The sequence below is a fragment of the Nocardia sp. alder85J genome, from assembly GCF_020176955.2.
In the GTDB taxonomy this organism is placed as follows: domain Bacteria; phylum Actinomycetota; class Actinomycetes; order Mycobacteriales; family Mycobacteriaceae; genus Nocardia.
Window position 1 is genome coordinate 288,358 of sequence record NZ_JAIUCZ020000003.1, and the last position, 115,343, is coordinate 403,700.

Consider the following 115,343-nt stretch of genomic DNA (forward strand, 5'->3'; position numbering starts at 1 on the left):
CTCCCCCGCCGCGTCCTCCGGCGTCAGCAACACTCCCAGCCGGTCATACAACGCCTGGAACGAGAGCTGGGACTCGGACACCAACTCGGACCACACTCGCAACGTGGCCTCGTCACCGCCTTGCAGCGCCACCACCCGTGCCCGCGCTCGATCGGCGAAACCAGGATCGGAGTCGAACTTCTGCCGCGCGGCTCGATACAACCGATCCAACGCCTCGATCGGCGCATCCGCATCTCCGGCAAGATCGTCGTGATGCCACTTGGCCTCGGGATGCTCGTCGAGGTACTGGATCAGCATCCCGAACTGCGTACCCCAATCCCCGTAATGGATCTGCCGGATCACCTGCGCACCCAGGAACCCCAGCACCCGGGCGAGGGCATCGCCGATGATCGTGGTCCGCAGATGCCCGACATGCATCTGCTTGGCGATATTCGGCGAGGAATAGTCGATCACTACCCGCTCGCCCTTGAGCGGCGTGCCCACACCCAGCCGGTCCGCGTCACGACGTGCGGCCAGCTGCGACCACACCGACGAGCCGGTGACCGAGATATTGATGAACCCCGGTCCCGACACCTCGGCGCCCGCGATCACCTCATCGCGCAACTGCTCGCTGATCGAGGCACCGACCTCACGGGGCGCGCGACCGATCTTCTTGGCCAACGACAGAGCCACATTGGACTGGAAATCAGTACGATCGGAGCGTCGGACCAGCGGATCGGCTCCTGCTGCCTCGGCCGGCAACGTAGACGCCATGGCCCGCGATACCGCACCGGCCACCGCGACCGCCAAGGGGCGCACCGATTCCCGCACTCGCCTCATCCTCTCCATCGGACTGTCTGTCGGACCTGACACCCAGAACCAGGGCACACGTCTTACGCATATCACGCATGTCACGCAATTTGCCTGTCACCCCACGGCCAGGGCGCACGACTGCCGCAAGCCTACGCAATCACCCCGGACCTCAGGTTTGACGGCCCTACCTCGCGGCCCGAACAATGGCCACCGTGCAGCGACGAGTGCCAACCCATCAGTACGAACCATGGATGCGCCGCGCCATCGACCTGGCCCGCACCCACACCCCACCCAGCGACGACCCGCCAGTCGGCGCGGTGGTGTACGACTGCGACGGGAACCTGCTCGGCGAGGGCTACCACGACCGGCCCGCCAGTGGTGACCCCACCGCGTTCGCCGAACTCATTGCATTGCGAGAAGCGTCTCGGAGTCTCGGCGGGTGGCGGCTGGAAGGCTGCACCGTGGTCACCACTCTCGAACCCGGTGTCATGGCCGCCGGAGCCCTCGTGCTGGCCCGCGTCCGACGACTTGTCATCGGCTCCTGGGATCCCTACCACGGTGCCATCTGCTCCCAATGGGACCTCGTGCGCGACCGGCGCCTCAACCACAGAGTCGAAGTCGTCTCCGAAGTGCTCACCACCGAAACCGACCCCCTCATCGCCGACTACCTGAAGCTCGAGGACTACCTGGCCGCACAACGCCGCATCGACATGAAACTTGGCCTCTGACAAGCTAATACGTATGACGAAGACAGGGGGATCGGACGGCGCAGTGAACACGGTCGCCGGACCGCTTGCACCCGATGCGCTCGGCCCGACCACCATGCACGAACACATCCTGACCGTCAGGGGCGAAATCTGGCGCAACAGGTACCTCCAAAGACTCCCGGACGCACCAGACGACATCTGGGACGAACCGATCACCCTCGCCAATCGAAGCCGGCTACAACATAGCTTCACTGCGCAACGCGCCAACCTGGCCCTCGATGACGACCACATCGCCATCGCCGAACTACGGGATTTAGCCCGAGCGGGTGGGCGTTCCCTCGTCGAAGCCAGCGGCATCGGACTGCGCGGCGATCCGCGCCGGATAGCCGCCGCAGCAGCTACAGCCGGGATCCAGGTGATCATGTCGACCGGGTTCTACTACTCGGACTTCTGGCCCGACATCTACCACGACGCGACCGTCGACGAACTCACAGCCCTCCTGGTGCGCGAGCTCACCGAAGGCATCGACAACACCGATATCCGGGCCGGCCACATCAAATGCGGCGTCAAGACATTCGACGACAGAGAGCACCGGATGCTGCTCGCAGCGGCCGAGGCATCACGGCACACGGGCGCACCGGTGACAGTGCATCCCGGTGCCGGAGACGGCCGACACATCGCCCGCATACTGCTGAACGCCGGGCTCGATCCCGGACGGATCGTGCTGGCACATGCCGATGCCTACATAGTCGAAAGCAACCTGCATCGGCTGGTCACCGACCCCGCTGCGTGGACCATCTCGCTCAACTACCACCACGAACTTCTCGACCTCGGCGTGACACTATCCTTCGACTGCTTCGGCCAGAACTGGTCCGAACCAGATCTCGGCCTGGTCATCGAAAACGACTGGCAACGACTCACCGCCGTTACCACCCTCCTACGCGAAGGCCACGCCTCCCAACTGGTCCTGGGCACCGACGTATTCCTGCCCATGCTGACCCGCCGCGGAGGAGGCCACGGATACCGCCACCTATTCGCTCAAGTCCTCCCATGGATGCGAACAATTGGCATACCCGAAACCGATATCGAACAAATGACCACAATCAATCCACGACTAATACTGACTATGGTTTCGACCGCGTGAATCCCACTCTTCAGGTGCGATACAATAGGTTCAAATTTGCTCTCAATAGAATTGAGCCGTGTTGGACTACAGGTAGTCCATACCTTCACTATTGCATATTTCCTCAACCAGGATTTTTGTTGGTTGCGAGGCGAATTCTGTCTACGATATCTTGGCGGTGAGGTCCAGCGCTCGCAGCCTGTCGCCAATGTTGATCACCGCGACCGAAAATTGTTCGACAGCGGTGGGCTAGCCTCAATACCAGTGACTTAAGGCTCGACCTGGTAGGCTGCGGTTCCGGGAGGTATGTGGATGCCGCGGCCTGGGCAGGTCGAGTTGGAGACCGATGAGCGGTTGTCGGATCGCATCGCGATCGGGTTGCTGACGAGGACCTTTCCGCCAGGATTTGGTGGATCGTGTGGTGGACGAGTGTGGCCGGTCGGGGCAGCGGACCCGGTTGCTGCCGCCGCGGGTGGTGGTCTATTTCGTGCTGGCGATGTGCTTGTTCTCCGGTCAGGGTTACGAAGAAGTCGCGCGGTTGCTGACGCAGGGTTTGGTGTGGGCGAAACGCTGGTCGGGGTCGTGGCAGGTGCCGACCACGGCGGCGATTTCGCGGGCGCGGGTGAAGCTGGGGCCGGCGCCGTTGAAGGCGTTGTTCGCCGAGGTCGCGCGGCCGATGGCGACGGAGTTGACCGCTGGGAGCTGGTATTGGGACTGGCGTGTGGTCGCGATCGACGGGACGACCTTCGATGTTCCCGACAGCGCCGGGAATGCCGGGTATTTCGGTCGCCCGAAGACCCATCGCACCCAGCGGTGCGCGTATCCGCAGGTGCGGATGGTGGCGTTGGCCGAGTGCGGCACTCATGCGATCACCGCTGCCGCGCTGGGGCCGTTCACGGTCTCTGAATCGGTGCTGGCCCGCCAGCTTTTCGGGCATCTGGGTGCGGGCGATCTGCTGCTGGCCGACCGGGGGTTCGCCGGTGTCGGGTTGTGGCGGGCCGCGTGTGCCGGCGGTGCGGATCTGTTGTGGCGCATTCGTTCTCACCTGATCCTTCCGGTGATCGAGGAGCTGGGCGACGGTTCGTATCTGTCGGAGATCGTCGAGGCGAAAGATCACCGCACACGCGCGGACCCGACCATCGTCCGGGTCGTCGAATACACCCTCGAGGGTCCCGGTTTCCCGGCCCAGCAAGCCCCGTACCGGCTGATCACCACCATCCTCGATCCCGACGCCGCGCCGGCGGCGGAACTGGCGGCCCTGTATCACGAAAGGTGGGAGATCGAGACCACACTCGATGAGCTCAAGACCCACCAGCGCGGCCCGGCGCAGGTGCTGCGATCCCGTTCCCCCGAGGGCGTCGAGCAGGAAATCTGGGGTCACCTGCTGGTCCACTACGCCATCCGCACCCTGATGCACGACACCGCCGATCACGCCCGCATCGACGCCGACCGGTTATCGTTCACCCGCAGCATCCGCCTCGCGCGCCGGCAGGTGACCGCGCAGGCGGCCTTTTCCCCCTGACCACCTCGCACAAGCACTCACCGGAGGCGTGCGGGAAATCGCCCGCCACCTGCTACCCGCCCGACACGGCCGAACCAACCCCCGCGTCGTCAAACGCAAGATGTCCAGCTTCAAGGTCAAACGCGACGAGCACCGCAAACCCGTTCCACGACAACCAGAACCACTCGACGCGGTCACCATCGCCCCGCACTGGCGCACCACACCGACCACCACAACGGCCAAGAACGCTACACGCAGACCAAAACCCTAAGTCACTGGTATTGGGGCTAGCCTCGATTTTTCGTCGAGTCTTTGGCGCGGCTCGGTCGGTTTCGGATTGGTCGTCGGTCGCTGATCAGTGACCGGTAGGCAAGTCCGGGTACCGGAGGGTGGTCCTTTCGCTGTTCGCAGGGATGGTTTGTGCTGGTCAGTCTGGTTGCAAGCGGTCGAGGGCGGTCAGGAGCAGGCTGGTGCCGCGGTGGTGGCGGGATAGTCGGAGGTGGACGCGGCGGGCGTGGTGAGCCAGTCGGACGGGGATGGAGAATATGTGCAGGCGTAGGGTTTTCGGTTCCCAGCGGCGGGCGCGATGGTGGTGCAGGGCCAGGGTTTGCAGCCAGGCGGTCAGGTCGAGGGCAAGCGCGACGGCGGCGACCCAGATCTGGTTCGCGGCAAAGGATTTGAACGGCAGGTTACGCAGCCCGGTGTCTTTTGCGGCGCGGATGCGGTCCTCGCAGCGGGCGCGGCAACGGTGCCGCAACTCCAGGTCGGGGACCTGGCCGCGGCGGGCGTTGGTGACGAACGCGGTCAACCGCAGTCCGTCGCCGTCGGTGAACCGCAGCTGAGCGCCTGGATGTGGGCGTTCTTTGCGCACGATCAGCCGCATGCCGGCGGGCCAACCGGTCAGGTCCGTCATGCCGGTGACCTCGGCAATCCAGGCGCCGGGGCGGACCTCGCCGTCGGAGTCGTAGGTGGGGGTCCACACGTGTTTCGGGATGGCGTTGACCGCCTCGACGATGGCCTCGGTGAGGGTGAACCCGAGTGAGTATTGGAGGTGGCGGGCGGTGCAGTAGTCGACGAACTCGTGGGTGCCGCCGCCGGAGTCGGTGCGCACCAAGACTTTCCGGCCGACCCGGTAACCGGGCTGCCATGATAGTTGCGCCAGCGCGGCAGCGAGGACGCGTTTGTGGTCGGCGGCGTTGTTGACGGTGGCGTTGCCCGGCCGCAGCAGCTCTGCGACCGGTTCGCCGGTGCCGTCCGGGCCGTGGTCGACGAAGGCCAGCAGCGGGTGGAAACCATAGCCGCGTTTGAATGTCGGTGCAGCGCACTGCTTTTCCGAATGCGAATCGAGCAGGGTCGCGTCCAGATCGATGGTCAGCGGATTCTCGGCGGTGATCATGCGATCCGGGGCCCGGTCCCCGGCCGCCTGCCAGCCCGCCGCGCGTGCGGTGGCGCGGGCGGAGGCGATGGCGGCCAGCGCTTTCGGTGCATCCGCTGCCAGTGTGGTGATCAGCCGGAACACCGTCGGGTCCGAGGCCACCTGCCCGAACACCCGGCTCACCGCGCAGCAACGCCAGGTCGGCAGCGCAATCACCACCGATCGCGACGGACACGGCCAGGTCGAGAAGGATCTTCCCCGGATCATCAGTGGCCAGAGGTTTCCGCCACGGCGCCAGGACCTGCGACAACGCTGTATCGAGGCCCACTTTCACCGCCGTCGGCAGCAACGCCACCGCCCCGGCGTGGGCCACCACACCCGATCCGTCCCCGTCAATTTTCAGCGACGGATACCACGACGTAGACTCCCTCACCAGAAGGGTGCTCCTCACACTGCGCATTCGGTCCTAAGCAAATCGAATTATCGCAGCTCAGAGCACCTTTCGCCATCTCAAGAGGTCATCGGAGCAACCGGCATGATCGATCGAGGCTAGGCGGCGAGCCGATGCGCGATTTCCTGTCCGGCCTCGGAATCCCAGACAGCCGACACGTTCCGGCCCCGTTCGTTCCCATGGTGGATCAGCCGGTAGTTGAAGGTGATGGAATGCTCTAACTGGTCGAGTCGGAGCTCCCTTACCACGTCAGAGCGCCGGCGCGCAGTGGTCGGCGAGCTCGCGGGCGGAGGTCTCGGTGGGTCAGATGCGCTGGTGGCGGCTGATGGATTCATCAGCGTCGGCCACCTCGCACTCGCGCGAGACCCAATGCAGGCGGGGCTGGTCCGAGAGGTCGAGCACGACCGCATCTCGATACCCAAACTCTGCCCGGAACTTCTCGACCCGTTTCCCCAGATCCGCGCGGGCCGTGGCCGACAGCCTCTTGCGCGCTTCCAGAACCAGCAAGTTCGCATGGCCACAGCCACGTTCGTGCACTATCAGGTCGGCGCGAACCCGGTCGCGTAGACCGCGGTCACCAGGCAGGCGTTTCACATCGACTCTGTCTCGGTTGTATTCGACATCAACGCGAAGAGGGCTGTCGGAGCGTTCGACGTGCCGTGCGATCTGGTAGGCGATCCGGGCGACCACGGCCGATTCGTGGGTGCCGCGCACGATAAGATCCCTTTCGTCACGGTAGACGTCCTCGACGGCCTGATCGACGATCACTCGTAATCGCTGCCAGCTCGGCACCGTTGGGCCGTCAGCGGCCGACAGTCGGCGGCGTTCCGGAAAGAAGGCGTTGGGCCGGGTAGCGGGGAACTTCCCTGCCCGCTTGCGGTCGGCAGTATCGAGGTTGTCGAACTGCTGGAGAAGTTCGATGCCGTCGAGCGCAGTACGGCGATGGACTTCCATATCGACGTCGAACGTCCCATGTTGGTCGCTGCCGCGGACGATCTTGGCCGTCTCGTGCATGGCCGCGTTCCGCGCGTTGCTCCAGGTGCGAATCTGTGCAATGACCGCACGGAACTGCGGGTCGGTCTCTGCGCCCAGAGAACTCTGACTGTTCGGATCACCGATCAGCGTCTTGCACAGTGGCCCCACAGGTTTGAGCGCGGGCCGCTCCTGGTGCTTCACGTGGCCGACCCGACTGGTCAGCCTGTCGGTGATCAACGAGTCGAGGATGGCGATCGCCTCGAGGTAGTAGCTATGGTCGATGCAGCGAATCACTCGATCGAACGCCGCGACGTACCGGTGCCATCGGCTGGCGCCGAATCCGGAATCCCGCGCTCTCTCTCGCATTTCCGTCATCGGAGGACCTTCCGGATCATGAACGTTCGGAACGATGGTATCCACTCACCTTCTGGACCCCGCACTCTGGGCGGCAGCGTCCGCTGGTTCCGATACGCAATGCCTGCCTGTTACAACGTGTTCGGTCACCACGAGGGCTATCGTGAGGCCGGGCAGGGACCCGGGCCGACGCTGTCCACCGTCCATCTCACGCCACCAGCCCGATCGGCACCATAGCGCAATCTGAACCGTCACGGATCACAGCCGGTCTCGACGCCGGTATGGCGCATCGATAGCGTGTGGAAGTGGGCCGGGCCGTCCAACGGAGGCTGCTCACCGACGGTCCGCCATCGGAACTTCGGCGACCGGCCGTCCCGCTTGGCCAGCACCCTCGGCGCGGCGTGTGCCAACGAGGCCCGCCGGCTCGCTGAGGAGACCTTCGTCCAACGACTGAAGCTCGCCACCGCGGAAGGTGAGCGGCGCGCCGAGGCCGCGGTGCGGTCACAGGCCGAGGTGGATAAGCAGAAAGCCGATGCTGAGATCACAGCGCTCGAGACGAACTTGAGCGAGCTGACGGCCCAGCTGGCCGCAGCCGATCGTGACCGTGACGAGTTCGTGCGCGCAGCGGCGGCAGCCGCCGAGGCTGATGCCGCTGCCCAGGTCGACGTCATGCGCCGACAGCTCGTCGAGCAGGCATCCGCTCACCGGACCAGCAGTGACAATCTGCGGGCGTTGAGGTGGGGTTGGAGATCGCGGGGTGCTGGGAGTGAGGACGATGACGGCTACCGGGACCAGGTCCCGCGACGTGTTGCGAGCGTGCTGGACGAGGTCCGGGCGATGGCCTGGCTGGTCATAGCCAGTGGGATGTTGGGAAATTCCCAACATGGCCGCTAGGCTGGGAGCATGGATGACGAGCTACGCGCGGTGGGTGATCGAATCCGATCCGTCATGCCGGACGGGTTGAGCCAGCGGCAGCTCGCGGAGCGGACGCGCATGAAGACCGACGCGCTGTCGCGGGCCTTGAACGGGCAGCGAGGGTTCTCGTCTGTGGAACTTGCTCGGATCGCGGATGAACTCGGCACCGACCTCTACTGGCTGGTCACCGGCGAGCAGGACCCGCATCGTGTGAGGATCGCTGCTCGGCACAGCTGGGACGCCGCTCAGCGTCTTCGAGTCAACCCAGGACGTACCGGTGATGACAACCTCCTCGAGCGGGTGGCCGGGACGTATGCTGCGGCCTACCCGGACGGGCCGCCTCCGAGTCGACCGCTACCCGGGAACCCCACGGCAATGCGGGAAGTGTTGGGTGAGCACTTCGCGAGGGATTACGGCGTCACGGTCGAGGATCGACTGGGTGTGGATGTTGTGCGTCTGCCTATGCTGTCGACCGATTACTCGCTGAGCATAGGCTCCCGCGCTGTTGTCATACTCTCGACCACTCCTTACTGGTTCCGGAGCAACTGGTCGTTGGCTCATGAATTGGCGCATTTCGCACTCGGACACCACAACGGAGATTCCGAGCCGCGCGAGGTCGACGAGGCGCCCGCGGACCGATTTGCGGCAGAGTTGTTGCTACCGGAGGATCTCGTCGCTCGGGAGGATTGGCGGCGGATGGATGAGTCTGCCGTAGTGGAGTTCCTCTGGCGGACAGGGGTGTCCACGAAGGCTCTGGGTATTCGACTGGGATCGTTGGGTGTACCGGTCTCTACAGAGGTGGTTGCCGCACTGAAGCGGGGCACGCTGGACCTGATGCGCGCCAATGCGGGCGAGGATCGGAACCCGATCGGTAGCGTGAAGCAATTGATCGTCCGTCAGCAACAGTCGGCCACCCGTACGTTTCCCGCAGCCCTGGTCGATGCACTTCAGAAGCGAGTAGGGGCCGGTGCGGCCTCGCCCGAGCATCTTGCGTGGATGCTGGATGTGCCGGTGGACGAGATCGACTACCCCGAACCCGACGATGGCATCGAACCCGACAACTACGAGCGTATGTCTGCCGGTCGGCCCACTGCCGGCGATCTGGAGGATCCTCTCGACGTTCGGTGATGGTGGCCCAGCGGATTTCCGGAGGATTCACTGCGCGGACTGGCTACTCGCAGCCAGCCAATCAGTCCGCGGTCCTGGAGGGTGCGTACGACACGGGAAGTCATTTGGCGGTCGGTTCCGGTGGCGTCGGCTACCTGTTGTTGAGTGGGCGGGCCGTCCAGGTGTTCCAACCAGCCCGCCGTGGCGAGCACGATGAATTGGGTCGGGTGCAGCCTGGCGTCAATTTCCGCGCGCCAGGTCAGGGCCGCGTCTTCGTTTTTCATCGCGTGACAGATTGGTGTCGCGACACCGAACAATCGCGCAGGGGTCTTCGACGGCGCGGCTCAGTCGGCCAGCCCTGCGTCCTTGCTCCCATAAGCCTTTCGCAGCTCCGGCTTGACGACCTTCCCACTCGCGTTACGCGGTAGTTCGTCCACGATCACCAGGTCCTTCGGGTGCTTGAAGCGGGCCAGGTTGGCGTTGAGGTGGGGTTGGAGGTCGGTGAGGGTCGGGGTGTCGGTGCCGGGGATGAGGACGATGACGGCTACCGGGACCTCGCCCCATTTCTCGTGGGCGCGGCCGATCACTGCTGCTTCGGAGATGGAAGGGTATGAGTACAGGACGTTTTCTACTTCGGCGCAGTAGATGTTCTCGCCGCCGGAGATGATCATGTCCTTGGCTCGGTCCACTACGTAGAGGAAGCCGTCTTCGTCTTGGCGGACCAGGTCGCCGGAGTGGAACCAGCCGCCTCGGAAGGCGTCTGCGGTGGCGGCCGGGTTGTGCCAGTAGCCCTTCATCAGGTTGGGGCCTCGGTAGACGATTTCGCCTACCTCGCCTGGTTTTACGTCGTTCATCATGGGGTCGACTATGCGGGCGGTTACCGCGGGGACGACCTTGCCTATGGAGCCCATTTTGCGGAGGGCGTCCTTGCCTTCGAGGACGCAGGTGACCGGGGACATTTCGGTTTGGCCGAAGGCCGTCATGTTGAGGGCCTCGGGGAAGGTTTCGTTCATGGCGGAGAGGACCGTGTCGGAGGCGGGGGCGGCTCCCCAGCTGATTGCCCGGAGGCGGAGGGTGCGGGGGTTGGCTTGCTGGGCGGCGCAGATGGCCTGCCATTGGGCGGGGACCATGAAGACCGTTGTCGTGCCTTCTCGTTCCAGGGTGTCGAGCATGGTTTCGGGGTCGAAGGCGCCCAGGGGGTGGATTACTGCTCGGATACCTCGGTAGAAGACGGGGGCGAAGGCTGCGAGACCGGCTATGTGGAAAATCGGCGGGACCACGGAGGTCACGTCGTCGTCCGAGCTCGTGGTGGCCGCGTTGATCGTGGTTACTGCCTGGGATTGGAGGTTGGCGTGGGTGAGCATGGCGCCCTTGGGTTTTCCGGTGGTGCCGGAGGTGTACATGATGAGGGCCACGGTGTCTTCGGGGATGTCTGTTTCGGGGAGGTCGAGGGGTGCTGCGGTGAGCAGGGTTTCGTAGTCGAGGTGGGTGGGGTTGTCGGCGGCGTCTATCACGATCATCGTGTCGAGGGGGTGGGTGGTGCGGACCGCGTCGATCAAGGGGGCCAGGAGTTTCTCGGTCAGGATTACTTCGGCGCCGCTGTCGGTGACCAGGTGGCCCACTTCGGCGGGGCTCATGCGGATGTTCACCGGGACCGGGATTGCGCCGATCAGGTTGGCGCCCAGGACTGCTTCGATGTATTCGGTGCGGTTCAGGAGGGCCATCAGGATGCGGTCGCCGAAGCGGACGCCGCGGTGGTGGAGGGCGGCGGCGAAGGCTCGGGAGCGGTTGTCCAGGTCGCGCCAGGTGGTCTCGTTGTCCAGGTACTTGATGGCTGTTTCGTTCGGTTTCATGAACGCGTGCCGTCTCACCTGGTTGTTCCAGTGGTTGCGGCGCGAGCGCAGGGGTTCGGTGGACAAGTCGTTCGTCGACTCCGTGGTGGCGGACATGCTCACTCCTGTCGTACGCGCGGGCCGATGCCGCCGGACCGCTGCGGACTATGTGCCCTACGTCACACACTAGCGAGGGGAGATCTTTTCGGGTGGGAATCGACCGCTGAGGACATCAGCGGGCCAGGACCGGGACGGCAGGGTTTTGCGCGGAGCCGAGGCTTCTACCGGCTCGACGCCTTGGGATCAGCACCGACCCGTAGGGTGACACGCAGTGCTCACGGCCGTTGTCTCATACGGAATTCCAGGAATTCGCGGTCAACCTCGATCGGGGCGTTCAACCACCAGACGTTCCGTTGCTTGCCGAGTTCTCCTGTCACCGTGAACGGAAGATGGTCTCGGAAGGCAGTGATTGCCAGGGCCCAGTCGGGTCCGCTCAGCGATACCGACACTCGGCGCAACCGGCCGCCGACTTCGGCGTGGATCACCACATCGCCGCCGTGCTCGGGGTTCTCGTCCGAGCGCTTCATTTCCTTGACGGGGCCGACGATGGTTACCCGTTCCGGCTCGATTCGGCGGACCAGCCGTTGTTCGATATCGGGTAGTTCGTTGATGACGACGCGGTCCATCGAGACGCGGCGGGGCACGGGGGCGCGCTGTGGTTCGGTGGCGGCCCATTCGAAGGACAAGTCCAGTCCGCGCATGCCCTCGGCCTCGGTGATCTCTTGGAGCGCCTGCACCACCGGTAGCCGCAGGCCCTGGTTCACTGCTTCGTCGACGTCGGCGAACTCGCCCCGGTCGGCAGCGAATCGACGGGTGACGTCGAGGCTGCGCGCCAGGGTGGTCATCACTTGACGGGCGAAGCTCGGGATACCGTCGGCGCTCGGGGTCTCCGGGCGCTTCGGTTCGGCGCCGTCGATCCGGGCGGCAACCGTGACGATGAAACTGCCTTTCTTGGTGTGCCCCATGCGAATATCGTCGTTGAGGAACTCGGTGACGAAATCGGGGGCGCGGCCGCGGCCGCGGGACTGGGGGTTGTTGGTCGAGATCGCGGCGGCGCGGATCATCTGATCGACGCTGGACAGCAGGGACGCCGCCTGCCGGAGGGGGATGGTGCCGTCTCGCATGCCTTCCTGGTCCACTCGCACGAACAGCAGGTCGGCATGGATGGAGGAGATCTGCTCGACGAGTTCGGGGACGGACAGGTGGTATGCGTGCAATATGACACGGACAGCCTCGCGCAGCCTCTTGTCGTAGTCGACGAAGGAGGGCTCACGCGGCAGCAGGAGTGAGATCGGCCGGTCGTGGCCGGCGCTTTCGAGCAGCCACACCTGGTCGAAGGTGCGATCGGTTTGCACCGTCCAGTCCCGAGTTGCGAGAAATTGGGCAATACTGGCCGGTTCCAGGATGTTTTCGTACTCTGCTATCGACTCAGCGACGCCATTGCGGGCTGCCATTTACTCGCCTCCTCCATCAACTCGAGCAACGATTTGGGGGTCAGCAGGTTCTCCTTCGGGAGGTGAACCGTCTGGGTTTTCTGTTCGGCCTCCAGCGGTGGGAGCAGGTGTCCCCACTGCCAATACATCTGACAGCGTGCCAGCAGGCCGTCGTGATCTGCTTTGAGCCAGTGTCCGATCATCTCGGGAACCACCAGCACGCACAGCATGGCGGGGTTCGAGCGGTTTCGCTTCGACAGGAGATCATAGGTTCGGGTGTCCAAGGACCACGCGATGGCGTCGGTGCGATTGATCGAGGTTTGACCAGAGCACTTGAGCTGCATGTCGATCTGCGGACCATACATGTGTGGGTGGTAGTCGACGCTCGACGCGAGGGTCGTGTCCCGGCCGTCGTAGTCCTGGCTCCATTTACCGACGGTGAGGCCACATGAGCTGGCGAGCATGCTGACGTACGACATGCTGAGCTCTTCCTTCATCCCCCCGATGGGCATCGAGCCATCCGGAATCTCGTGAGACAGCGCGAGAGTCATCGTATCCACCCCTGGTAAAGCATGGCTCATTGAATCATGTCGCGAGGGGTGGTGTCCCGGCGAATGTTGTTCTGCCACAGAGAATCTACCGGTCGGTCGCCTTGATATTCGCGGCAATTCACGACTTCGGTGATAGCCACAGACAAAACATGCCGATTCAGCAAACTCCCAGTCCATGCAGACGATACGAGATAGCGCCGTCGAGCCTTCACACTTTTCGATGACAGCATCGGCGTGGCGACTGTGCCGGGCGTTTCGGGTTGATCAGTTGCGCTTCAGGCTGCCCACGCTCAAGGATCCGGGAGTGCGGGGCGGCTGTTGTCCTTCCACTGCCCGGATGTAACCCTCCGGATCCTTGTCGATCGGTTGCACACCGGCGTAGTTTCGCGCCTCGTAGGCGGCGAAGTCGACGGCCAGTTGGTGGCGGCGGGACAGGGATGCCAGGCGGCGGAGGTCGGTGAGGCCTTCGCGTTCCTCTTCGGCCATGTGGTCGCCGTTGGCTTTGTTCACCACGGCTATTGCCGTGTACCAGTCGTCGGTGCCAGGGCGGTGGCGGGCCACCTCGGCGATGGTGTCGCGGATTTCGTTGTGGTCGCGGATGGCGTCGAGGGTTTCGTCTTCCACGCCGGCCTGGCGGTGGGCGGCGGTGCCCGCCTGGAGCAGGGCGGGGTAGAAGACTTCTTCCTCGGCTTGGGCGTGTAGTTCCAGGAAAGAGGACAGTCTGGCCCAGATCGCGGACAGGGTGGCGGTGTCGCCGCGGTCCATCTGTTCCAGGATCGCGAAGAGGCGGCGCTGTTCGTGGTGGTCGTCGAGAATCAGCTGGGTGATGTCCATGATTCCTCCCTGGCGGCGCGCTCCGGGTGGCGGCTCCGCCGGGGTGGCGGGTGCCGCCTTCGGGGAGACAGTAACGCAATCCGCGACTTTCGCCGGTGATCATCGGGTTCCGGAGTCGTTGCGGTATGAAACGAATCGGCGGAATTTCACCGGGATTCGGGGCGACCGATTCGTATTTTGTTTCGTGAACGTACCGTTCCGGTGATGACGGAAGTCCCTTCCGCCGACCAGGGGATACGCGTATGCTGACAGGAGCACAGCGGGGTTGACGAATTGTTTCGGACGGCCGCGTCGGGGGCGGGACTGTTCCGCGGTTGTGCGGTCGCAGCGTATCGGATTCGGCGAAATACAGTGTGGCATGGCGTCGGGTGCTTCTCTCCTGCGGCGAAAACATCCATGTCCGTGAATCGATCACAACGGGAATTCGAAGAAATGTTCACTATTCGTATCTCGACAGTCGCGGCGGTTGCCGTCGCGCTCGCCGCCGCCGGGGCGGTCGTCGTCGGTGCCGCACCCGCGGCGTCCGCCGACGCGAATCAGGATGCCGCCTTCCTCGCACAGATGTATCAGCAAGGGGTCACCTTCAGTTCCCCGAACGACGCCGTCACCGACGCGCAGGCGGTGTGTCTCTCGATCGCGAACGGCGAGACGCCGGTTGCCGTCGCGCGGGAGGTGATCGGCGAGACCGATCTCACCGTGAAGCAGGCGGCGTATTTCGTGGGGGATGCGGTGAACATCTACTGCGACGAGTACTCCTACCTGTTGGGGTGACCGCGCGCCACGGTCCCCGATCGGATTCGATCGGGGACCGTGGTGCGCCGGCGGTCAATTCGTGGGTTCGTAGACCAGGCCGGAGAGGTCGACGTCCAGGATGGCGCCGCTGGGATCGGCGCGGTAATCGACGCGAGTTTGGCCGATTCGGTTGCCGGTGATCTTCACGCAGACATAGGAACCCGACGGGATCTTCGTCCACGGCACCGCGCCGGCATAATCCTGGCGGGCGCGGCAATCCTGGTAGGACGGTTGCTGGGCGCCGAAGAAGGACAGTGCCGCACCGTCGCCGGGTGACAGCGCCACCGGAGTGGGATTGAGGTCGCCGGTGCCGCCCAGGGGGTACCACTGGGTCGGATGTTGGATGACCACGCCGTTTCCGGTCGCGATCCGGACGTCCACCGAACCCGAGGTGTACACCGCAGGGGCCGGGCCGCTTTCGCTGGCCGGGGTCGTGGTCGGGGTGACTGCCGCCGAGGAGGTCGTGGCGGTCGCCGAGGTGGCCGAGGCGGCGGCGGTCGTGGTGGGTCCGAGCGTGGCGGGGGTGAGGGGGGTCGTGGTGGCTTGCGCTGTCGTCACCGGGATGGGCAAGGCCACCGGTGTGGGGGACGATCGGTGGCGCGCCAGCACCACGACGGCGCCCGCCAGCGCGAGACAGACCACGGCCAGGACGAGAGTCGACGTGCGCCAGGCGTTTCGCCGCTTCTTCTCGGGTGTCCGTAGATCGTGGAATACCGCGTCGATTTCCTGCTGGGTCGTGGCTTCCGTTATCCGGCGGTATCGATCGTCGTATTCACCCAGATCGATGCGGCCGGCGGCCTGATGCTGTTCCAGCTGGGTATAGGCCTGCTGGCGTTCGGCCGTGCCGATCCGTGGCGCGGCGCTCTCGGCGTCCATGTTCTCGTTCCACTTCCCCTGTGCGTGATCAGCTCACGGGCTGACTAGATCAGGCCGGAGACGTCCACATCGGCGACCGCGCCGCTCTGATCGGACCGGTAATCCACCCGTGTCTGGCCGACCCTGTTGTCGGCGATCTTGATGCAGATATAGGACCCGGACGGGATCTTCGTCCACGGCAGCGCGCCGGCATAGTCCTGGCGGGTGCGGCAGTCCTGATAGGACGGCTGCTGGGCGCCGAAGAAGGACAGTGCCGCACCGTCGCCGGGCGACAACGCCACCGGAGTGGGATTGAGGTCGCCGGCGCCGCCCAGGGGAAACCATTGGGACGGTTGATGGACGACCACACCGTTCCCCGTGGCCACGCGGACATCCACCGAACCCGAGGTGTACACCGCAGGAGCCGGGCCGTCGCCACCGAGGTGCGAGGTCGCGGGCGCCGGAGTGCCCGGCGCCGGGTGCGCCGAAGTCTTGTCGTGCACGATGAAGCCCGCGGCGGCCAGTGCTCCGATCAAACCGGTGATCGCCGTTATCCAGACCGGACCGAAGTCGCGGAGCCTGGTGCGCGACTCCCCACCGGAATTCCGCCCCGGATATCCTCCTGCCACGATTGCGGAGCCTACTCCCGGACGAACGGTCCGTTCGTGAAGAAATACAACAGGCAACAGGCAACCGGACAAATGGCTAATTCGTTCGGATGCCGGGTACCGACCGGTTTCGATACTCGGGGCCGGAGTGGTTCGCCGCCTTTCGGATTCGGGTAGCCGGCTACGCGGGCGCAGTGGGGGTCGGGTATACCAGACTCGGAGTACGCCGCCGTGTCGTTCCGATTCTCGGTGCGATTCTCCGTGCGGTCGTGAACAAAGTGCGGAGTATGGAATGAGTTTTTCACATCGCGTCCGGCAACGGCCGGGTGCGGGCGGCGTGTCCAGGGCCGGGACGCGACAGTGGATCGCGTCGGGCGCAAGCGGGTACGGGGAATCGTGACATTGTTGATATCGAACACTTTTCACGCCGGCGCACAGATGTGGCGGAGCCGTCACGCATGCGATAGGTTTGCGGCGACAAATACTGCTTCACCGAAGGACGGTCCGGCGGTTCACGGCGTCACAGGGAGGCAGAGATGAGTGATTCCGGCGTGCGACCGGGGGGTGGCGACATTCGCATCGTGGTCGAGAACGGGGAATATTGGCTCCGCAATCGCGGGGACATCGCGATGATGGCGGTGACCGTGGCGCGGCTGCGGGAACGGTGGCCGGGGGCGCGGATCGGGATGCTCACCGATCAGCCGCGGATTCTGCGGGCGCTGCTGCCGGAGGCGGAACCGTTGTGCCTGGGTGCCGGGGGTGCGTGGGAGCAGCCGGGGGGCCGGTTGGCCGCGGTGGCGGCGTTGCGCTGGCGGGCGGCCACGGATGGGCCGAAGTCGCGGGTGCGGGCCTTCCGCGCGCGGGTGCGCGGCGGCGGGGACGAGGGGGCGGGCGAACCGGAGCAGCCGCCGTTGCCGGCGGCGGTCGCGGAGGCCGATCTCGTGATCGCCCAGGGTGGCGGTTATATGACCGATGTCGATCGGTATCAGGCGCATCGCACCCTCACCTTGCTCGAACACGCGCAGTCGCTGGGCATTCCGACGGCGATGATCGGGCAGGGGTTCGGGCCGATGGAGGATCCCGGTCTGCTGGAGCGGGCCGCCAAGGTGTTGCCGGGGGTCGGGGTCATCGCGTTGCGGGAGGGGCGGCGGGGGCCACAACTGCTCGGCGAGCTGGGGGTGGCGGCGGAGAAGGTGCTGGTCACGGGGGACGATGCGGTGGAGCTGGCGTACGGGTTGCGGCCGGCGGAGATCGGCGGTGATCTCGGGATCTGTCTGCGGGTCGCCGACTACGCGCGGGTCGCGGACCGGGCTCGGGTGGTGCTGGGTGAGGTGGTCCGGGCGCGGGCGGCGGAATTCGATGCCGCGCTGGCGCCGCTGATCATCTCCGAATACGACTCCGAGGATCGGCGGTGCACGCTGCCGTTGCTGGCGGGGGCGGGACGCACCCGGGCCGCGGTCGGGCGCGGGGGTACGGCCGAGGATGTGGCGCGGCAGGTCGGGCGCTGCCGGGTGGTCGTGACCAGCGCTTATCACCTGGCCGTCTTCGCACTGTCGCAAGGTGTTCCAGCTGTGGGGCTGACCGCCTCACGTTACTATGATGACAAGTTCCACGGTTTGGCCGACATGTTCGGCGCCGGGCTGCGGGTGGTGAGCCTCGATGACGATCTCGAGCACACGCTGACCGCCGCGGTCCGGGAGCTCTGGGACGACGCGCCGGCGCTGCGGGATCCACTGCGGCAGCGGGCAGTCGAACAGATGGATCTGGCTCGGGCAGGGCTGGATCGGGTATTCCGGCTGGTAGAGGGTTCCGCCGGAGACCGAGGCAGGTGAGGAGTACGGGTCATTTCTCTCTCGATCTGCGTGCCGGCCTACAACGCCGCCGGCACGCTCGCGACCACGATGCGGTCGATCCTGGATCAGGACGTCGAATTCGAACTGGTGGTGCTCGACAACGCGAGTATCGACGGGACCGGTGACGTCGCACTCGGTTTCGACGATCCGCGGGTGCGCGTGCACCGCAACGACCGGGTACTGCCGATCGGCGCCAACTGGAACAAGGCCGTCGAGATCTCCTCGGGCGAGCTGGTGAAGGTGGTGTGCGCCGACGACATTCTGCTGCCGGGCACGCTGGGACCGCAGCTGGAGCTGATGCGGGACGGCCAGATCGCCATCAGCTCCACGAAATTCGATGTGATCGACGAGGCCGGTGAGGTCGAGGACAGCGGACTGGGCCTGCCCGGCCTGGTCGGCGCGCAGTCGGTGCTCTCGCTGATGCGGACCATCGTCCGGCACGGGCCGGCCGAATTCGGGCCGACGGCGGCGGCGATGTTCCGCCGCAAGGACTTCCGGCGCGTGGGCGGCTTCCGCGGCGATCTGGTGTTCCCGATGGACGTGGACCTGTTCGCGCGGGTCTGCGAGTTCGGGGCCTTCTACGGAATGTCGGATGTGACTGCGGCGTGGCGTAATTCGTCGTTCAACCTGTGCAGCCGGACCTCCACGGTGTCCAAGCTGACCGAGCTGGCCCGCTTCCACCATCGGCTCGGCCGCGAGTATCCGCACCTGGTCGCCCGCGGCGACGTGGTCGCCGGTGATCTGCGGCTGGTGCGACAGGCGTTGGAGCGGTTGCAGATCCGGGCGACGGCGCTGGCGCGCCGGCGGCCGGATCTGCTGCGCTGACCGGTCAGATCGTGGAGGTCGGACCGTAGGTGACGACGGTGTCACCGGAGTTGCTGACGACCTTCACGAACGGGCGGATCGAGACCTGCCCGAGCACTCCGGTGACCGTGCCGTGGAAGCCCGACATCCGGATGGAGCCCTCGGCTCCGGAGATGTCGCCGCCGGCGCATTCCACCGTCTGGATGCCGGGGCCGAAGCCGACCGACATCTCCACCCCGGCCCGGGGAATCAGATCGAAGATGTCGACCTGGGTGTTGGTGCCCACCTCGACCTCGAGGCCGGGGGTCTGGTACTGGAACTTCAGCTTGCCGTCGAAGGTCGCCGGGTAGCCGACCATGTAGCCGATGGTGATGTGGCCGTGCCAGTCGTCCACCTTGTCACCGGTGATCTGGTAACCGGCGGTGCCGGAGTGGAACCATTCCCGGGTCATCGGATTGTTGTCCAGCGGCGGCACGAAGTCGATCCGGGTGTCCGACTCGATGGCCTGGATGTTGCGCTGGTCGTGATCGACGATGCTGCTGACGCTGTCCACCCCCGCTCCGGCGATACCACCCCCCAACACGACCACCGCGGCGGCGGATGCCACGGCGGCAGCGACGCGCACCACGGCGCGACGAGAGTCTTCCCTCACTGTTCCCCACTTCCCTCATCAGGTGACACGCCGAATTCATTGTGGCGCATACGATTACGGCCTCTGTGGGACGGCGATGGCCCACCGGCGTACGAACTGCGGCTTCCGGCGAGCCGCGGCACCTCCGGCACCCAGGCGTCGCGCAGCTCCGGCAGCGCCGCCCGCACCTCCGCGAACAGGTCGGGCAGGGTCAGCAGCACCCGGTCCGGCCGGGCGGCGACCAGCTCTGCGGGAGCGATGATCGGTATGTCGGTCCCCGGCATCCGGCGACCGTGCTTGGCCGGTGACGCGTCGGCCACGGCGGCGAGCAGGCCGCGATGCAGGCCGGCCCGCGCGAACAGCGCCACCGCGCGCGAGGCGGCGCCGTAGGCGAACACCCGATTACCCTGCGCGGCTTCACTTTCCAGCCAGGCGCGCAGCTCGCCCACCTGCCGGTCGGCGGCGGTCTGCAAGGCGGCGACCACGGCCGGATCGACACTGCCGGTGTCGGCGGCGCGCAGCCGGCGCAGGGTGGCATCGGGTGTGGCGGGTTCGTGCCCGGCGGCCACCAGGACGGTGCCGCCGTAGAGGTCGAATTCCCATGCGGTCCTGGGATGCAGCCCAGCGCCGCGCAGCAGCGCGGTGAGGGCGGTCAGCGAGTAGTAGGCGAAGTGGCCGTGGCGCAGGGCATTCCACTGCCCCTGGGCGACGATGACGGGCAGGGCGTGGAATTGCAGCAGCAGCACCCCGCCGGGGCGCAGCGCCGCGGCGCGGGCGGCGGCGGCCGCGCGCTGGTCCGGCTCGTGCATCATGCCGAAGCTGTCGATGACGACATCGGCGGGCTCCGTGGCGGTTTCGGTGAAACCGCGGGCGGTCAGCAGCGGTATCCAGGTGCCGCCGTGCGGGCTGCCGAACTCGCGGACGGTGTGCCCGGTCAGCACGCCCGCGGCCGCGGCCACCGCGGCGGCGGCCTGATCGCGCAGGGCCTGCGGTTCCACCGCGCGCGGTTCGGCCACCACGGTGTCGTCGTCGGCCAGCTGGGCCAGGCCGCAGTCGCGGCACAGGTCCATGGCCAGCGCATGCCTGCTGTCGGCGGTGACCGGCATCGTCAGCGGCGGAAAACTGTCCGCGGCGAACATCTCCCCCAGATCCAGCACCCGGTCCAGAGTCGTCGCGGCACAGGCCCGGCAGCCGCGGGCCGGGGCGGGGTCGAACCGCACGGTCATGCCGCCACCCCACCCGGGCGGGCCGCTGCGCGGGCAGCCCCGGTCCATGGCACGATGCCGGGGTGCGTATCGAGCAGACCGACCTGGCCGACGTATTGCTGCTGGTCCCGCAGCCGTTCCGCGACGACCGCGGCCTGTTCACCCGGACCTTCGACGCCGACGAATTCGACGCGCACTGCGGTGTTCCCGGTGCGGCGGCGGCCTTCGTGCAGGACTCGCAGTCGCGGTCGGCGCGCGGGGTGGTGCGCGGCATGCACGGCCGGTCCGGCCGCGGCGAGGCCAAGCTGGTGCGCTGCGCGCACGGCGCGGTGCACGACGTCCTGGTCGACATCCGCCCGGACTCGCCGACCTTCGGCCGGCAGCAGGCCTTCCGGCTGGACGACGAGGACTTCCGGCATCTGTACGTCCCACCGGGTTTCCTGCACGGATTCCAGGCGCTCACCGCGACCGCCGACGTCTGCTATCGGATCGATCGGCCGCACGACCCCGGTGAGGATCTCGGGGTGGCCTACGACGATCCGGAGCTGGGCATCGACTGGCCGCAGCCGGTGACGGTGGTGTCCGCCCGCGACCGCGCGGCCGGGGACTGGGCCCGCCTGCTCGGCGCGCTGGGAGTGCCCGGCGCGCGGTGACCGGCGAGGCGATCGGGAATCACGCTCCCCCGCCCGGGAAATGTACTGCGGGAACACGGATCACGTCCCGATCGCGACGCGGCGCAGGGATTCGTCGATCACGCCCGCGGCGGTCAGATCCCGTAGCCGGGCCAGCCGGGTGAACCGGGTGGCGAAATCGTCGGCGGTGAGCCCGCGGGTGATGTACTCGCGGTACAGTTCCGCCGCGCCGTCGGCGATGCTCCACTTCGCCCGGTAACCCAATTCCGTTCGCGCCCTGGCGAAGTCGACCCGATAGGAGCGCGGGTCCGGACCGGTCTCGTTGGTGATCGCCAGCGTCGAGCCGGGCACGACGTCGACCACGGCACGGGCGATGTCGGCGACGGTGAGGTTGTTGGACTCGTCGCCGATGTTGTACGCGCGGGCCCGGATCCGGTCGGCGGGCGCGACCAGGCAGTCCGCGAACGCGGTCGCGATGTCGGCCGCGTGCACCAGCGGCCGCCACGGCGTGCCGTCGGAGAGCACCCGGACCTCACCGGTCAGCACCGCGTACCCGACCAGGTTGTTCAGCACGATGTCGGCGCGCAACCGCGGCGAGAAGCCGAAGGCGGTGGCATTGCGCAGGAACACCGGGCAGAAGTTCGCGTCGGCCAGTGCCGCCACATCGTCCTCCACCCGCACCTTGCTCTCCGCGTACGGGGTAAGCGGCCGCAGCGGCGTGTCCTCACCGACCAGCCCGTCCCCGGCGGCGCCGTACACCGAACAGGTCGAGGCGTACAGAAAGCGTTGCACCCCGGCGGCTTTCGCGAGCTCCGCGAGCCGCACCGAGGCGTGGTGGTTGATGTCGTGGGTGATCCGCGGCGCCAGCGCGCCCAGCGGGTCGTTCGACAGCGCCGCCAGGTGCACCACCGCGTCGAAGCCCGCCAGCTGCTCGGCGGTCACCTCGCGCAGATCGGCGACGATGCCGGGTGGATCGCCGGGCAGCGGGCCCAGCACGCAGTCGGCGAAATACCCGATGTCCAGGCCGATCACGTCGTGCCCGGCGGCGCGCAGCACCGGCGCCATGACAGTGCCCAGATAGCCCTGATGGCCGGTCAGCAGTACCCGCATCGGTCATGCACCTCCGAAAGTGACTGTGGCCTTGTCGATCACGAACGCCTCGGCATACGCGCTGCGGCACTGCACACCGCGCAGCCGGGCCAGGGCGAGGAAGGTCTGCTCGTCGAACCAATCCCGATCACGCTGGGACGGATAGTGTTTCAGCAGCAGCTCGGCCTTGCGGGCCGCGAGCTCCGGGGACAGCGGGCAGAACAGCGTCGGCCGCGGCGTATCGGTTTCCCACTTGACGATCTCGTAACCGAGGATCAGATGGTCGCGGAACTCGGTGGGGGCCAGCCGCGCCAGCAGCCGGTGGTCCTGATGGGCGTCGCCGGGCTGCGGCGCGAACACCAGGTCCGGCTCGCCGGCCGCGCGCAGCCCGGCCACCGCCGACTTCACCGCGTCCCAGTGCGCGGGCGTGCGGCCGTCCGGCAGCGACAGCACGGTCAGCTCCAGCTCCGCGCCGGGGCAGAAATCGGCCAATGCGGCGTGCTCCTCGGCCGCTCGCGGCGTGTCGCCGCCGCTCAATACCAGCGCCCGGACCCGCAGGCCCGCAACCGATTCCGCGAGCGCGAGCAAGGTGCCGCCGGCCCCGATGGCGAGGTCGTCGCAGTGCGCGGCCAGCAGTGCCACCTCCCGCACGCCACCGGTGTGCAGGGTCAGCATGCCGCCTCGCGCTCCCACACCATCCACGGCCGCAGACTGGAGTGGTAGGCGGCGTCCAGTTCGGCGCGCTCCTTGAAGGTGTCGGCCGGTTTCCAGAAACCCAGATGCTGATAGCCCAGCAGGCGGCCCTGTGCGGCGAGCCGGCCGCAAGCGTCCTCCACCAGGTCGCCGCCGGGCGGCAGCAGATCGAAGACCTCCTGGGTCAGCACGAAATAGCCGCCGTTCTCCCACAGCGGCAGCTTGGCGACCGGGGTGATGCGCTCGACCTCACCGGCGGCGTTGACGTTCACGCAGTGGAACGACGACTGCGGCGGCACGATCATCATCGACGCGGCGGCCCCGGAGGCGACGCACTTGTCGATCATCTCGTTCAGCGGCGCGTCGGTCAGCACATCCGCGTAGTTGGCCAGGAAGTACTCCTCACCGGCGAGATGCCGACGCACCCGGCGCAGCCGTTCGCCGATCGCGGAGTCCAGGCCGGTGTCGACGAAGGTGATCGTCCAGTCGCTGATGTCCGAGGAGAGCAGTTGCACCTGCCCGTCCCGGATGACGAAATCGTTGGAGTCCGACTCCTGATAGGTCAGGAAGAAGTTCTTGATATGGGTGGCGCCGTAACCCAGGCACAGGATGAAGTCCTTGTGCCCGAAGTGCGCGTAGTAGCGCATGACGTGCCAGATCAGCGGCCGGGGTCCGACCAGCTGCATCGGCTTGGGCACCGGATCGTCGGCGGCGCCGCGCATCCGCATACCGAATCCGCCGCAGAACAGGACGACTTTCACGATCTACTCCCTGACCGGTCTCCGGCGAGTTGTGCATGATGCAGGGTGGGCAGCGGATACACCAGCTGCCCACCCCAGGAATCGACGTGCCGCAACTGCGCGGTGATCTCGGTCTCCAGATTCCACGGCAGCACCAGCACCACATCCGGGCGGTCGGCGTCGATGCGCTCCGGCGGATGGATCGGGATGCGGGTGCCCGGGGTGTACCGGCCGTGCTTGTAGGGATTGCGATCGACGGTGTAGGACAACAGATCCGGCCGGATGCCGCAGTAGTTGAGCAGGGTGTTGCCCTTGCCCGGGGCGCCGTAGCCGACCACGCTGCGCCCGGCCGCCCGGCAGTCCAGCAGGAAGCCGAGCAGTTCCGCGCGCACCTGTTCGGCGCGCTCCCGCAGCACGGAATACCCTGCGACGGCATGCAATCCGGCCGCCGCCTCGACGGCCAGCACCTCGGCCACCCGGGGCCGCACCCGCGCCACCGGGTCGGGCCGGGCCCACAACCGCAGCGAGCCGCCGTGGGTGGGCAGCAGCTCCACGTCGACCACGGTCAGCCCGGCGGTGGCCAGCGCGCGCTGCGCGGAGGCGACCGTGTAGTACTGGAAATGCTCGTGGTAGATGGTGTCGAACTGTCCCAGTTCCACCAGGTTCAGCGCGTGGTGCACCTCGATCGACAGCCAGCCGTCGTCGGCGAGCAGTCCGCGCAGCGCGTGGGTGAAACCGAGCAGGTCCGGGATGTGCGCGTAGACGTTGTTGGCCACCACCAGATCCGCCGGCCCGTGTTCGGCCCGGATCGCGGCCGCGGTGTCCTCGTCGAGGAAGGCCGTCACCGTCGGCACGCCCTTCGCGCGGGCGGCGGCGCCGACGTTGTGCGACGGCTCGATCCCCAGGCACGGGATACCGGCCGCGACGGCGTGTTGCAACAGGTAGCCGTCGTTGCTGGCGACCTCCACCAGGAACGAGTCCGGCCCCAGGCTCAGATCGGCCGTGGCCTGCTCGACGAACGCGAGCGCATGCTGCACCCAGCTCTGGGAATATGACGAGAAATAGGCGTACTCGACGAAGGTGTCCGCGGGGGTGATCAATGCCGGTATCTGGAGCAGGAGGCATTCCTCGCAGATGCGCAGATGCAGCGGGAAGGTCGTTTCCGGCAGGTCCAGCTCGGCGGCCGTGAGGAATTTTTCGCAGGGCGGGGTCGCACCCAGATCGAGCACACTCGTCAAACGATCGGAATGGCACAAGCGACAACGCACGAGCAATTTCCTCTGATTCTTTACCGCCTCATCGGGGTCGGACAAAGCCCTCGCGCCCGTTCCCTCCTCGGCATACCCTACAACATCGATCGGGGTTTCGCGCCACCGTGGTGGGGTATCACAAGTGAAGATACCGCCCGGACTCCTGCATCTTTTCGGACAAGAGTTCATAAAAATTCGGAAACAAACCTTGCGCCCGGGAGTCATTTACGCTGGTGGTGACCGACGTCGCAGGTTCGCGTTACGGCCGCATGTCTGATTAGGGGGGCATTAGGGGGTGATTAGGGGATTGATCCTTCGGTTGGTCCGGTTACCCCACGACACCCCCGGAATGCAATATCCAGCCGGACAGCCCGAGGTGCGCCGCACGGCGCGGGACGGTACATTCTTCTTTCGGCACCCAAATGCCGCCCACTCGTCAGTCTCAATGGTGTGAATCCCTTATCGGGGGGACCGGTCGGCGGGATCGGAGCCGCGTTCCACCATGGGGGAGGTTTGTTTTTCATGCGTTTCGAAATGCGAGCGCGCGCGAATGCGCGCGTCATCGGTCCGCCGCGCTCCGAACGCGAGCGCTGGCAGCGTGAATACGAGCGCTGGCTGCGTATCGGCGATCTCGTGGTGATCGCCGCGGCCGTGGGTGTGGCACACGTCATACGTTTCGGTGGTTCGGCGAATCCGCCACTGGCCATCTCACTTCCGCTGGAGGTGCGCTACACGGCGGTGTCGGCATTGCTGGCCCTGGTCTGGGTGGCCTGCCTGACCGGCGCCGGCACCCGTTCGCCGCGGATCTTCGGCAACGGCACCGAGGAATACCGCAGGCTGCTGTCCGCGACGGTGACGCTGTTCGGGCTGATCGCCATCCTGTCGCTGATCTTCCGTTTCGACATCGCCCGCGGGTATCTGGCGATCGCGCTGCCGCTCGGGCTGGCCGGTCTGTTCGCCCAGCGCTGGTGGTGGCGCCGCTGGCTGACCCGGCAGCGACTGCTGGGCACCTGCGAGATCCGGGTGCTGGTGGTGGGCAGCCCGGATGCGGCCGCCGCCATGGTGGCCGCCTTCTCCCGTGACCCCGGCTCCGGATACCAGGTGGTCGGGGTCTGCACCCCGGAAGCCATCGGACCCGGTCTGACCGTCGGCAAACACACGATTCCCGTGGTGGGCGACGACCGGTCGGTGCTGGCCGCGGTGCGGTACACCCAGGCCGACACCGTCTCGGTGACCGCCACCGACGATCTGGGCCCGGCCGATTTCCGGCGGATGGCCTGGGAACTGGATCAGATCGGGGTGGAACTGATCGTCGCCCCCGGCCTGGTCGACATCTCCGGCACCCGCCTCACCCACCGGCTGGTGGCCAGCATGCCGATGCTGCATGTCGGCAAGCCGCAGTACGACCGGGCGCGGTCGATCGGGAAGGCGGTCTTCGATCTGGTCTTCGCCCTGACCGCGGTGACGATGCTCGCACCCGTGCTACTGATGATCGCGGCCGCGGTGAAGCTGACCAGCGCCGGACCGGTCTTCTATCTGTCCGAGCGCATCGGCCGCAGCGGCGAGCCGTTCGCGATGATCAAGTTCCGCAGCATGTACACCGACGCCGACAAGCACATCGAGAAGCTGATCGCCGAACAGGGCGGCAATCCGGTGTTCTTCAAGATCAAGAACGATCCGCGGGTCACCGCGGTGGGCCGGGTGATCCGCAAGTACTCCCTCGACGAGCTGCCGCAGTTCTTCAACGTGCTGCGCGGCGAGATGAGCGTGGTCGGCCCGCGGCCGCAGGTACAGCGCGAGGTCGACTCCTACGACGGCGTGATGCGGCGCCGCCTGCTGGTCAAGCCCGGACTCACCGGGTTGTGGCAGGTCAGCGGCCGGTCGAATCTGTCGCCGGAGGACTCGATGGACCTGGACCTGTCCTATGTGGAGAACTGGTCGATGGTGCTGGATCTGATGCTCGTCGCCCGGACCGTCGGCGCGGTGCTGCGCGGCGAGGGCGCCTACTGATGCCGGCGGCCGCTGACGTCGCGACCACCCCGGTCCGGGTGCACATGACCGGGTCGGAGTGGTTCGCCGCCGTGCCCGGCGGGTTGAACCGCTACTTCACCGATCTGTACGGCGCGCTGGCGGGCCGGGCGGATGTCGAGGTCACCGCCGCGGCCTTCGGACCGGCGCCCGCGGGCGGCCGGTCCTGGGGTCCGGTGGGCGGTACCACCCTGCACCGTGCCCGGACCGCGCTGCTGGATCGCCGGGACCTCGGCCGGAACACCGTGCTGGACCGGCATTTCTGTCTCTACGGCCCGGTGGGCGGCGGACGGCTCGGCAATCAGCCTACGGTGGTGCACTTCCACGGGCCCTGGGCCGCCGAGAGCCGGATGTCCGGGGAGGGTCCGCGGGCCGTCCGGGCCAAATACCTGCTGGAACGGGTCCGGTATGCCCGCGCCGACCGGTTCGTGGTGCTCTCCAGGTATTTTCACGATGTGCTCGTCGACGACTACCGGATCCCGCCCGATCGCATCGCGATCATCCCGCCCGGCGTCGACCTTCCCGCGACGCCGGGCCCGGCCGCATCCCCGGCCGACGCACCGCCGATGGTGTTGTGCGTGCGGCGGCTGGAACGCCGCATGGGGATCGACGTGCTCATCGACAGCTGGCCCACCGTGCTGGACAAGCATCCCGAGGCGCGGCTGGTGATCGTCGGCACGGGCACGATCGCCGCGGAACTGCGCGAGCGCGCGGCGGGGCTGCCGTCGATCGAGTTCACCGGCTTCGTCGACGACGACCGCCTGGACGCCCTCTACGCGGAGGCCACCCTGACGGTGGTGCCGACGCTGGCCCTGGAAGGCTTCGGCCTGGTCACCCTGGCCGCGCTCGCCGCCGGCCGGGCGCCGGTGGTCACCGATTGCGGTGGCCTGCCGGATGCCGTACGCGGACTTGATGATTCACTGATCGTGCCGGCCGGGGACCGGGAGGCGCTGGCGGCCCGGCTGGTCGCCGCCCTCGACGGCGACCGGCCGGATCCGGCCCACTGCCGGGCGCACGCGGCGACCTTCTCCTGGACCGCCGCCGCCGATCGCCACCTGGCTCTCTACCGGGATCTGGTCGGCGTATGAAGGCCGTCTTCATCGCCCACACCGCCGCACCCTCCGGCGCCGAACTGGCCACCCTGCGGCTGGCGTCGGCGCTGCGGCCGCATCTGGACACCGCGGTGGTCTACACCGCCGACGGGCCGATGCTGGCCCGCACCCGTGAGCGCGGCATCGAAACCCGTTTGCTGGCAAACACTTTCGACAGCCGGGCGATGACCATCGCCGGGGCGGCGGATCCGCGGCGGCTGCTGGCCGGCGCCGCCGGACTGCTGCGGGTGGGCTGGGCGCTCGGCGCCACGGCCCGGGAACTGGACGCCACCGTCCTGGTCGCGGGCAGCACCAAGGCCCTGCTGATGGGCGCGGTGGCGGCCCGCCGCGCGGGCGTGCCGCTGGTCTGGCAGGTGCACGACCGGATCACCGCACAATATTTCGGCCGCGTGCTGGCGCCGGTGATCCGGCTGCTGGGCCGGTGCGCCGCGCACGGCTGCATCGCCAACAGCCGGGGTACCCTGCGCACACTGTTCACCTGGCGGCAGCCCGCCGTCGTCGCCTATCCCGGACTGGAACCCGCACCCGAGACTCCCCGGGCGGCACAGCGCGAACCCGAGGACACCGTGGTCGCGGTGGTCGGGCGACTGGCGCCCTGGAAGGGTCAGGACCTCTTCCTGCGCGCGCTCGCCGCCGCGAAATACCGTCCGCGGCAAGTGTTCCTGGTCGGCGGCACCTTCTTCGACGAGGAGCCCTACCGGGCCGGGCTGGAGGCGCTGGCCACCGAACTGGCGCTGCCGGTCACCTTCACCGGTCATGTCGACGATCCGGAGGCCGTGCTGCGCGAGGCGGACGTCCTCGTGCACTGCTCGATCCTGCCGGAGCCGTTCGGCCAGGTGGTGGCCGAGGGCATGCGCGCGGGCTGCGCGGTCGTCGCGACCCGGCCCGGCGGGCCCACCGAGATCGTCGAGTCCGAGGTGAGCGGGCTGCTCGTGGACGCCGGCGACGAGGGACAGCTGACCGCGGCGCTGGACCGGTTGCTCGGCGACCCGGCGCTGCGGACCCGGCTCGCCGACGCCGGCCGCACCCGGGCCGCGCAGTTCGACATCACCGAATCGGCCCGCGTGGTCGCCCAGTTCCTCCCCTCGGTGCGACGAAAGTGGTTGCGGCATGGTTGATTCCGGCACTACGACCGAGGCGCCCGAGCGCCGCGCGAACGGGCAGGGGATCGGCGCGGTCCTCCGCGACATCGGCTTCGTCAGCTTCGGCAAATACGGCCAATACCTCATCACGGTCGTCACCCTGCCGCTGATCTCCCGCCTGCTCGGCCCGCACGGTCTCGGCCTGCTCGCCATCGGCATGTCGGCGTATTTCATCGGCTCGCTGCTGGTGGACCTGGGGATCACCTCCTTCCTCGCCGCCAAGGTGCACGATCACGACGAGCCCAGCGCCCGGCCGGGCATCAACCGGTTGCGCGGCACCTATCTGGCCATCCGGCTCACCACACTGGGTGTGCTCGGGCTGGCGCTGCTGGCCGGACTCGCCGCGCACGTGCCGCCGAATGTGCACATGATCCTGCTGGGCCTGTTCTCCGGCGGATTCTGGTCCGTCTCCGAGGACTGGCTGCTGATCGGCCAGGGCCGGTTCGGCGCGTCGACGCTGTACCAGGGCGCCGGGCGCATCATCTATCCGGTGCTACTGATCGCCCTGCTGCCGCACTTCGAGACCGCCACCATGGCGATGCTGTGCCTGCTCGGGTCGTCCCTCCCGACCGTGGTGCTGACCTGGTGGGACGCGTTCCGCCGGTTCGGGCCACCCGGACGGCCGCACCGGACCCGGGAGGTGCTGCGCATCGGGGCGCCGGTGCTGGTCTCCCGGGCCCTGGTCACCAGCTACGGGCAGGGTTCCGCGGCGGTGTACTCGGCGGTGCTGGACGCCGCCTCGCTCGGCCTGTACTCCGCGGGCGACCGGCTGGTCCGGGCGATCCAATCACTGCTGGATCCCATCGGTTTCGCGCTGCTGCCCCGCATGGCCAAGCGCAGCACGGAGGATTCGTTCTGGCGCACCTCGATTCGCGGACTGCTGGGGTGCGTGGCCATCGCGGTGCTGGGCGTGCTCAGTGTGCAGGCGCTGGCGCCGGTACTGATCCACGTGATGTTCGGCAGCGAATTCACCCGTGCCATACCGCTGCTGCGCGTCGAGACGTGCATCCTGCCGGCCACCACCGTCACCTCCTTCGTCACCACGGCCATCCTGCCGGTCCGGCAGGACACCGTCGGGGTGCTGATCGGCGCGGTCATCGGCACCTGCATGGCGGCCGGCGGACTGCTGTTCGCGCTGCACACCCATTCGGTGTGGACCCTGGTCGTCGGCACGGTCTGTGCCGAGTTCAGTGTCATGTTCTGGTACATCGTCCGGGTGCGATGGCTCATCGTCCGCGAGCGTGCCGCCGCGCGGTACCCGGCCGGCCCGGTCCACGAGGCGGAGGCGTCGTGAAGATTCTCTACATCGGCGACGACTGGGTGGGCAGCAACGCCCGGTCGCTGGCCGACGGTTTCCGCGAGGCCGGTCACGAGGTCCTGGTGGTCGACTCCACGAGTGTCACACTGCCGCCGCGACTTTCGCCGCCGTGGATCTACTCCAAGCTGGCCCGCCGTCGCGCCGGATGGGACGTGGCCGCGGTGCACGACGAGATCGACCGGCTGGCAGCCGATTTCGCGCCCGACGTGCTGTTCGCCTTCAAGGCCGTGCATCTGGATCAGCAACGGCTGCTGTCGGTTCCGGCACGGGTGCGGATCCACTACAGCCCCGACGACGTGTCGAATCCGGAGAACACCAGCCCCGCCTACCTGGCCCACGAGGCGGGTTGGGACCTGATCGTCACCACGAAGCGGCACAACATCACCGAGCTGCGGGACCGCGGCGCGCGGGCGGTGACCTATGTCGCCAGCGCCTACGATCCGGCCTGGCACCGGCCCTGCGCGCGCCGCGGCGGCGACCGGTTCCTGGTCGGCTTCATCGGGGCGCGCCGCCCCGACCGGACCGGCCTGCTGGTGGATCTGGCCCGGGAACACCGCGCGCGGCTGGCGGTCTACGGTCCCGGCTGGCGGCGGGAGCCCGGCCTGCTGCGCGCCGGGGCGACCGTGCGCGGACCGGTGTACGGCGAGCACTTCTCGGTGGCGGTCGCCGCGACGACCGCCAACCTGGTGCTGCTCAACTCCGCCAACCGCGACACCCACACCTGCCGCAGCTTCGAGATTCCCGCCGCCGGTGGACTTTTCGTCGGCGAACGGACCGATGAGCACGCCGCGCTGCTGGCCGAGGACAGCGAATGCTTCCTGTTCTCCGGCGACGCCGAGTTGCGCGAGATCCTGGACCGGTGCGCCCGGCATCCCGGGCAGGCCGCCAAGGTGGCCGAGGCCGGATATCGGCGCATCGTCTCCGGTGGCCACCGTTACGTCGATCGCGCCCGCGAGATCATCGATGCGATCGCGTGAGTTCCGGGGCGCCGGAGCACGCCCGATGATCGCCGGCGGCCGGCCCGGCCCGGCGCGGGCCCCGCGATGAACGGCTCGGCGTCGACGGAAGTACTGCTGGTGGCCGGCGCGCTGGGGATCATCGTGCTGGCCGCCTTCCGGCTGTCCGGGCCGATGCGGGTGTTCCTGATCGCGCAGGGCGCGTTCTGGGGGCTGTCGTACATCGCGGTGCCGTCGGTGCTGCTGACGGTGCAGCCGGATCCGCAGTACGGCGACAACCTGCCCGATCCGCGCCTGGCGGTACTCGGTTACGACCCCGGCATCGCGGCCGTGCTGCGGCCGGTGGTGTTCGGATTGTGGCTGTACGCCCTGATCGTGGTCGGCTACACGTTCTGGGCCCGGCGGCGCCGGACACCGGGGGCCGTCACCGGTTCCGGTTACTACGACGGGCCCGGCGGCGACTACCGCGCGCCGATCGCGAACAATCAGCGGTTCATCCGGACCCTCCTGGTGCTCTACGCCGTCGGGACCGTGGGCCGGCTGGCCGCGTTCGCCACCGGAAACGGCGGCAAGGCGGGCGAATTGGAGAGCCCGAACGCGATCCTCAACCTCGTCACCATCCTGGCCACCATCGGCGCGCTCGGACTGCTCATCTACGCCCGGCCCACCACCGGGCGCGGCATGCTGCTGATCGTCGGCGGCCTGACCTTCGGCGAACTGCTGTGGACGGCCGCCGTGCAGTCCAAGACCCCGATCATGGGCGCCGCGCTCGCGCTCGCCGTGCGCTTCGCGATGACCGGCTGGACCCGGCGCAAGGTGGTCACGGTCCTGGTGCTCACGGTGCTCGCCATCGGCGGCTTCGGCTGGTTGCAGTCGCTGAAGGCCAACGACGAGGCCAAAACGCAGTCCGTGCTGGCGGATTCGAGCTATCCGTCCTCGGTGCGCCCGTTCCTGAGCCTGTTGCGCCGGTTCGACGGCCTGGAGGCGGCGACCGACGCCTACTACGCCGGACCCGAATCCTGGCTGACACCGGACCAGACGCTGACGCACGCGCTGCAAACCCTGGTGCCGACCCAGTTGCTGGGCACCGAGAAGTTCCAGTCCGGCGCCGCCTGGGCGTCGGAGGTGCGCGGGCAGTCGGTGGACATGTCGGGGGTCGAGGTCTCGCTGGCCGAGGGCAACATCAACGAGGGCTACGTGCTGGGCGGATACACCGGTGTCGCGCTGGACGTCACCTTCACCTTCGTGATGCTGCTGATCTGGGCTCGGGCACTATATAATCCGCACATTCCGATGCCGGTCTTCGGACTGGCCCTGATCGAGGTTCCGGTGTTGTTCGAGCGCGGTTTCCTGGGCGCCTTCGAAACGCTCGGAAAGTACTTGCAGGCCATGGTGCTGGTCTGGATGGTGTATGTACTGGTCGGTGAGTACCAGCGACGCCGGGCGACGTCTGCGACGCCGCGACTGCCGTCCGACGATCTCGAGAATCCGTCCCTGATCACCGACATCCTCGGCAATCCCTCGCTGGCCACCGACGTGCTCGGGAATCCGTCCCTCGTCACGGACGTCTATCCGAGCGCGGCGCCGGCCACCGATGTGCACGGGAATCCGTCGCTGGTCACCGACGTGCTCGACAACGCGTCACTGGTCACCTTGAAGATGAGAGCAGGACAATGGGTCTGACCGATTTCTGGCGGCTGGTCAAGCGCCGCTGGCCGATCATCGCCACGGTGTTCGTGCTCTGCCTCGGCGCCTCCTACGGCTACCTGCGCACGCTGCCGGTGACCTACACCGCCTCGAGCACCTGCTACGTCACGATGGCGACCGGGACCTCGGTCAACGACTCCTACCAGGGCGGCATGGCCGCGCAGCAGCGCGTGCGTTCCTACCTCGGCCTGGTCACCAGCGAGGCCGTGGCGCAACGGGTCAAGGACCAGCTCGGGCTGAGCGTCTCCGCCGGTGAGCTGCGCGGCCGCATCGCCGCGGCCTCGCCGCCGGCGACCACGATCGTGGTGGTGTCGGTGCACGACTCGACCGCCGAGGGGGCGCGGCGGCTGACCAACGAGGTGGTCTCGCAGTTCCGGGCGCTGGTCGACCAGTTGGAAACCATCCAGTCGGATGCCGCGCCCGCGGCCCGGGTGGCCGTCGTCGACCAGGCCCAGACCCCGTCCGCGCCGAGCGGTCCGCAGTCCACACGCATTCTGGCGCTGGGCGCTCTGGCCGGCCTGGTGCTGGGCCTGCTCGCGGCCCTGGCCCGGCAGCGGCTGGATCGCCGGCTGCGCAGCTCCGAGGAGGTGGCGACGGTGGTGCCGGTGCCGATCCTCGGCATCGTCGACGAGGGCCGGCCCAGCGCGGCCGGTGAGCTGCGCCGGTTGCGCACCCGCGTCACCGAACATCCCGATGTCCGGACCGTGCTGGTCGCCCCGTTCTCCCCGAACTCCAGGCCGGAAGTGGCGATCGGGCTGGCGCAGTCGCTCGGCGACGCCGGGGCCCGGGTGGTGCTGGTCGACGCCGATACCGGTGGCCACGGCAGTTCCGAACATCTGTCGGTGAAATCCGCGATCGGCCTCGGCGAGCTGCTGAAGCACGCCAGCCCGCTCGACGATGCCGTCATCCCGTGGGAGGAGGCCGGGATCTGGTTCCTGCCGGTCGGCGCGGTCGACGAGCACACCTCGGATCTGCTGGCCTCGCGGCGCTTCGCCGAGATCATGGCCAAGTTGCGCAGTGAATTCGACTACATCGTGATGGAGTGCGCCGCGGTCACCGCGGCGGCCGACGCCGTCACGCTGGCCGGCTGCGCCGACACCACCCTCGGGGTGGTGGAGTTGGGCCGGACCACCAGCACCCAGGTGAACGCGGCGGTGGCGACCTTCGGAGCCGGCAGCCCCCGGCTCGGCGGTGTGGTGGTGCTCTCGCTGCCGCCGCGACGCCGCAAGCTGTTGTCCCGCTCGAGTGGAGCCAAGAGTGGCAGTGGAGCCAAGAGTGGTAAGTGATTCCGTGCACCGCCGGCGGCTGCTGGCGGTGACCCTCGGCGCCGCTGCCGTCGGGTCGCTGGCGGCGTGCTCGTCACCGGAGGAGCCCGGACCGGGATTCCGGTCGCCGCACGTGACCGATGCCCCGGCCGCGCGCAACGTCCGCGATTTCGGCGCGGTGGGCGACGGCAAGGCCGACGACACCGCCGCCCTCGCGGCGGCGGCCGCGGCCGCCGGCGATCGGCCGCTGGTGCTCTACCTGCCCGCGGGGACGTACGGGGTGACGCGCTGGCCCGACCTGCCCGACTACGCCACCATCCTCGGCGACGGGGCCGATGTCACCACCGTCGCCTACACCGGTGACGACACGCTGATCGCGCTGCGCGGCAAGCAGCGGGTCCGGTTCACCCGCCTCGGTTTCTACCTCTCGGGCCCGCGGTCGACGGCGATCCAGCTGACCGGAAGTTTCCGCTGTACCTTCGATTCGGTGGTGCTGCGCGGAAATCATCTGTCCAGCAATTTCCCGCAGTTCGCCGGTCAGCGCGGCGTGGTGCTCGACGGCAACACCGGTGGCGTCGCCTTCCTGAACTGCGACATCAACAACTTCGGGTTCGGGCTGGTCACCTCGTGCATCCAGAACTACATCACCTCCAGCAAGTTCACCAACAACCGGATCGGCGTCCTGGGCACCGGTAACGATCACAACGCCGGATTGGCGCTGTCCAACGTCGAATTCGTCTCCGACAACGATCCCCGGACCACCGACCGGCACATCCTCGTCGACGGCGCCGCGAACGACTGGTGGCTGACCAACGTGTGGTTCGAGGGCGCCGACACCGCGCTGTCGATCGGCGGTCCCGGCGGCGGCCCGGCCCAGTTCGGCATGGTCAACTGCAAGGTGGCCGCCCGCAACACCTGCCTCGACCTGATCAGCTGCCGGCAGCCCTATCTGGCCAACGTGCAGTTCGACCCCGACAGCGACACCCCACCGGTGGAGGTCCGCGTCGACCGGGTCGGCTGCCCCGAGGGCACCGCGATCAACCTCATCTCCGGCTCCCACGACGACGTCGACATCCGGGCCTTCCCCGACGGCTGGACCGTGATCGGCCGCAGCCGGGCCAACGCCGGCCGGTTCATCGGCACCACCATCGTGCAGGGCGCGGCCCCGGACACCGACATCATGCAGGTCCAGGATCCGAGCGGTACGGTTGTCGCTGCGGTGCTCCCCAGCGGCGCCTGGATGTCCGACCGACCGGACGGCGGCGTCGTGCTGCGGGATCCGACGGGCGGCTACTGGCGGCTGGCGGTCGGCGTCGACGGCGTGGTGCACACTGCACCGCTGGGCAAGGTACGACCACGAACGTGAGCGGGCAGTTGGAGCGATTGATACTGGGGCCGGTGCGGTTGCACGGCAGTACGGTCGTGATCCGGCCACCACGCTTGGACGATCACCGCGCCTGGCGGGCGGTCCGGCTGCGCGATCGAGCCTGTATCGAACCCTTCTGGCACAGCTCGAGACTCGGCTGGGCCGAGCGGCACACCGAAAGACAATGGATCCGTGAGTATCTCGAGGTCCGGGCGGAGGAGCGCGCGGGCCGGCAGGTGCCGGGGGTGATCGAGGTCGACGGGCAGTTCGCGGGGCAGTGCGACCTGTGCCGGCTCGACTTCGACAACGGTAGCGCGGAACTGAGCATCTGGGTCGACTCCCGGCTGGCCCGGCAGGGCCTCGCCTGTGTCGCCCTGGGCCTGGTGCTCGACCACGCCTTCGACACCCTGGGGCTGGAACGCGTCGTCGCCCCGATCTCGCTCGGCAACGCCGGGGCGGTCGGATCGGCCAAACGGCTCGGTTTCGTGCGGGAGGCGCTCATGTCGCGCTACTTCGACGCCGGGGGCGCCCGCCGCGACCACTCGCTGTGGGCCCTGACCCGCGCGGAGATACCGCCGAAGGGCTTCACGCAGCAGCAGATCCAGCTGGCACACGCGAGAAGTGATTCCTGGGAAGAGGTTTCGCACGAACCGCGGGACATCGTGCCGCGCACCGGAACCGCGGACCGCGCGAGCGGGGCGCCGACGAGCCGGGGGCACCGGCTGATCCGGAACGCGACCGTCCTGGCCCTGATCCTGCGGATGACCGCCGGCCGGATCCGGCGGCGGCTGCGCCTGTTGCGCGGCGACCAGCCGGTGCGACTGGCGGTGCCGGGCCATCCCGGTGTCGTGCTGCGCACCCGCACCCTCGCCGACGGCTCGCTGCGGCGGGCCGCGCGGGTACCGGACGGCACCCCGCCCGAACGCGCCGGACTGCTGCGCCAGCTGGTGCGCCGCCGCACCGGGTGGTGGCGCGAATTCGCCCGCAGCCGAGGCGGTTTGCGGTCGACCGGCGGGCTGGTGCTGGCGCTGGACGTGAACGGCCGCTACGCGGGCGAGTACCGCCTGTTCGACCTGGACATGTTCGACCGCAACGCCCGGCTGGCCGGCTGGATCGATCCGGCGCGCGCCGACCTCGACATCCGCCGGGCGGCGATCCGGGCGATGCTGGACCACGCCTTCGGCCCGCTGGGCCTGTACCGGGTGGCGACCGAGATCGCCGTCACCGACACCGAATCCGCCGCGGTCGCCGCCCACGCGGGACTGCTCCAGGAGGGGATCGTGCGCAACCACCTCGGCCGCACCGGTCATCGCGGCGACCACGGGCTCTGGGCGCTGAGCGTGGCCGAGCCGGACGGGGAGGGCCGCTGATGCGCAGCTTCGACCGCAGCAACGCCGCCCAGGAGCGGTTGCACGAACTGATTCCCGGTGGCGCGCACACCTATGCCCGCGGCTCGGACCAGTATCCGGAGTTCATGACCCCGATCCTGGTGCGCGGCAACGGGTGCCGGGTCTGGGACTGTGACGGCAACGAGTACGTCGAATACGGGATGGGGCTGCGCTCGGTCACCCTCGGGCACGGCTACCGGCCGGTGGTGGAGGCGGTGTCGCGCACCGTCGCCGACGGCGTCAACTTCTCCCGCCCGACCGAGCTGGAACTGCTCGCCGCCGAGGACTTCCTCACCCTGGTGCCCGGCGCGGACATGGTGAAGTTCGCCAAGAACGGCTCCGACGCCACCACCGCGGCGGTGCGGCTGGCCCGCGCGGCCACCGGCCGCGACACCGTCGCGATCTGCGATCAGCCGTTCTTCTCCGTCGACGACTGGTTCATCGGCACCACCGGGATGAACGCCGGCATCCCGGCCGCGGACAGCACCGTGCGGTTCCCCTACAACGATCTGGATTCGCTTGCTGCCGTGCTGGATTCGCATTCGGTGGCCTGCGTGATCATGGAGGCGGCGACGGCGCTGGCCGACCCCGCGCCCGGCTATCTGGCCGGGGTGCGCGCGCTGTGCGATCGGTACGGGACGCTGCTGGTGTTCGACGAGATGATCACCGGATTCCGGTGGTCGGCCGGTGGGGCGCAGGGGCTCTACCGGGTGATCCCCGACCTGTCCTGCTGGGGCAAGGCGATGGGGAACGGGTTCCCGATCTCCGCGCTGGCCGGTCGCCGGGAGTTCATGGAGCTCGGCGGCCTGCGCACCGAGCGGGACCGGGTGTTCCTGCTGTCCACCACGCACGGCCCGGAGACCGGTGCGCTGGCCGCCTTCCGGGCGGTGGTGCGGGCCTACGCCGAGACCGACCCGGTCGGCCGCATGGAACACGCCGGGCGCCGGCTGGCCGACGGCGTCAACGCCATCGCCGCGGACCTCGGCATCGGCGGCCACCTCGAGGTGCTCGGGCGGCCCTCCTGCCTGGTCTTCGTCACCCGCGACGCCGAGGGACGGCCGTCGCAGCCGTTCCGCACGTTGTTCCTCCAGGAACTGCTCGAACGCGGGGTGCTCGGGCAGTCCTTCGTCACCTCCGCCGCGCACACCGACGCGGATATCGACCACACCATCGAGGCGTGCCGGTCGGCCGCCGAAATCTACTGCCGCGCAGTGCAGCAGGGCAGTGTCGACGGCCTGCTGCACGGCCGTCCGGTGGCCCCGGCCATCCGCGCGCACGCCGCGCCCCGCTACATCGATCCCGTACGACAGGTGAGCTGATGGCCCCGTCGTGCCCACCGCAGGTTCACCCGGAGGCCGTCCGATGACCGCACCCCGCATCGCCCTGGTGCACGAGCGCTTCACCGAATACGGCGGCTCCGAGGCGGTGGTCGCGGAATTCATGAAGACCTGGCCGGGCTCGCCGGTGTTCGCCCCGCTGGCCACGCCCGACTGTGTCGGCCTGGTCCGGGCGGCGGCCACCCCCGACGACGGATCGACCGCGGCGGACCACCGGTTCCACACCAGCGTGCTGAACCGCGCCCACGATCTGATCGGGCGGCGTTCGCACGCACCGCTGCTGCCGCTGGTCCCCGCGGCGCTGCGCCGGTTGCCGCTGGCGGACCGGTTCGACACCGTGGTCGTCAGCCATCACGCCTTCGCCACCCAGGCGGTCTTCGCCACCGAGGCCCCGGTGGTGGCCTATGTGCACAGCCCGGCGCGGTGGGCGTGGGATCCGGCCTTCCGCGCCCGCGAGGCCGGCGGCCGGGCCGGGCGGGCGGCGCTGACGGCGCTGGGTGGGCTGGCCCGGCGGGGCGAACTGCGTGCCGCGCCGCGGCTGGCACGGGTGGTGGCCAATTCGCAGGCGGTCGCTGATCGGGTGCGCGACTGGTGGGGGCTGCCCGCCACCGTGGTGCACCCTCCGGTGCGCATCGACCGCTTCGCACCGGACACCGCGGCGACCCGCGAGGACTTCTTCCTGGTCGCCGGGCGGCTGGTGCCCTACAAGCGCGCCGATCTCGCCATCCGTGCCGCCCGGCAGGCGGGGTGCCGGTTGATCGTGTTGGGCGAGGGGCGTTTTCGCGCCCAACTGGAAGCGATCGCGGGTCCGGAGACCACCTTCCTCGGCGCCGCGCCGGACGAGGTGCTGCTGGACACCTACCGCCGCTGCCGCGCGCTGCTGATGCCCGGTGTCGAGGATTTCGGCATCGTCCCGGTGGAGGCGATGGCCTGCGGCACACCGGTACTCGCGGTCGGTGCCGGCGGCGCGGTGGACACGGTGCTCCCCGGAATCAGCGGCGAGCACGTCGAATTCGGTGACGACGACGCCGTGGTCGCCGAATTCGCCCGTGCCATGCGAGATTTCGACGACGACGCCTACGACGCCAAGACGATCCGGGCGCATGCGGAGTCGTACTCCCCCAGCTCCTTCCGTCGTCGCATGTCGGAAGTTGTTGCCAAAACCATGAATTCGTAAAGGATTGCGGCGAAATCGGGTCCAGCCCAACGCATCACCCGAGGCGAAACCCTCACTTGTTAACTGCCGCAACGACTTTGGGTGACGAATCTGGCACAATCGATTGATCCGTTTCGGTTCCGCGCGACGGCCCGGTGCGTGCACACTCGACAGCGTGAACACTCGCAGTCGCCGGGATCGCACGCCGCCGCGGAATCCGGCCGACTCGGACATCGGCGGCTGGCCGGCGATCGATATCCGCGCGCTGCGCCACCGCGACCGGATGTGGTGTGGCGTCACGGTCGTGAAGGTGATCCGATCGGTGACCACACCCGGCGTCGAGGAAGTGCGAACCTGGCTCGCCGCCTGGGCCGCCGCGCATCCACTGGACAACCGGGTGCGGCTGCTGGACCCCGAACGCGGCCGCACCGGACGGCCGGCGCCCGGCTGCGAGGTCACCTTCCTGCACGCCCTCGTCACCGGCTCGGAGGCGGACGCGCCGCCGGACGACGCACTGGATCCCAGCGCGGCCGAGCCGGACGGGCTACCGTTCCGGCTGACGCTGGGCCGCGACTGGGCCCGGGTGCGGCACTCCCACACCCTCGGCGACGGTACTGCCACATGGGATTTCATCGGCATGCTGCTGGCGGCGGCCGCCGACCGGCCCACCCGGGCCACCCCGGCCGGCACCGATCCGCTGCGCCGCGCACTGCTGACCACCTTCGGGCGGCCGCCCTCGAGGCTGCCGGACGCGATCACGCTCCAGCGGACGCTGACACATATGCGCAACTCCCACACCGGCAATCGGGACGGCGGCGCGGTGGGGCCGCACACCTTCGCGGTGGCGACCGCCACCAGTGCCGAATCGTTCGGGGAGCGGGTCCGGGTGTTCCGGGCGGCGCACGATTCGGCGGCGTCGGTGATGTCGATCATGACGATGCGGGCGCTGCTGCTGTGCCGGCACCACGGGATCGACGTCGACGACACGGTGGCGTTCATGGTGGACCTGCGCCGGTATCTGCCGGCGGCGGCCTCGGCGGACAGCAATTTCAGCTGGTCGAAATCGGTGCCGGTCCTCGACTCCGACACTCCCACCCAGCTGAGCGCCCGGATCGGCGCCATCCTGGACAGCGGCCTGCCGCTGCTGGCCTTCGGTAGTGCCATGTGGCGCAGCGCGATTGCCCGATCCGCCCGGCCGGCGGTGTCCCGGCAGCCGGAACATGCCGTCCGCCTGCTGATCTCGTACGCCACCCGCTGGCAGACCAGCCCGCCGCCGAGCGGGCCGGCCGCCCCGCGGATCACCGCGGCCATCGCGCCGCCGGGCCCGAACTTCCTGGGCTTCAACGTCGTCGAGGCCCGCGGCCGCATCCACGTATCGGTGAACTGGTGTCCGGCGACCCTCGATCGGGCCCTCGCCGAGCGGATCGCGGCGGATTTCGTCGTGGACCCGGGTCTCGGGGCGGTCGACGCGGCGCTGTGGAAACGTGGGTCCGCCGCGCCGCCGCAGGCAGCCGATCCGCCCGCGCGCTGACCGCCGCACCCCGTCCGATTCGCGAGTCGACGGCAATCGTGGGACAAAAGGTAGGCTGACTGCGGGCAACCGTCGCCCCAGCAGCCGGGCCGGTCCGTATCACCCGCTCCCGAACGGTCCAGGGAAGGAACGCATGGCTATCGGCGAGGTCGCGGCCTACGCACATCTCAGTGACGACGACATCGCCGCGCTCGGCCGCGAACTCGATGCGATCCGGCGCGACTTCGAGGATCGGCGGGGTGCGCGGGATGCGGCCTACATTCGCCACACCATCGCCTTCCAGCGGGCCCTCGACGTGACGGCCCGGCTGGTGATCGCGCTCAGCGGCGGCCGGGTGGGCTGGGCCGCGGGGGTGGCCGCGCTGGCGGTGGCGAAGAGCGTCGAGAACATGGAGATCGGCCACAATGTCGGCCACGGCCAGTGGGATTGGATGAACGATCCCGAAATCCATTCCAGCACTTGGGAGTGGGACATGGCGGCGCTGTCCTCGCAGTGGCGCTACGCGCACAACTATCGCCACCACGTGTACACGAACGTGCTGGACATGGACGACGACATCGGCTTCGGTCTGATGCGGGTGACCCGGGACCAGCGCTGGCGGCCGTACATGGCCCTGCAACCGTTGCAGAATCTGGTGCTCGCGCTCACCTTCGAATGGGGGATCGCGCTGCACGCGCTGTGGTCCGGCTACGCCCGCAGCGACGGCCGCGCGGCCCGCAGCGCGCACACCCGGGCGTTCCTCGGCAAGGTCGCCCGGCAGATCGGCAAGGACTACGTACTGCTGCCGGCCGTGAGCGGGCGGCGCTGGCGGCGGACCCTGACGGCCAATCTCAGCGCCAACGCGCTGCGCAACGTCTGGGCCCACATGGTGATCTTCTGCGGTCATTTCCCCGACGGCGCCGAGAAGTTCACCGCCCGCGTGGTCGAGCAGGAAACCGAGCACGAGTGGTACCTGCGGCAGCTGCTGGGCAGCGCCAACTTCGATGCCGGGCCGGTGCTGGCCTTCCTCAGCGGCAACCTGTGCTACCAGATCGAGCACCACCTGTTCCCGGACCTGCCCAGCAACCGCTACGCCGACATCGCCGTGCGGGTGCGAGCGTTGTGCGAGAAGTACGATCTGCCCTACACCAGCGGTTCGCTACCCCGGCAGTACCTGCTGGCGATGCGGACGCTGCACAAATTGGCCGTGCCGGATCGCTTCCTGCGGGCCACCTCCGACGACGCCCCCGAAACGGCCTCGGAATGGCGGTTCCGGCCGCGTGAGGCCACGGGCGCCGACCCCGAGGGGCGGCACGGATTGCGTACCGCCCTGCACCGTTTACGAGAGAGCAGGTCCCGATAGCCACCCGCGCCGATCACGGCAATCCCCGGCGCGGTCACCCTGGAGGGGTACCTTGGTGTCCACCCGGCGCAGGTGTCGCGAAGCCACCGATTAATCCGCCGGATGCCGTGTGGCCGTCCGAGCGTGCCCACAGTCGACAACGATCGAGAGAACAATCATGAGTGACAGTCAACCGGCCCGTTCCAAGCTGTTCAGCCACGAGGAGGAGGCCGTCGGCAGTGCCCCCGGCGCACCGATCGCGGCCGTGCTGCGCCCGGTGTTCCTCGCCGTGCCCGAAAAGCCCGCCCGCAACCACGGCGGATCGCCCGACGACGCCGAAACTCGGTGATCCGGCACAGCCCCGGAAATCGGTACCCCGCCGCTCACCGAACACAGGCGGTGGCGAATTCGGCGACGGCCGCCTCCAATTGCCGTAACCCCGGATCCTCGATCGGGTAGTGCCCGGCGTTCTCCAGCAGCACCTGACGCACGGGGACGCGGGTGATCCGGGACAGGAACCCCTCCGACAACGCGTGCGGCGACCAGCGGTCCCGCGCCGGCTGGGTGAGCAGGACCGGACAGGCGTCGAAACGCTCCGGCTCCACCGCCGGGACGTACTCGAGGTAGCTGCTCAGGAAACTGATCGGGACGTGATTGCCGCCGGAGGTACGGTCGGCGGTCATCAGGCGCAGGGCCACCGGATCGTTCACCAGGGCGCTCATCTTCGCGGCCAGCGTCATCGGATAGCGCACCCGACCGGCGGGAGTGTGCGACAGCAGGCGCAGCAGGGGCGCGCCCAGGCGGGCATTGAGCAGATCGTGAGCGGTTTCGTCGCGGACCCGCTGCACCCGCTGATCGAGGAAGGTCATCCCCGCGATACCCGCCACGGCGCCGGCCGGGGCCGCCGCCGCCACGTGATAGGCCAGCATGCCCCCGGCGCTCAGACCGAACAGGACGATCGGCCGGTCGTCACGGGCGCGTTCGTGGGCCAGATAGTCGACGACCAGATCGACCCAGTCGCCGTAGCCGGGGGTCAGGCCCGGCCGCGTCCGGGTCAGGCCGTAACCGAGGTTGTCCAGGGCGACGGTCTCGAAGCCGCGACGGGCCAGCGGGGCGCCCAGGACCAGCGACAGCTGACGACCGTTGGTGCCGACGCCGTGGTGCAGCACGATCTTCACCGCGGCCGCGGGCGCCGGATAGCGGTCCAGATGCACCTCGTTGCCGCGCCAGCTCCAGAACTCCTCGTCGGGTGCGGTGTCGGCGTCCAGACGCAGACGGGCGGGCAGGTGCCGTTGCAGCGCCCGCCAGTCCGGCTGATCGCGGTAGTAGCGGACGGGGGTGCTCGTCATCGAGTTCCTTCGGCGGATCGTGCGGTGCGTCCGGCGCCGGGGACGGCGCCGGACTCCCCGTAGGATGGCGGCGTGATCGATCAGCGGCGGCGGTCGCGGGCGTCCCGGCCGGTCCGGACGCTCGGACTACTACTGCTCATCTTCGGTATCGCGACCATGCACGCCGGTGTGTACCGAATCGGCTCAGAAATGTCCGAAATGATGGACGAGCATGCTGTGACGGCCGGTCACCTGACGGCGACCGGCCCTACGGCAGCCGCCGGGCACCCCGCGACAACCGAGCACGCCATGACGGCTGGACAGGCCGCAGCGACCGGGCATACGACGGCGACCGGCCCTGCGGCAGCCGCCGGGCACGCCATGACGGCCGGATATCCGATGGGTGCCGGGCGGGCGATGGTGATCGGGCCGGATCGGGTCGCGGTGCGTGCGGCGGGCGATGGGGTCGGCGCCGGGCATGGGGCCATGCATGCGTGCCGGTTCATTCTGTCCCGCGCGGTGCCGGGTATCGGGCCGGTGCCGGTGGCGCGGGTGGAGGCCGAGTCCGACCCGCTGATTCGGTTGCGGGCCGGGCTCTTACGTAGTCATCGAGAGCGGCCTCCGCCTTGGACGGTGCCCTCGTTGGCCGAATTGTCGATTCTGCGGATCTGACGGGCAGCGCTCACCGCCACCGTTCGTGGCGGTGAGTTCACCGCTGCCGGTCTTCCGTTCGCACAATTCACCAGGAGAGATCCCATGACGATCACCCGTACCCGGACCCGGATCGGGTTCGCGCTCGCTGTATCCGGCGCTGCCCTGCTGGCGGCGGGCTGTGGCGATTCGACGTCGTCGCACTCGGCGCAGCCCTCGTCGCACTCGGTGGCGAGCACCGCTTCGGCGAGCGCTGCGACCCGCACCGATTTCGATGATGCCGACGTCTCGTTCCTCCAGTCGATGTATCCGCATCACGCGCAGGCCGTCGCGATGGCACAGCTGGTGCCGTCACGGTCGCGGAATCCGGAGGTGCAGGCGCTGGCCACCGCCATCCACGACGCGCAGGCTCCGGAGATGGAGCGAATGAGCGCGCTGCTGCGGGGTTTCGGCAAGCCCGCGCCGACTACCGCGGACCACGCCATGCCTGATATGACCGCTATGCCGGATATGCCCGGCATGTCGACCCCGTCGGTGCCGGGCATGATGTCCGGCACCGACATGTCGCGCCTGGAGTCGCTGTCCGGCCCGGATTTCGACCGGGCCTGGTTGCTGTCGATGATCGACCACCACACGGGAGCGATCACGATGGCGAACGACGAACTGGCGCACGGCGTCAACGGTGACGCCGAGGCGCTGGCCCGGTCGATCGTCGCGGCACAGCAGGGCGAGATCGATCGGATGCACACGATGCTCGGCAACTGACTGCGCTCACCGGTCCGGGGCGGGTCAGCGCCCCGGACCGGCCGCGCGGCTCCGGCGGCGCGGCTCCGGCGGCGCGGCTCCGGCGGCGCGGCTCCGGCGGCGCGGCCTGATCCTGTCGAATATCGTCCGTCAGGCCACTGGCAGGCGGGCGGACGGTCCGCCACGATCGGCTGATGACCGTTGAGGCAGTGCTGTTGCCCGAGGATCCGATCGTCGGGCCCGTTCTGGAGATCGTTCGCACCGAGGAGTCGGCGCCGGTCGCCAATCACAGCATCCGCAGTTATCTGTTCGCGCGGCTGCTGGCCCGCCACCGTGGGTGGGTGGTCGCGGAGCGGACGCTGTTCGCGGCGTGCGTCCTGCACGACATCGGGCTGACCGTCCGAGGTAACGGCCGGCAGCGGTTCGAGGTGGACGGCGCCGATGCCGCCGAGGCGATCCTCGCACCGCTCGGGGTGCCCGCGGCCGAACGCGCGCTGATCTGGGAGGCCATCGCGCTGCACACCTCGCCCGGCATCGCCGAACGGCGGGGACCGCTGGCCGACCTGACCCGTTCGGGGGTCGGCGTCGACTTCGGCCGCGGCTCGACGGCGATCACCGACGCGCAGGCGGCCGCGATCCACGCCGCCTACCCGCGACTGGAGCTGACCACCGCACTGGTGGACGAGATCGTCGGCCAGGCGCAAGGCGATCCGTCGAAGGCGGCACCCTACACCCTCGCCGGTGAGCTGACGCGCGAACGCGCCACCGGCACCCCGACCCGGCTGGAGCAAGGCGCGCTGACCGCGCGCTGGGGCAACTGAGCCCCTTCCGGCAGGTCCCGGCCCGGACTATCCGGCAGGGTCGTCGTCCCGGGAGCGCGGGGGTCGGCCGGTGCGAATCCGGCCGACCTCACCGCGCGCGAATTCTACTGCGGGCGTGGATGCTCCGTGCGCGGTCGCGAGTGCGTCGGCGAGGTCGGCGGCGGCGTCGAGCACGTGGCCGGCCAGCCTGCGAATCCTGCGGTCCGGCAGGGACTTGCGGAAGGCCTTGCGTTCGCCGCGGTCTCCGCACATGGCCGACAGTTCCTGCGGTGTCACGACGCCGGTCGCCACCTCGGGCGCCAGGATGCGGCGGAGGAATTCGCGTTCGCGGCGGACGGTGGCGCCGAATACCCGGGCCGCCAGCAACAATGCGGCGGCGGGCACGACGATCCAGGCCACGAACAGCAGGCCGACCCGGCCGTGGACCAGCGCGGACAGATCGTCCCAGACGCCGTGCAACAGCATCGCGGAGGCGATCAGGGCCAAGCCGCGCAGGGGGCGACGGGGTTCGGCGGGACGGCCGATCAGGTAGATCAGCCCGGCGCCGAACACCGCGCTGTAGAGGGTGTGGGCAGCGACGCCGAAGATCACGCGCAACCAGATCGTCGGCAGCTCCGCGCCGATCTGGTTGGCGCCGAACTGCGATGCCGCGGAGTTCACCGCGTAGGCGATGTCCTCCAGGATCTGGAATCCGAGACCGATGAACGCCCCGAGGATGAACCCGTCGAAGGCGGTGCGGACCAGTCGCGGGCCCAGCGCGATGAGCAGCAGCAGGCCCGCGCCCTTGGCGATCTCCTCGGTGAACGGGGCGGCCAGCCCGGCGCCCCAGTCCAGTGCCCACGCCTGCCCGAATGCCTTGGCGTACAACGTGAGCAGGGCGGTGTTGGCGGTCGCGGCGAGCTGCCAGGTGGCGCCGAACCCGCCCCACAGGAAGGCCGCGACGAGCGCGCCGACGGGTTGCCGCGCGTAGCGGTCGATGCTGTGCGTGAACCACCAGAAGATCGCGCCGTAGATCGCGAACAATTCGACCGCGATCACGATCGCGTGACCGTAGGCGGCGTACTGACCGCTGATCATCGACACCCAGGCCCAGACGCCGCCGGCCACCAGGGCCAGATAGACCCAGAAGGCCAGGTTGCGCGGCTGCCACAGGGTGAAGGAGCGGCCCCAGCCGGAATCGGCGATGGTGGCGCGGCGGTCGGCCTCGAGGTGCTCGAGCGTCGGGGCGGTCACAGCGCCTCCCTGGTACGGCCGATGCTGACGATCATGTCGGCGATGTTCCGGGTCTGCTCGGGGGTGAGGCCGGTGGGGCCGAGCGCGACGGCCTGGACGCCGCGGCCGTCGAGTACGTAGGCGGCGATCACGCCGTCCGACCCACCGCGGGTGAAACGGGCCAGCAGCCCCTTGGCGCCGTCCTGGTTGACGATCACCGCCGGGTCGCCGGTGATCGCGGAAGCGCCGTCCAGCAGGGTGTCGGTACGTTCGATCTGCCGCAGCAGGTCGAGCGGAGTCCCGGCGAAAGGTGCGGTGTAGAGGCCGAATCGGATCGGGCCGTCGACCAGTTTCGCGGTCGGCGGATATACCTTCGTCACCGGGTTCGCGCCGGCGCGCACCCCGTCGGTGATGCCCCAGCCGGGCGCCGGGGTGAAGGTGATCCCGCCGTCGAGCTGCATGACGTCGCCGGCGGCGACGGTGTCTCGATAGGGCACGGCCGTGTCGATCGACGGCAGGATCGACCCCATCAGGATCGCCAGGCCGAGCACGACGAGGGCCGGCAGGATCGTCGCACGATCCAGGCCGAGCCACCGCCGGTCGACCGGGACCCAGCGGTCGCCCGGATCGAATCGACGCCCGGTACCTCCGGAGCCCTCGGAACCCACCACCGTCGTCACGGCTGTCTCCTCCCTGGATCAGCCGTCAACCTACCGCAGCGATCCGGCGAATCGGGGGTCAGCGCAGCGACTGTCCGAGATCGTGTGCGCTCTGCAACAGCAACTCGCCCAGTTGCCGCCGGCGGAGGACGCCGAAACGGGTTTCGACGCCGGTGAGGCTGAGTGCCCAGGCCGGTTCGTCGCGACGGTCGAAAACAGCGGCGGCCATGCCCCAGCTGCCCTCCACGATCAAGCCGGGGTTGGTGGCGTAGCCGTCGCGGCGCACCTCGGCCAGCCGGGAGCGCAGGGCGGCGGTGCCGTGGGCCGGGCCCCAGGCGCCGGTGAGGTCGGAGCGGGCCAGATAGTCGTCGACCTCCCGGTCGGGCAGATGCGCCAGGATGGCCAGGCCGGCGGAGGCGACGCCGAGCGGGAACCGGATGCCGATGTGCAGGACGTGCGAGCGCAGCGGGAAGGTGCCCTCTTCGGCTGCGAGACAGACGGTTTCGTCGCCGCGGCGGGTGGAGAGGAACGCGCTCTCGCCGGTGTCGCGGGCCAACCGGCGCAGGACGCCGCCGGCCTGATCGGTGATGTCGTAGCGCGCGGCGGCCAGCGTGCCCAGCAGGTACAGCTCCGGGCCCAGAGTCCAACGGGCCGAACGCTTGTCGCGATCGACCAGGCCCTGTTCGGCCAGCGCGGACAGCAGCCGGTGGGCGGTGGGCCGGGCCAGCCCGGCCGCGCGCGCGATACCCGCGGTGGAACCACCCTCGGGCTCCAGGGTGGCGATCGCCCGGAGCACGGCGGCGGCCCGCGCCACCAGCTGCGGTTTCGAGTCGTCCGGCACCGCCCGAGTATACGTTCAGCAGATGAACGCTTCGGCGGCGATCGGCCACTGGGCGAACGATCGGGCCGGACCGGCCGTGCAGGGGTTGATCAGGGCACTTGGACGGTCTTCACTCTCTTCAGGGGGACGGAAGTGGTCACTGAGTGAACGGGTAGGTATATGTCGACGAAGCTGGTCGCCGACGCGAGGTCGGCCGTGGCCGACATCGCGAACGGGTCGTCACTGGCGGTGGGTGGATTCGGGCTGTGTGGTATCCCGTCCGGGCTGATCGCCGCGCTCGCCGCGCAGGGCACCACCGGGCTGGAAGTGTTCTCCAACAACTGCGGCGTGGACGACTGGGGTCTGGGAATCCTGTTGTCGGCCGGGCGAATTCGCCGGGTCACCGCGTCGTACGTGGGTGAGAACAAGGAGTTCGCGCGGCAATATCTGGCGGGCGAACTGGAGGTGGAGCTGACCCCGCAGGGCACGCTGGCCGAGCGGATGCGCGCTGGCGGCGCCGGCATCCCGGCCTTCTACACCCCGGCCGGCGTCGGCACCCCGGTCGCCGAGGGCGGGCTGCCGTGGCGGTATGCCTCCGACGGCTCGATCGCGGTGGCGTCACCGGCCAAGGAGACCCGTGAATTCGGCGGCCGCAGCTACGTGCTGGAGGAGGCGATCGTCGCCGACTTCGCCCTGGTGCACGCCGAGATCGGCGACACCGAGGGCAATCTGGTCTTCAACAAGACCGCGATGAACTTCAACCCGCTGGCCGCGATGGCCGGCCGGATCACCGTCGCGGAGGTCGAGACCTTGGTGCAGCCGGGCGAACTCGACCCGGCACAGGTGCACCTGCCCGGTGTGTTCGTGCAGCGTGTGGTGCACGTCGGGGCCCAGGAGAAGCGAATCGAGAAGCGGACGGTGGCGCTGTGAGCTGGTCACGTGAGGAAATGGCGGCCCGCGCGGCCGCCGAGATGGTCGACGGCGAGTACGTCAACCTGGGCATCGGGCTGCCGACGCTGATCCCCAACCATCTGCCCGCGGGCGTGCGGGTGGTGCTGCACTCGGAGAACGGGATCCTGGGCACCGGCCCGTACCCGCATCCGGACGCGGTCGATCCGGATCTGATCAACGCGGGCAAGGAGACCGTCACCGTCAATCCCGGTGCGACCTTCTTCGATTCGGCGTTGTCGTTCGGCATGATCCGCGGCGGGCACATCGACACCGCCGTGCTGGGCGGGATGCAGGTCTCCCGCCACGGTGACCTCGCCAACTGGATGGTGCCCGGCAAGATGGTCAAGGGCATGGGCGGCGCCATGGATCTGGTGCACGGCGCCCGGCGGGTCATCGTGGTCATGGAGCACACCGACCGCGACGGCCGGCCGAAGCTGGTCGACACGTGCTCGCTGCCGCTGACCGGGCGGGCCGTGGTGCAGCGCATCATCACCGATCTCGCGGTGGTGGACGTGCGCGACGGCACGCTGGTGCTGCGCGAACTGGCGCCGGAGGTCACCGTCGAACAGGTGATCGCCGCCACCGAACCGGAACTGCTGGTCGAACTCGCGACCGCAAGCTGATCGCAATCCGGACCCGCCGATGCGCGGGTCCGGATTCACCTCCGGGCGGCCGTCGACCCCGGATGCGGTGAGGCGCAGGCCCGCCGCAGTCGGTCTGTGACGGATCAGTCCGCCAGGGTCGAAACCTCCTGCTCCGCCAACGCCGCGGACAACTCCGCCTCGGTCAGGGTCTCGGACACCTCCGCATCCGTCAGGATGGCCGACGACTCCGCATCCGTCAGGATGGCCGACGACTCCGCATCCGCCGACGCGGTGGACGGTCCCGGTTCCGCCGGGACGGCGTCGGTGCCGGGTTCCGCCGGGGCGGTCGAACGGTTCGGCAGCAGTACCGCCATCACGATCACCAGCACCGAGAGGGCGGCGGAGACGGCGAAGGCCAGCCGCATCCCGTTCAGGTCGGCGGTGGGCTGGTCGGTGCCGTGGGCGACCAGGGAGGTGGCGCGCGCCGACATGATGGTGACCACCAGGGCGGTGCCGAAGGCGGCGGCCACCTGCTGGAGGGTGCCCAGCATCGAACTCCCGTGCGAGTACAGGTGCTGCGGCAGCGCGCCCAGGCCCAGGGTGAACACCGGCGTGAAGGCGGCGGCCAGCGCCAGCATGAGCAGAATGTGCAGGCCCAGGATCTGCCAGTAGGGCGTGTGTAGCGAGATCTGCGTGAAACCGGCCAGCGCGGCGGTGATGCCGATGGTGCCCGGGATCACCAGCAGCCGGCCGCCGAAGCGGTCATAGATCCGGCCGATGGTCGGGCCGAGCACACCCATGGCCAATCCGCCCGGCATCACCAGCAATCCGGTCTGCAAGGGGCTGAGGTGACGCAGGTTCTGAAGGTACAGCGGCAGCAGGATCATCGAGCCGAGCATCGCCATGAACGCCACCGACATCAGCACCAGCGACTTGGAGTACGTGGCGGACAACAGGATTCGCAGGTCCAGCAGCGGCGTCCCGGTGCGCTGGAGATGCAGCTGGCGCAGCACGAAGGCGGCGATCGCCAGCAGTCCGACGGCGACGATCACGATCGGCTCGACGACGCTGCCGGAGCCGAAGCGGCTCAGCCCGTACACCAGACCGCCGAAGCCCAGCGTCGCGAAAACCACACTGGACCAGTCGATATCGCCGGGCTGCGGCTCGTCCACGTTCTCCAGGCGGCGCAGGCCGAACACCATGACCGCACCGGCGATCGGCAGCACCAGCACGAAAAGCCAGCGCCACGAGGCGATTTGCAGCACCAGCCCGGAGATGACCGGGCCCATCGCGGGCGCCACCGAGATGGCCAGGGTGACGTTGCCCATCACCCGTCCGCGATCGTGCTCGCCCACCACGGTCATCAGCGTGGTCATCAGCAGCGGCATCATGACCGCGGTGCCACCGGCCTGCACGATGCGGCCGGCCAGCAGCACCGGGAACGACGGGGACACGGCGGCCAGCGCGGTACCGGCGAGGAAGACGCACATCGCGATCGCGTAGGCCCGGCGGGTGGTGACCCGCTGCAGGAACCAGCCGGTCACCGGGATGATCGCGGCCATGGTGAGCATGAACGCGGTGGACACCCACTGCGCCGACCGCTCGGTGACGTGCAGATCGACCATCAGGCGCGGTATCGCGTTGACCATGATGGTCTCGTTCAGGATCACCACGAAGGTCGCCAGCACCAGCAAGCGGATGACGGTGGGCGTGCGTCTACTGCCGGTGGGGGCGGACGGAGCGGCGGGCATGGAACCTCCGGGGGAATCGGTGAGCAGGTCGCATGTGGCTCGGCGCCGGGCCCGGCACCGATGCCGGGCGGCACTCGCCGCCACGCGGCAACCACACACCAGTTCGGACGGTAATGATCCGTTGAACTGATCGGTGACGCAAACAAATTTCCGGCCGACCGAAAACCGCTGATATGGATGCGGTGCAGTTGCGGCCGAAATCGGGGGATCACCCCGGCCGGAATCGGGGACCGGGCCCGGGAAAAAGAATCGGGGGAATATGCGGGAACCGGTCCGGAATACCCCCGGGCCCGGGATACTGCGAGCGGCTCCTAGTGGGGGGTGTTGTCCGCCCACTGGGTGGTGTTCGCCGGCGCCTGCAGCGTGTTGATCAGATCCATACCGGCCGCGATCAGCGCCGGGCCACCGACGACCAGGGTGCCGATGATGCCGCCGATCCCGGCGCCGGTGATGGCGGCCGGGATGCAGCCGACCCCGAAGAACGACAGCCCCAGAGCACAGCCCGCGATGGCGCCGACCACGACGCCTGCCGCGGTGCCGAGGAAGCCGCCGACCGCCGTAGCCAGGCCGAACTGGGTGGCGAACGCCTGCTCGGCCAACTGATTCTCCCGCGGGGAGGCGATGGGTGCGGCGTGCACCTCGACCGAGTCGACCTTGGTGCCCGCCGGCGCGGTGGCCTGCGGCGTCAGGGCCAGCACCGTGCCACCCTCACGGACCTCCGCCGCGACCGGGATCGCGGTGCCCGCGACGGCCACCGCGGTCGGCAGCGTCATCACGGTGGTGCCGCTACCGTCGGCGATGTCGTAGGCGGATCCGTCCGGCGCCAGCCGGAAGGTGGCGCCGGTCAGCGTCGTGAGCACGGTGTGGTCCACCATCTTCACCGAATAGCGGATCGACCCCGGTGCGTCCGGGCCCGGTACCGGCGTGCCGGCCACGGTCGGTACGACCGTGGCCGGTTCGGTGGCCGGATCCGGTGCGGCAGTGGCGATTCCAGCCCCCACTGCGCCCACGGCCACGGCCACGGCCACGATCGGCGCGCCGATCCATGCGCGAATGTTCATGTCCCTCTTTCCCTAACACCAGCGACGCGACAGCGTCACCCCCGGTGGTATCCGAAACCCGATATCGATATCGCACGGCCGCACAGGAGCGCAACATCATGGCCGATTCGCGGCGGTCTACTACCCCGATCCGCCACGAACATCGGAAGATGCTGCCGGGCAGAGCCTTTCATGTCCTCCCGGCCCTTCGAGCCCTCCAGCCCGAGCCTGCAACCCCGCGTGCAGACTCATCTCATACACAGCGACGACCGCGGCCGAGCATATCGAAAGCAACCTCCGCGCCACAATGAATTCCAGCAAGTTCCGATCGAATTCTCAGGCGTACACCGGATTCGACGATCACCAGCGAAAGGCCCCGCCGATCGGTTCACGCACAGCGAACACATCGGCGATCTGCGCACACAATTGCCAGGGCCGGGCGCCGTCCAGCGTCGCCTTCCCACTGGTCAGAATCGCGCCGGACAATCCGCGGGCCGGATCGGCCCAGCCGTACTGGGTGGTGAGGCCGCTGCGGCCGAAGTGGGAACCGGTGTCGCGCCCGAACTTCGAACGCCGCGCGCCGCCCAGCTCGAACCCCGCCCGGCTCACCCGCCCGGCAACTCCCGGCAACCACGGCGCCGGCGCCACGGCGGCCCGCAGGGTGTCCGGCCGGACGATCCGCACGCCGTCCAATTCGCCGCCGCGCGCGAGTATTTCGTAGAAACGCGACAATTCGAAAGCGGTGGTGACCAGATTGCCCGAAGGCAGTTCCGCGGTCAGGAACGCCGCCGACGCGGTGTTCGACACCCGGCCCATGCCACCGCCGAGCGCCTTGCGGGCCAGGAACTTGTAGGTCCGCGACGGTCCCGGGCCGATCGGCACGCTGGGGATCACCCGATCGACGTCCGCGGCGTCCACCCCGAAGTTGGTCCAGCGGAAGCCGAGCGGACGCAGCACCTGCTCGGCGAGATGCTCGCGCATCCGCCGGCCGGTGGCCCGCTGCACCAGCAGGCGCAGGATCAGTCCGCCGGTCATCGCGTGGTACACCCGGAAGCGCCGCCGCGGCCAGGCCGGCCGCAGCTCGGTCAGCGCCCGCAGGGCGAGTTCCTCGTCCACCACCAGCTGCGAACCGCGATACGGACCGGTCACGAACGGCACGCCCGCCGCATGCGCCAGTACGTCGCCGATCGTGATGTCCTGTTTGCCGTGTGCCGCGAACTCCGGAACGTACCGGCACACCCGGTCGTCCCAGCTGAACGCGCCCTGCTCGATCAGCATCACGATCAGCGTCGCCGCCACACCCTTCGCGGTGGAGAATCCGCAGAACGGCATCTCCGTGGTGACCGGTACCCGGACCGCGTCCGGACCGTCGGCGGGCGCGTTGCCCCAGCCGTGCCCGATCGCCCGGTTCAGCACCAGCCGGCCGTCGCGGCGCAGGCAGATCTGGATCGCGGGCGTGGTGCCCAGCCGGTACCAGTCGCACACCGAATCCCACACCGCCTCGACCGCGGCGGGATCGACCCCGGCCGCGGCCGGATCGTCCTCGGGCCCGACACAGGTCACCGCGTCCAGATCCGCGCCGACCTCGACCAGCGCGACCATCGGCTCACTCATTGGGCCCAGCATACGGCGCGAGCTTCGCCCGTTTCGTCCGCCACGCGAACAGCCCCCACAGTGCCAGGCCCAGAGCCGTGGCGGCAGTACCGATTTCGCACACCAGGGGCCAGCCGCCGGACTGGTAGGCCAGGCCCGCGGTGACCGAGCCGAGCACGCCGCCGAGGAAGTAGGTCACCATGTACGCGGTGGTGAGCCGGCTGCGCGCGGCCGGGTCGAGGGCGTAGACGGCGGTCTGATTGGACAGCTGTACCCCCTGCACGCCGAAGTCGAACACCAGCAGCGCCGCGATCAGGGCGACGACGGAGTGCCCGCCCCAGGCCAGCAGCCCCCAGCTCAGCAGCAGCACCACCCAGACCGCGGTGGTCACCGCCGGTAACCGGCCGCGATCGGCGAACCGGCCGACCACCGGCGCCCCGAGCGCCCCCGCGACCCCGGCCAGGCCGAACAGCCCGATCGCGAACTCGTCGTAGTGGTACCCGCTGCCGTGCACCCCGGCCAGCAGGAACGCGATCGAACTCCAGACCCCCGAGAAGCAGGCCATGGACAGGAACCCCAGCGCCATCCGGTGCCGCAGCACGGCGTGGGTGCGGATCAGCGCCGGGATCGAGGCCAGCACCTCCGGATAGCGCTCCCCCGCCGCCGCCCGGCCGGTAGCCGGGACCAGCAGATACAGGCTCGCGGCCGCGACCAGTTCGGCGATCCCGCCGGCCAGCAGCATGACCCGCCACCCGGCCACCTGCGCGACGGCGCCGGACACCACCCGCGACAGCAGGATGCCCAGCAGCAGCCCGCTCATCACGGTGCCGACGATCTGCCCGCGGCGGTGCGGTGGCGCCAGCGCCGACGACCACGGCACCACGATCTGCGCGGCCGAGGCCGTCACACCGGTGATCAGCATGCTCACCAGCAATACCGCGAAATTCGGCGCCGCCGCCGAAATCCCCAGCGCCACAGCCGAACCCATGAGTAGCACGGGGACCAGTCGCCGCCGCTCCAGGAAGTCGCCGAGCGGCACCAGCAATGCCAGCCCGCACAGGTAACCGACCTGCGCGGCGCTGATCAGCAATGCCGCGGTGGCTGTCGACAACCGCAGATCGCTCGCGACCCGGTGCAGCAGCGGTTGCAGGTAGTACAGACCGGCCACCGCCGTACCGGCGGTGACGGCGAACAGCAGTACCCGTGCGCGAGTCAGCGATCCCGGATCGTCGGCAGCGTACGGATCGGCCGGGTAGTCCGCACAGTCCGGGCTGATCTCATCGTCCGGATCAGTGTGAGCGACGGGGCCGTCGGAGCCCGGGTGACCACCCGGAGCGGCGGGGGTATCCGAAACCCGGCGGCCGTCCCCGCCTGCGCCGCCGCCGGCGCCCGATTCGACCGGGCGCAGGCCGTCACCACGGGCACCGGGCGCGCCAGGGCCGGTGCAGCCGTGGGCCGGACCGTCCAGGTCACCGTGGCGTTCGGGAGTTCCGGGCGCCCGCCCGGCGCCGGAGGCCCTCGGATCGTTCAGGATCCCGACATCACCCGTAGCGCCGACCCCGCCGGGAAGGTCGGAGGTGTCGCAGGTCGAACTGGTCATTCGACCATCGTCCACGCGTCCGTGGTGGCGGCCCACACCGAGCCCGGTTCAGTCCTTACGGCCGACGCCCGCCCAGTACCAGGCGCTGTCCTCGGCGAGGGTGGCGGTCGGGCCGGCGGGGGCCTCCGGGCGCCAGGCGACCACCGGCACCACACCGGGCTCGACCAGGGTGGTGCCGGTGAACAGGGCGGTCGTCTCCGCCCGGCTGCGGGGTACGAAGGGGATGCCCGAGGATTCGGCGGCGGCGGCCACGCCGGCCATCGCCTTGGCGTCGAAGTCCGCGGTGGGGTGGGTGATCACCAGGTGGCTGCCGGGCGGGGCCGCGTCCAGCAGGGTGGCGATGATCTCGCCCGGACGGTGGGTGTCGCGGAAGTACATCATGATCGCCACCAGCATGATCGCGATCGGCTCGGTGCCGCCCAGAGTCGCGGCGAGGGCCGGGTGGTCCAGGATGGACCGCGGATCGTGCAGGTCGGCGTAGAGGAAGTCGGTGCGGCCGCTCGGGGCGCCGGACATCAGCGCGCGGGCGTGCGCGAGCACGATCGGGTCCTTGTCGACGTACACCACCCGCGCGGCCGGGTCGAGCGCCTGCGCGACCTCATGGGTGTTGCCCGCGGTCGGGATGCCGGTGCCGATGTCGAGGAACCGGGTGATGCCCGCCTCGGCGACGAGGTACCGCACCGCCCGCCCGAGGAAGGCCCGGTTGGCCCGGGCCATCGTCTTGATGGTCGGGACGTGCGTGGCGATGGTGTCGCCGAGCGCGCGGTCCGCCGGATAGTTGTCCCGGCCGCCGAGCCAGTAGTCGTAGACGCGGGCCTCGTGCGGCACGCTGACATCGATCTCGGTCGGCAGTTCGGTTCCGGCGACACGGTCGGACATCTGTTTCCCCCCTTGGTGTTTCGTGTCCGGTCAGCCGAGGATCGCGGCTATCCGGTCGATGGTCTGCTCGGGCGCGCCCGCCACCACCGAGAGCCGATCCCAGATCTCCCGGTAGGCGTCGAGATCGCTTCTGCGGTCCAGGAACTGGGTGCCGGTGGCGTGGTGCAGATGGACCAGGTCACCGAGATCCGCGGCCCCGAACCGCAGCATGGTGAACGGTACGGCGCTGATCGCGGGCCCGCCGCGATGGTCGGGCACGACCTGCACGGTGACGTTGGGCCGCAACGCCGCCCGGGCCAGATACTCCAACTGCGCCCGCCACACCGCGGTGCCGCCGAGCGGGCGGCGCAGCGCGGCCTCCTCGATCACCACCCACAGTCGTGGCGCGTCGGCGCGGGTGAGCAGCCGCTGCCGCCGGATGAGCACCTCGACCCGCCGTTGCAGCTCCAGCGTGGACCCCTGCTGGGCCACTGCCAGCACCGCCTGCGCGTAGGCCGCGGTCTGCAACAGCGGCGGCAGCACGCCCGGGGCGTAGCTGCGGATCAGCGCGGCCGCGTCCTCGAGCGTGAAGTAGGTGTCCCAGCGCTGGGTGGGCGAGCCCATCTCGGCCTGCCAGTGCCCGGCCGCATTGGCCCGCCGGGCCAGATCCAGGTAGTCGCCACGCCGCTGCGGATCGCTGACACCGTAGACGGTGAGCAGATCCTCCACATCGCGGTTGCGGAAACCGACCCGGCCCGCCTCCATCCGGCTGATCTTGGAATGCGAGGCCCGGATCGCGTTACCGGCCACGTCGCCGCTGATCCCCGCGGCTTCTCGTAACCGTCGCAATCGAGCACCGAGAATCACGCGCAGCAGTCTCGGATCGACCCCCGGCTCACCACCGTGGTCCCCGCTACTGCCCTCGACGACGCTGCTTTCGATCATCAACCCTCCTGCCGACCCACCGGGTCGCGGGTTCGAGTGTGCCACAACAGTTCTGCTCCGGCAGCGGATCGGCCTGCACGTGCCGATGCACGTGCAACGGCGTTATACTGCGAGCGGGGAAATTGCCCGGGAATGTCTCTGAGACATGTCTCTGAGAGGAGCACGGTGGCACACGCCATCACCGGCACCCGCCACGGCGGGCGGGCACCCGGTGACCGCATCGGTATAGCAGACGTCGCCGCGGCATACGGTGTCGAGGCGGTACAGCGCCGCCTCGACCAATTGCGCGCGACCGGCCAGTGGTTCGCCGTCCAGGCGATCGAACAGGAACTGGCCGCCGCGGGCCTCGGCGCACCACCTGCGGAGTTACGCGACTCGGCCTGAACTTTCGTTCACATCGACCCGGTGGCGGGTTCATCACGCACCCGCCACCCACGGCCGGAATCCGGGCGGGCCGGAACATGTTGTTCCGCAATGACTTCCACCGACAAGTGCCGGGAACCATTTGTAAGTAAACATTCACATCCGAGGACACCGGCGGGTATCATGACCGGCAGGCGGAGTGCCTGCGCTCCCCCCGCCGTCAGCCGACCGTGGCGGTGTCGGGCCGTCGGCGGTTCCCTTCGGGCAACGGAGCTCCCATGCGAAAGATCCCCGCGGACCTGGCCGAACGGTATGTGGCAGCGGGCTGGTGGACCGACGACACGCTCGGTGACCTGCTCGGCCGCGGCCTGGCCGCCGCCCCGGACACCGAATTCCACGTGCACTCCGAGGTGCGGCCGTGGTCGGGGACCTTCGGCGAGATCGAGCAGCTGGCCCGGCGGCTGGCCGCCGGGCTGCGCGAACGGGGCGTGCAGCCCGGTGACGTGATCGCGTTGCAGCTGCCCAACTGGGCGGAGGCGGCGGTCGGGTTCTGGGCGGCGGCGCTGCTGGGGGCGGTGGTGGTTCCCATCGTGCACATCTACGGGTGCAAGGAGGTCGAGTTCATCCTGCGTACCGTGCGGGCTCGGGTCTTCCTCACCGCCGAGAGCTTCGGGCCGCTGCGCTACCGGCCCGAGGTGTCGGCGCAGGTGCCGGTGGTCGGCGTGGTCGGCCGCGACTTCGACGAGCTGCTGGCCGCCGAGCCGATGACCGGGATCGCCGCCGCCGACCCGGACACACCGGCGCTGATCGCCTTCACCTCCGGAACCACCCGCGATCCGAAGGGCGTGGTGCACAGCCATCGCACCCTCGGCTTCGAGATCCGCCAGCTCGGCGCGCACAATCCGCCCTATTCGGGGCCCGCGCTGACCGCCGCGCCCGTCGGGCATTTCATCGGCATGCTGGGCGGGTTGCTGTTGCCGGTACTGGACGGCACTCCGGTCCATCTCATGGACGTCTGGAATCCGCAGCGGGTGCTGGCGCTGATGAGCAGCCACGGCGTCGCGATCAAGGGCGGGGTGCCGTACTACATCACCAGCCTGCTCGACCATGCCGACTTCCGGGACGAACATCTCTCGTACATCAGGTATCTCGGCTTCGGCGGGGCGCCGGTGCCGTCGGCGGTCACCACCCGGCTCACCGAGCTGGGCATCACGGTGTTCCGCTCGTACGGCAGCACCGAACATCCCTCGGTGACCGGCTCGCACTACACCGCGGCGGTGGCCAAGCGGCTGGCGACCGACGGCGCGGCGCTGCCGGGGGTGGAGGTGCGGCTGGCCGAGGACGGCGAAATCATCACGCGCGGACCGGAACTGTGCCTCGGCTACACCGACGACGCTCTCACCGCGCGCGCCTTCGACGACGACGGCTGGTACCACACCGGCGATATCGGCGTGTTCGACGCCGACGGCTACCTCACCATCACCGACCGCAAATCCGATCTGATCATCCGGGGTGGCGAGAACATCGGCGCGCTGGAGGTGGAGGAGGCGCTGCTCGGCATGTCCGGCGTCGCCGAGGCCGCCGTGGTGGCGGCACCGGATGCCCGGCTGGGTGAGCACGCGGCCGCGGTGCTGCGGCTGCGCGTCGGCGCGGCGACGCCGACGCTCGACGATCTGCGCGCCCATCTGGCGGAAGTCGGCCTGGCCAAACAGAAGTGGCCGGAGGAGGTACACGTCGTGGACGACTTCCCCCGTACCCCCAGCGGCAAGGTGCAGCGGTTCCGGCTGCGCCGGGCCGTCGCCGACGGGACCCTCGGCGCCACCGACCCGGAACCCACTGCCGCAGCGGTGAACAGCCCTTCCCCGGGCACCAACGATGCTGCCACGGTGGCGAACAGCACCGAGACCGGCGCGAACGACCCGGCGTAGCGGCGAAGGGCATCGTCGCCGGCGCGAACAGTGCTGCGGTCGCGCCGAATTCGGTACGGAAACGAACGATGCGGCCCGATCTGGCAGATCGGGCCGCATCGTTTCGGTGGAAGTCCGTGCCCGCGCGTCAACGCGTCCGGGCACCCTCCCTACTCACGAATTCCGCTCTCAGGCAACGGGCTTCGCGAGCGTCTTGACCTGGAGGAATTCCTCCAGGCCCTCCGGGCCCATCTCCCGGCCCAGGCCGGACTGCTTGTAGCCGCCGAACGGCACGTCCGGGGCGAAGTACATGCCGCCGTTGACGCTGAGGGTGCCGGTGCGGATCTTGCGGGCGATCGCGAGCGCGCGCTCCTCGTTGCCGAACACCGCGCCGGACAGGCCGTAGGCGGAGTTGTTGGCGATACGGACCGCGTCGTCGTCGTCCTCGAAGGTGAGGACCACCAGCACGGGGCCGAACACCTCCTCCTGCGCGATCTCGGAGTCGGGATCGACGTTGGTCAGCAGGGTCGGGGTGTAGAAGAAGCCGGGATCGACCTTCTCACCGCCGCACACCAGCTTGGCGCCGGCCGCGACCGCGCGATCCACCATGCCCGCGACCTTGTCCCGCTGCCGCGCGCTGACCAGCGGGCCCATGTACTTGGTGGGATCCTCGGGATCGCCGACGCTGACGTTGCCCAGCATCGCCGCGATCTTGTCCACGATCTCGTCGTGCTTGCTGCTCGGCACCAGGATGCGGGTGGTGATGGCACAGCCCTGACCGGCGTGGCTGCATCCGGCGAAGGCCGCGATCATCGCGACCATGTCGAAATCGGCGTCCTCGAGGACCACCGCGGCGGACTTGCCGCCGAGCTCCAGGAAGACCCGCTTCAGGGTGCCGCTGGCGGCGGCCATGATCTTCTTGCCGACCGGGGTGGACCCGGTGAAGGTGACCATGTCGACATCCGGATGCGTGGTCATCAGCTCGCCGACCTCGACGCTGGTCGAGGACAGCACGTTCACCACGCCCGCCGGGATGTCGGTGTGCTCGGCGATCAGCTCGGCGATGCCGAGGGTGATCAGCGGGGTGTCCGGGGCGGCCTTCAGCACCACGGTGCAGCCGGCGGCCAGCGCGGGGGCCAGTTTCGCCAGCGCCAGCTGGGTCGGGTAGTTGTAGGCGATGATCGCCGCGACCACACCGGCGGCTTCCTTCTCCACCCAGCGCAGATGGTTGGTGCCGCGCACGTCGACCGTGCCGCGATCCTCGCTGAACGAGTAGCCGGGCAGCAGATCGGCGTAGTAGCGCACGATCTCGATCGGCGTCTCCAGCTGCGGGCCGGAGGTGGACATCCGGGTGGCACCCACGTCGCCGACCGTCAGGTCACGCAGCGCCTCCACGTTGTCGGACAGGGCGCGGTGCAGCTGATCGAGGCAGCGAGCGCGCAGCTCGACGTTCGTGGCCCAGTCGGTGGTGTCGAACGCCTTGCGCGCGGCGGCGATCGCCGCCTCCGCTTCGGCGAGCCCGGCGTCCGGGGCGTAGCCGTAGATCTCGCCGGTAGCCGGGTTGATCGATGGGTACGACTGCTGCGCGTCGACCAGCTGGCCGTCGATGAGCAGCCGCTTCGTGACGCCCGTTGTCGCTGGCATCCCGTCTCCTCGATGAGTTGGAAGATCAATTTCGAGACATGAAAACTTCATTCTCGTATTCCGAGAATCCTACATTCGCGGGGTCTGCGCCACCCCCGATTTCGCGCAGATCCCTCGGCTGTCGCACCAACGAAAAAACACCGTGCCCGGAGCACCCGGGCACGGTGTTTCCACTCGCTTGCGCGGGGCCGGCGCGCGGTCGCTGCCGCGCGCCCGCCGATCAGGCGGTGACCAGGACCTCGTCGTCGACGACCCGGACCGGATAGGTGCGGATGCTCCACTCCGGTTTCACCGCGGTGGTGCCGGTGGCCAGTTCGAAACCCCACTGGTGCCACGGGCAGTAGATGTATTCCTGGTCCCGCACCTCGACGGCGTCGCCGGGGGCGGTCTCGTCCACCACCGTCCGGCCGCGGGCGCGGCCGGAGCACAGCGGACCACCCTCGTGCGGGCAGTAGTTGGCGATGGCGTAGAAGGTGCCGTTGACGTTGTAGACACCGACGCCGTGCCGGCCGATCGGCACGAGTTTGTGCGTGCCGGGCGGAATGTCGTCCACCTTGGCCACCACGTGCTCCCGGCCCTGCGCGAGGCGAGGCTGCGCTGCCTTGTCGCGCACTGATTCCTCGGCCAAACCGGTCACCAGACCTTGGTCTGTTCCGGCAGCGCCGGGACCGACTCGGGCAGATGGTAGGTGTCGATCCCGTTGCGGAACATGATCGCCTCGCGCGCGTGCTGCGGCAGATGCTTCACCAGCCAGCGCGGATCGTCGTAGGTCCAGTGCGGGTAGTCCGAGGAGAACAGCAGGATCTTCTCGCAGTCCATCCACTCGAACGCGCGGGTCAACTCGGTCTTGTCGTCCGGGTAGTCCAGCGGCTGGGTGGTGAACTTGATGTGCTCCTTGACGTACTCCGACGGCTTGCGCTTGATGTCCATCCAGGACTTGCGGGCCTCGTAGATCGCGTCCATCCGCCACATCAGCGGCAGGATCCAGGTGAAGGCGTGCTCCACCAGCACGATTCGCAGCTCCGGGAAGCGGTCGAAGGTGCCGTCGAAGATCAGGCTCATCACCTGGTTGTTCGCCAGCAGCGAGTAGCTGACCATGAAATCGTGGTTGTAGCTGGGGATTCCGACCGGCGGGATCGGCAGCGTCTCGTAGAAGCCACGGGACAGGTGGCAGGCCACCGGCATCTCGTGCTTCACCGCGGCGGCCCAGATCGGGTCGTACTGCGGGTCACCCCAGGCCGGGCGCGGCTCGGCCTTGATCAGGATCTGCGACATGTACGGGTGCCCGGCCCACTTGTCGATCTCGCGGATCGCGCCCGGGATGTCCTCGGTCGCAGCGCAGATCGAGCCCCGCCAGCGCTGGTGCCAGTTGTTGTGGCTGTCGAGCCAGTGATTGGCCAGCCAGGTGTTGTGCGCGGCGGAGATCGCCTGCGACCACTCCGGCAGCCGTTCGGCCTTGAAACCGGGCTCCAGGATGCCGATGTCGGAGCCGCCCTCGATGATCGCCTGCTGGAAGGCCAGATCCGGGTCGCTGCCCGGGAATCCGCCCTCCTCGGTGAAGGAGTCGACCCGCATCGCGAAGGCGTGGTTGAAATCCGGTGCGTCGTAATAGATCGTGCTACCGACCTTGTGCGACAGGATCTTGCTCCGGTAGGGCTCGGGGATGTACTCCGCGACCATCCCGGGTTGCGGCACCGGGTGGATGTCCGAGTCCACCACCCGGATCGGCACCAGATCGGTGCTCGGCACCCGGGACCGGGTAATTGCCTGCGTCATGATTGCCTCCCACTGTCTTTCGGCCCGTGCTGCCGGAAAACGTGTCCGTTCACCGCGCGCCCGCGGTGGTGATGGTGTCGACGTCGATGCCGTAGAGCCCGGCGGCGTTGCGCCACAACAACTTCTCGCGTTGCACGCCGGACAGCGCCGCCGGCACCCGCGTCACATCGTCGAGCTGCCAGTGCGGGTAGCTCGACCCGAACATGACCATGTTCTCCTTGCCGGTGAAACCGAACCAGTCCCCGGCGAAGTCGACGTCGCCCGGCCCGTCCAGGCCGCCCTGCACGAAGTAGACGTGCTCGGGCAGATAGGCGCTGGGCATCTGCGGCGCCCACGGCGTCTGCTCCAGATGCGGCCGGCCGAAGGTGTCCATGCGCCACATGAACGGCGTCAGCATGTCCGCCGCGCCGTCGGCCCACACCCACCGCAGCCGCGGGAAGCGCTCGAAGACGCCCTCCGCGATCATGTTCATCAGGTGATAGACGTAGTTCAGCGCCATGAAACCCGCGTACTGCTCGTAGGTGCGCGGATGGCCGGACGGGGTCGGCGGATTCTCCACGCCGCTACCGGTTTCGATGTGCACCGCCACCGGCAGGCCCGCCTCCTCGGCGGCCTCCCACAGCGGCCAGAACTGCGGCTTGCCGTACAACTCACGCGACTGCATCGGAATCCCGACCTGCACGATCTGCGGATTGCCCTGCCAGCGGCGGATCTCGCGGACCGCACCGGAGATGTCGTCCGGGCAGACCCGGATTGTGCCCCGGAAGCGATCGGCGTAGCGGCCGGACTCCAGCCAGCGCGACACCATCATCTCGTTGTGCGCCGCGAGGATCGCGGAGGTGAGATGCCGGTCGGGCAGGATGCCGCGGGTCATCGGATGCAGCACCGCCACATCCACACCACGCTCCACGAACAGGTGTTCACCCACTACTTCCGGCTCCGAGCCCGGGTATTCACCGTTCGGGCCCTCGGTGCCCGGCGCGTACTCGCCACCCGGCGCGCCGTACCAGTCCATCTCCACGTCCGGGATGCCCCGGGACTTGTAGGGCTCCCGCAGGAAGCTCCGGAAGTCCCGGTTCGATCGGAAGAAGATGTGCACACTCGCATCGATCAACGGAATGCGGGTGCCGTCAGGCAGATCCAGCAATTGCAGCTCCCACTCGCGGTCGTCCGGATCACCGACACGCCTGCACGACACACAGGCATACTCTTGCAATCCTTACACTGATAACGATACTTCCGGATTTGGAGAATGGCAATACCGTAGTGAGTCTCCGCTTACGCCGCGGTGGGTTCCGGCACCGCCTCGGCAACGGGAGTCGGCGCGGCCTCGGCCGGGCGCTCACCTGCGCTCCGACGGCCGGTATCGAGGACGGATACCCGTCCTTCTCCTCTACTATGCGCGCACCGCGCGGATAGCGCGCGGCCGTTCCGGGATCCGGCAGCGCGGCGGGGACCCCTCACGTCCACGCCGCGGCGCCGCATCCCACCTCGCCGTGGCGGGCAGTGGTCCTGATCCCAGTTGTTGAGACTGGAAATCATTGTCGACAAGGTAGCAGCCGGGAGGTGCGTGCCCCGCACCCACCCTGCGCACTCATCCCGCGCGTCCCGCGCACACCCGTCCCGCGCGGCGTGAGCCTGGCGGACCACACCGCGCGCGGCATCCCGCCTCACCCCCGCACCCACCCGTGCACACCTCGGCGCGCGACGCCGATTCACAAGGGGCCGAGGCAGGTTCGCGCCCAGAGCGGATCGATTCAGTCGGCGGCGCGGTGCTTCTCGACCCAGGCGTCGGCGAGTGCCTTGGCCTCGCCGACGTCGCGCGCGGAGGACTCGCGCAGCATGGTCCCGTCCGGGCGGGCGACGCGCCACGCGCAGGTGGTGCCGGCCGTCGCCGTCACCCGTGCCAGGTGTTCGCCGTAATCTTTTGCCAGACAGGGTGATTCGGGCGAACCGGCGATTTCCCAGCCGTCGGCGGCATCCTCCGGGCCGATCGGCGCCACCGGCCGCCTGCCCTCCCCCGCCTCCGTACCGCCGTTCACCGCACACCCCCTCCACGGCCCGCCGGGACCCGTTCGATTGCCTGTGCCTTGCATTGTGCCGCAACGTGTTTCCGATGTATATCGGTCATCGCACTTCCGCCACCACACCGGCGCCGGTGCGTCCTCTTCGCGACATCCGGCCGTGACGCCCGAACCGTCGGACCGTCACGCCCCACCGTCCACCGTCGCAATCCGCGCGCCACCGGGCACGGGTGACGGCGATCGGTTCGTGATGGGCGAATTGTCCGGCGAAAAACCTGGGACCTGCACTTATGGCCGAACGTAGGTATCATTGCGGTAACGGTGATGCCGAGGACACACTATCCCGGCGGTCCGATCGCGGCTGCGACGCGACCGGGTACCGATCGCGTGTCGCCGTACCGCGAATGTGCCGACCGGTCTCAGCCAGGGGCCTGGGTGCCGACGTCTGGCAACCCCCGAATTTCACGGGCGGGAGTCCGAGCGTCCGCTGTGAGGCCGGTGTGAGCACTCGGCTTACTCACAGACTTCTCCCATGTACCCACCAGCCGGTGATCGTAACTTCGCTGGCAGGGATGGCGATACAGCCCACATAGGCGATTGTGCCGATTGAGACTAGGAAAGGCAGTTCCACCATGGCCCTCGGCAACAACCTCGGGGAAGAAACGGTCTTCGGACTCGGCAACAGCCCGGCAACCGACACGACCGACGACATTCACGCCGCCGCGACCCCCCACCTCGGCGCCGAGGCGGCCTCCGCCCTCGGGTCGGGCACCGGGCTCCTGGTCGGCAATGTGGACACCGTGGACGCCCAGTCCGGCGCGGGTGTCGTACCCACCGCCGACGGCCTGAGCTTCCAGGCCGGCGAGCAGGTCAGCGCCGTGGACGCGCACGGCTTCGCCGCCGGGGTCGCCACGCCGCTGGGCAGCGCGTACGCCAACGGGGAGCAGAGCCACATCCTGGATCAGCAGAGCCACATCGGCGTCACCCCGGGCCTCACCGCCACCACCTTCGACGCCGGCCAGTCCACCTACGTCGCCGACCACAGCGCGGCCGCCGAGGGCCTGTCCACCCCGTTCGGCTCGGCCTACGACGCGAGCGAGGCGAACCACGTCGACGCCGAGTCCAGCCATGTGAGCAGCACCACCGGCCTGTTCGGCTCCGAGTTCGACGCCGGGAACTCCACCCACGTCTACGACGAGACCGCGCACGCGGCCGGCGTCTCGACCCCGTTCGGCAGCGCCTTCACCAGCACCGAGGCCGACCACGAGGCCGATCACAGCGCCGACGTGCACACCGCCGTCTCCCCGTTCGGCACCGAGTTCGAGGCCGACCGCAGCGACCACGTCGCCGACCACAGCTCCGCCGCCTCCGGATACGTCACCCCGTGGGGCAGCGCGTTCGATTCCGACGAGCAGACCCACGTCGCCGGCGACAGCGTGCACGTGGCCGGCGAGGTCACCCCCTTCGGCTCCGAGTTCGACGGCACGCAGTCCGCCTACTCCGAGGACGACAGCCGCCACGTCAGCACCGGCAACGGCCTGTTCGGCGGGTACACCGACGTCGACGACCGCCACAGCGAGGCCGACCAGCAGCACAGCGCGCATTCGGTCAACGGCGTGTTCGGCTCGGCCTACCAGTCCTCCGACATCGGCCACTCCGAATCCGACGATCTGCGCATCGCGGACCAGCACGGCCTGTTCGGCGGCTCCGAGTCGATCGACGCCGGACATCACGAAGCCGATGCGTACCACGGCGTGACCGCGGTGAGCACCCCCTTCGCCGCCGCCTCGGAGACCGTCGACCGCGTGCACGGCGAGGACGACACCTTCCACGAGGACCACGGCGCCGGCCTGTTCGGCAGTTACAACGACGTCGACGCCGCGCACAGCGAGTACGACGACCAGCACGTCACCCACGTGGTGAACACGCCGCTGGCCGCCGGGTACGAGTCGGTCGACCAGTCGCACACCGAATCCGACACCTTCCAGGAGAGCGAGCGGGCCGGCTGGCTCGGCAGCTCACAGACCATCGACGCCGGGCACCACGAGGCCGACGGCTACCACGCCGTCGACATCGTCAACACCCCGTTCGGCTCGGCCGAGGACACCGCCGACCGCGTCCACGTCGAGAACGACACCCTGCACCAGGACAGCGGCGCCGGCCTGTTCGGCAGCTACAACGACGTCGACGCCGCGCACAGCGAATTCGACGAGCAGCAGCAGAGCCACATCGTGAACACCCCGTTCGGCGGGTCGTACCAGGCGGTGGACCAGGTGCACGCCGAATCCGACACCTTCCAGGAGAGCGAGCGGGCCGGCTGGCTCGGCAGCTCACAGACCATCGACGCCGGACATCACGAGGTCGACGGCTACCACGCCGCCGACGTCACCAGCACCCCCTTCGGCTCCGCCGGCTCCACCGCGGACGCCGTCCACGTCGAGAACGACAGCCTGCACGTCGACCGCGGGGCGGGCCTGTTCGGCAGCCACGAGACCGTCGACGCCGCGCACAGCGAATTCGACGACCAGCAGCAGAGCCACTTCGTCAGCACCCCGTTCGGCGGGGCCTACGAGGCGATGGACCAGTCGCACGCGGAGTCCGACACCCTGCACGAGTCGACCGAGACCGGCCTGTTCGGCATCGGCCACCAGACCATCGACGCGTCGCACGACGAGGCCGACGGCTACCACTCCGTGCAGGCCGTCAGCACCCCGTTCGGGTCGGCCTCGCACACCGTGGACGACACCCACGCCGAGTCGGACGCGCTGCACGTCGACGACAGCACCGGGCCGTTCGGCTCGCACTACGAGACCGTCGACGCGAGCCACTCCGAGTTCGACGAGCACCAGGTCACCAATGCGGTGAACACCCCCTACGGCTCGGCCTACCAGAGCGTCGACGAAACCCACGCCGAGACCGACACCGTGCACGAGACCGACGGCTCGCTGGGCACCTTCGGCCCGAGCTTCCAGACGGTCGACGAGCACCGGGTGTCCGAGGACAGCGTGAAGGTCTCCGGCGGCACCTCCTCCGGATTCGGCGGCAACGGCGGCTCGCTCACCGCGACCCAGACCGAGACCGACGACATCCACTCGGTCAGCGGCTCGCTGATCCCGGGCGGCCCCGGCTTCTCGGCCACCATCGAGACCAGCGTGGTGCAGGACAGCGTGGCGGCCAACGGCGGCCCCGGCATCCCGGTCGGCGGTTCGGCGGGTGTCGAGGTCGGCGTCAACATCGGCGGCGCCAACTTCGAATTCGGCGTCAACGTGGGCGGCGGGCTCGGCACCGGCCTGGGCGGCGAGCACGGCGGCTTCGGCGGTCAGGAGGGCCTCGGCCTCGGCAACACCGTCTCGCACAACGGCCCCGGCTTCGGCGACCAGAACCACGGCGGCTTCGGCCAGACCGGCGCCGGGGGCGGCTTCGGCCAGGACCACGGCGGACCGGGCCAGGGCGGCTTCGGCCAGACCGGCTTCGGCGGCCAGGATCACAACGGCTTCGGCGGGCAGAACCACGGCGGCTTCGGCGATCAAGGCCACAACGGCCCCGGCTTCGGTCAGACCGGCTTCGGCGGCCAGAACCACGGCGGCTTCGGCGGCCAGGGTGGCTTCGGCGATCAAGGGCACAACGGCCCCGGCTTCGGCGGGCAGGATCACGGCGGTTTCGGCGGCCAGACCGGCTTCGGCGGCCAGAACCACGGCGGTTTCGGCGGGCAGGATGGCTTCGGCGGCCAGAACCACGGTGGCTTCGGCGGGCAGGGTGGCTTCGACGGCCACGGCCAGGCGCCGACGGCCGACTGGGGTCACGCGGGTTCCGCGGTGGGCATCGGCGGCGGGCTCGGAGCGGGCGCGAACCTGGGCGGTGGCCACTTCGGCGGCAACGTCGGGCTCGGCGGCCAGGCCGGCGGCGGCTTCCAGGGCGGCGATCGGCCCGGCACCGGCGGCCACGACACCAACGGCCACAGCACCGGACAGGCCGGCTTCGGCACGAACACCGGCGGGCACAGCTTCGACCACGACGGCGGGTCCGGGCGGTCGGAGGTGTCCGATCGCGATGGCCGGACCGGCGCCGGTAACGACAACGACGGCCGCAACGGCTCGCACGACAACGACGGACGCGGCTCGCAGGATGTCCGCGCCGGTGGTTCGGCCAACGGCGGTCAGCCCGGCGAGATCCGGCCGACCTCGGTCAACGGCAACGCGGGCGGTTCGGTCAACGGCAACGCCGGTGGCTCGGTCAACGGCAACGCCGGTGGCTCGGTGAACACCGGGTCCGCGGATGCGCGGCCGGTCTTCTCGCAGAGTTCGACGGCGAGCACCGCGGACAGCGCGGCGCACAACGCCGGCCTCTCGGCGAACCTGGCCACCAGCACCTCCACGGGTCTGGGCACCACGTCGAGCGCGCTGGGCCAGTCGGCGCTGGGTCAGTCGACCACCGCGTCGGTGGCGCACGCGAGCACGGCCACCACGGTGGCGGCCACCGACGCCTCGGCGACGGCGGCGGCCGCGCAGCCGGTGATCGCCACTCCGGTGGCGGCGTCGACCTCCAATGCCGCGACGGCCTCGCTGAACTCGACGGTCACCCAGGCGACCAACACCGATGCCCGCGCGGCGGCGGTGGTCGGCACCTCGACCACCGGCGCGGGCCACACGGCCAACCCCACCGGCACGGGCACCACCGGCAACACGGGCACCGGCTCGACGGCCACCACCGGCACCACCCACACCGGAACGGGCACGGCCGGAACCGGAACCACCGGAACGGGTTCCACCGGAACCGGCTCCACGGCCACCACCGGGACCACCCACACGCCGACCACCACGACGACCGATGGCTCGCACGGGACCACCACGACCGGCACGGCGACCCCGGGCGCGACCACCGGATCCACCTCGACCGATCCGAGCACCTCGCACTCGACCGGCACGACCACCACCGGCAGCACCGCCACGACCACCAACGGAAGTTCCGCTCCCAAGGCCGATCTGGGCGGCAGCAACAACAGCGGCGGCGGCGGCGTCAGCTCGCACACCAGCGACAACGTGACGCAGTTGCAGCAGGGTTCGAGCACCGCCGGCGCCACCGGCGGCACGACCTCCGGGTCGACCAGCACCGGGACCGATTCGCACAGCACGTCGGGCACCAGCTCCTCGACGGGCACCGGCGCCGCCACCGGCGGCGCCGCCCCGACCACGAGCGCGGGCTCGGCGAGCACCGGCACGCACACGGATGCGACCGCGGGCACCGACAGCGGCCACTCGGCCGCCGCCACCACCGCTACGCACACCGACGTGACGGCGGGCACCAGCGGCACGACCGACCACAGCCTGACCGACTCGCACTCCAGCGGTCTGTCCAGTGGTCTGACGTCGGGCACCGAGGCGACGACCAGCGCGCATCCCACCACGGATGCGAGCCACGACTCGAGCACCCTTCTCCAGCACTGATCAATCCCCCGGTCCGTCCCGTCGCCCACGGCGGGACGGACCGGCCGAAAGGACTTCCACTCGTGAGCGCCCCTGCACTGGTCGGCAAAGTAACCGACACGACGGCAACGATGATCGAGATCCTCAGCGAACTGCAATCGGTGACCGACGCCGTCGGCCGCACCGATCTGTCGCGACGGCTGGCCGCGTCCACCCGCCGCGTCGGCGACGACCGGCTGCGGATCGTCGTCACCGGTGAGTCCCGGGCGGGGCTCAGCTCCATTGTCAATGCCCTGGTCGCCGCGGACGTCTCGCCGGTCGGCCAGCACACCCCGGCGCCCGCGGTGATCGAGCACGGCGAGCGGGTGACCCGCACCCCGGCCCGCCGCGACGCCCTCACCACCGTCACCACCCCGGCCGAACTACTGGCCGCGGGCATCGTCCTGGTCGACACCCCCGGCCTGAACGGTGTCGAATCCCGCAGCGCCGCGGCGACTCTGGATCTGCTGCCGACCGCCGACGCGGTGCTGTTCGTGACCGATGCGGCCCGTGAGCTGTCCGCCGCGGACGTCCGCTATCTCAAGCAGTTGCAGGCCGGCTGCGCGGTGGTCGCGTGCGTGATCAACAAGATCGACGCCAATCCGCGCTGGGCCGATGTGCAGCGGGCGAACCGCAAGCTGCTCACCGACGCCGGGCTGGATCTGCCGTTGCTGCCGGTGTCGGCGGCGACGCATCGCGCCGGCCATCGCGACAGCGACAACGGGAAGATCGTCGAGTCGGGCGTCCCGCAGCTGACCGGATACCTCCGCGATCATCTGCTGGGCCGGGCGGCGCTGCTGGCCCGGGAGTCGGTGATCAACGATGTCCGCGTGGTGTCCGATCAGGTGACGCTGGCGTTGAATTCGGAGCTCACCCGATTGCAGGACCCGCAACGGGATCTGGTGGCCCGGGCCAATCTGGAGCAGGCCCGCCAGGCCGCCGTCGCGTTGCGCAAGCGCACCTCCAACTGGCCCTACGCCCTCGGCGACGGAGTCACCGAACTGAACGTGGCGGTCGAGCACGATCTGCGCAACCGGTTGCGGGCGTTGATCCGCGAAGCCGAGCACGACATCGCCAAGGCGGATCCGAGCAAGCGGTGGGCGCAGTTCAACACCTGGCTCGACGACCGGATCAACACCGAGTTGACCGAGAACTTCCTGCTCGCACAACGTCTTTCCGTGGAGCTGGCGGGCACGGTGGCGAGCCGGTTCGCCGACGAGGAGCGGCATTCGGTACCGCGGATCCGCATCGCCGACACCACCGGCGTGCTGGACGGCTACGGTCAGCTCGAAGAGTTGGAGAGCGCCAAGGGTTCGGTGCCGCAGCGGGCGGTCAGCGCGCTGCGCGGCTCCTACAGCGGCGTGCTGATGATCGGCGTGGCCACCACGCTGGCCGGTCTGGCCCTGGTCAACCCGTGGTCGATCGCCGCCGGTCTGCTGCTGGGCGGGCACACGGTGTGGGAGGACGTCAAGAACATGAAGGCCCGCCGGCAGTTGGAGGCGAAGATCGCCGTCGGCAAGTTGATGGACGAGGTGTCGTTCCAGGTGGGCAAGGAGTCCAAGCAGCGGCTGCGCGAGGTACAGCGCACCCTGCGCGATCATTTCACCGAGGTGGCCGAGCAGCGCGCGGCCGTCGCGGACGCCGCGATCGCGGACGCCGCGCGGGCGGTCGACCAGCACGAGGGCGACCGTCGCGATCGGGTCAGCGCGGTCGCCGCCGATCTGGAACGGCTGCAACGGATTCGGGTCCGGGCCGCCCATCTGGTCGGCGACGGCGCGGCATAACAACCTGTCGGTATCACCGCATCGAGGCCCCCGCGGATAGCCGCGGGGGCCTCGCCGTATCCACCCACTCCGGCGCAGAAGTAAATCATCTGTTCGACCGATAGGTTGCCGATGAAAGCCGCACACGGGCACCGTAAATTGTCGATGAATAAATTCCGACGGCGACAACACATCGCCGGTGCGTTCCCGAGGTCACTCACCAGGGGTTTCGATTCGAATCGGCTATCGCCGTACCGGGAGGAGTCCGGTCGCCGAATGCCGGACCAGCGCTTATCCTGCGTAGAAGGCGTCGATTAGGGTGAGCTGGATGACGTTACCCACGGTCGCGCACTGCCGGATATCGGTGACCGTGAGCTGACGGTAATCCCTCGCAGAGGTGTACAAAGATTTACCACGAGGTGTCACGTTCCGTTCATGAATCATTCACTGTGAGCTAAATCTTGACTCGCGCTCGGTTGCCTGGGAAGGTCCGTACTGCGCTGTGTCCGTAGGGCTCGGCGCAGGTCTCACGCAACATTTAGAAGCAAGAGGTCCCACTGATGAGGAAATTCGCTGCTTATGCAGCACTGACCGTCGGCGCTGTCTGCGTCGCGGCCGCTCCCGCCTATGCCGATCCGGCCGCTCCGGCCGCCCCGGCCCCCGGCGTCACCGTGCAGGACGGCATCGTCCACGTCCCGGCGACCCAGACCCTCGATGTCGAGGGCGTGCACTACACCATGTCGCGCGACGGTGATTCCGTGGTGCTGTCCAGCACCAATGGCACCTTCCAGACCGTCGGCACCAGCCTGGTCGTCACCAACGCCAACGGCGAAGGCGTCGACTCCATCCCGCTGACCTACCGCAAGGACGCGACCGAATTCCCGATCGCGGCCCAGATCAGCGACAACACCGTCCGCCTCACCCCGGACACCAAGGCAGAAGACGGCAAGCCCGTCGAGCACCCGCTCAGCGCCAGCGACATCGCCGATGTCAAGCCGCTGACGGCCCAGCAGATCACCGAGTCCTTCACTCCGCGTGACCAGCAGGAACTCTCCGCCTTCGGCTCCCGCGCCACCATCTCCTCCGCGACCGGCGCGGCGATCGGCGCCATCATCGGCGGCGGCCTGGGCTGCGTCATCGGCGCCGGCATCGTCGGCACCATCTCCGGTGCCGTCAGCGCCCTGCTCGCCGGCCTGCCCGGCGCGGTCGTCGGCTGCGTCGCCGGTGCCGCCACCGTGGGAACCGTCGGCTCGCTGATCGGTTCCGCGCTGGTCACCGGTCCGGTCCTGCTGTGGTCGGCCTACCAGTACTTCAGCACCATCACCTCGCCGTGCTACGGCCCCGGCACCTACTGCGTCGACCCGGCCCAGCCGGCTCCGCCGAAGTAAGCACCGCTGGATGAACCGATGGGTATCCCGACTCGGGATACCCATCGGTCCCTGGTCTCTGTTTTCTCGACCGAAAGATCAAGGTCCCCCACATGCTGAAGAAGCTGACCGCCTCCGTCGCCCTGACCACGGCCGTCATCGCCGTCGCCGCCGGCAACGCCCAGGCCGATCCGGCCCCGGCTGCCCCCGCGCCCGGTGTCACCGTGCAGGACGGCATCGTCCACGTCCCGGCGTCGCAGACCCTCGAGGTCGGCGGTGTCCACTACACCCTGTCGCGCGACGGTGACTCGGCGGTGCTGACCAGCACCGACGGCGCCTTCCAGACCGTCGGCAGCAGCCTGGTCGTCACCAACGCCAACGGCGAAGGCGTCGACTCCATCCCGCTGACCTACCGCAAGGACGCGACCGAATTCCCGATCGCGGCCCAGATCAGCGACAACACCGTCCGCCTCACCCCGGACACCAAGGCAGAAGACGGCAAGCCCGTCGAGCACCCGCTCAGCGCCAGCGACATCGCCGATGTCAAGCCGCTGACGGCCCAGCAGATCACCGAGTCCTTCACTCCGCGTGACCAGCAGGAACTCTCCGCCTTCGGCTCCCGCGCCACCATCTCCAGCGCCACCGGCGCGGTCATCGGCGCGATCCTCGGCGGCGGCCTGGGCTGTGTCATCGGCGCGGGCATCGTCGGCACCATCTCCGGTGCGGTCAGCGCCCTGCTCGCCGGCCTGCCCGGCGCGGTCATCGGCTGCGTCGCCGGCGCCGCCACCGTCGGTTCGGTCGGTACCCTCGTCGGTTCCGCGCTGGTCACCGGTCCGATCCTGCTGTGGTCGGCCTACCAGTACTTCAGCACCATCACCTCGCCGTGCTACGGCCCCGGCACCTACTGCGTCGACCCGGCCCAGCCGAAGTAAACACTTCGACGGCATCGACGGGAATCCTCGTCGAACAATCGAATATCAACGGGCAGACCTTCCTCGCGGAAGGTCTGCCCGTTGCCGTATTCATTGCATTCGGGCGGCGGCCCGCGCGCAGTTGAATAGTGGGTTACAAATTGCGCGCATCTCGGCCACATGTCCGATCCGAGTCTTCACGTAATTTCCCGCGAATACCTCCCGAACAGGTGTTCTGTGCACTTGCCGAGAGAAGTCTGTGAGCATTGACCAGCATTGATGCATAACAACTATTTCATTTACCACCTATTACGGAATACAGTTCCGACCCGGGCAGAGCCCATTGCTTCGGAACTACCGGACCGATGCGAAACCCTTTGAAGTCAGAAAGCAAGGTCGCCCCCTTGATGATGAAGAAGTTCACCGCCGCCGCGGTGCTTGCCACGAGTGCTGTCGCCATTGCCTCCGCCACCGCCTACGCCGATCCGGCCACTCCGGCCGCCCCGGCGCCGGGTGTCACCGTGCAGGACGGCATCGTCCACGTCCCGGCGTCGCAGGCGCTCGAGGTCAACGGCGTTCACTACACCCTGTCCCGCGACGGTGACTCGGCGGTGCTGACCAGCACCGACGGCACCTTCAAGACCGTCGGCACCAGCCTGGTCATCGCCAACGCCAACGGCGAAGGCGTGGACTCGATCCCGCTGACCTACCGCAAGGACGCGACCGAATTCCCGATCGCCGCGGACATCAGCGACAACTCCGTGCGGCTGACCCCCGACACCAAGGCCGAGGACGGCCAGCCGGTCAGCCGGCCGCTCACCGCGCAGGACATCGCGGGCATCCAGCCCCTGCAGGCCCAGCCGATCACCGAATCCTTCACTCCCCGTGACCAGCAGGAGCTGTCGGCCTTCGGCTCCCGCGCCACCATCTCCTCCGCGACCGGCGCGGCGATCGGCGCCATCATCGGCGGCGGCCTCGGCTGTGTGCTGGGTGCGGGCATCGTCGGCACCATCTCCGGTGCCGTCAGCGCCCTGCTCGCCGGCCTGCCCGGCGCGGTCATCGGCTGCGTCGCCGGCGCCGCCACCGTCGGCACCGTCGGCACCCTGATCGGTTCCGCGCTGGTCACCGGTCCGATCCTGCTGTGGTCGGCCTACCAGTACTTCAGCACCATCACCGCGCCGTGCTACGGCCCCGGCACCTACTGCGTCGACCCGGCCGCGCCGGCCGCGCCGGCGCCGGCGCACTGAATCGGATCGCTCACCCGCGGGCGGGCCGCTCTCCGGAGCGGCCCGCCCGCGGCGCGTTCGGGACCCGGCTCACGCGGTCAATGTGTCCGGCAGGCCGGTGCGCGCGGCGCCGGTGTCGCCGAGGGCCCGGCCGATCCGCGCCCCGGCGGCCTGTAGCGGCGGCACCACCGGCCGGATCGCGCCGACGTTCGGCAGCACCACCGACAGCGCCGCCACCGTGCGGCCACCGGCGCCGCGCACCGGTACCGCGAGCGCCGCGGCCGCCGGATCCGGGCATCCGGCGCAGTGCGCGACACCGGTACGCCGGACCTCGGACAGCAAGCGCCGCAACGCCTTCGGATCGGTGGCGGCATTGTCCGCGGCGGCCGGCAGCGGGGCCGCCAGCACCGCCTCCCGGAGTTCGGTGGGCGCGGCGGCGAGCAGCACCAGCCCGGGCGCCGACACCGACAGCGGCTGCCGGGCACCCACGGTGGTGACATTGCGGATCGCGCCCGGTGCGCTCAGCCGTTCGACGCACAGCACCTCGCGCCCGGACCGGACACTCAACTGCACGTGCTGACCGAGTTGGGCGAGCAGTTCGGTCATCATCGGCAGCGCGGTCGCGCGCAGTTCGTTGACCGGCGCGGCCCGCGCCACCAGTTCCCAGATCCGCATGCCGAGGCGGACCCGTTTGTCCGCGTCCCGGCACAGCCAGCCGTATTCGATCATCTCCGTCACCATCCGGGAGGTCGACGGCAGCGGAATCCCGGTGCGATCGGACAATTCAGACACCGTCAATGCTGGATGATCCGGATCGAAACCCTCGAAGATGCGAGCCACGCGGGAGAAGACCGATTCACCGTTGGAATGTCGCGCCATCAGCAGCCTCGCTTCCGTCCGGCCGCGATACGGCGACCGATCCCACCGGAAAAGTGACCTCGAACACCACCCGGGCGCCGTTCCGGTGGCAGCGCCGCCGGATTTTCTCCGGCAATCGGGCGGGCAGGTCGGTGTGATCACCGGCCGCACAGCCCCGCTCACGTGGAGCGATGCCGTTTCGCTCTCATTGATGGTAACCCCGGAAGAGGTGCGGCAAACAATCGGCCCGGTCGGATTGCCCGGGGTCCACCGCCACGAACAGTGGTTACTCGTCGGCCACGGAATTATTTCACTTCACGGCAACCTACCGGCGTTCGATTCGGTGCTGCGATGACAGAGGTCGATACGCGATGTCGCATTATCGGAATTTGTCGAATATGATCCGAGACGATCTGCCGTACCACCCTGCCCGGCTCGGCCGAAAAAAACCGTTGCGCAGCACGTTTCGCACCGACCACCCCGGAAAGCCGAGCCGACGAGAAGGATTGGAACCACCGACATGCAATTGCGCAGCGTCACAGCGGCCGCCACCCTGGTCGTGGGTGCCCTGGCCGCGACCGCGGGCGTCACTCATGCCGACCCCGCCGCCGCGCAGCCGGAGGTGCGTTATTCGGCCAAGCTGGTCGACAAGAAGGTCGTCACCACACTCAAGGACGGGACCTTCGCGCTGGCCAAGGCGCGCCGGGCGGATCTGGCCGACGGCAAGGACGTCCGGCTGACCGAGCGCGACGGCGGACTGTTCGACCCCGACGGCAAGGCCACCGCCGTGGCCGACGCCGTGGATGTGGTCGACGTCCGCGACACCGGTGGGCACACCGTCGCCACACTGCCGCTCGACGTGCACGTGGTCGGTCTGGTCATCCCGGTCGCCCCGACGGTCAAGGACGACGGCACCGTGCTGGAGTTGTCGCCGCAGCGCCCGACGGGCCTGGATATCTCGCAGCCGCTGGCCCTGAACCCGGGGGCCACCAAGCCCGTGGCCGCCCAGGCCATCGCGTCGGACGCCGAGAACCAGAAGGCGATGTCCGACTTCAGCACCAAGTTCAGCCTCGCGACCGCGGTCGGCGGCTTCATCGGCACCGCGCTCGGCGCGACCATCGGCTGTGTGGTGACCATTGCGGCGGGCTGTGTCGCCGGCCTGGTCACCGGCGCGGGCGTCGGCGGCATCGTGGGCACCATCGCCGCGGGCGGGCCGACCCTGATCGCCACCGGTCTGGATCTGGTCGGCACCATGCAGGCCGCCGACGGCACCACCCACTACGCCGACAAGCCGACCCTCCAGCCGAGCCCCGGCCAGGACGTCGCGGCCCACGGGCCCGCGAATCCGCAGCAGCAGCAAGGCCGTTGATCAGCGTACCGAACGAGTGAACGGGCCCCGAACCGATCAGGTTCGGGGCCCGTCGTCTGTGTCGGCCGGCCGGGTCGCTGCCCGCCGGGTCGCCGTGGCCGAGCGGCGGCCGCGGCCGTCAACCGATGCCGAAGGGCGCACCCCACAGGGTGACGTGCCCGGTCACGGTCGGCGTGTAGACCATGACCTCGACGAAGGCGCGCGCCTGCGCGGCGCCGCCGCAGCCGTTCACCGCGATCGTCTCGTCCTTCCACGTCACGCTGTTGTGCCCGCCCTTGGCCGAGTGCCGGTTGTCGTGCGAGTCGGCGCCGAAGTCGTCCGCCGACTCCAGGTCCAGCACGTAGAACGACTGGGCCTGCCCGGCGGTGAGGGTCAGATCGGCGGAGGCGCCGGGAGTGACCGAGCCGGACACCGACGGCTTGCCGCTGCTGTCGGTGCTCACGCTGCCCGAGGCGCTGCCGTTGACGCCCGGAGTGAATCCGTCGCTCAGGTCGACCTGGCAGCCGACCACGTAGCCGGGCCGCAGCCGGGTGAAGGCGGACGGATCACCGGCGTCGCCGTCGGAGATGTTCACCTCACCGTGGCCGGACACCCAGGCGTTGCGGTGCAGCGGGGTGCCGCCCATGGACGGGTTGATGTTCGCCGACTCGCCCGACAGCGTGACGTGCACGACGGTGCCGTCCTCCAGCGTGCGGGTGACGTCGCCGCCCGGCAGCGGGACGAAGGTGTCGGCGTCGGCCGCGCCGACGGAGAACAATCCGATCGCGATGCCCACGACCGCACCCGCGGCGGTCACGCGGGCGATGCCCTTGACAGTGTTCATGATGCTGATCACCTCGAAGATCGTTCGCCGGGCCCGCTCGGCCCCGGCTGGAACCGGGAACGGCGAACTCAGCCGAGGCTGAAGGGCTGGCCGTACAGGGTGGTCTTGGAGTAGTCGTCACCGATGATCTCGACCACGACCACCTGCCGGGCCTGCGCATAGCCCGCGCAGCCCTCGACGGACAGCTGGGAGTCCTGGTAGTCGACGTGATAGGTGCCGGTGTGCGGCAGGTCCTTCTGGTCGATGGTCACCCACGTGATCTCACCGGGCTTCAGCGGCAGCGACAGCGAACCGGCCAGGCTGGGGGCGCTGCTCAGCGCCGCCGACATCGAGGTGCTCAGGCTGCCCAGGGAGACCTGGCAGCCGACGACGTAGCCGACAGTTAGCTCCGAGGTGCCGTGGGTCGACGAGTTGTTGGTGCCCGTGCCGCCGGCCGCGCCGTTCCACGGGCCGGCGGCGCCGTCCGGGGTGTCGACGTCGGCGCTGACGTCGCCGGAGACCCACACGTTGCGACCGGCCCCGTTACCCGCCAGCGACGGTGAGATGAGCGCATGTTCGCCGCGCGAGTCGATGACCGCGCCGGCGCCGTCGGTGTGCCCGTCGGTCAGCGGCACGAAGGTGTCCGCGTTCGCGGCGCCGGCCGCACCCAGGCCGACGGCGGCCGTGGCGGCGAGCGCCACACCGGCGGCTCGTCTCACCCAGGCCACGCCGGCATCACGATTGACCCGCATTGATCGTTCCCTCACTGGTTCCGTCCGCACGTCTCACGGCAGCCGAGACGTATCCGGTGGCGCGTGTATGCATTCATTCGCCACAGTCCCCACCGGCTTCATAGCCAAGGCGAATCACGCGCACCAGAACTGAAAGCTAATGGATGAACCAGATCTCGTTAACGTAACTTTCCATGAATGAAAGCCGATACACAGCCTTTACTCCAGCATTGGCAAACTTTCGGCACATATTTTCATTCATTGCAAACACCCTGGCCGGAGCAGTTCCGGGCGGTCATCGTCGGAATCGGCCCGTGCAGCGAGCCGATCGCCGAGCAGCTGCCGCCGGGCGGCCGGCCGGCATCCGACCACCCAGCGTCTGCGGTAATCGACGGCTCACCGCAACGACCATCGGGCCCGTGCGCGTACCCGTCGGGAGGCTGCCCCTCATAGCCCTCCGGCGGGTATGCGGCTTTTCACCGGACACCTGTGCAATATTCGCCGCGCACTACCGCGAAGGTGTCCGATCAATGGCCATTACTTGGACATAGCTATGCCCCGGCAAACTTCATGGAGCTCGCCGGGGCAGGGCCGTGGATGCTTCAGAAACGCCGGGCGCCGGTGACCGGCATGTCATCGATGGGCGACAGCACCACACCGCGGGCGCTGGTGGAGGCATGGATCACCTGGCCGTCGCCGGCGTAGATGGCGGAGTGGTCCCCGCCGTAGAAGGACACCAGATCACCGAGCCGCAGCTCGTCCAGCGACACCGGGGTGCCCGCCGCGAGCTGGTCGTAGCTGGTGCGCGGCAGTTCCAGGCCGGCCTGCTCGTACGACCACACCAGCAGGCCGGAGCAGTCGAAGCTGTCGGGGCCGGTGTCGCCGAATCCGTAACTCGAACCGATCTTGGAGCGGGCCGCCTCCACGGCCACCTCCCCGGCCGTCCGCTGGTGCAGCCACGGCAGCGAATCGGTGAACGGGGCGAACGGGTTGTCGAGCCAGCCCACGGGGCGGACACCCGGCGACGACTTCCCGTGGGCCGTCACCTGTCCGGTGGTCAGCAGCAGGGTACCGATCGCGCAGATCACGACCAGTGCCCCCGCCAGCACGCACCAGAGCACACGCCGTAGGCGGCTGCGACTTCGACCTTCTCCGGTTTCTGACATGACGCGGTCCTCCGATCCTCGTTCGAGCGCCGGTGGGCCGCACGAGAAGTACGCACAACGCGCGGACTCCCACCCGGGCTTCTCGATCAATTACGAAAACATCCGGTGATCTGTCAGTCTGCGAATCCGTTGCCATCTTTCGCGGCGACACCCGGGAACACGAGGACAACACGGGGACAGGTGATAACGAAACAATAAACAATTGAAATATCGCAGATCTCGCGACGGGCTACCGGAGCAGGTCCGCCAGCGTGAAGAGGGTCTCGTCGTGACCGGGGGCGGCGATGAGCGACAGCCCCAGCGGCAGGTCGTCGAACCGGGCCACCGGCAGGCTCACCGCCGGTGCGCCGAGAATCGGGGCCAGACAGGTCAACCGGACCACGGCCGCGCGGGCCACGCCGGGATCGTCCAGCGGCGGCGCCGGATACGGGGTCGCGGGCAGGGCCAGCACCCGATCGGCGGCCAGCCCCCGCAGGATTCGATCGGCCGCGGTCCGCAGCACCGCGCGCGCCTCGAAGGCCATGGTCGCGGTCACGTCCGCGGCCAGGTCCAGCCGCGCGGAGACGTTGCGGCCGAAGATCGGCCGCTCGCGGCGGATCCAGTCGCCGTGGCTCGCCCACACCTCCGCCGCCTGCACGGTGGTGAAGGCCGCCCGCACCCGATCCCAGCCGCCCGGCTCGAACAGCGGCTCGGTGGACAAGGTCAGGCCCGCGCCGACCAGCCGGGTCAGGGTGGCGCGCAACACCTCCCGGACCGGCTCCGCCACCGGGATGTCGGCCGGCCACCACACCGTGCGCGGCCGCTGCGCCGCGCCCGCGCCGGACAACAGCAGCTCGGCGCCGGCGCGCAGGGTCGGCAGGTCCCGGGCGAGCAGCGCGGGCACATCGAACGACGGGGCCAGCGGCACGATGCCGGCCCGCGACACGCGAGTGTGGGTGGGGCGCAGTCCGAACAGGCCGTTGTAGGAGGCCGGCACCCGGATCGAGCCCGCGGTGTCGGTGCCGAGCCCGAGATCGGCGAGCCCGGCGGCGACCACCGTCGCGGTACCGCTGGACGACCCGCCCGGCAACCGGCCCGGGGCGACCGGATTCTCCGGGGTGCCGTAGTGCGCGTTGGTACCGGTGAGGCTGTAGGCCAACTCGTCGGTGTGGGTCTTGCCCACCACGCGGAATCCGCGCCGCAGCCGGACCACCGCCTCGGCATCCTGCTGCGGGATCGGATGGGTGGCCAGCCAGCGTGGATTGCCCGCGCCGGTGGGCATCCCCGCCACGTCGACCACGTCCTTGACCGCCAGCCGCAACCCGGCCGGCGCCGCCGTCACCGGCAGCCAGGAGACGAACCCGTTCACAACCCCTCCAGATCACTCTTGCGCAGGCAGCAGTGCACGCCCTTGACGATGTCGACCACCTGGGAGATCCGGAAATCCGCGGTGGCGGACAGATAGGCCAGGGCCAGCGGGGCCGGGACGCCGTGCCGCTCACCGAGAAAGGCGATCGCGTTGCGGGTGGCCCGCGCGACGGCCGCGTCGAGATCGGTGTCCAGGCCGATCACCAGGTGATCGTCGCGGGTCTCGGCGAACGGGGTCGCCAGGGTCGCGGCGAGCTTCCGCATCGCCGGGTCGTTGTGCAGGCGCAGCCGCAGCGTGGCCCGCAGCGGCGCCTCGAACGCGGTCAGCGCCACCTCGCCGTCGCCCATCGCGAAGTGCGGATCGCCGGTGTAGAAGAGGGCGCCCGGAACCTGCACCGGCAGAAACAGTTTGGCGCCGACGCCGAGCATCCGGATATCCAGGTTGCCGCCGTGCGGGCCCGGCGGCACCGAATGCACCGGCCGGTCGGTGGCCACGGCGACGCCCATGATGCCCAGGAAGGGGTTGAGCGGGAAGCGCAGCGCACGGCCGTCGCCGAGGGCGATCACCCCGCGCTCGGCGGTGTCGACGGTCGCGACCGTGCACACCGGCGGCACCGGATCGGCCGGATCGTGTCCCACCGGCGGCAACGGATATTCGCCGGGCAGCGCGCCCTTGCCGTGCCGATTGCTGATGACGCCGTAATCGGTCCGGCGGGCCAGCGCCAGCACCTCCACCTCCAGCACATCGCCGGGCCGCGCGCCGCGCACGGCGATCGGGCCGGTGATCACGTGCGGGCCCTGCCGGGCCGGGTCGTGCGTACCGGAGGCGGCGACGGCGGCGGTGTCGGACAGGATCCCGGTGATGCCCACGGCGGCGAAGAAGGCGGCCGGATCGCGGCCCTGATCCTCGAGGATGCCCTCGTGGCTGATGGTGTCCAGGCACACCACGGTGCCCGGATCGACGGTGCGGACCGGCCGGGACGTCGCATTCGGCAGCAGCCCCCAGGCGATCTCGTCCGGGTCGGCGGAGAGGTAGAGGTCGCCGGGGGTGGCGCCGACGCCCGGTTGCAACAGCATCATCGTCTTCCTTCGCTCGCGCGTGGCCCGGCTGCGGTATGCCCTTGCCACCCGATCGCCGGGAGGGTCGGCGGCAGCGGCCCCATCGTCCGGATTATTGGTATACCGCTAACCGTTCGGAGTCCAGTTTTTCCTCGTTGCCGAAAGTTCGCCACAAATCGCCGGACAGGCGCCTCCACCGGCTGTATCCCAGCTCGTGTGCCACCCGGGCCGGTCCGCAGCAAACTTTTCGGCCCCACGGAGAGCAGTTCGTAACACCGCCGACAAATTTCCGGCGGGAGTGGGCAACACGCGGCTCATATACCAATGCTGCCCTGCTCTCACGGGAGGTTCTCATGGCGGATCTGGTACTCCGCACGGCCCGCATCGATGACGACACCGGATATGTCGACATCGCGATCAGTTCGGGCCGGATCACCGACATCGGCCCCGGGCTCGCGGTATCCGGCGATATCGAGATCGACTGCGCCGGGCGTGTCGTCATCCCCGGGCTCGTCGAATCGCATCTGCACGTGGACAAGGCCCTGCTGGACCGGGAGCGTCCCAACCCGGACGGCACCCTGGCCGGCGCCATCGCGGTCACCGGCGAACTCAAACGCGGATTCACCCGGGCGGCGGTGCTCGATCGCGCCCGGCAACTGCTGGACCTGGCGATCGGCAACGGCACCACCGTGATCCGCGCGCATCCGGACGTGGACCCGATCGTCGGCACGCTCGGCGTGAACGTACTGCTGGAGTTGCGGGAGCAGTACCGCGATCTGCTCGACCTCCAGATCGTGGCCTTCCCGCAGGAGGGCATCCTGAAGGCGCCCGGCACGCTGGACCTGCTGCGGCGGGCGCTGCGCGACGGCGCCGACGTGATCGGCGGCTGCACCTACAACGAGCGCGACCTCGCGGACTGTCACCGGCACATCGACCTGGTCTTCGAACTCGCCGCAGAGTTCGGGGTGCCGGTCGACATGCACGCCGATTTCGCCGACGACGCCGCCGATCCCCGCTTCGCCCTCGCCGATCACATCGCGGCGGTGACCGAGCGCACCGGGATGTCCGGGCGGGTCACGCTCGGGCACATGACCTCGCTGGCCGGGCGGCCCGGACCGGAACGACGCGCGACCATGGCCCGGCTCGCCGCCGCCGGGGTCGCCGTGGTGCCGTTGCCGGCCACCGATATGCATCTGGGCGGGCGCGGCGACACCGTCGCCGTGCGCCGCGGGATCGCGCCGATCCGGGAGCTGTGGGCGGCCGGGGTCACCACCGCCTGTTCCTCCAACAACGTGCGCAATGCCTTCACCCCGTACGGCAATGCCGATCTGCTGGACATCGGCCTGTTCCTGGCCCAGACCTGCCATCTGTCCGGGACCGCCGATCTGGCCCGGGTGCTCGACATGGTGACCGGCGAGGCGGCCCGGGTCGTCGGGATCGCCGACCGGCACGGGCTGCGGCCGGGCGCCACCGCCGATCTGGTGGTGCTGTCCACCGAACGGGTCGCCGACGTGCTGCTGGACCGGCCCGACCGCTGCTATGTGATCAAGCGCGGCCGCATCGTCGCGCGCACCACCCGCACCCGAGAACTGCTGCGCCCCAGCACCTCCCCCGATACCGAGACCGGAGTTCTGTCCCATGCGTGACCGCATACCCCACGAAATCGTCGCCTCCGTCCTGGCCGGGCTGACCGCGTTCATCGGCGGCACCGCCTGGAACCTGCCGCCCTGGGCGATCTTCGTCAGCTGGGCGGGCACCTTCGCACTGGGCGGTCCGTCCCTGATCAACGCCCGGAAACTGTGGTTCGCGATGCCCGCCGGATCCACCTTCGCGATGCTGATCGTGATCGCCGATCAGCACATCGGCACCGCGTTCGGGCATTCCCGGTTCGCGCAGGACGCGATGCTGGCGCTGATCATCCTGGTGATCAACAGCGCGCTGATGTACACGGGCCGGATCAGGTATTTCGCGCTGATTCCGGGCATGTTCTTCGGATTCGCCTCCTATTTCGCCACCTTCTTCGGCGGCTTCGGCTTCCACAGCGGCAATGTGCTCGCGGCCTGGGTGTCGGTGGTCGCAATGAACTTCCTCGGACCGATCTTCGCCTACCTGTCGACGAAACTGGCCTTCCCCCGGCCGGTCTCCGCGCCGAGCGCCGCCCCGGCCGCGCCCGGCGCCGTCGCGGAAGCGGTGTGACCGATGATCGTCAACGATCCGGCCGTGGTGGCCGAGGTGCGGACCGCCTTCGAACGCTACGAGAAAGCGTTGGTGGGCAACGATATTCCGGTCCTGGACGAACTGTTCTGGGAGGCCGACGAAACCGTGCGGTTCGGCGCCTTCGAGGAGCTGTTCGGCCGCGACGAGATCCGGGCGTTCCGGCAGGCTCGGCCCGCCCGGGGCCTGGACCGTACCCTCCGCCGCACCGAGATCGTCACCTTCGACGACACGTTCGCGGTGGTCAGCACCACCTTCACCCGCGAGGGCGTACCCGGTGTGGGCCGCCAGTCGCAGGCATGGGTGCGGCTGCCCGAGGGCTGGCGCGTGGTGGGCGCCCATGTGTCGCAACGGAAACCGGTGGACTGAAGCGGATCGGGTGCTGCGCGGCGACCGGCGGTGGGCCGCCGGCCGATCGGTCACGCCGTCGGTGCGGCCGTCGCGCACCTGTCGTGACGGCCGCACCTTCCGGACTATCGCCGGGGAATCACCCGGCGTGAGGCGGAATCGGGTCGGTCCCGGCGTGCGAACCGGACCGGTCGCCGCGGGCGCTGAGGCCGACGGTGGCGGTCAGGAGTGCCGCGCCGCACCAGCCCAGTGGGGTGAGCCGGTCACCGAGCAGGACGGCCGACAGCACCGCCGCGGTCAGTGGCTCCAGCAAGGCTGCCAGTGACGCGAAAATCGGTGCTGCGGTGCGCAATCCCCGGAAGTACAGGGTGTACGCCAAGGCCGTGGGCACGGTGCCGAGATAGAGGGCCGTGGCGAGCGTCGCCGGGTGGAACGACAGCGACAGTCCGGAGACGGCCGCGATCGGCACCAGGACGGCACCGCCGAGCACCATGCCGAACGCGGTGGTGGGCAACGGTGCCAGCCCCGCCACCGGCGTGGCGGTGAGCAGGGTCAGCGTGGCGAAGCCGAGCGCACAGGCCAGCGAGAGGCCGAGGCCGGCCGCCAGACCGGCGCCGGTCACCGCCACCCCGGGCGACCAGGTCAGCAGGACCAACCCGGACAGTGCCGCGGACAACGCCGCGACGGTCCGGCCACCGGGCCGCCGCCGGGTCCGGGCCAGGGTGCCCAGGGTGACGAAGACCGGCATGGCGCCGATCGTCACCATGGTCGCCAGACTGACCGAAACATAGTGCACGGCAGCGAAATAGCAGCCCTGGAACTGGCCCAGCAGAACGCCGGTGAGTAGTACCCGGCGCAGCGCCGCCGGGGTGCGCGGCAGCCCGCGCAGCCCGCCGGACACCGCCAGATACGCCACGGCGCAGCCGCCGCCCAGCAGCAACCGGAGGCATGCGACCGCCACCGGTTGCAGATGCGCCTGCGCACCCAATCGCGCACCGGCGAGACCGCCTGTGCCCCAGAGAATTCCGGCCACCATGAGGACCGGTGCGGAACGGTCGCGCGAGCGCGCGACAACGTCGACGAACATGTGGATGTGCTCCTGCGTCGAAGGACAGAGGGTATCGACGACGCGGGGCGATGGGCGACGATCATCGTCGCGGGTACCGGATGCCCGGACGGGCGTGGAAGAGGCCGGTACAGAAAAGAAGCCGGACGGCTATCGCCGCTCGGCCCGGAGAATCGCCCCGCTCAGAGCGCGGGCGGCGGGGTGATGCAGAACAGTCGATGCACGGTGTCACTCTAACACCGGCGGCGGATCGGCCCGGCCGTCCAGGCCGGGCCGATCCGCCGGGTGATCCGGCCGCGCTACGACTCGACGAGGCCGATGGTGATGGTGGTCCAGCCGCCGACGTGGATGCGGTCGCCGGGCTGCAACGGGATCGGGATCCGGGCGGGGATCAGATCGTCGCTGCCGTTGAGGCTGGTGCCGTTGGTGGAGCCGAGATCGGTGATGGTCAGGCCGGTCTCGTCCACGTGCAGGCGCGCGTGGGTACGGGAGACGCCGATGTCGACCGGGGCGATGCCGAGGTCGATCTCCGGCAGCAGCCCCTGCGACACGCTGTGCTTGCCGATCAGGAAATCGTTGCCGTACAGCGCGATTCGTCGTTCCGGGTAGTACCCCGGGAATTCGACCCGCTCGGCATCCGGGCCCTTGCGGGTCAGCATGCGCTGATAGAAGTCCTGGTCGGCCGACACGGTCGCGATCCACACCTGCTGTGTGGCAGGCGCTTCCGGTTCGGCGACGGGCTCCGGACAGGCGACGGTCTCCGGCGCTGCGGTGACCGGGTTCTCGCCGGTCCAGTCCGGGACGGCCATCACCATCGTGTCCCCGACCGGCTGCGGCGGCGCGGGCAGCGCCGAATCATGGCCGCATTCCTCGCAGAACCGGCCGGAGATCGGTGCCTCGCAGGACGGGCACCGGGCCGGTTCCGGCGCTACCGCGGTCGCGGCCACCACCGTCACCGCCGCCCGATCGCCGGCGAGCGCGGTGCCGCACACATCGCAATAGTCGGTGGCGGTGGACATATGCCCATCAGGACACTGCACCATCACGCCTCCTGTGCCCTGCGGGACACCCGCACCCGATCGGCACAACGAGCCGCTGCGCGATTGCCGCTCATCATGCCCAGCACCCTGCGGGACACCCGCACCCGGTCGGCACCATGAGCCGCTGCGCGATTGCCGCTCATCATGCCCAGCACCCTGCGGGACACCCGCACCCGGTCGGCACCATGAGCCGCTGCGCGATTGTCGCTCATCATGCCCAGCACCCTGCGGGACACCCGCACCCGGTCGGCACCATGAGCCGCTGCGCGATTGTCGCTCATCATGCCTCCGGGGACTGGGACGAGGGTTTGCGGATCCTGGCCGTCTTGGTCGAGCGGGCGTCCAGTGCCTTCTCGTCGAAGGTGTCGATGGTGCGGCGCAGGCGGACGGTGCCGGTGTGGTCGTCGACCTCGACCACGCCGCGCAGCAGTTTCGCGGTGTTGTCGTTGCCGGATTCGGCGGCGAGTTGCACGGCCCGTTGCAGTTTGGCGGTCGCGGTGGACAGGTCGCCCTGTTCGCGCGCGGCCAGGCCCTCCTGGATGTTCTGGGCCAGTTCGGCCTGACCGGTGTAGTGCGCGACGCGGCGATTGATCCGGGTGGACAGCTCGGTGTCGGCGGTCCAGACAGCCTTCACCAGGCCCTGGCCCAGTACCTCGGCGCCGGCGACCACGCTGATCCGGGCCGCCAGCTTCTCCCGGCCCACCGGGGCCGGTTCCAGGCGCACCTGCACGTGGTAGTCGCGATCGTCGCTGCCGCCCCAGGCGCCCAGCGAGTACTCGCTCAGCTGGGGCCCGGCCTCGGTGCGGGTCAGCTCGGTAAGATCCGGGGCCACCTGTTTGACGAATCGCACCACGGCGCCGGCGGGCGTCCACACCCGCAGCGTGAGCTCGGGGACCGACTTGCCCATCGACGCCTGCATCATCGCCGCGAATTCCGCGGCCAGTTCCGCGGGTTGGCGCAGCACGTCGAGAGTGCCGTTGAGCCCGAACGCGATCGAGCGCAACTCGTCGACGACGTAGCTGTCGCCGACCCCGCGGCAGTCGACGCTCAGCTGCCCCTGCGAGGCGCCGATCTCCGCCGCCAGCCGCTCCGGGCTCTCGTGCTCGTTCTTGCCGTCGGACAACAGGATCGCGTGCGCGATGGTGCCCGGATGTTGCAGTGCGATCTGCCGGGCCAGGCCGATCCAGGTGCCCATCGCGGTGCCGCCGTACGGGCGCAGCCGATCCATCTCCAGCCGGGCCTGGCCGCGGATGGTGGCGCCGGCCGGGAGCAGCGGGCCGCGCCGCGGGAACACCACCTGCGCCTCGGCGGTCCCCGCCACGACGGCGAACAGCGTTCCGTCGGTGATGGTGTCGATGGCGGCGAAGGCCGCACGCCGGGCGCCCTGGAAGCGGTCGCCCGCACCCATCGAACCCGAGCAGTCGATGATGATGATCTCCAGCCGCTGCGGCGGCGGGGCCGCGGCCGCGAAATCCGCGTCCGCCTCGACGGTGATGACGGCGTCGACGGTGTCCGCGCCTTCGGCCAGGTACTGGTTCTGGTCGATGGTGACCGAAATACCGTGCCCCGCACCGGCTCCGCTCAGGCCCGATCCTGCGGTATCCGTACTCACCCGTGCTCTCCTCCCGTTCGCGACCAGGGTGTGGTCGTCGCGTGCGGCCGACCCGGCAGGGGCACGGGCACCAGCGCGACCGTGATGTTGTCGCTGCCGCCACCGTCGAGGGCGAAATCGACCAGCGCGTGCGCCGCCGCGCCGGCGGCCGTCGCGGTGGCCACCATCGCCAGATCGTCGGCGGCGGGCAGGTAGTTCCACAGCCCGTCGCTGCACAGCAGCACCACGCCGGGCCCGCGCACCCGATGGGTGTGCACCTCGGTGGTGGCGGCGGAATCGACGGAATCGGCGCCGAGCCAGCGCACCAGCGCGTGCGCCCGGGGATCCCGCATCGCCGCGGCCTCGTCGAGTTGCCCGGCGGCGACGACCAACTGTGCCCACGAGTCGTCCACGGTCAGCCGCCGCGACTGCGCCGACTCCGATCCGGTCAGCCAATACCCGCGACTGTCACCGACATTCGCGACCGTGACCTCGTATTCCACCGGCTCGGCGGCCTCGCGGCCGGGTGCGGCCTCGGCAGCCGCCCGTTCCGGCGCCACCCCGGCTTCCGGATCCGGCAGCGCCACGAAATCCGTTCGTTCCGAGGACATCTCGGCCGAGTACTGCCCGATCGCAGGGCCCGCGTCCGGCTGCGGCGCTCCGGAATCCGGCCCGTCCCAGCCGTTCTCGGCGCCGGCTTCCGGCACCGGCTCGACGACCGGGAATTCCGGCATCGTCGCGACGTCCGCGCGGGCCGGGGCGCGGCGCACGACGGCCGAGACGTAGGTGCAGGAGGGGGCGTTGTGATGGCCGCCCGCGGTGGCGCGGACCGCCTCGAAGGCCGCGTCCAGGCCGATCCGGGTGGCCTGCACCGGATCCCAGCCCGCGGCCAGGGCGGCCACGATACCGTCGACGCCGCTGCGGGACGCCGCGCCGGAGGCGGCCTGCGGGTCGGAGGAGGTGGACACGCCGTCGCACAGCACGACGATCGCCACCGGGCCGGCGGGGTTCGCGGGGTCTGCGACGACCGTGGCCGCGACGGCGTCCTCGTTGTGCGCGTGCACCTTGCCGCGGTGAGTGCTCAGCTGTATCGCGCCCAGATCGGCGGAGCCGGCGTCCGGCGGGCTGCGCAGTTCACCGCAGCCGGCGCAGTAACCGTCGGCGTCGAAACCCGTACCGCCGCAACCGTCGCAGGGCGTGGCGGCGGCCGCGGCGGTCAGCGGCAGCACCGCGTAACCGGTGACGGCGGCGGCCGGCGGCGGCGGGGTCGGTGCGGGCGGATCGGCGGTCGCGCCCAGATCCCGGCCGCAGTTCTCGCAGAACCGATCGGCGGGCCCGGCGATGTCGGACCCGCAGGCGGGACACCGCCTCGTCGCCGCGGTCACAGGACCGACCTCGGCCGGATCTCGTTGGCGCGCTGCACGAGTGCGAAGCGGCCCCACATGTCGCCGGTGTCGTGGGCGACGGCGCGATAGCACGACTCCAGCCCCGCGCGGACGCCCGCGAGGTCGAAGGGGTTGCCCAGTAACGGCGCCGGCCCGGCCCGATGTCCGGCGGCCAGCCACCGCAACGACGTCTCCAGCACCAGTGAGCGGACCGCGGCGGTACGACGGGTGGAGTCCAGGACCAGCCGGGCCACCCGTTCACCGCAGTCGCGCAACAGGTCCTCGGTGACCTCGGCCGGATCACGGTCGTACAGCAGCGCTTCCACGGCCGCGATGCGGGCCTCCGCGTACAGCGCCGAGGACGGCTCGACCTCGTCGAGCACGGCCACCGCACCGTCGCGGTCGCCGGCCGCGCGGCGCAACCGGGCCAGGCCGAAGGCGGCGGCGACATGGGCGTGGTCGGTGCGCCACACCGTCTCATAGCCACGCCCGGTTTCGGCGTCGGGCTCCGCACCGACGGCGGTGCGGCCCAGTTCCGAGGCCACGGCCAGCGCCAGCTTCGGCGCCGCCTCACCCGGCAGCGCACTGTAGACGGCATCGAATTCGGCGGCGGCGGAGTCGAACTCGCCCGCCACCAGGCGGGCCGCGCCACGGAACCAGGCCAGCCGCCAGTCCGCGCCGACGGTGGCGGTGAGTTCGCCGATGCGGCGGTGCGCCTCGGCGGCGGCGCCGGCCTCGACGGCCGCCCGGATCAGCCGCAGCGGGATCTCCACCGAATCGTCGCTACCCCCGGCCAGCGCGGTCTCCAGCTCGGCGACCGTCGTTTCGGTGGTGGCGGCCAGCAACGCGGCGCCGGCGTCGGAGGTGTCGACCAGCGGCACCGGCAGGGCCGCGACGACCTCGCGGGGCAGGGGTGCGGCGGCGATGCCGAACGGCGCGCGCGGCGGCCCGAAATTGACCGGCCGCTCCGGCGGCCGCGGGTGGCCGTCGGTGGTCGCGAGCACCTCGCGCAGCACCCCGGTCAACTGCTCGGCCAGCTCCTCGACGGAGCCGAAGCGCGCGTCGGGGTCGAGATCGGTGGCCCGCAGCAGGAATCGGTACAGGCAGTCGTGGTCGGCCAGCAGCGACTCGGTGTCCGGACCGGGCAACTCGGCGAAATGGCCGCCGCGCTGCGGCACATTCATCATCAGCACGGCGAGGGTGCGGCCGATCGTATAGACCTCGGAGGCGACGGTCGGGCCGGTGCGGGCGATCTCCGGCGCCTGATATCCGATGGTGCCGTAGATCGGGCTGTCCTCGTCGTCCAGCGCGATCACCGCGCCCAGATCGATCAGCTTCGGCTGCTCCGCGGTCAGCATGATGTTGCCCGGCTTGAAATCACAGTAGGCCAGCCCGAGACCGTGCAGATAGCCGAGCGCGGGGAGGATGTCGAGTACATACGCGATGGCCTGGGCGGGTGGTAGATGAACGTCCCCCGACTCCAGCCGATCTCGTAACAGTTGATCCAGCGAGGTGCCACCGACATACTCCATCACGATGTAACCGACTGTGACACCGTCGGATCCGGTGTGTTCCACGAAATTGAAGATCTTCACGATATTCGGGTGCTCGACCTGCGCCAGGAACCGGCGCTCCGCCAGCGCCGCCGCGATCGCGGCGGGATCGGCCGTGTTGAGCAGTCCCTTGAGCACCACCCAGCGATTGCTGACCTTGCGGTCGATCGCGAGGTAGATCCAGCCCAGCCCGCCGTGCGCCAGCGCGCCGGCGACCTCGTACTGGTCGCCGACCAGGTCACCGCGGGACAGCTTGGGTGAGAAGGAGAATCGGGTGCCGCACTGCGCGCAGAAGCCCGCGGTGCGGCCGGGCCGATCGTCCTGACCGCGTCCCACCGGCTGCTCGCACTTCGCACAGAACCGCTTCGACTCCGGCACCTGCGGATTCGCGAGCACGGCGGTGGCGGGGTCGACGCGCGGCACCGGCGGCACCTCGACCAGCCCGGCGCCCAGGCGATTCCGCCGGCGCCCCGAGGTGGTCCGGGTACGCATCGTCCGGCCGCCGGTCGCGCCCGCCGCCGTCGCCACCGTACCCGTCGGTGCGCCGGGACCTTTCGGCGCGGCAGCGGTCGCAGCTCCGTCCGGCGCGGCAAATCCCCGCGGCGCGGCGGCAGTCGCGTCCCCGTCCGGTGCGGCAGGTCCTCGCGGCGCGGCGGCGGTGGCATCCCCGCCCGGCGCGGCGAGACCTTTCAGGTCGGCGGCGGTCACCGAACGGCGCGGTGTGGCGGTGCCTTTCGGGGCGGCGACGGCGTCCGGGACGTCCGGGGCGGCGGAATACGCCGGTGGCCCCGGATCATTCAGCGGGGCGGTCCCGCAACTGTCGCAGTAGCCGTCGACGATCGTTCCGGTGCAGCCGGTTTCGCGGCAGTTCATCCCTGCCTCCCCGATTTCTCCGCGATGATCTGCTGATAATCGGCGACGGCCCGGGTGACCGCCGCCAGATCGCAGGGCCGCCGGGCCAGCAGGCCGGTGGCGATCCGGTGTGTGGACAGCACGTCCCGGTCCTCGCCGAATCCGAGCCGGGCCGCCTTTGCCTGGTAGGCGGTGAGCCGGCCGTGCAGTTCCGAGTGGCGGTCGAGCAGGCCCTGGGCCAGCTGTTCGGCGGCCGCGACGGCCCGCGTCGCGGCCTCGACGCGGCGGCGCAGTTCCAGCAGACCGGCCGCGGTCACGGCGGTCGCCGGCCCGGCGGCCAGCGCGTTCAGATCGGCCGTCGGGGTGACGGTGGGGTCGGGGTGCCGCGGTAATGCCGCGGTGAGGATGCGCTCCTCCGCCTCGGCGCAGATCCGGGCGGCCTGCGCGGCGGCGGTGCGCAGCGCCTCGATCCGGGCACGGGTCTCGGCGAGCGCGGCGGGCCAGTCGGCGGTCATCGCGCGCAGTTCGGCCAGCCCCGCGGCCTCCCGGCGGGTCCGCTCGGCCAGGGCGGTGATCCGCTCGTCGACCTCGGCCGGCCGCAGCGACAGCGGATCGGTGCCGGAGCGGGCCAGCAGTTCCGCGACCGCGGCCGCGATGTCGGTGAGTTCCGCGGTGACGCCGCCGCAGCGGTCCAGTTCGGCCTGCACCGGCGCCAGACCGGTCAGCACCCGGGTGTTGACCGCGTCGACGGAGTCCAGGAATTCGGCGATCGCCGGGAAGGTGTGGCGCATCCGGTCCAGGGTGTCGGCGATGCCGACGAACAGCACCTGCTCGCCGGGCCCGGTCAGGGTGCGCTGCGCCAACGGGATCGGGGTCCGCGAGACCTCGTGCGGGCGCTCGCGCAGCAGCCGGGTCAGCTCCGCGCGCTCGGTGTCGGTGGGCCGGTGCCGGCGGGCCCGGATGGCGCGGGCCTCCTCCAGGATGGTCTGGACCCGGCCGAAGTCCTCCCACATCAGGTCCAGTTGCTGCCGCACCGGCGTCCAGCGCCGCGCGGTGGTCCCGGCGGGCGGAAATCCGCGCAGCAGCGTCAGGCCCGGATGTTTGTCCAGCTCCAGCAGTGTCGCGGTGACGGCGTCGATCTCTCTTCCCCGCGAGGCGAGTTCGGTGTCGATCTCGGCGACGGTCAAGGCGTACATCGTCGCCTCAATCGCTGTAGCGGGCGGCCGGCGGTCCCGGCGACGGGCCCAGGGGCGTGAGGTTCGCGGCGTACATGCGCTGCCAGGTGCCGTCGCCGCGGATGCGATCGAGCACGCCGTTGACGAACCGCACGAATTCCGGTTCGCCCTTCGGCACCCCGACCGCGTACGGCTCGAAACCCATGGCGTCACCGATCAATTGGAGATTCGGATCCTGCGCGGCCAGGCCGGCCAGGATCGCCTCGTCGGTGCGGACCGCGTCGACCTGGCCCTGTTGCAGTTCGACCAGGCAGTCGGTCCAGTTGTCCACGCCCTGCACGATCGGCGGATTCTGCATCGCCAGCAGGGGCGCGGTGGAATCGGAGCCGAAGGTGACGCACACCCGCTTCCCGGCGAGGTCGGCATTGGACCGGATGCCCGAACCCGACGGGACCAGGATCCGTTGCGGCGCACGGTAGTACACGCTGGAGAAGTCGACGTCGCGACGGCGGTCGCAGGTCACCGAGAAGGTACGGACCACGAGGTCCACCTGCCCCTTCTGGAGCGCCGGCACCCGTCCCGCGGTCGAGACCGAGCGCAGCTCCACCTTGTTCGGATCGCCGAACAGGTCGCGGGCGATCTCCCGGGCCAGATCGATGTCGAAGCCCTGCAACTGCCCGGTGCTGGGATTGCGGTACCCGAACAGATAGGTGTTCTGGTCGACGCCGACGGTCAGGCGGCCCTTGGCCAGGATCCGGGCCATCACCGAATTCGGTGGCATGGCACCGGGTTGCGGCTGCGGTCCGGGTCGCAGGCTGGCCTCGACGTCACAGCCGTTGTCCACCGCACCGAAATCGGTGACCGGGTGCGCGCCCGGTGGCTGCGGCTGTACCGCCGGCGGCATGGTCGTCACCGGTACCCGGGTGTCCACGCCGCATCCGGCCGCCAGCACCGCGGTGGCGGCCAGTACGGCCGCCCACAGTCGCACGGCACTCACAGGAACTCCTTCAGCCGCGGCCACAATCCGCCGACGGCGGCGATGGCCGCGAACACCATCAATCCCAGTGTGCCAAGATCGCAGCCACTCCAGCTGTCCCCACCGTCGCCGATATCGGCACGGAGGTGGTTGCGGCTGTCGGCGATGGCATCGCGCAGGGAACCGTCGAGGTCGGTGAAGCGCTTGGCGGAGGTGTCCGGGCCGCCGCCGATGGCCTGGTCGACCGCCGCCAGATAGTTGGCGGCGTTGTACGCGTTGACCTGGAGTTGATGCCCGTCCAGCCAGCGCGCGAGCTGCTGCGGCATCGGTGAGCCGGTACCCGCGGCGGCCGCCAGCTGATCGCGCAGCTGGGTGGTCTTGGCCTTGAAATCGTCCTCGGGCGCCTGGGTGTCGCCGCGGGTGATCAGTTCCAGGGTCTCGTCGGTGCGGGCCTGCTGCGCCAGAATCCGTGCCCGGGCCAGGTTCTCGGTGCGGGCCGCGGTCCCGCCCGGTCCGCCGTCGATGGCGCCGTGCGCCGCGACGGTCGCGACCACGATCCACCCCAGGGCCAGCACGGCCGCGGCGGCCCCGGCGACCAGCCCGAGATTGAACAGTCGATTGGTGCGCCGCAACAGGATCCGGGAGCAGGCGACCACGCCGCCGAGCACCAGCACCAGCAGGACCACGGTGATCCAGGGCGGCCGGGTCAGCACGCGCTGATCGCCGCGCACCGCCGCGTACCGCTGGGTGGTCAGCTGGGCGGCGGTGGGCAGCAACGAATTCTGCATCAGGGCCGAGGCCTCGCGCAGATAGGCGGAACCGACCGGGAAGCCCTGGCGGTTGTTGGCCCGCGCCGATTCGACCAGTCCGGTGTAGGTCGGCAGATCGGCGTCGATGCGGGCGACGATCTGCCGGGTGGCCGGATCGCCCACGCCGCCGGTCGCCGCCGCCAGCGCGTTCGCGGCATCGGTCAGCGACTGCTGATATTGCGCTCGGATCTGCGGTGATTCGACGCCGCCGGACAGGAATGCGCTGGCGGCGGAGGCATCCGCGGCCGACAGCGCCACGTACAACCGCTGCGCCGCGTCGGCCAGCGGCTCCTCCCGCTGCAAGGCGGCATCGCGGCGACCGGTCCGGTCGTTCAGCTCGTTCGCCCCGACCAGCCCGGTGACCAGGCACAGCAGCACCGCCCCGAAAGCGACCGCGACGAGTACGCCGGGTGTCGTCACGGCGAAACGCCGTAACCACCGAGTACCGGTCCGCAGTGATCCCGGCAGTCGAGGTGCCAAAATCGCCCCTCCTCCCGTCGTCACGCTATCTCGCCCAGGATCGTACGGGAGCCGAATCGGTATCGCGCGACGATCATTTCCACCGCCGGGACCCCGGTGAACCCACCCGTTTCCGCGCGCACCGGCCGTCATCGCGCGTAGAGTTGCGAGCTGACTTCCCGGGCCGGGCATGGTGGCCCTCAGTTTTCCGCAACCGACACCTGGTGAAACGCATGCCATTTCTCGACCGTCACGAGGCCGGCCGCCGACTCGTCGAACGCCTGCGGCCCTTTCGCGGGCCGGAGGCGGTCGTCCTCGGCTTGTCCCACGGTGGGGTGCCGGTGGCCTACGAGGTGGCCGCGGCGCTGCGGCTGCCGCTGGATGTCGCGGTGGTCCGCCGCTTGGCGCCCGGCCCGCAGCGGCAGGCGTTCGGCGCCGTCGCGGAGTCCGGGGTACGGGTGATCGACCACGAGCTGGTCCGGCGCGCGCTGATCGATCCGGCCGAGCAGAACCGGGTCGAGCGGCTGGCCCGGGAGGCCGTGCGCAGCGATACCGCCCGCTTCCGCGGCGGCCGCGACCGGCTGTCCATGGCCGGGCGCACCGCGGTGATCGTCGACGACGGCGTGACCACCGGCGCGACCGCGAAGGCGGCCTGTGCGCTGGCGCGGGTGCGCGGCGCGGCCCGGGTGGTGTTCGCGGTGCCCGTCGGGGCCTGCCGGCCGATCCTGGAGCTGGCCGGTCACGCCGACAACGTGGTGTGCCTGGAGACGCCCGCGCTGTTCCACACCCTCGGCCAGTGGTACCGCCACTTCGACCCGGTGCCGGCGCCGCTGGTGTGCGAGTTGCTCGATCGGGCGGCCGGACGACCGGCGGCCAGCCCCGCGACGCCGACCCCGCCGCGCTGAGCACACGTGAAACACGTTCTAGACAAGGGTCGCCGGGTGTCCTACCGTCGATACATGCACGGCGATGTGTCTCACGAGGTTCGGTTCGAATTGCGGTCCGGCGCCGGCTGGCACGACCCCTGGCTCATGTATTCGGCGCTGCGCGAACATGATCCGGTGTATCACGTGGTGCCGCCGGACCGGCCGGACGAGGACTACTACGTGCTGTCCCGGTACCGGGACGTGTACGACGCCGTGCGCGATCCCGAAACCTTCTCCTCCGCATCGGGTCTCACCGTCGACTACCAGGACCTCGGCGAGATCGGGCTGGGCGAGAACCGGCCGTTCGTATTCACCGATCCGCCCGATCACACCGAGTTCCGCCGCCGGGTCGCACAGGGGTTCACCCCCCGGCAGGTGCAGGAGATCCTGCCCGCGGTGCGCGAATTCGTCGTCGAGCGGATCGAGCGGCTGCGCGCGGCCGGTGGCGGTGACATCTCGCAGGAGCTGTTCAAACCGTTGCCGACCATGGTGGTGGCGCACTATCTCGGTGTCCCCGAGGCGGATCGGACCCGCTTCGACGCCTGGAGCCACGCCATCGTGGGCGCCTCGGCCACCGGCGCGCTCGCGGGGGCGCAGCAGGCGGTCGGCGAATTGGCCGGATACTTCACGGAACTGGTCGAACGCCGCCGCCGCGAGCCCGGCGACGACACCATCTCCCATCTGATCGCCTCGGGCCTCGGCACGGACGGCGACGTGGGCGGGCTGCTCCGGATACTCGGGTTCGCCTTCACCATGGTGTCCGGCGGCAACGACACCACCACCGGAAACCTCGGCGGCGCCGTGCAACTGCTGACCCGGTTCCCGCGACAGCGGCAACGGCTGATCGACGATCCGGACCTGATCCCCGGCGCGATCGACGAATTCCTGCGCCTCACCTCACCGGTCCAGGGCCTGGCGCGTACCACCACCCGCGACGTGGAACTGCACGGCGTGACCGTCCCGGCCGGTCGCCGGGTACTGCTCCTCTACGCCTCGGCCAATCGCGACGAACGCGAATTCGGCACGGACGCAGCCGAACTCGACGTCACCCGGAATCCGCGTGGCATCGTCAGCTTCGGCCACGGCAACCACCACTGCCTGGGCGCGGCCGCCGCCCGCATGCAGGCCACCGTCGCGCTGCGCGAACTGCTCTCCCGCTGCCCCGATTTCACCGTCGACCCGGACGGGGTCGAATACGCCGAGGGCAGCTACGTGCGCTGGCCGGTCCGAGTACCCTTCCGGGCCACCGCATGAACGGCGAGGGGCGGCGGCCGATCACGCGGGCCCTCCGGTCACGCGCGGTGGGTACCCCATGAGCGGCTGGCTGAGCGAGGAGCACTCGATGCGGGCGGCCGAGCGGATCCTCGACGCGGCCGCCGCGGTGTTCGCCGAGCGCGGGGTGGCCGCCACCCAGATGGCCGACATCGCGAAGGCCGCGGGCTGCTCGCGCGCCACGCTGTATCGCTACTTCGACAACCGGCACGCGGTGCAGCGGGCCTTCGTGCACCGCTCCGCGCGCCGGGTGGGCACGCTGGTGGCGGCCGAGATCCACGGCATCGACGACCCGCCCGCCCGGCTGGTGGCGGGCGTACTGGCCAGCCTGCGGACCGTGCGCGCCGATCCGCTGCTGATCGCATGGTTCCGGCCCGGTGACGCCGGTCTGGCCCTGGAGCTGGCGGAGACCTCGACGGTGGTGACCGACATCGCGAACTCACTGCTGCCGTCCGCGCCCGCCGACCCGGCCGAACCGAGCCTGGCCCACTGGCTGACCCGGGTGATCGTCTCCCTGCTGACCGTCCCCGGCCGCACCGAGGACGAGGAGCGAGCCATGCTGGAACAGTTCATCGCCCCGCTGATCCGCACCCGAGCCCGCCCGCGGACCGGCCACCGCCGCGACTGACCCGGACCGGCACCGCCACCGGCCCGGCCGCCCCTCTACCCTGATCCCGGTGGAGATCAACTGGCCGGAGCTGCGGGAACGGTGCCGGGTCGAGGAGGACGAGGCGATCCTCGCACTGAACAAACCGGCCGGGATCTCGGTGACCGGCGAGCGGCACGACACCGACATCGTCGAGGTGGCCGCCGCGCACGGGGAGACGCTGTATCCGGTGCATCGGATCGACAAGGTGACCTCCGGGCTGGTGCTGCTGGCCAAGGACCTCGCCGCGCACGGGCAGCTGACCAGGCAGTTCAACAAGCGCACCGTGGACAAGACATATCTGGCGATCACGGCCGCCGCCGGGCTGCCGGAACACGGCGTGATCGAGTTGCCGTTGAGCGTCGGCCGCAAGAACCGGGTGCGGATCGCCGCGCCGCGCGAGCGCATCGTCCGCGACGGCGACACCTGGACGGTGGCCCCGCAAGACCTGCTGGCGGGCCGGAACTATCCGTCCCGCACCGAGTTCGGCGTCCTGCACCGCACGGCCACGCACACCGTGCTGGCGGTGCGGCCGATCACCGGGCGGCGCCACCAGATCCGGGTGCACCTGGCCTGGATCGGTCACCCCATCGCCGGCGATCCGCTGTTCGACCGGTCCGAGACCTACCGGCGCACCCATCTGCACTCCTGGCGGCTGCGCCTGGACGCGCCCTGGCGCGACGCCGAGCTGGCGCCGACGGCGGAGCCGGGCCCGGACTTCTGGGCCACCGGCGCGGACCCGATCACCGCGGACCCGGCCACGATCCTCGGCGCGGCCTGACGATCTGCGCACCGCACCGGCGCGGTGTGGTGTGCTCGGGGGCCGATCCCACGCGTATGCCGGTCCTGGGCGCGGTGATGGCGGCCCGGCGGCGCGGAGCTTCGCGGCCCGATTCATACCCGGTGGCTATATTCGGTGGCGTGTCTCATGAAGACGCGGGCTCGTCCGGAGCTCTAGCCTGGGAAGGTGCCGGGACCGGCACGTTCGGGCGCAATGGCGCGATCGGAGAGAAAGTGGAGCCGATGATCCTGTTGGCGCAGCTCAGCGACACCCACTTCGACCTGTACGAGCACAATGCCGAACGCGTCGAGCGGGTGATGGCGTATCTCGCCGACCTGCCCCGGCGCCCGGACGCGATCCTGGTGACCGGTGACATCACCGACACCGGCGAGCCGGGCCAGTACGAACAGGCCCGCACGGCACTGCTCGCCGACGTGCCGGTGTACTTCCTGCCCGGCAACCACGACGACCGGGCCGCCCTGCGCGAGGTGCTGCTGCGCGAGCCGCCCACCACCGGGGCCCTGAACCAGGCGCTGCGGCTGGACGGGGTGACGGTGGCGCTGCTGGACTCCACGGTCCCCGGCTACAGCGGTGGCACCCTCTCCGACGCGACGCTGGCCTGGCTCGCCGACCTGCTGCGCGAGACCCCCGCCACGGATGCGGTGCTGGTCGCCCTGCACCACCCGCCGTTGCCGATGTACAGCACCGTCGTGGACCCGATCCGCCTCACCAATCCGGATCCACTGGAACGGCTGGTCGCCGCCGACGACCGGATCGTGGGCGTGATCAGCGGGCATATGCACGCCATGGGCACCACCCTGTTCGGCGGGCGACCGCTGGTCGTCGCACCCAGCGTGGCCTCGCTGATCGGCGGGGTGTGGGAGGTGGCCCGGCCGGGCCAGGTGCCGATCGACTACGGGCCGGACCCGTCGATCCTGCTGCACGTGATCGAGGACCACCGGCTCACCTCGATCGTGCGCACCGTGCCGATGGGCGGCTGGATCGGCGTGCAGCCCCGGTGAATCCGGCTCACCCGGCGACGCCGGCCCGGTCGCGGCGGTAGGCCGACGGGGTGCCGCCGGTCCAGCGCCGGAACGCGTAGATGAAGGTGGACGCCTCCGCGTACCCCAGCCGGATGGCGATATCGCTGACCGAAAGCGGTGTGGCGCTGAGCATCTCCTCCGCCAGGGTGTGGCGGACCTCGTCCAGCAGCGCCCGGTAGCTGGTGCCCGCGTCCACCAGGCGGCGCCGCAGCGTCCGGGTGCTCATATTGAGATCCCTTGCCACCGAATCGATTCCGGGCGGAGCGGCGAATCCGTCGGCGCCGCCGCGGGGTACCAGCCGGCCGCGCACCTCGGCCGCGATGCCGGTGCGGGCGCGCCGCCGGTGCACCAGCTCCCGGCACTGCGCCAGGCACATGGCCCAGGTGTGCTCGTTCGCCTGCGGCAGCGGCCGATCCAGCGACGCCGGATCCATCACCAGCACGTTCCGCGACCGTCCGAAGCGCGGTCGCACCCCGATGATGTCGCTCAAGCGATCGGCGTAGTCCGGCTCCGGATAATCGAATTCGGCCCGCAGCAGGGCGGGCGGATGGCCCAGCAGGTCGGTCATCACCTGATGCATGGCCAGCACGTCGCGCTCGACCAGGAACCGCCGCACATCGGCGGGCACCCGCTCGGCGTGCACGTATGCCACGTATTCGCCACCCTCCCACCGGGTCACGGGGATGCAGAAGGTGAAGCTCAGCTCCAGATAGCGCAGCGCGAACGCGATCGCCTCGCCCAGGGTGGGACTGGACACGCAGGCGAAACCGAAGATCCCGAAGGTGGTGATCCGATACCGCCGCCCGACCGCGACGCCCAGATCCGGCAGCGCGCCACCCAGCGCCCGGACCAGATTGCGGATCACCGCCAGTTCGGTGCGGGCGTCGATCTGCGCGTTCGGATCCGCCAGCGCCCGATCGGTCAGCCCCGTCCCGCGCAGCATGCGGGCCGGCGACACACCGTGCTCGCCGGCATAACCGACCATCAGCGCGGCACTGGCCACCCCCCTCGGGAAGTCCCAGTCCCGCACATCCGCCAGTTGCACCGTCGCCATCCGCCGATTATGGCCGGAAATACCGATTCGCTGAGCCGGTTCGGCGCACTCCGTCGCGGTGACGGTGACAACCCCGGCATCGCGGCACCGGTCCGTACCGCACGGCGACTGGCAGACTTGACCACGTGACCGCTGTATCCCCGGTCGGCGACGGCCTGCCTCCCGCGCACGGCCCGCTGCGTCCGATCGAGCTCGCCACCGGCGCCGTACTCGGCGGCGTCACGGTGGGGCTGGTGACCATCGGCTCGGTGATCCCGTTCGCCGCGGCATTGCAGCTGGTGGCGGCCGTGCCGATGGGGTTGCTGGCGCAGCGCTACCGGCTGCGGGCGACCATCGCCGCCACCGTGGCGGCCACCCTGGTGACCTTCGTGGCCGCCGGGGTGGTGTCGGCGGGCACGGTGGTGTCGGCGGCGACCATCGGCGGGATTATCGGCACCGTCAAGCGACGCGGCGGCGGCCCGGCGGCCGTGCTGGGCCTCTCGATCCTGGCCGGGCTCGCCTGGGCAGCGTTCTCCGTGGGCACGCTGCTGCTGTTCACCCAGTCGCGGGCGCTGCTGTTCGACAACATTCGCAACGCGTCGCGCGGGGTGGCGAACCTGGCCGCGCGGGAACCCCGGCTGCAACCGCTGGGCGACGACGTGGCCCACCTCACCGACCTCGCGCTGCGCTGGTGGTGGGCGCTGATCGCGGCGAGTGTGCTCGGCGGCGTCCTCGCGGCGGCGATGTTCTCCTGGTTCGTGCTGGGCCGGGTGCTGGACCGGCTGGAATGGCTGCCCGGCCGGGATCTGCTGGCCGCCCCGCCCGACGACCGGCCGGTCGAACCGTTGCCGGTCACGCTGCGCGACGTGTCGTTCCGCTATCCGGGGGCCCGCGCCGACGCGCTGTCCGGCATCGATCTGACTGTCACCGTCGGCGAGTTCGTGGCCGTGGTCGGGCACAACGGCTCCGGCAAATCGACGCTGACCCGGGTGCTCGCCGGGCGGCCGCCCAGCACCGGCGCCGTGGACCGGCCGGGCTCCGCCGGGCTCGGCCTGCTCGGCGGCACCGCGCTGGTGCTGCAACGCCCGGAGAGTCAGACCCTCGGCGTGCTCGTCGCCGACGACGTGGTGTGGGGGCTGCCCACCGCGGCGGCCGCCGACGTCGACATCGAGGGACTGCTCGGGGAGGTGGGGCTCGGCGGACTCGGCGGCGCGGAGACGGCCACCCTGTCCGGCGGGCAGCAGCAACGGCTCGCGGTGGCCGCCGCGCTGGCCCGCCGCCCGGCCCTGCTGATCGCCGACGAGGCCACCGCCATGATCGACCCCGAGGGCCGCCGCGACCTGGTGGCCCTGCTGTCCGACCTGCCCCGGCGCCACCCGATGGCGGTGGTGCTGGTCACCCACCACGAGGCCGACGCCGCCGCGGCCGGCCGAGTGGTGCACCTCGCGGAAGGCCGCCAGGTCGACCGCCTCCCGGCCTGGCCGCGCCCCACCCTGCACCGCCGCCCGGCGCCGTACGACGGCGGGCCGCACCATGGCAGGGCCGCGGGACGGTACGGCGCGGCTGGCGGTTTCGCGGCTCCCCCGCTGCTGGAGCTGCACGAGGTACGGCATACCTACGATCGCGGAACGCCTTGGGCCGCACCGGCATTGCACGGGGTCGAGCTGACCGTGCGGCGCGGGGAAGCGGTGCTGGTGGTGGGCGGCAACGGGTCCGGGAAGTCGACGCTGGCCTGGATCATGGCCGGGTTGATCGTGCCGACCTCCGGCAGTTGTGTGGTGCACGACGCCGGTGGGGCGCATCCGGTGCATCGGCGGATCGGGGCGGTGGAGCTGGCGTTCCAGCATTCCCGGTTGCAGTTGCAGCGGCAGACGGTAGGCGCCGAGATCGCGGCCTGGGGGCGCGGGGCCGGATCCGGCGCGGTCGGGCGCGCACTGGACGCGGTGGGGCTGGACCGGTCGCTGGCCGGGCGGTCGGTGGAGGAGTTGTCCGGCGGGCAGGCCAAACGGGTGGTGCTGGCCGCGATCGTCGCCGCCCGCCCGCAACTGCTGGTGCTGGACGAGCCGCTGGCCGGGCTCGATCCGCAGGGCCGCACCGAGGTGGTGGAACTGCTTGCCCGGCTACGGGATTCGGGACTCACCCTGATCGTCATCTCGCACGACGTCGAGGAGGCGTCCGTGCTCTGCGACCGCACCGTCCACCTGGAGGCCGGTCGCATCCTGGAAACCGCGGCCGACACCGCACCGGCCGCCGCGGCACCGCACCCCGGGCCCGCCTGGACGACGCCGCTGCACCGCCCCGACGCACTCGGAGGACCACGATGAGCGCGGTGATCCTGCGCGAGGTACCCGTCGACAGCCCGGTGCATCGACTCTGGGCCGGTACCAAGATGATCGGCGCCTTCGCGATCAGCGTGCTGCTGATGTTCCAGCCCGGCTGGCCCGGGCTCGGGGTGATGGTGGCATTCCTGATCGCCGCCGGGCTGCTGGCCCGGCTGCCGCTGGGGACGCTGCCGCGGCTGCCGTGGTGGTTCTGGGCACTGCTGGTGGCCGGGGGCCTGATCAACGTTCCGGTCGGCGGCGTGGCGGTGGTGCGCTACCTCCAGGTGCTGGTCTTCGGGCTGGTGTTGCTGGCCACCTCGTTCCTGATCGCCTGGACCACGCCGATGGGCGATATCGCGCCGGCGCTGGCCACGCTCGGCGCCCCGCTGCGCAAACTCCGTCTGCCCGTGGACGAATGGGCGGTGGTGGTGGCGCTGACCCTGCGCGGGCTGCCGCTGCTGCTGGACGAGATGCGCATCCTGCGGGCCGCGCGCCGGCTGCGCCCGCGGGAGAACCTGCTGCAACGGGCCACCGACAATCCGCTGATCGACATCCTCACCGCCGCGATGGCCGTATCCACCCGGCGCGCCGGGGAACTCGGCGAGGCGATCACCGCGCGCGGCGGCACCGGGCAGCTCACCGCGCGGCCGAACGCACCCGGCCGCCGCGACGTATTCGCCCTTGCGGCGGTGGCCGTGGTGTGCGTCGGCGCGGTCGTGCTCGACGTGCTCGCCTGATCCCCCGATTTGTCGAGACAACCAGCGATTTCGGGTCCTCCACATTTGTGAAACGTGTACGGTTATCTTGATGGGTCCGGCCGTTGCCACCGGGCACGCGGCGGGAGACGAAGCAGGGGGTGAGCACGGCAGGGAATCCCGCGCGCCCGGGATCACCGGCCCCTCACTTCACCACCTGATGAAGATTGGAAAACCCGGAATGAAACTCCGCACCTTCACCACGGCGGCGGTGCCGGTCGCCTTGGCCGTAGCCCTCGGGTCGGGCACGGTTCACGCCGATCCGATCGCGCCGACGGTGCCGACGGCACCGGATGTGCACTTTCGGATCACCTTGGTGGACAACGTCGTCGAGACCTCACTCGAGGGCGGAACCTTCCGAATCAACGACGACCAACGCAGAGTGAGCATCCTGAACGCCGAGGGCGCCACCCTGGTGTCCCTGCCCCTGTCGTTCCGGCAGGACGGCATGGAATATCCACTGCCGCACCAGGTCAGCGACGACGGCCAGGTGCTCGACCTGACCGCCGTCAAGGACGAGACGACGGCCCGGCCGGCGCCGGTGCGTGCCACCCCCGTGGCCACGGCACTGGAGAACGAGCGTGCCCTCGACGCGTTCGGCACCGAACTCAGCGTCGCGACCGGGGTCGGCACCCTGATCGGCACCGCGATCGGCGCCGCGGTCGGCATGATCGGAATCATCGGCGGCGCCACCGTGATCGCCAGCGTGATCACCGGCGCCACCCTGGGCGGCATCGTCGGCACCCTGGTGTTCGGCGGACCGGCGCTGGTCATCGCAGCGCTCGATCTGATCGGCACGTTCATCGCCCCGCCGAACTCGACCAGGTGGCAGCGCTGACCGCCGCTCAGTCCGAGGCTGGAATCCAGGCCGGGTGCCACAGGCGCCCGGCCTCGGTCCAATTCATGTAGCGCACGGTGCCGGTGACCTTCGGCGTCACCCATACCGCGTCCTTGCGCTCCACGGCGGTGAGTTCGTTGTCGAAGGGACTGGTCCGCCGTTCCGACCGGCGCAGCCGGGACGCCAGGTCGGCCATCTCCCGCTCGTCGAAGCCCGTGCCGACCCGGCCCACGTAGAACAACTTGTCCTCGTGCCACACCCCGATCAGCAGCGAGGCGAACGAGCGGGCCGTACTGCGCCGCCAGCCGCCGACCACCACCTGCTGGGTGCGCCAATTGCGGCTCTTGACCCAGGACTGCCCGCGCCGGCCCGGCAGATAGACGCTGTCCAGCCGTTTGGCGACCACGCCCTCCATCTCGTGCTCCTGGCTGTAGCGCAACGCCTCCGCGCCGGAACCGTCCAGCCGCGGCGGCACCACCAGTGACGGCGCCTGCGCAGCCAGCGCCTCCAGCACCCGCCGCCGATCCGAGTACCGCTTGCGCAGCAGCGAGGTGCCGTCCAGATAGAGCACGTCGAAGGCGACGAACACCGCCCGCGCGGCATCCGCTTGCAGCAGGCCCAGATTCGTCACCCCGTGCGCGTCGAACACCACCGCCTCGCCGTCGAGCACGACGCGATGCCCGGCCAATTCGCCGCCGAGCCGGGCCACCTGCGGATAGCGGCCGGTGACCACGTTGCCCGCGCGACTGTGCAGGGTGACCGCGCCGTCGGCGATCTCGGCGATCAGCCGGAAGCCGTCCCATTTCGTCTCGAAGGCCCAGTCGGCGGCCGCCAGGCCGGAGACGTCACCCGGCGTCGCGAGCATGGGGGACAGTCCGTGCGGCAGCGGGGCCGAGCGGTGCGGCGGCTCCTGCGCAACCGGTTGTGCCGCTGCGGGTTCCGGCTTCATCAGATGCATGAGCCACTGGTTGCCGTTGGTCTGGATGAGGGCGTACCGGCCGGTCAGGCGGGTGCCGTGCAGGCGCACGATGACCTCGTCGGCGCGCCACTTCTCCGTCTCGTAGGTGCCCGAATCCCAGATCGTCATCTCGCCGCCGCCGTACTCCCCCCGGGGAATCCGGCCGTGGAAGTCCAGATACTCCAGCGGATGGTCCTCGGTGTGCACCGCCAGCCGGTTCTCGCCGGTGGAGGTGGGCGGGCCCTTCGGCACCGCCCAGGACACCAGCACACCGCCGCGCTCCAGCCGCAGATCCCAGTGCAGCCGGCGGGCGTGATGCTCCTGCACCACGAACCGGTCCCCTGCCCCCGCCACCGGCGGCTCGGCCGGCACCGGCTCCGGGGTGCGGGCCGGATCGCGCATCGACCGATAGGTGGACAGCGGATCTCGTTCCGGCAGCGGCGGATCCAGCCCGGCCAGCAGATCGCCGCCGGACCGCCAGCGGGCCAGCACCTCGTCGAAGGTCAACTGCCGCAATGTCTTCCGCTGCTCGATCTCGTTCCAGGAGCGCGGCGCCGCTACCGTCGGGTGGTCCCGGCCCCGCAGCGAGTACGGCGCGATGGTGGTCTTGGCCGGATTGTTCTGGCTCCAGTCCAGAAATACCCGGCCCGGCCGGGCCGATTTGGCCATCGTGGCCGTGACCAGCTCCGGGTGCAACCGCTCCAGACCCGTGGCCAGCTGCTTCGCCACCGTGGAGGCGCCGTGCCCGGTCAGCGTCCGGTCCAGCGGGACGTAAACGTGAATCCCCTTGCTGCCGCTGGTGACCGGATACGCGTCCAGGCCGATGTCACGGACGGTGTCGCGGATGGCCAGCGCCACCAGCGCGCATTCGGCCAGTCCGGCGCCCGGCCCCGGATCCAGATCGAAGACCAACCTGGTCGCCGGGCCGCGCTCGCCGTCGGTGAAACGCCATTGCGGCACATGGATTTCCAGCGCCGCCTGCTGCCCGATCCAGGCCAGCCCGGCCACCGAGTCCAGCAGCGGATACGTCACCCGGCGATCGGAATGCTCCACCGTGCGCCGCGGCAGGAACTGCGGCGCGTGCGCGGGCAGATTCTTCTCGAAGAACGACGGCTCCCCGACCCCGTTCGGCCATCGCTTCCTGGTGACCGCGCGACCGGCCACATGCGGCAACAGCGCCGCGGCGATCTCGGTGAAATAGTCGACGACCTGCCCCTTGGTGGTGCCGGTGGCCGGATACAGCACCTTGTCGAGGTTGCTCAACTCAACCTCGACACCCCCGAAGCTCCGGCGGGAGACCATGGTCGCAGTGTAGAGGCGACCACCGACATCCCGGGCCCGCCGACACCGCCACGTCCGGCCCGGACCTCGGAGGACGCCGCCTACCCACCCACGACGACGCTCCCCCGGCACGGACCGGCACCCATGCCCGGAGCGCCAGGTGTGGTTCGCGCTCCGCTCGGCGACCGGAGCGCGGCAGCCTCAGGCAACCACCCCGGGCACGACAGCAGCCGGGACCGCGCGACACCGAGCGCTCTGCGCCGCAACGGCCCCCGGTGACGACCCGAATCCGGGGGAGGTCCGGACCGCTCGACACCAGAAGCTTTGCCCCGCAAAGGTTTCCGGTGACGACGACTCCGGTTCCGGCCGCTGCCGGGCTACTCGGCGGCCGGAGTCTCGGCGGCGGCCTCGGGCGTCGGAGCGGCTTCGGGCTCGGCGGGGGTCTCGGGCTCGGAGACAGCCTCCGGGGCAGCGGCCGGTTCCGGCTCCGGGTCGGGCTCGGCCTCCGGCTCGGCGGCGGGTGCGGCGACAGCTTCGGGCTCCGCGACGGGCTCGGGCGCCGGAACGGCTTCGGGCTCCGCGACGGCCTCGGGCTCGGCGACCGGTTCGGGCTCGGCCGGAGCCTCGGGCTCGGCGGCAGCCGTCTCCGGGGCGGGCGCTTCCTCGGCGGCGGCTTCCTCCGGGGCCGCGGTCTGCTCCGGGATCACGCTCTTGACGACGTCGGTGCCCTTCTCGATCTTGTCGGTGAACTTGCCGCCGGTCTTCTCGTCGATGAAACCGCCCGCTTTGTCCACGGCCTCGTGGATCTTGTCGGCGTTGTCCGCAGCGAGTTCCTTGCCCCGGCCAACCAATCCCTTGAGCGTATCGATGAGACTCATCGGACCTGCCCTCTCACTTCTGGGTCGTCACTGCGGCGGCGATACCGCACTGCGGATATTTTCCCACCACGGGACCTGGGGTTGCAGTGCAATCGGATCGATCCGCTCGCCCGGGATCGGCACCGCCACCGGAGTGCCGGCGGCGTGGGCGGCGGACACCAGCCGGCGCACCGGTTCGGCCCATTCGTGGAAGGCGAGATTGAAGGTGGCCCAGTGGATCGGGACCAGCAGGCCGTGATGCGGGTCGCCCGCGCACACGTCGGCGTGCGCGCGCACCGCCTCCTCCGGATTCATGTGCACGTCGGGCCAGTGCACGTCGTAGGCGCCGATCGGCAGCAGGGTCAGATCGAACGGTCCCGCGGTGGCGCCGATCTCCGCGAAGGCCCGGGTGTATCCGGTGTCGCCGCCGAAGTACACCCGCCGCACCGGGCCCCGGACGATCCACGAGGCCCACAGCGTGGTGTTGCGGACCAGGCCGCGGCCGGAGAAGTGCCGGGCCTCGGTACAGGTCAGCACCAGATCGCCGGACTCCCGCGCGCGGCCCAGGTCGGCCATCGATACCGAAGCGCCCCAGTCCAATTCGATGATCCGGCGGTCCGGCACCTGCCATTTGCGCAGGTGCGCGCCGATGCCCAGCGGCACCACGAACGGCGCGTCGTGGCCGTCGACCAGGCCGCGGACGGTGTCCCGGTCGAGGTGGTCGTAGTGGTCGTGCGAGATCACGATCGCGTCCAGCGGCGGCAGGTCCGCCAGCGGCACCGGCACCGGATGCAGCCGGGCGGGCCCGACCAGCGCCGACGGTGAGACCCGCTCGCTCCACACCGGATCGGTGAGGATGCGGTACCCGTCGACCTCCAGCAGCGCCGACGCGTGGCCGTACCAGGTGACGGCCAGATCGGCGGCGGCGGCCGGGGTCTGCGGGACGGCCAGCGGAATCGTGCCCGCCGGCCGGCCCACGCCCTGCCGGGTCAGCGCCGAGACCAGCAGCGAGAGCATCGAGCCCGGCCGCACGGCGACGCTCGGCTCGATGTTGTGGAACTGCCGGTTGCGGTAGCCCGCGGCGCCCGAGGCGACCGGCGCGATGGCCGCGGCCGAGGCGCCCATCGCCGACGGGATCTCCCATATCGCCCGGACCACCCAGCCCAGGCCCACCGCCCCGGCGGCCGTCAGCGCGGTCCGGCGCAGCCCCGCGAGCGCGCCCATCAGCGGCCCACGAACTTCGGTGCGCGCTTCTCCCGGCGGGCCACCATCGCCTCCTCGGCGTCGGCGCTCTCCCAGGCCGCCCGCAACGCCGCCGCCTGTTCCGGGGTCTCGGCCCCGTCACCGCCGTTGAGCACCATCTTCAGGTGACGCAACGACAGCGGCGCCAGCGTGGCGATCTGCTTCGCCCACGCCTGCGCGTCCGCCGGCGTGCCGATCCGGTTGGCGTAGCCGAAGGTGTAGGCGTCGGCCGCGGGAATCAGCTCGGCGCCCAGCAGCATGGTGCGGGCCGGGCCGCCGCCGATCAGTGCGGCGAGCCGCCGCACGGTCCAATTGTCCAGTGAGACACCGAGTTTGGCGGCCGGAATGCCGACGAAGGCGTCCGGGCTCAGCACCCGCAGATCGGAGGCGAGCGTCAGCTGCACGCCCGCGCCCAGCGCCCCGCCGTGGATGGCGGAGATCACCGGCACCGGCGCGTTCTCCACCGCGTGCAGCATCGCCATCAGCGCGCGCAGGAACTGTTCCGAATGCGCGCCGTCGAGGTCCGCGCCGGCGCAGAAGATCCGCCCGGCGCCGGTGAGCACGATCACCCGGGCATCGGCGGCGGCGGCCGTGACCGCCTCGTGCAGCAGCGCCACCAGTTCCTCGTTCAGGGCGTTGCGGCGCTGCGGGCGCTGCAATTCGATGGTGACCACGTCACCATCGCGGCTCACACCCAGCATGGTCAGGACCTCCCCGGTCGTGCGACGAGCATTGACGACTTCACTGTAGGTGGCCGACGGTTGCCCGGCCGCACCCGACGCACCAGCGGTACTGTGACGATGGTGACCACCGCCGATGTCGACATTCTCGTGATCGGCGCGGGCCAGGCCGGACTGTCGGTGGGGTACCACCTGCAACGACTGGGACTGCGCCCGGACCGGGATTTCCGCATCGTCGACCACGCGCCCGGACCGGGCGGGGCCTGGCAGTTCCGCTGGCCGTCGCTGACGCTGACCACGGTGAACCGGGTCCACGATCTGCCGGGCATGTCGTTCGCGGAGACCCTGCCGCCGGATGCCGACGACGTCCCGGCCGCCACCGCCGTCCCGCACTATTTCGACCTCTACGAGAAGCGATTCGGGCTCGCCGTGCGGCGGCCGGTCTCGGTCCGGGTGGTGTGCGACCGCGCCTCGGCCGCCACCTGCCCGGCCGGCGAGGTCGACGGCCTGCTGCACGTCGACACCGTGCCGGGCGAGGTCTCGGGCCCACCGCCGGATTCCCTGCGGAGCAGGTCGGCAGACACCGGACCGAGTGCGCCGCGGGAGACCTCGCCGAGCAGTTCGGCGAGCGCCGCGACCGAGGCGGGAACCGTCTCGGTGGCGGCGGCGCAGCCGGGCGGCAGCGGCGGACCTGTGGCCGAGGCGCAGATCACGACGCTGCGGGTGCGCGGCCTGGTCAATGCGACCGGGACCTGGGAGAAGCCGTTCATCCCCTACTACCCCGGCGCCGAGACCTTCACCGGCCGGCAGTTGCACGCGCACGACTACCGGACGGCGGCGGAATTCGCGGGTGAGCACGTCGTGGTGGTGGGTGCGGGGATCTCGGCGATCCAGTTGCTCGACGAGATCTCGCAGGTGACCACCACGACCTGGGTGTCGCGCACCGAACCGCGCTGGCGCGAAACGCCGTTCGGCCCGGACGACGGCCGGGCCGCGGTCGCGCTGGTCGAGGATCGGGTGCGTCGCGGCCTGCCGCCGCGCTCGGTGGTGTCGGTGACCGGGCTGCCGGTCGACGACCGGGTCCGGGCGGCCCGCGCGCGGGGGGCGTTGCGCTGGCACCCGATGTTCCGGCGCCTCGAGCCCGACGGGGTGCGCTGGGCCGACGGAACCTTCCAGCCCGCGCGAGTGATCCTGTGGGCCACCGGTTTTCGCAGTGCGCTGGACCATCTGGCACCGCTGCGGCTGCGCGGGCCCGGCGGCGGCATCACCATGACCGGGCGGCTGGCCACCCGGGTCGCCGCGGACCCGCGCATCCATCTGATCGGCTACGGCCCCTCGGCCAGCACGATCGGCGCCAATCGCGCCGGGCGTGCGGCCGCGGTGGAACTCACCGAATATCTGGGCCTGCCGCGCGCCCAGTGATCACAACCCGAGGCTGAACTCGTCCGGGTCGGGACCGATGCGGGTGGCGGTGTCCAGGGCGTCGATGCGCTGCATCTGCTCGGTGGTCAGCTCGAAGGAGAACACGTCGAAGTTCTCCTCGATGCGGGACGGGGTGACCGACTTCGGGATGACCACATTGCCCAGTTGCAGATGCCAGCGGATGATCACCTGGGCCGCGGTGCGGCCGGTCTGCTCCGCGATCTCCGCGATGGTCGGATCCTTCAGCTCCTTGCCCTGGCCGAGCGGGCTCCACGCCTCGGTGGCGATGCTGTGCCGGGCGTGGAAGGCGCGCAGGGCGGGCTGGGCCAGGGTCGGATGCAGTTCGATCTGGTTCACCGCCGGGGTCTCACCGGTCTCGGCGATCAGCCGCTGCAAGTGGTCGACGGTGAAGTTGGAGACGCCGATCGACCCGATCCGGCCCTGCGACTTCAGCGCCTGGAAGGCTCGGAAGGTGTCCACGAACCGGTCGGCGCGGGCCACCGGCCAGTGGATCAGGTACAGGTCCAGGAACTCCAGGCCCAGTTCCTTCATGCTCGTGTCGAAGGCCCGCAACGTGGAGTCGTAGCCCTGATCGGGATTCCACAGTTTGGTGGTGACGAAGACCTCGTCGCGCGCCACTCCGGATTCCCGGATCGCACGGCCGACCTCGGCCTCGTTCCCGTACGCCGCAGCGGTATCGATGCTGCGGTACCCCGCTTCGAGGGCCGTGGCGACGGTGGCGAACGCCTCCTCGCTGGCCACCTGCCACACCCCGAAACCGAGCTGGGGTATGACGTTTCCGTCGTTGAGGACGACGGACGGCACAGTGCTGCTTGCGCTACTGAAGGTCACCGTTCCGACCGTAGAAGCGGTTTCCGGACCCGTCAACGACATGACCCGGTGTGTTCGAGCTCACCTCGGTCACCAGCCCGAGGCGGCGGTACCGCGATCGGCGGGCCGCCCGCAGTTCCGCCGGGGCGCCGGCCCGCAGTTCGTCCAGCGTCTCCGCGATGGCGCCGACCATGCGGTGGGCGAAGGCGGTGGGTTCGGCCGCGGCGTCCGGATGTTCGCCGACGATCCGGTCCACGATTCCGTCGGCGTGCAGGTCGCGAGCGCGGATACGTTGGGTGGCGGCCAGTTCCGCGGCATGTGCGGTGTCCCGGTACACGATCGCGCTGGCGCCCTCCGGCGGCAGCGGCGCCAGCCAGGCGTGTCCGGCGGCCAGCACCCGATCGGCGGGCAGCAGCGCCAGGGCGCCGCCGCCGGTGCCCTGGCCGAGCAGCACCGACACCGTGGGAGTGTCCAGCATCACCAGATCGGCCAGGCACCTGGCGATCTCGGGCGCCAGACCACGCTCCTCCGCCTCGCGCGACAGCGAGGCGCCGGCGGTGTCGATCACCAGCACCAGCGGCAGGCGCAGTTCCGCCGCCAGCTGCATGCTGCGCCGTGCCTCCCGCAGCGCCGCCGGTCCCATGGTGTTCTCGCGCGTCTGCCCGGCGCGGTCGTGCCCGAAGACCACACAGGAACGACCGTGGAAGCGGGCCAGGGCGTGCACCACGGTGCGGTCGGCCTCGCCTTGTCCGGTGCCGGACAACGGCACTCGATCGGTGGCGCGCCGCAGCAACTGCCGGATACCCGGGCGATCGGGCTTGCGGGAGATCAGCACCGATCGCCACGCGGACGAATTCGATTCGGCCGC

99 protein-coding genes and 2 pseudogenes (2 of these 101 only partly in view) are annotated in these 115,343 nt (G+C 69.8%); 47 read left to right on the plus strand and 54 right to left on the minus strand.

Annotated elements, in window-relative coordinates; translation table 11 throughout:
• Positions 1–753: the 5' end (the start) of an arginine--tRNA ligase gene (gene argS, locus LBW94_RS12540; protein WP_255634259.1), read on the minus strand. 960 nt of this gene lie to the left of the window's left edge; only the first 753 of its 1,713 coding nucleotides appear in the window; the start codon lies at positions 751–753; its stop codon lies beyond the left edge, outside the window.
• Positions 754–995: 242 nt separating this feature from the next.
• On the opposite strand from argS, the gene LBW94_RS12545 reads away from it, so the two are divergent.
• The 3 genes and pseudogenes from LBW94_RS12545 to LBW94_RS12555 all read left to right on the plus strand — a co-directional run bounded on the left by LBW94_RS12545 (position 996) and on the right by LBW94_RS12555 (position 4,144).
• Positions 996–1,520 (plus strand): nucleoside deaminase, encoded by a 525-nt coding sequence (locus LBW94_RS12545; protein ID WP_255634254.1) that lies wholly within the window; start codon positions 996–998, stop codon positions 1,518–1,520.
• A 13-nt stretch (positions 1,521–1,533) separates the two neighbouring features.
• A complete protein-coding gene (locus tag LBW94_RS12550; RefSeq protein WP_225057697.1) occupies positions 1,534–2,643 on the plus strand; it encodes a phosphotriesterase family protein in 1,110 nt (369 codons plus the stop codon).
• Between the two features lie 291 nt (positions 2,644–2,934).
• A pseudogene (locus tag LBW94_RS12555) lies at positions 2,935–4,144 on the plus strand (IS4 family transposase).
• A 406-nt stretch (positions 4,145–4,550) separates the two neighbouring features.
• On the opposite strand, the pseudogene LBW94_RS12560 reads toward LBW94_RS12555, so the two are convergent.
• The 3 genes and pseudogenes from LBW94_RS12560 to LBW94_RS12570 all read right to left on the minus strand — a co-directional run bounded on the left by LBW94_RS12560 (position 4,551) and on the right by LBW94_RS12570 (position 7,983).
• A pseudogene (locus tag LBW94_RS12560) lies at positions 4,551–5,931 on the minus strand (IS1380 family transposase).
• A 321-nt stretch (positions 5,932–6,252) separates the two neighbouring features.
• Positions 6,253–7,299: a hypothetical protein gene (locus tag LBW94_RS12565; protein ID WP_225054402.1), complete on the minus strand. Its 1,047-nt coding sequence runs from the start codon at positions 7,297–7,299 to the stop codon at positions 6,253–6,255.
• 480 nt (positions 7,300–7,779) lie between these two features.
• A complete protein-coding gene (locus tag LBW94_RS12570) occupies positions 7,780–7,983 on the minus strand; it encodes a hypothetical protein (protein ID WP_225054401.1) in 204 nt (67 codons plus the stop codon).
• A gap of 198 nt (positions 7,984–8,181) precedes the next feature.
• Between LBW94_RS12570 and LBW94_RS12575 the strand changes: the two genes are divergently transcribed.
• Positions 8,182–9,321 carry a helix-turn-helix domain-containing protein gene (locus LBW94_RS12575; RefSeq protein ID WP_225054399.1) on the plus strand — a complete coding sequence of 380 codons (1,140 nt, stop codon included), beginning with the start codon at positions 8,182–8,184 and terminating at the stop codon, positions 9,319–9,321.
• On the opposite strand, the gene LBW94_RS44410 is transcribed toward LBW94_RS12575, so the two are convergent.
• From LBW94_RS44410 to LBW94_RS12595, 5 genes are all read right to left on the minus strand, one after another.
• Complete coding sequence (locus tag LBW94_RS44410; RefSeq protein ID WP_225054397.1) at positions 9,255–9,584, minus strand: helix-turn-helix domain-containing protein; 330 nt, start codon at positions 9,582–9,584, stop codon at positions 9,255–9,257. The two genes, LBW94_RS12575 and LBW94_RS44410, sit on opposite strands and share 67 nt — an antisense overlap.
• Positions 9,585–9,644: 60 nt before the next feature.
• The gene (gene fadD5, locus LBW94_RS12580) at positions 9,645–11,249 is read right to left on the minus strand and encodes a fatty-acid--CoA ligase FadD5 (protein WP_225054395.1); all 1,605 of its coding nucleotides are present in this window, start codon (positions 11,247–11,249) and stop codon (positions 9,645–9,647) included.
• Positions 11,250–11,467: 218 nt separating this feature from the next.
• Entirely contained in the window at positions 11,468–12,547 is a 1,080-nt protein-coding gene (locus LBW94_RS12585) for a hypothetical protein (protein ID WP_266270749.1), read from the minus strand.
• Positions 12,548–12,612: 65 nt separating this feature from the next.
• Positions 12,613–13,176: a DUF4365 domain-containing protein gene (locus LBW94_RS12590; RefSeq protein WP_225054391.1), complete on the minus strand. Its 564-nt coding sequence runs from the start codon at positions 13,174–13,176 to the stop codon at positions 12,613–12,615.
• A 264-nt stretch (positions 13,177–13,440) separates the two neighbouring features.
• Positions 13,441–14,010, minus strand: a complete 570-nt coding sequence (locus LBW94_RS12595; RefSeq protein ID WP_225054389.1) for a hemerythrin domain-containing protein — start codon at positions 14,008–14,010, stop codon at positions 13,441–13,443.
• A 432-nt stretch (positions 14,011–14,442) separates the two neighbouring features.
• Here LBW94_RS12595 and LBW94_RS12600 point away from each other — a divergent pair, with 432 nt between their 5' ends.
• Positions 14,443–14,781: a DUF732 domain-containing protein gene (locus tag LBW94_RS12600; protein WP_225054387.1), complete on the plus strand. Its 339-nt coding sequence runs from the start codon at positions 14,443–14,445 to the stop codon at positions 14,779–14,781.
• A 54-nt stretch (positions 14,782–14,835) separates the two neighbouring features.
• On the opposite strand, the gene LBW94_RS12605 is transcribed toward LBW94_RS12600, so the two are convergent.
• Together LBW94_RS12605 and LBW94_RS12610 are read right to left on the minus strand one after the other, a co-directional pair.
• Complete coding sequence (locus LBW94_RS12605) at positions 14,836–15,678, minus strand: DUF1707 SHOCT-like domain-containing protein (RefSeq protein WP_225054385.1); 843 nt, start codon at positions 15,676–15,678, stop codon at positions 14,836–14,838.
• Between the two features lie 44 nt (positions 15,679–15,722).
• The gene (locus LBW94_RS12610) at positions 15,723–16,286 is read right to left on the minus strand and encodes a hypothetical protein (RefSeq protein WP_266270752.1); all 564 of its coding nucleotides are present in this window, start codon (positions 16,284–16,286) and stop codon (positions 15,723–15,725) included.
• A 515-nt stretch (positions 16,287–16,801) separates the two neighbouring features.
• Here LBW94_RS12610 and LBW94_RS12615 point away from each other — a divergent pair.
• Together LBW94_RS12615 and LBW94_RS12620 are read left to right on the plus strand one after the other, a co-directional pair.
• Entirely contained in the window at positions 16,802–18,097 is a 1,296-nt protein-coding gene (locus LBW94_RS12615) for a polysaccharide pyruvyl transferase family protein (RefSeq protein WP_225054382.1), read from the plus strand.
• 30 nt (positions 18,098–18,127) lie between these two features.
• On the plus strand, positions 18,128–18,943 hold the full coding sequence (locus LBW94_RS12620; RefSeq protein ID WP_225054381.1) for a glycosyltransferase family 2 protein: 816 nt from the start codon (positions 18,128–18,130) through the stop codon (positions 18,941–18,943).
• 4 nt (positions 18,944–18,947) lie between these two features.
• On the opposite strand, the gene LBW94_RS12625 is transcribed toward LBW94_RS12620, so the two are convergent.
• Positions 18,948–19,550, minus strand: coding sequence for an MspA family porin (locus LBW94_RS12625; protein WP_225054379.1), 603 nt, complete (start codon positions 19,548–19,550; stop codon positions 18,948–18,950).
• A gap of 20 nt (positions 19,551–19,570) precedes the next feature.
• Complete coding sequence (locus LBW94_RS12630) at positions 19,571–20,779, minus strand: methyltransferase domain-containing protein (protein WP_225054377.1); 1,209 nt, start codon at positions 20,777–20,779, stop codon at positions 19,571–19,573.
• Positions 20,780–20,841: 62 nt separating this feature from the next.
• On the opposite strand from LBW94_RS12630, the gene rfbC reads away from it, so the two are divergent.
• Positions 20,842–21,411, plus strand: coding sequence for a dTDP-4-dehydrorhamnose 3,5-epimerase (gene rfbC / locus LBW94_RS12635; RefSeq protein WP_225054376.1), 570 nt, complete (start codon positions 20,842–20,844; stop codon positions 21,409–21,411).
• Between the two features lie 60 nt (positions 21,412–21,471).
• On the opposite strand, the gene LBW94_RS12640 is transcribed toward rfbC, so the two are convergent.
• Genes LBW94_RS12640 through LBW94_RS12655 form a run of 4 tightly spaced genes read right to left on the minus strand, consistent with a single transcriptional unit; the run spans position 21,472 to position 25,180 of the window.
• Positions 21,472–22,500, minus strand: a complete 1,029-nt coding sequence (locus LBW94_RS12640) for an NAD-dependent epimerase/dehydratase family protein (protein ID WP_225054373.1) — start codon at positions 22,498–22,500, stop codon at positions 21,472–21,474.
• Between the two features lie 3 nt (positions 22,501–22,503).
• A complete protein-coding gene (locus LBW94_RS12645) occupies positions 22,504–23,154 on the minus strand; it encodes a PIG-L deacetylase family protein (protein WP_225054372.1) in 651 nt (216 codons plus the stop codon).
• On the minus strand, positions 23,148–23,933 hold the full coding sequence (locus LBW94_RS12650; RefSeq protein WP_225054370.1) for a glucose-1-phosphate cytidylyltransferase: 786 nt from the start codon (positions 23,931–23,933) through the stop codon (positions 23,148–23,150). The genes LBW94_RS12645 and LBW94_RS12650 overlap by 7 nt, the downstream gene beginning before the upstream one ends.
• Positions 23,930–25,180, minus strand: a complete 1,251-nt coding sequence (locus LBW94_RS12655) for a class I SAM-dependent methyltransferase (RefSeq protein WP_225054369.1) — start codon at positions 25,178–25,180, stop codon at positions 23,930–23,932. Before LBW94_RS12655 ends, LBW94_RS12650 begins: the two co-directional genes overlap by 4 nt.
• A 504-nt stretch (positions 25,181–25,684) precedes the next feature.
• Here LBW94_RS12655 and LBW94_RS12660 point away from each other — a divergent pair.
• The 14 genes from LBW94_RS12660 to LBW94_RS12725 all read left to right on the plus strand — a co-directional run bounded on the left by LBW94_RS12660 (position 25,685) and on the right by LBW94_RS12725 (position 43,138).
• Positions 25,685–27,172: a sugar transferase gene (locus LBW94_RS12660; RefSeq protein WP_225054367.1), complete on the plus strand. Its 1,488-nt coding sequence runs from the start codon at positions 25,685–25,687 to the stop codon at positions 27,170–27,172.
• A 44-nt stretch (positions 27,173–27,216) separates the two neighbouring features.
• On the plus strand, positions 27,217–28,278 hold the full coding sequence (locus tag LBW94_RS12665; RefSeq protein ID WP_225054464.1) for a glycosyltransferase family 4 protein: 1,062 nt from the start codon (positions 27,217–27,219) through the stop codon (positions 28,276–28,278).
• The gene (locus LBW94_RS12670; RefSeq protein ID WP_225054365.1) at positions 28,275–29,420 is read left to right on the plus strand and encodes a glycosyltransferase family 4 protein; all 1,146 of its coding nucleotides are present in this window, start codon (positions 28,275–28,277) and stop codon (positions 29,418–29,420) included. The genes LBW94_RS12665 and LBW94_RS12670 overlap by 4 nt, the downstream gene beginning before the upstream one ends.
• The gene (locus LBW94_RS12675; protein WP_225054364.1) at positions 29,413–30,738 is read left to right on the plus strand and encodes a lipopolysaccharide biosynthesis protein; all 1,326 of its coding nucleotides are present in this window, start codon (positions 29,413–29,415) and stop codon (positions 30,736–30,738) included. The genes LBW94_RS12670 and LBW94_RS12675 overlap by 8 nt, the downstream gene beginning before the upstream one ends.
• Positions 30,735–31,739 carry a CgeB family protein gene (locus LBW94_RS12680; RefSeq protein WP_225054362.1) on the plus strand — a complete coding sequence of 335 codons (1,005 nt, stop codon included), beginning with the start codon at positions 30,735–30,737 and terminating at the stop codon, positions 31,737–31,739. The genes LBW94_RS12675 and LBW94_RS12680 overlap by 4 nt, the downstream gene beginning before the upstream one ends.
• A gap of 66 nt (positions 31,740–31,805) precedes the next feature.
• Complete coding sequence (locus tag LBW94_RS12685) at positions 31,806–33,401, plus strand: hypothetical protein (protein WP_225054360.1); 1,596 nt, start codon at positions 31,806–31,808, stop codon at positions 33,399–33,401.
• Positions 33,392–34,711, plus strand: a complete 1,320-nt coding sequence (locus LBW94_RS12690; protein WP_225054358.1) for a GNVR domain-containing protein — start codon at positions 33,392–33,394, stop codon at positions 34,709–34,711. Before LBW94_RS12685 ends, LBW94_RS12690 begins: the two co-directional genes overlap by 10 nt.
• Positions 34,701–36,056 carry a glycoside hydrolase family 55 protein gene (locus LBW94_RS12695; protein WP_225054356.1) on the plus strand — a complete coding sequence of 452 codons (1,356 nt, stop codon included), beginning with the start codon at positions 34,701–34,703 and terminating at the stop codon, positions 36,054–36,056. The genes LBW94_RS12690 and LBW94_RS12695 overlap by 11 nt, the downstream gene beginning before the upstream one ends.
• The gene (locus tag LBW94_RS12700; RefSeq protein WP_225054354.1) at positions 36,053–37,426 is read left to right on the plus strand and encodes a GNAT family N-acetyltransferase; all 1,374 of its coding nucleotides are present in this window, start codon (positions 36,053–36,055) and stop codon (positions 37,424–37,426) included. The genes LBW94_RS12695 and LBW94_RS12700 overlap by 4 nt, the downstream gene beginning before the upstream one ends.
• Positions 37,426–38,763, plus strand: coding sequence for a glutamate-1-semialdehyde 2,1-aminomutase (locus LBW94_RS12705; RefSeq protein WP_225054352.1), 1,338 nt, complete (start codon positions 37,426–37,428; stop codon positions 38,761–38,763). The genes LBW94_RS12700 and LBW94_RS12705 overlap by 1 nt, the downstream gene beginning before the upstream one ends.
• A gap of 43 nt (positions 38,764–38,806) precedes the next feature.
• Positions 38,807–39,958: a glycosyltransferase gene (locus tag LBW94_RS12710; protein ID WP_225054350.1), complete on the plus strand. Its 1,152-nt coding sequence runs from the start codon at positions 38,807–38,809 to the stop codon at positions 39,956–39,958.
• A 154-nt stretch (positions 39,959–40,112) separates the two neighbouring features.
• Positions 40,113–41,468: a hypothetical protein gene (locus LBW94_RS12715; protein ID WP_225054348.1), complete on the plus strand. Its 1,356-nt coding sequence runs from the start codon at positions 40,113–40,115 to the stop codon at positions 41,466–41,468.
• Between the two features lie 133 nt (positions 41,469–41,601).
• Complete coding sequence (locus LBW94_RS12720; RefSeq protein WP_225054346.1) at positions 41,602–42,810, plus strand: fatty acid desaturase family protein; 1,209 nt, start codon at positions 41,602–41,604, stop codon at positions 42,808–42,810.
• Between the two features lie 157 nt (positions 42,811–42,967).
• Positions 42,968–43,138, plus strand: coding sequence for a hypothetical protein (locus LBW94_RS12725; RefSeq protein WP_225054345.1), 171 nt, complete (start codon positions 42,968–42,970; stop codon positions 43,136–43,138).
• 34 nt (positions 43,139–43,172) lie between these two features.
• On the opposite strand, the gene LBW94_RS12730 is transcribed toward LBW94_RS12725, so the two are convergent.
• Positions 43,173–44,138, minus strand: coding sequence for an alpha/beta hydrolase (locus LBW94_RS12730; RefSeq protein ID WP_225054343.1), 966 nt, complete (start codon positions 44,136–44,138; stop codon positions 43,173–43,175).
• Positions 44,139–44,210: 72 nt separating this feature from the next.
• Between LBW94_RS12730 and LBW94_RS12735 the strand changes: the two genes are divergently transcribed.
• The 3 genes from LBW94_RS12735 to LBW94_RS12745 all read left to right on the plus strand — a co-directional run bounded on the left by LBW94_RS12735 (position 44,211) and on the right by LBW94_RS12745 (position 46,333).
• Entirely contained in the window at positions 44,211–44,789 is a 579-nt protein-coding gene (locus LBW94_RS12735; protein WP_225054342.1) for a hypothetical protein, read from the plus strand.
• An 84-nt stretch (positions 44,790–44,873) separates the two neighbouring features.
• Positions 44,874–45,533 carry a DUF305 domain-containing protein gene (locus tag LBW94_RS12740; RefSeq protein WP_225054340.1) on the plus strand — a complete coding sequence of 220 codons (660 nt, stop codon included), beginning with the start codon at positions 44,874–44,876 and terminating at the stop codon, positions 45,531–45,533.
• Positions 45,534–45,706: 173 nt separating this feature from the next.
• Positions 45,707–46,333 (plus strand): HD domain-containing protein, encoded by a 627-nt coding sequence (locus LBW94_RS12745; protein WP_225054338.1) that lies wholly within the window; start codon positions 45,707–45,709, stop codon positions 46,331–46,333.
• Positions 46,334–46,360: 27 nt separating this feature from the next.
• On the opposite strand, the gene LBW94_RS12750 is transcribed toward LBW94_RS12745, so the two are convergent.
• Genes LBW94_RS12750 through LBW94_RS12760 form a run of 3 tightly spaced genes read right to left on the minus strand, consistent with a single transcriptional unit; the run spans position 46,361 to position 49,045 of the window.
• On the minus strand, positions 46,361–47,566 hold the full coding sequence (locus tag LBW94_RS12750) for a PrsW family intramembrane metalloprotease (protein WP_225054336.1): 1,206 nt from the start codon (positions 47,564–47,566) through the stop codon (positions 46,361–46,363).
• Positions 47,563–48,225, minus strand: a complete 663-nt coding sequence (locus LBW94_RS12755; protein WP_225054334.1) for a hypothetical protein — start codon at positions 48,223–48,225, stop codon at positions 47,563–47,565. Before LBW94_RS12755 ends, LBW94_RS12750 begins: the two co-directional genes overlap by 4 nt.
• Positions 48,226–48,283: 58 nt before the next feature.
• Complete coding sequence (locus LBW94_RS12760) at positions 48,284–49,045, minus strand: IclR family transcriptional regulator (protein WP_225054332.1); 762 nt, start codon at positions 49,043–49,045, stop codon at positions 48,284–48,286.
• A 159-nt stretch (positions 49,046–49,204) separates the two neighbouring features.
• Here LBW94_RS12760 and LBW94_RS12765 point away from each other — a divergent pair, with 159 nt between their 5' ends.
• Both LBW94_RS12765 and LBW94_RS12770 read left to right on the plus strand, forming a co-directional pair.
• The gene (locus LBW94_RS12765) at positions 49,205–49,954 is read left to right on the plus strand and encodes a CoA transferase subunit A (protein ID WP_225054330.1); all 750 of its coding nucleotides are present in this window, start codon (positions 49,205–49,207) and stop codon (positions 49,952–49,954) included.
• A complete protein-coding gene (locus LBW94_RS12770; protein WP_266270763.1) occupies positions 49,951–50,598 on the plus strand; it encodes a 3-oxoacid CoA-transferase subunit B in 648 nt (215 codons plus the stop codon). Before LBW94_RS12765 ends, LBW94_RS12770 begins: the two co-directional genes overlap by 4 nt.
• A 104-nt stretch (positions 50,599–50,702) precedes the next feature.
• Here LBW94_RS12770 and LBW94_RS12775 read toward each other — a convergent pair whose 3' ends face one another.
• The 6 genes from LBW94_RS12775 to LBW94_RS12800 all read right to left on the minus strand — a co-directional run bounded on the left by LBW94_RS12775 (position 50,703) and on the right by LBW94_RS12800 (position 58,346).
• Entirely contained in the window at positions 50,703–52,310 is a 1,608-nt protein-coding gene (locus LBW94_RS12775) for an MDR family MFS transporter (protein WP_225054328.1), read from the minus strand.
• A 311-nt stretch (positions 52,311–52,621) separates the two neighbouring features.
• A complete protein-coding gene (locus LBW94_RS12780; protein ID WP_225054326.1) occupies positions 52,622–53,371 on the minus strand; it encodes a hypothetical protein in 750 nt (249 codons plus the stop codon).
• Positions 53,372–53,710: 339 nt separating this feature from the next.
• Positions 53,711–54,964 (minus strand): beta-lactamase family protein, encoded by a 1,254-nt coding sequence (locus LBW94_RS12785; protein ID WP_225054325.1) that lies wholly within the window; start codon positions 54,962–54,964, stop codon positions 53,711–53,713.
• Positions 54,957–56,543, minus strand: a complete 1,587-nt coding sequence (locus LBW94_RS12790) for an MFS transporter (RefSeq protein WP_225054323.1) — start codon at positions 56,541–56,543, stop codon at positions 54,957–54,959. The genes LBW94_RS12785 and LBW94_RS12790 overlap by 8 nt, the downstream gene beginning before the upstream one ends.
• A gap of 48 nt (positions 56,544–56,591) precedes the next feature.
• Positions 56,592–57,422, minus strand: a complete 831-nt coding sequence (locus tag LBW94_RS12795; RefSeq protein ID WP_225054321.1) for an SAM-dependent methyltransferase — start codon at positions 57,420–57,422, stop codon at positions 56,592–56,594.
• Between the two features lie 30 nt (positions 57,423–57,452).
• Positions 57,453–58,346 (minus strand): helix-turn-helix domain-containing protein, encoded by an 894-nt coding sequence (locus LBW94_RS12800; RefSeq protein ID WP_225054319.1) that lies wholly within the window; start codon positions 58,344–58,346, stop codon positions 57,453–57,455.
• 165 nt (positions 58,347–58,511) lie between these two features.
• On the opposite strand from LBW94_RS12800, the gene LBW94_RS12805 reads away from it, so the two are divergent.
• Both LBW94_RS12805 and LBW94_RS12810 read left to right on the plus strand, forming a co-directional pair.
• Positions 58,512–58,730 (plus strand): hypothetical protein, encoded by a 219-nt coding sequence (locus LBW94_RS12805; protein ID WP_225054318.1) that lies wholly within the window; start codon positions 58,512–58,514, stop codon positions 58,728–58,730.
• A 257-nt stretch (positions 58,731–58,987) separates the two neighbouring features.
• A complete protein-coding gene (locus LBW94_RS12810) occupies positions 58,988–60,637 on the plus strand; it encodes an AMP-binding protein (RefSeq protein ID WP_225054316.1) in 1,650 nt (549 codons plus the stop codon).
• A gap of 168 nt (positions 60,638–60,805) precedes the next feature.
• On the opposite strand, the gene LBW94_RS12815 is transcribed toward LBW94_RS12810, so the two are convergent.
• From LBW94_RS12815 to LBW94_RS12835, 5 genes are all read right to left on the minus strand, one after another.
• Positions 60,806–62,260, minus strand: coding sequence for an aldehyde dehydrogenase family protein (locus LBW94_RS12815; RefSeq protein ID WP_225054314.1), 1,455 nt, complete (start codon positions 62,258–62,260; stop codon positions 60,806–60,808).
• Between the two features lie 220 nt (positions 62,261–62,480).
• A complete protein-coding gene (locus tag LBW94_RS12820; RefSeq protein WP_255633732.1) occupies positions 62,481–62,888 on the minus strand; it encodes a Rieske (2Fe-2S) protein in 408 nt (135 codons plus the stop codon).
• A 5-nt stretch (positions 62,889–62,893) separates the two neighbouring features.
• On the minus strand, positions 62,894–64,036 hold the full coding sequence (locus LBW94_RS12825) for an amidohydrolase family protein (protein ID WP_225054312.1): 1,143 nt from the start codon (positions 64,034–64,036) through the stop codon (positions 62,894–62,896).
• Between the two features lie 49 nt (positions 64,037–64,085).
• Positions 64,086–65,183, minus strand: coding sequence for an amidohydrolase family protein (locus tag LBW94_RS12830; protein ID WP_225054460.1), 1,098 nt, complete (start codon positions 65,181–65,183; stop codon positions 64,086–64,088).
• 610 nt (positions 65,184–65,793) lie between these two features.
• On the minus strand, positions 65,794–66,078 hold the full coding sequence (locus LBW94_RS12835) for a hypothetical protein (RefSeq protein ID WP_225054310.1): 285 nt from the start codon (positions 66,076–66,078) through the stop codon (positions 65,794–65,796).
• Between the two features lie 614 nt (positions 66,079–66,692).
• Here LBW94_RS12835 and LBW94_RS12840 point away from each other — a divergent pair.
• From LBW94_RS12840 to LBW94_RS12860, 5 genes are all read left to right on the plus strand, one after another.
• Positions 66,693–71,504, plus strand: a complete 4,812-nt coding sequence (locus LBW94_RS12840) for a hypothetical protein (protein ID WP_255633668.1) — start codon at positions 66,693–66,695, stop codon at positions 71,502–71,504.
• Positions 71,505–71,566: 62 nt separating this feature from the next.
• On the plus strand, positions 71,567–73,306 hold the full coding sequence (locus LBW94_RS12845) for a dynamin family protein (RefSeq protein ID WP_225054309.1): 1,740 nt from the start codon (positions 71,567–71,569) through the stop codon (positions 73,304–73,306).
• A 539-nt stretch (positions 73,307–73,845) separates the two neighbouring features.
• On the plus strand, positions 73,846–74,673 hold the full coding sequence (locus LBW94_RS12850) for a hypothetical protein (RefSeq protein WP_225054307.1): 828 nt from the start codon (positions 73,846–73,848) through the stop codon (positions 74,671–74,673).
• 92 nt (positions 74,674–74,765) lie between these two features.
• Positions 74,766–75,584 (plus strand): hypothetical protein, encoded by an 819-nt coding sequence (locus LBW94_RS12855; protein ID WP_225054305.1) that lies wholly within the window; start codon positions 74,766–74,768, stop codon positions 75,582–75,584.
• A gap of 386 nt (positions 75,585–75,970) precedes the next feature.
• A complete protein-coding gene (locus LBW94_RS12860) occupies positions 75,971–76,810 on the plus strand; it encodes a hypothetical protein (RefSeq protein ID WP_225054303.1) in 840 nt (279 codons plus the stop codon).
• A gap of 69 nt (positions 76,811–76,879) precedes the next feature.
• Here the strand turns inward: LBW94_RS12860 and LBW94_RS12865 are convergent, their stop codons facing one another.
• Positions 76,880–77,668: an IclR family transcriptional regulator gene (locus tag LBW94_RS12865; RefSeq protein WP_225054301.1), complete on the minus strand. Its 789-nt coding sequence runs from the start codon at positions 77,666–77,668 to the stop codon at positions 76,880–76,882.
• Between the two features lie 499 nt (positions 77,669–78,167).
• On the opposite strand from LBW94_RS12865, the gene LBW94_RS12870 reads away from it, so the two are divergent.
• Positions 78,168–79,016 carry a hypothetical protein gene (locus LBW94_RS12870; RefSeq protein ID WP_225054299.1) on the plus strand — a complete coding sequence of 283 codons (849 nt, stop codon included), beginning with the start codon at positions 78,168–78,170 and terminating at the stop codon, positions 79,014–79,016.
• A 118-nt stretch (positions 79,017–79,134) separates the two neighbouring features.
• Here the strand turns inward: LBW94_RS12870 and LBW94_RS12875 are convergent, their stop codons facing one another.
• From LBW94_RS12875 to LBW94_RS12895, 5 genes are all read right to left on the minus strand, one after another.
• A complete protein-coding gene (locus tag LBW94_RS12875) occupies positions 79,135–79,839 on the minus strand; it encodes an MspA family porin (protein WP_225054297.1) in 705 nt (234 codons plus the stop codon).
• Positions 79,840–79,907: 68 nt separating this feature from the next.
• Positions 79,908–80,570, minus strand: a complete 663-nt coding sequence (locus tag LBW94_RS12880; RefSeq protein WP_225054296.1) for an MspA family porin — start codon at positions 80,568–80,570, stop codon at positions 79,908–79,910.
• 581 nt (positions 80,571–81,151) lie between these two features.
• Positions 81,152–81,715: a C40 family peptidase gene (locus tag LBW94_RS12885; RefSeq protein WP_225054294.1), complete on the minus strand. Its 564-nt coding sequence runs from the start codon at positions 81,713–81,715 to the stop codon at positions 81,152–81,154.
• A 229-nt stretch (positions 81,716–81,944) separates the two neighbouring features.
• A complete protein-coding gene (locus LBW94_RS12890) occupies positions 81,945–83,063 on the minus strand; it encodes an amidase family protein (RefSeq protein ID WP_225054292.1) in 1,119 nt (372 codons plus the stop codon).
• A complete protein-coding gene (locus LBW94_RS12895; protein WP_225054291.1) occupies positions 83,060–84,142 on the minus strand; it encodes an acetamidase/formamidase family protein in 1,083 nt (360 codons plus the stop codon). The genes LBW94_RS12890 and LBW94_RS12895 overlap by 4 nt, the downstream gene beginning before the upstream one ends.
• 332 nt (positions 84,143–84,474) lie before the next feature.
• Between LBW94_RS12895 and LBW94_RS12900 the strand changes: the two genes are divergently transcribed.
• From LBW94_RS12900 to hpxZ, 3 genes are read left to right on the plus strand one after another with little or no spacing between them, the layout of a single operon-like run.
• A complete protein-coding gene (locus LBW94_RS12900) occupies positions 84,475–85,767 on the plus strand; it encodes an amidohydrolase family protein (RefSeq protein ID WP_225054289.1) in 1,293 nt (430 codons plus the stop codon).
• The gene (locus LBW94_RS12905) at positions 85,760–86,317 is read left to right on the plus strand and encodes a DUF1097 domain-containing protein (protein ID WP_225054287.1); all 558 of its coding nucleotides are present in this window, start codon (positions 85,760–85,762) and stop codon (positions 86,315–86,317) included. Before LBW94_RS12900 ends, LBW94_RS12905 begins: the two co-directional genes overlap by 8 nt.
• A 3-nt stretch (positions 86,318–86,320) precedes the next feature.
• A complete protein-coding gene (hpxZ, locus tag LBW94_RS12910; RefSeq protein ID WP_225054286.1) occupies positions 86,321–86,704 on the plus strand; it encodes an oxalurate catabolism protein HpxZ in 384 nt (127 codons plus the stop codon).
• Positions 86,705–86,822: 118 nt separating this feature from the next.
• Here hpxZ and LBW94_RS12915 read toward each other — a convergent pair whose 3' ends face one another.
• The 9 genes from LBW94_RS12915 to LBW94_RS12955 form a co-directional block, all read right to left on the minus strand.
• Positions 86,823–87,770 (minus strand): DMT family transporter, encoded by a 948-nt coding sequence (locus LBW94_RS12915; RefSeq protein ID WP_225054285.1) that lies wholly within the window; start codon positions 87,768–87,770, stop codon positions 86,823–86,825.
• 278 nt (positions 87,771–88,048) lie between these two features.
• Positions 88,049–88,768, minus strand: coding sequence for an FHA domain-containing protein (locus LBW94_RS12920; RefSeq protein WP_225054284.1), 720 nt, complete (start codon positions 88,766–88,768; stop codon positions 88,049–88,051).
• Positions 88,769–88,791: 23 nt separating this feature from the next.
• The gene (locus LBW94_RS12925; protein WP_225054283.1) at positions 88,792–89,070 is read right to left on the minus strand and encodes a hypothetical protein; all 279 of its coding nucleotides are present in this window, start codon (positions 89,068–89,070) and stop codon (positions 88,792–88,794) included.
• Positions 89,070–90,401 (minus strand): vWA domain-containing protein, encoded by a 1,332-nt coding sequence (locus LBW94_RS12930; protein WP_225054282.1) that lies wholly within the window; start codon positions 90,399–90,401, stop codon positions 89,070–89,072. Before LBW94_RS12930 ends, LBW94_RS12925 begins: the two co-directional genes overlap by 1 nt.
• Positions 90,398–91,765 (minus strand): PP2C family protein-serine/threonine phosphatase, encoded by a 1,368-nt coding sequence (locus LBW94_RS12935; protein WP_225054281.1) that lies wholly within the window; start codon positions 91,763–91,765, stop codon positions 90,398–90,400. Before LBW94_RS12935 ends, LBW94_RS12930 begins: the two co-directional genes overlap by 4 nt.
• Positions 91,762–94,191, minus strand: a complete 2,430-nt coding sequence (locus LBW94_RS12940) for a serine/threonine-protein kinase (RefSeq protein WP_225054280.1) — start codon at positions 94,189–94,191, stop codon at positions 91,762–91,764. The genes LBW94_RS12935 and LBW94_RS12940 overlap by 4 nt, the downstream gene beginning before the upstream one ends.
• Complete coding sequence (locus LBW94_RS12945) at positions 94,188–95,366, minus strand: hypothetical protein (RefSeq protein WP_225054278.1); 1,179 nt, start codon at positions 95,364–95,366, stop codon at positions 94,188–94,190. The genes LBW94_RS12940 and LBW94_RS12945 overlap by 4 nt, the downstream gene beginning before the upstream one ends.
• Before the next feature lie 7 nt (positions 95,367–95,373).
• Complete coding sequence (locus LBW94_RS12950; RefSeq protein WP_225054276.1) at positions 95,374–96,342, minus strand: glutamate ABC transporter substrate-binding protein; 969 nt, start codon at positions 96,340–96,342, stop codon at positions 95,374–95,376.
• Positions 96,339–97,550 (minus strand): hypothetical protein, encoded by a 1,212-nt coding sequence (locus LBW94_RS12955; protein WP_225054274.1) that lies wholly within the window; start codon positions 97,548–97,550, stop codon positions 96,339–96,341. Before LBW94_RS12955 ends, LBW94_RS12950 begins: the two co-directional genes overlap by 4 nt.
• A 272-nt stretch (positions 97,551–97,822) precedes the next feature.
• On the opposite strand from LBW94_RS12955, the gene LBW94_RS12960 reads away from it, so the two are divergent.
• The 5 genes from LBW94_RS12960 (at position 97,823) to LBW94_RS12980 (ending at position 102,236) form a co-directional block, all read left to right on the plus strand.
• Complete coding sequence (locus tag LBW94_RS12960) at positions 97,823–98,494, plus strand: phosphoribosyltransferase (protein ID WP_225054271.1); 672 nt, start codon at positions 97,823–97,825, stop codon at positions 98,492–98,494.
• Between the two features lie 54 nt (positions 98,495–98,548).
• Positions 98,549–99,769, plus strand: a complete 1,221-nt coding sequence (locus tag LBW94_RS12965; protein ID WP_225054270.1) for a cytochrome P450 — start codon at positions 98,549–98,551, stop codon at positions 99,767–99,769.
• 58 nt (positions 99,770–99,827) lie between these two features.
• Positions 99,828–100,415: a TetR/AcrR family transcriptional regulator gene (locus LBW94_RS12970; RefSeq protein WP_225054268.1), complete on the plus strand. Its 588-nt coding sequence runs from the start codon at positions 99,828–99,830 to the stop codon at positions 100,413–100,415.
• A gap of 49 nt (positions 100,416–100,464) precedes the next feature.
• Complete coding sequence (locus LBW94_RS12975) at positions 100,465–101,214, plus strand: RluA family pseudouridine synthase (RefSeq protein WP_225054266.1); 750 nt, start codon at positions 100,465–100,467, stop codon at positions 101,212–101,214.
• Between the two features lie 242 nt (positions 101,215–101,456).
• Entirely contained in the window at positions 101,457–102,236 is a 780-nt protein-coding gene (locus tag LBW94_RS12980; protein WP_225054265.1) for a metallophosphoesterase, read from the plus strand.
• 7 nt (positions 102,237–102,243) lie between these two features.
• Here the strand turns inward: LBW94_RS12980 and LBW94_RS12985 are convergent, their stop codons facing one another.
• Entirely contained in the window at positions 102,244–103,311 is a 1,068-nt protein-coding gene (locus LBW94_RS12985; protein ID WP_225054263.1) for an AraC family transcriptional regulator, read from the minus strand.
• Positions 103,312–103,436: 125 nt separating this feature from the next.
• Here LBW94_RS12985 and LBW94_RS12990 point away from each other — a divergent pair, with 125 nt between their 5' ends.
• The 3 genes from LBW94_RS12990 (at position 103,437) to LBW94_RS13000 (ending at position 107,204) form a co-directional block, all read left to right on the plus strand.
• Complete coding sequence (locus tag LBW94_RS12990) at positions 103,437–105,614, plus strand: ABC transporter ATP-binding protein (protein ID WP_225054262.1); 2,178 nt, start codon at positions 103,437–103,439, stop codon at positions 105,612–105,614.
• The gene (locus LBW94_RS12995; protein ID WP_225054260.1) at positions 105,611–106,348 is read left to right on the plus strand and encodes an energy-coupling factor transporter transmembrane component T family protein; all 738 of its coding nucleotides are present in this window, start codon (positions 105,611–105,613) and stop codon (positions 106,346–106,348) included. Before LBW94_RS12990 ends, LBW94_RS12995 begins: the two co-directional genes overlap by 4 nt.
• A 70-nt stretch (positions 106,349–106,418) precedes the next feature.
• Positions 106,419–107,204 carry an ammonium transporter gene (locus LBW94_RS13000; RefSeq protein ID WP_225054259.1) on the plus strand — a complete coding sequence of 262 codons (786 nt, stop codon included), beginning with the start codon at positions 106,419–106,421 and terminating at the stop codon, positions 107,202–107,204.
• Positions 107,205–107,211: 7 nt separating this feature from the next.
• Here LBW94_RS13000 and LBW94_RS13005 read toward each other — a convergent pair whose 3' ends face one another.
• The 4 genes from LBW94_RS13005 to LBW94_RS13020 all read right to left on the minus strand — a co-directional run bounded on the left by LBW94_RS13005 (position 107,212) and on the right by LBW94_RS13020 (position 112,243).
• Positions 107,212–109,464, minus strand: coding sequence for an ATP-dependent DNA ligase (locus LBW94_RS13005; protein ID WP_225054257.1), 2,253 nt, complete (start codon positions 109,462–109,464; stop codon positions 107,212–107,214).
• 356 nt (positions 109,465–109,820) lie between these two features.
• Positions 109,821–110,321, minus strand: a complete 501-nt coding sequence (locus LBW94_RS44200) for an antitoxin (protein ID WP_323137850.1) — start codon at positions 110,319–110,321, stop codon at positions 109,821–109,823.
• 27 nt (positions 110,322–110,348) lie between these two features.
• Positions 110,349–111,524: an MBL fold metallo-hydrolase gene (locus LBW94_RS13015; RefSeq protein WP_225054256.1), complete on the minus strand. Its 1,176-nt coding sequence runs from the start codon at positions 111,522–111,524 to the stop codon at positions 110,349–110,351.
• Positions 111,524–112,243, minus strand: coding sequence for an enoyl-CoA hydratase (locus LBW94_RS13020; protein ID WP_225054254.1), 720 nt, complete (start codon positions 112,241–112,243; stop codon positions 111,524–111,526). The genes LBW94_RS13015 and LBW94_RS13020 overlap by 1 nt, the downstream gene beginning before the upstream one ends.
• 99 nt (positions 112,244–112,342) lie before the next feature.
• On the opposite strand from LBW94_RS13020, the gene LBW94_RS13025 reads away from it, so the two are divergent.
• Positions 112,343–113,644 (plus strand): pyridine nucleotide-disulfide oxidoreductase, encoded by a 1,302-nt coding sequence (locus LBW94_RS13025; RefSeq protein ID WP_225054458.1) that lies wholly within the window; start codon positions 112,343–112,345, stop codon positions 113,642–113,644.
• On the opposite strand, the gene LBW94_RS13030 is transcribed toward LBW94_RS13025, so the two are convergent.
• Together LBW94_RS13030 and LBW94_RS13035 are read right to left on the minus strand one after the other, a co-directional pair.
• On the minus strand, positions 113,645–114,496 hold the full coding sequence (locus LBW94_RS13030) for an aldo/keto reductase (RefSeq protein ID WP_225054252.1): 852 nt from the start codon (positions 114,494–114,496) through the stop codon (positions 113,645–113,647).
• Positions 114,483–115,343, minus strand: the 3' portion of a protein-coding gene (locus tag LBW94_RS13035) for a carboxyl transferase domain-containing protein (RefSeq protein ID WP_225054251.1). 741 nt of this gene lie beyond the right edge of the window; the window shows 861 of its 1,602 coding nt (coding positions 742–1,602); its start codon lies off the right edge, out of view; it ends in the stop codon at positions 114,483–114,485. Before LBW94_RS13035 ends, LBW94_RS13030 begins: the two co-directional genes overlap by 14 nt.

Bases quoted from the DNA above. Each gene is read 5' to 3' on its own strand.
- LBW94_RS12545 (WP_255634254.1), top strand. From the start codon at position 996: ATGGCCACCGTGCAGCGACGAGTGCCAACCCATCAGTACGAACCATGG.
- LBW94_RS12550 (WP_225057697.1), top strand. From the start codon at position 1,534: ATGACGAAGACAGGGGGATCGGACGGCGCAGTGAACACGGTCGCCGGA.
- LBW94_RS12565 (WP_225054402.1), bottom strand. From the start codon at position 7,299: ATGACGGAAATGCGAGAGAGAGCGCGGGATTCCGGATTCGGCGCCAGC.
- LBW94_RS12575 (WP_225054399.1), top strand. From the start codon at position 8,182: ATGGATGACGAGCTACGCGCGGTGGGTGATCGAATCCGATCCGTCATG.
- LBW94_RS44410 (WP_225054397.1), bottom strand. From the start codon at position 9,584: ATGAAAAACGAAGACGCGGCCCTGACCTGGCGCGCGGAAATTGACGCC.
- fadD5 (WP_225054395.1), bottom strand. From the start codon at position 11,249: ATGTCCGCCACCACGGAGTCGACGAACGACTTGTCCACCGAACCCCTG.
- LBW94_RS12590 (WP_225054391.1), bottom strand. From the start codon at position 13,176: ATGACTCTCGCGCTGTCTCACGAGATTCCGGATGGCTCGATGCCCATC.
- LBW94_RS12595 (WP_225054389.1), bottom strand. From the start codon at position 14,010: ATGGACATCACCCAGCTGATTCTCGACGACCACCACGAACAGCGCCGC.
- LBW94_RS12600 (WP_225054387.1), top strand. From the start codon at position 14,443: ATGTTCACTATTCGTATCTCGACAGTCGCGGCGGTTGCCGTCGCGCTC.
- LBW94_RS12605 (WP_225054385.1), bottom strand. From the start codon at position 15,678: ATGGACGCCGAGAGCGCCGCGCCACGGATCGGCACGGCCGAACGCCAG.
- LBW94_RS12615 (WP_225054382.1), top strand. From the start codon at position 16,802: ATGAGTGATTCCGGCGTGCGACCGGGGGGTGGCGACATTCGCATCGTG.
- LBW94_RS12630 (WP_225054377.1), bottom strand. From the start codon at position 20,779: ATGACCGTGCGGTTCGACCCCGCCCCGGCCCGCGGCTGCCGGGCCTGT.
- LBW94_RS12640 (WP_225054373.1), bottom strand. From the start codon at position 22,500: ATGCGGGTACTGCTGACCGGCCATCAGGGCTATCTGGGCACTGTCATG.
- LBW94_RS12645 (WP_225054372.1), bottom strand. From the start codon at position 23,154: ATGCTGACCCTGCACACCGGTGGCGTGCGGGAGGTGGCACTGCTGGCC.
- LBW94_RS12660 (WP_225054367.1), top strand. From the start codon at position 25,685: ATGCGTTTCGAAATGCGAGCGCGCGCGAATGCGCGCGTCATCGGTCCG.
- LBW94_RS12665 (WP_225054464.1), top strand. From the start codon at position 27,217: ATGACCGGGTCGGAGTGGTTCGCCGCCGTGCCCGGCGGGTTGAACCGC.
- LBW94_RS12670 (WP_225054365.1), top strand. From the start codon at position 28,275: ATGAAGGCCGTCTTCATCGCCCACACCGCCGCACCCTCCGGCGCCGAA.
- LBW94_RS12675 (WP_225054364.1), top strand. From the start codon at position 29,413: ATGGTTGATTCCGGCACTACGACCGAGGCGCCCGAGCGCCGCGCGAAC.
- LBW94_RS12685 (WP_225054360.1), top strand. From the start codon at position 31,806: ATGAACGGCTCGGCGTCGACGGAAGTACTGCTGGTGGCCGGCGCGCTG.
- LBW94_RS12690 (WP_225054358.1), top strand. From the start codon at position 33,392: ATGGGTCTGACCGATTTCTGGCGGCTGGTCAAGCGCCGCTGGCCGATC.
- LBW94_RS12705 (WP_225054352.1), top strand. From the start codon at position 37,426: ATGCGCAGCTTCGACCGCAGCAACGCCGCCCAGGAGCGGTTGCACGAA.
- LBW94_RS12710 (WP_225054350.1), top strand. From the start codon at position 38,807: ATGACCGCACCCCGCATCGCCCTGGTGCACGAGCGCTTCACCGAATAC.
- LBW94_RS12720 (WP_225054346.1), top strand. From the start codon at position 41,602: ATGGCTATCGGCGAGGTCGCGGCCTACGCACATCTCAGTGACGACGAC.
- LBW94_RS12725 (WP_225054345.1), top strand. From the start codon at position 42,968: ATGAGTGACAGTCAACCGGCCCGTTCCAAGCTGTTCAGCCACGAGGAG.
- LBW94_RS12730 (WP_225054343.1), bottom strand. From the start codon at position 44,138: ATGACGAGCACCCCCGTCCGCTACTACCGCGATCAGCCGGACTGGCGG.
- LBW94_RS12740 (WP_225054340.1), top strand. From the start codon at position 44,874: ATGACGATCACCCGTACCCGGACCCGGATCGGGTTCGCGCTCGCTGTA.
- LBW94_RS12745 (WP_225054338.1), top strand. From the start codon at position 45,707: ATGACCGTTGAGGCAGTGCTGTTGCCCGAGGATCCGATCGTCGGGCCC.
- LBW94_RS12765 (WP_225054330.1), top strand. From the start codon at position 49,205: ATGTCGACGAAGCTGGTCGCCGACGCGAGGTCGGCCGTGGCCGACATC.
- LBW94_RS12775 (WP_225054328.1), bottom strand. From the start codon at position 52,310: ATGCCCGCCGCTCCGTCCGCCCCCACCGGCAGTAGACGCACGCCCACC.
- LBW94_RS12780 (WP_225054326.1), bottom strand. From the start codon at position 53,371: ATGAACATTCGCGCATGGATCGGCGCGCCGATCGTGGCCGTGGCCGTG.
- LBW94_RS12785 (WP_225054325.1), bottom strand. From the start codon at position 54,964: ATGAGTGAGCCGATGGTCGCGCTGGTCGAGGTCGGCGCGGATCTGGAC.
- LBW94_RS12790 (WP_225054323.1), bottom strand. From the start codon at position 56,543: ATGACCAGTTCGACCTGCGACACCTCCGACCTTCCCGGCGGGGTCGGC.
- LBW94_RS12795 (WP_225054321.1), bottom strand. From the start codon at position 57,422: ATGTCCGACCGTGTCGCCGGAACCGAACTGCCGACCGAGATCGATGTC.
- LBW94_RS12800 (WP_225054319.1), bottom strand. From the start codon at position 58,346: ATGATCGAAAGCAGCGTCGTCGAGGGCAGTAGCGGGGACCACGGTGGT.
- LBW94_RS12810 (WP_225054316.1), top strand. From the start codon at position 58,988: ATGCGAAAGATCCCCGCGGACCTGGCCGAACGGTATGTGGCAGCGGGC.
- LBW94_RS12815 (WP_225054314.1), bottom strand. From the start codon at position 62,260: ATGCCAGCGACAACGGGCGTCACGAAGCGGCTGCTCATCGACGGCCAG.
- LBW94_RS12825 (WP_225054312.1), bottom strand. From the start codon at position 64,036: ATGACGCAGGCAATTACCCGGTCCCGGGTGCCGAGCACCGATCTGGTG.
- LBW94_RS12840 (WP_255633668.1), top strand. From the start codon at position 66,693: ATGGCCCTCGGCAACAACCTCGGGGAAGAAACGGTCTTCGGACTCGGC.
- LBW94_RS12850 (WP_225054307.1), top strand. From the start codon at position 73,846: ATGAGGAAATTCGCTGCTTATGCAGCACTGACCGTCGGCGCTGTCTGC.
- LBW94_RS12855 (WP_225054305.1), top strand. From the start codon at position 74,766: ATGCTGAAGAAGCTGACCGCCTCCGTCGCCCTGACCACGGCCGTCATC.
- LBW94_RS12860 (WP_225054303.1), top strand. From the start codon at position 75,971: ATGATGAAGAAGTTCACCGCCGCCGCGGTGCTTGCCACGAGTGCTGTC.
- LBW94_RS12865 (WP_225054301.1), bottom strand. From the start codon at position 77,668: ATGGCGCGACATTCCAACGGTGAATCGGTCTTCTCCCGCGTGGCTCGC.
- LBW94_RS12870 (WP_225054299.1), top strand. From the start codon at position 78,168: ATGCAATTGCGCAGCGTCACAGCGGCCGCCACCCTGGTCGTGGGTGCC.
- LBW94_RS12875 (WP_225054297.1), bottom strand. From the start codon at position 79,839: ATGAACACTGTCAAGGGCATCGCCCGCGTGACCGCCGCGGGTGCGGTC.
- LBW94_RS12880 (WP_225054296.1), bottom strand. From the start codon at position 80,570: ATGCGGGTCAATCGTGATGCCGGCGTGGCCTGGGTGAGACGAGCCGCC.
- LBW94_RS12885 (WP_225054294.1), bottom strand. From the start codon at position 81,715: ATGTCAGAAACCGGAGAAGGTCGAAGTCGCAGCCGCCTACGGCGTGTG.
- LBW94_RS12895 (WP_225054291.1), bottom strand. From the start codon at position 84,142: ATGATGCTGTTGCAACCGGGCGTCGGCGCCACCCCCGGCGACCTCTAC.
- LBW94_RS12900 (WP_225054289.1), top strand. From the start codon at position 84,475: ATGGCGGATCTGGTACTCCGCACGGCCCGCATCGATGACGACACCGGA.
- LBW94_RS12905 (WP_225054287.1), top strand. From the start codon at position 85,760: ATGCGTGACCGCATACCCCACGAAATCGTCGCCTCCGTCCTGGCCGGG.
- hpxZ (WP_225054286.1), top strand. From the start codon at position 86,321: ATGATCGTCAACGATCCGGCCGTGGTGGCCGAGGTGCGGACCGCCTTC.
- LBW94_RS12915 (WP_225054285.1), bottom strand. From the start codon at position 87,770: ATGTTCGTCGACGTTGTCGCGCGCTCGCGCGACCGTTCCGCACCGGTC.
- LBW94_RS12920 (WP_225054284.1), bottom strand. From the start codon at position 88,768: ATGTCCACCGCCACCGACTATTGCGATGTGTGCGGCACCGCGCTCGCC.
- LBW94_RS12925 (WP_225054283.1), bottom strand. From the start codon at position 89,070: ATGAGCGACAATCGCGCAGCGGCTCATGGTGCCGACCGGGTGCGGGTG.
- LBW94_RS12940 (WP_225054280.1), bottom strand. From the start codon at position 94,191: ATGAACTGCCGCGAAACCGGCTGCACCGGAACGATCGTCGACGGCTAC.
- LBW94_RS12945 (WP_225054278.1), bottom strand. From the start codon at position 95,366: ATGTACGCCTTGACCGTCGCCGAGATCGACACCGAACTCGCCTCGCGG.
- LBW94_RS12960 (WP_225054271.1), top strand. From the start codon at position 97,823: ATGCCATTTCTCGACCGTCACGAGGCCGGCCGCCGACTCGTCGAACGC.
- LBW94_RS12965 (WP_225054270.1), top strand. From the start codon at position 98,549: ATGCACGGCGATGTGTCTCACGAGGTTCGGTTCGAATTGCGGTCCGGC.
- LBW94_RS12970 (WP_225054268.1), top strand. From the start codon at position 99,828: ATGAGCGGCTGGCTGAGCGAGGAGCACTCGATGCGGGCGGCCGAGCGG.
- LBW94_RS12980 (WP_225054265.1), top strand. From the start codon at position 101,457: ATGATCCTGTTGGCGCAGCTCAGCGACACCCACTTCGACCTGTACGAG.
- LBW94_RS12985 (WP_225054263.1), bottom strand. From the start codon at position 103,311: ATGGCGACGGTGCAACTGGCGGATGTGCGGGACTGGGACTTCCCGAGG.
- LBW94_RS12995 (WP_225054260.1), top strand. From the start codon at position 105,611: ATGAGCGCGGTGATCCTGCGCGAGGTACCCGTCGACAGCCCGGTGCAT.
- LBW94_RS13000 (WP_225054259.1), top strand. From the start codon at position 106,419: ATGGGTCCGGCCGTTGCCACCGGGCACGCGGCGGGAGACGAAGCAGGG.
- LBW94_RS13005 (WP_225054257.1), bottom strand. From the start codon at position 109,464: ATGGTCTCCCGCCGGAGCTTCGGGGGTGTCGAGGTTGAGTTGAGCAAC.
- LBW94_RS44200 (WP_323137850.1), bottom strand. From the start codon at position 110,321: ATGAGTCTCATCGATACGCTCAAGGGATTGGTTGGCCGGGGCAAGGAA.
- LBW94_RS13015 (WP_225054256.1), bottom strand. From the start codon at position 111,524: ATGGGCGCGCTCGCGGGGCTGCGCCGGACCGCGCTGACGGCCGCCGGG.
- LBW94_RS13020 (WP_225054254.1), bottom strand. From the start codon at position 112,243: ATGCTGGGTGTGAGCCGCGATGGTGACGTGGTCACCATCGAATTGCAG.
- LBW94_RS13025 (WP_225054458.1), top strand. From the start codon at position 112,343: ATGGTGACCACCGCCGATGTCGACATTCTCGTGATCGGCGCGGGCCAG.